Origin of the sequence: Polynucleobacter ibericus (assembly GCF_018687955.1) — a bacterium.
Lineage (GTDB): Bacteria > Pseudomonadota > Gammaproteobacteria > Burkholderiales > Burkholderiaceae > Polynucleobacter > Polynucleobacter ibericus.
Genome location: NZ_CP061309.1, coordinates 626333 through 741675 on the forward strand (window position 1 = coordinate 626333; position 115343 = coordinate 741675).

A 115343-nucleotide genomic window follows, 5' to 3' on the forward strand; every position below is an offset into this window, starting at 1 on the left:
CCGTTATTGCGAGACTGATGTTGTCAATACGTATCTCATGTACTGTCGCTTTCAGTTGTTGCGCGGCGGCTTTTCTCATGACGAATATCAAGAAGAAATTGATTATGTAAAAGCCTATCTCGAAAAAGAGGCTAAAGAACCCAACGGTGGTCAGTGGCAAGAATATCTCCAAGGTTTTGCACCGGATGCGTAGAGGCGATAAGCCAGTCAATATTGAAGTGACTGAGCCAATTAAAGTGGAGGCACTCGATTTAGATGCCCAGGGAATTGCGCGTCTCATTCCCAATGAGGAAGAGACTGCCCAGGGCCAGAGCGGCAAGGTGATTTTCATTAAAGGTGCATTGCCAACCGAGCTGGTGACTTACACCATCACCAGTGAGAAGGCCCGCTTCAGTAAGGCCAAAGTACGTAATATCCTCAAGCCTGCGGTATTTAGGGCTGAGCCCAAATGTAAAGCCTTTGGCGTATGTGGCGGTTGCACTATGCAGCATTTAGACATACGTGCTCAAGTAGCAATGAAGCAGCGCGTACTGGAAGATGACTTACAACATATCGCTAAAGTAAAACCAGAAGAGATCTTACGTCCAATGGGCGGCCCTACCTGGGAATATCGTCATCGTGCCCGTTTAAGTGCAGTTAACCGCTCCATTAAAAAAGGCACGGTACTGATAGGCTTTCATGAAGGCAAGAGTGGTTATGTAGCAGATATGTTGGCGTGCGAGATTTTACCTAAGCATGTATCTGATTTATTGCCAGAGATGCGAAAGTTAGTCATGGGTTTGTCCATTGTGGATCGTATGCCCCAGATTGAAATTGCGGTTGGCGAGCCAGAGGATGCGCTATCGGATGACCCTAAAAAATCGAAGCCAGTAACCGCTTTGGTGTTTCGTAATTTGAAGCCTTTAACGGCGGAAGATGAGCAGCTACTGCGAGCCTTTGCTGATCAGCATCAGGTCTGGATTTGGCTCCAACCTAAGGGCATTGAGACGGTAGCCCCTTTTTATCCAGAGACGGGCAAGCTTTGTTACCGCCTGCCTGAGTTTGAAATCGAAATGCCATTCAAACCTGCAGACTTCACCCAGGTGAATCACATGATGAATCGCGCATTGGTGAGTAGGGCGATTCGGTTGCTAGAAGTAAAACCTACGGATCGAGTGCTTGATTTATTTTGCGGCATTGGAAATTTCACATTACCTCTTGCCAGAAAAGCAAAAGCAGTTTTGGGTATTGAAGGTCTCGAGAGTTTGACGACACGTGCAAAAGCAAACGCAGAACATAATGGACTCGTTGATAAAGTCAGCTTTATGCAAAGCGATTTATTTTTAGTCACTACAGAGACAATTGCTTCGTGGGGTAAAGCAGAGCGTTGGCTAATGGATCCGCCGCGTGAAGGCGCAATGGAGATTTGTAAGGCGCTTGCTGATCTGCATACAGGGCAAAGTGAATTGTTGCCAGAGCGCATTGTGTATGTCTCCTGTAATCCCAAAACTTTAGCCAGGGATGTCGAGATCTTGTGCCATCAGGCAGGCTACCGATTGAGTAGTGCGGGGATTATTAATATGTTCCCGCATACCTCCCACGTGGAGTCTATGACCGTTTTTGACCGTAACTAAGGTCTAAAACTTGGATTTGGCAGTATTTCTATTGGGTTCTGCCCCAAAGTTGTGCGCATAGCTTATTTGCAGTGCAGCTTTAGTAAACCGCCATTTCAGCGCAGAGTAGATTGAGTTTATGCAGAGAGCATTACTGCCAAACCGGTAATTTACTGTTGGGAGTTCCTCATGAAAGCCTCAGATAGTTTTGCCCTCATATTGATATTGATGGCCTTATCTTATGCGGTCAGCATGTTTGTAGCAGTCTAGTTGCCTGCAAGCAAGAAGCAGTTCATTAGCGACAAAGAAAAAGGCGCCCGCAGGCGCCTTTAGAGAACATCACACTTTATAAAGTGTGATTTGCTTCCCTTAGTCTCTATTACCGCCAACAATACCCAAGAGGGCAAGCAGGTTGGTGAAGACGTTATAAACATCAAGGTAGATAGCTAAAGTAGCCATGATGTAGTTGGTCTCGCCACCATTGATAACGCGTTGCACGTCAACCAAGATGAAGGCAGAGAAGATTGCAATAGCAAGAACCATCACAGTCAACATCAAGGCAGGTAACTGTAGCCAAATGTTTGCCAATGAAGCAACGATCAAGAGCAATACACCAACCATCAACCATTTGCCCATACCGGCAAAATCACTTTTGCTTACAGTAGCGATCGTTGCCATAGTGGCGAAGATCGCAGCAGTTCCGCCGAAGGACAGCATGATCAGGGTTGCGCCATTGCTATAGCTGTTAAGCGTGTAGCCGACTAGGCGAGACATCATGATGCCCATAAAGAAGGTAAAGCCTAGGAGTAGGAGAACGCCCACACCAGTGTCTTTGTTCTTTTCGATTGCCCAGAAGAAACCAAAGGCAACTGCCATGAACACAATGAAACCAATAAATGGACTGCCAGAAAATAGATCTAGGCCCATTGCAACGCCAAGCCAAGCGCCAATGACAGTGGGCACCATGGATAGCGCTAGCAGAGCATAGGTATTGCGCAGTACGCGGTTGCGTATTTGGACGGTACTAATTGAGCCGGTTTGGCCAAAGCCGTAAGAGTTCAGATCACTCATATTGACTCCTTCTTTTTCATAGTTATTACATGAGCCCACGAAGGGCTGTTGTCAGTAAGTATAGACAAAACCCTCTAATTTCAAGCCCCTAGATAAAAGTCTTACAAATAAAGGGCTTATGCCCTGTAAATTCAAGGGCTTAGCCCTACAGGCATAGGGGTAAATACGGTCAAGCAATGTATAATTCGGGGGTCGCTGAGCTTGGGGGCTTATTTAACGCCGGCTTGGCAAATATCTTTGAAATCACTATTGGAGTCTTGAATGGCAATTGAACGCACCCTTTCTATTATCAAACCTGATGCTGTCGCTAAAAACGTCATCGGCAAAATTTATGACCGTTTTGAATCTGCTGGTTTGAAGATCGTTGCTTCTAGAATGGCGCACCTCTCACAAGTTGAGGCTGAGCAGTTCTACGGCGTTCATAAAGATCGTCCTTTCTTCAAAGATTTGGTGAGCTTCATGATTTCCGGTCCTGTAATGATTCAAGTATTGCAAGGCGAAGGCGCAATTGCTAAGAATCGTGACTTGATGGGCGCAACCGATCCTAAGAAGGCAGAAAAAGGCACAATCCGTGCTGACTTTGCTGACAGCATTGATGCAAATGCTGTGCACGGTTCTGACGCTCCTGAAACTGCTGCTGTGGAAGTTGCTTTCTTCTTCCCTGGTATGAATGTTTTCAATCGTTAATCACTGATTAATCGATTAGCTATTTATTTATAAGTAGACGCATTGACCTCCCCGCGCGTAAATCTCTTAGATTTTGACGCTGACCAAATGGCGGCGTATGTCGCGGGGTTGAATGAAAAGCCCTTTAGGGCCAAGCAGCTCATGCAGTGGATACATCAACGTGGTGTATCAGACATCAACGACATGAGTGATTTAGCAAAAAGCTTTAGAGCAACATTGCTAGACAAAGTAGAAGTACTTTCTCTCCCCGTTATCAAAGATGAGCATGCACTAGACGGCACCCGTAAGTGGTTGCTGGACGTGGGCGCCGGTAATGCTGTGGAGTCGGTATTCATTCCTGAGGATGATCGAGGCACTCTGTGCATTTCTTCTCAGGCAGGCTGCGCAGTCAATTGCCGTTTTTGCTCAACTGGGCATCAAGGTTTCTCGCGCAACCTCACTTCCGGTGAAATCATCGGACAACTTTGGTTTGCAGAACATCTGCTGCGCAATGATCCAGAAGCTGTTCGCAGAGTGGAAAAGTTTCCAACGCCAGGATGGGAACATACTGGGCGCGTGATTTCGAATGTCGTGATGATGGGTATGGGTGAGCCTTTGCTCAACTACGACAACGTTGTATCCGCATTACGTTTAATGCTGGATGACAGGGCATATGGTTTATCGCGTCGACGTGTGACGGTTTCTACCTCGGGCGTAGTGCCGATGATTGATCGTCTAGCGCAAGATTGTCCAGTAGCTTTGGCGGTCTCATTACACGCGCCAAACGATGCACTGCGTGATCAATTGGTTCCACTCAATCAAAAATATCCTTTGCGTGAGTTACTTGACGCCTGTGAGCGTTACCTACCATTTGCACCAAGAGACTTCTTAACCTTTGAATATTGCATGCTCGATGGCATCAATGATTCGGACGTTCAAGCAAAAGAATTGGTACGCCTGCTCAGAAACATCAAGTGCAAGATCAACCTCATTCCCTTTAATCCTTTCCCAGAATCTGGCCTCAAGCGTTCATCAGCGCAACGAGTAAACGCCTTCGCTGGCATTTTGTTGGATGCAGGTATGGTGGCTACAGTTCGCAAGACCCGAGGTGATGACATCGCTGCGGCTTGTGGTCAATTAGCAGGAGATGTAGTGGATCGCACGAGAGTGCGTGAGCGTGCCGTACACAATGCAGAAATTGAACTCACAGAGGTTGAATCTGATGAAGAGTTTGATGAAGACCTCAATGCGGAGCCAAAAGAGCATCCGATTGAATGGCTCAAAAAGTTAAAGTAAAGATTAGACCCGGATGAGCTCTAATAATTCATTGTCACCACTGCCGAATTTACCTTTGGGACCAAGTCCTAAACGTGCAACCCGTCAAGCGACTGTTGCCTGGAAAACGAACATCATTACGGTTGGTGGTGATGCACCAGTACGTGTGCAGTCGATGACCAATACCGATACTGCAGATGCGGTAGGCACTGCAATACAGGTAAAAGAATTAGCGCGCGCTGGCTCAGAGATGGTGCGCATCACTGTGAATACACCAGAAGCCGCTGCTGCAGTTCCTTATATTCGTGAGCAGTTAGACAAGATGGATGTGTTGGTGCCATTAATTGGGGACTTTCATTACAACGGGCATACGCTCTTAAATGATTTTCCCGAGTGCGCTAAGGCGCTATCAAAGTACCGTATTAATCCTGGCAATGTGGGTAAGGGCGCCAAGCGTGATCCACAATTTGCACAAATGATTGAAGCTGCTTGCAAATACGATAAGCCCATTCGTATTGGCGTGAACTGGGGCAGCTTGGATCAAGAGCTTTTAGCCTCCATTATGGATAGCAACGCAGCTTTAGCAGCTCCAAAGACGGCGCAAGAAGTCATGATTGAGGCCTTGATTCAGTCGGCCTTGCAGTCGGCAGAAAAAGCCGTTGAATTTGGTATGAATCCCAATCAAATTTTACTTTCATGCAAAGTGAGTAATGTTCAAGACTTGGTGGCGGTTTATCGTGATCTCTCCCGTCGCTCCGACTATCCATTGCACTTGGGATTAACTGAAGCGGGCATGGGTAGCAAAGGGATTGTGTCTTCAACCGCAGCAATGGGTATTTTGTTGCAAGAGGGCATTGGGGATACGATTCGGGTTTCATTAACGCCTGATCCTGGCGCACCTCGTGAAAACGAAGTCATCGTCGCTCAAGAAATACTGCAAACCATGGGCTTGCGTAATTTCACGCCAATGGTGATTGCCTGTCCAGGTTGCGGCAGAACTACCAGCACTACCTTCCAGGAATTGGCTGCCAATATTCAGTCTTATTTACGTCAACAAATGCCAGTTTGGAAGAAAACCCATCCAGGCGTAGAGAATATGAATGTCGCTGTCATGGGCTGTATTGTGAATGGCCCAGGTGAGAGCAAGCACGCCAATATTGGTATCTCCCTGCCTGGCACAGGCGAAACCCCTGCGGCACCCGTATTTGTCGATGGAGTGAAGGTAAAAACCCTGCGTGGTGAGAGAATTGCTGAAGAGTTTCAGGTGATTGTTGATGAATACGTCAAACAAAACTATGCATCTAAGATTTAAAGAAGCTGAAGAAAAGTAATAACAAAACAATAATAAAAATGACTGATCAAAACAAAGACTCAAAAGCACAGGCCAAGGTTCAGAAGATCAATGGTGTGCGGGGTATGAATGATTTGCTACCAGCAGATGCTGCACAGTGGGCACATCTTGAGCATGTCTTGCGTGATTTAACGCGTGCCTATGGCTATGAATTTTTAAGAACGCCGATAGTAGAAGCTACTGCTGTGTTTCAACGTGGTATTGGTGAGGTTACCGATATTGTTGAGAAGGAGATGTACTCCTTTGAAGATCGCTTAAATGGTGAGCAACTTACTTTACGCCCTGAGGGTACTGCTGCTTTAGTGCGCTCGGTGATTGAAAATAATTTGCTTTATGAAGGACCTAAGCGTCTTTGGTATACCGGCCCCATGTTTCGTCATGAGCGCCCACAACGTGGCCGCTATCGCCAGTTCCATCAGTTCGGTATTGAAGCCTTAGGCTTTGCTGGTCCAGATATTGATGCAGAAATCATTCTCATGGGGCAGCGTCTTTGGGATGAATTGGGTCTTAAGGGCGTACGCCTAGAGATTAACTCTCTTGGGCAGGCGCCTGAGCGTGCTGAGCATCGCGCTGCTTTGGTAACTTATTTTGAAAAGAATCAAGAGCAGTTGGATGAAGATTCTCAGCGTCGTCTGATATCAAATCCATTGCGCATTTTGGATTCTAAAAATCCGGAGATGCAAGCATTGATCGAAGGTGCGCCAAAGTTACTGGATTTCTTGGGTGAAGAGTCGCTCAAACATTTCAATGCTGTGCAAGCTTTGCTCAAAGCCAATAACATCCCCTGCAAAATTAATCCCCGTTTAGTGCGCGGTTTAGATTATTACAACCTCACCGTATTTGAGTGGGTGACGGATGAGTTGGGTGCTCAGGGCACGATTGCGGGCGGCGGTCGCTATGACCCCTTGATTGAGCGCATGGGTGGTAAAGCAGCGCCTGCGTGTGGTTGGGCTATGGGCATGGAACGCGTGCTGGAGTTGATGAAGGTTTCTGGTTCTTTGCCTGAAACACAGGCTCAATGCGATATTTTTGTTTTGCACCAGGGCGGCGAGACTTTGACGGCTGCCATGATTATTGCTGAGCGCTTACGCAGTGCTGGCATCGATACCATTCTTTTCTGCCCTCCAGATGGTGAATCTGCCAGCTTTAAGTCACAAATGAAGAAGGCAGATGCTAGTGGGGCTGCTTTTGCGGTCATTATTGGCCCAGATGAGCTTGTCAAGAATGAGGCTCAGCTTAAGGACTTGCGTGGCACAGGTGAGCAGAAGTCGGTTCCTTTGGACGATGTCCTAGGGGCAGCAATTGACGCGCTAGTGGGCGCCTCCGAATAGAATTAAGCTAATACACCATTAATTACCTATAAATGAGTTTGGATTGACATGCCTTTAGATCTAGAAGAACAAGAACAATTAGACCAATTCAAAGCGTTTTGGCAAAAATACCGCAACATCATTACTGGCGTTGTTACTGCCGCTTTATTTGCTTATGCCGCTTATAGCGGGCTTCAGTGGTGGCGCAATAGCCAGGCACTTGAAGCTTCTAAGTTGTACGAAACGATGGTGAGCGCTATCGCTAAAGGCGATAAGGATCAAACTTTGCGTGCAACGGATGATTTACAAAAAGATTTTGGACGCACCCCTTATGCAGCAATGTCTAGTTTGATTGCTGCGCGTATTGCATCAGATGCGGGCGACAGTGCAAAGGCATTGGATTATTTACGTTGGGCTGCTAAGAACGCTTCAAACGATGGCTACCTCGCATTGGCAAAGTTACGCCTAGTGACTCAATTGATTGAGTTGGGTAGCGAAAAAGATTTTGCAGAGGCAGATCAAATTTTGAAAGAAAAGCCGATCGCAGGCTTTGAATCTTTATGGCTTGAGCGTCGTGGTGATTGGTACTTAGCCCAGAAGAAAAATGCTGAAGCTAAAGCGAGTTATCAAGATGCTTGGAAAAAATTAGACCAAGCAAAAGAATTTCCTGAAGAGGCGCGTCGTCTCTTGAAGGTGAAATTGGATGCTGTTGGAGGAGTTTCTCAGTGATTAAAGAGATGAAGCGTTTGTCAATGCGTATAGGCGCTGCCCTAGTAATGGGTTCCGTGATCATTGCTTTAGTTGCTTGCTCTGGTAACGCGAGAGTGAAGAAGCCTGCGGAATTGGCTACGGTAACAAATCAGTTCGATTTACAGCCCGTATGGTCAACTAGTGTTGGTTCATCCGAAACCTTTAATTTCCATCCGATTGTTGCTGGCGATGCTGTATATGCTGCATCTCATCGTGGCAATTTAGCTAAGATTAACTTGTCATCAGGCAATAAGGTATGGGAGGTTTCTGTACCTGAACGTTTATCAGTTGGTCCCGGGTCTGATGGTCGTACTACTGTTGCCGTCACTACCAAAGGTGTGGTCTACGCCTATGACGACACTGGTAAGCCAATTTGGAATGTGAGTGTGGGTAGTGAAGTATTGAGTGAGCCGGTAGTTGCTGGTGGTGTAGTGATTGTGCGAGCACTAGATAATCGCTTTATTGGCCTGGATGCACAAACCGGTGTTCGCAAGTGGGCCTATCAGCGCCAGCAATCTGCATTATCCTTGCGCGTCGGTTATGGCATGCTACCTATTAATAATGAAGTGGTTGTTACGGGTTTTGCTGGCGGCCGCTTTGGCATGATTGCAATTAGCAATGGCGGTCTAGTGTGGGAGACCCCAGTTTCCTTTCCTAAGGGCTTCTCAGAAATCGAACGCTTAAATGATGTCACTGCTAAACCAAGCATCGAAGGCGATATTATTTGTGCGGTTTCCTATCAAGGGCGTATTGGTTGTGGTCAAGCCCGTACCGGTAATCTTTTGTGGTTTAAAGATTATTCAAGTTATACCGGCACCTCACAAAATGCAGATATGGTTTTCTCGGCAAACGAAAAATCGTATGTAACTGCTTTTGCATCTAAAGACGGAAAACAAATTTGGGAGAACACTCAGCTGACATTCCGTGATGTAGGTGAGTCACTCGCAGTGGGCAGAGTTTTGCTGATGGGTGATGCTCAAGGTTATATCCATGCATTTTCACAGGCGAATGGCGAGATGGTTGCGCGTATTCGTCACGACAGTAGTCCAATCTCGGCTGCCCCCATTGCGGTAGGTGGCCTCATCTTGGTTCAATCACAAGGTGGAAAAATAGCGGCGTACAGTCCAAAATGAATCCAGTCATCACTATCGTCGGTCGTCCTAATGTAGGAAAGTCGACACTCTTCAATCGCTTAACGCGTTCACGTGATGCCTTAGTGGCTGACTTTTCTGGCTTAACCAGGGATCGCCACTATGGCAAAGGTCGTATCGGCGAGCGCGCATTTATTTGCGTAGATACAGGTGGTTTTGAACCTGTTGCCAAGACAGGCATTGTTGCCGAAATGGCAAAGCAGACAAAACAAGCGGTTGCTGAATCAGACATCGTTATCTTCTTGGTGGATGGTCGTCTTGGTATGGCGCCACAAGATCGAGTGATTGCTGATTTCCTCCGTAAGACCGGTAGACCAGTCATCCTAGCGGTAAACAAGACAGAGGGTATGCAGGCTGGCGTTGTTACTGCAGATTTTCATGAGCTGGGTTTGGGTGAGCCTTTTCCAATCTCCTCTGCACATGGTGATGGCGTGCGCGGTTTGATTGATGACGCATTAGATTCCTTGGGCATTGCTGAGCCGGAAGAAGATGAATTAGCAAGCGATCCAAACCGCCCAATGAAAATTGCGGTGGTAGGTCGTCCTAACGTCGGTAAATCGACCTTGATCAATAAGTTGATCGGTGAAGAGCGTGTCATCGCTTTTGATATGCCAGGCACTACACGAGATGCGATTGAGGTTCCCTTTGAGCGTAATAGCAAACCTTATATTTTGGTTGACACTGCAGGTTTGCGTCGTCGCGGAAAAGTATTTGAAGCTATTGAGAAGTTCTCCGTTGTTAAGACATTACAAGCTATTGCTGACTGTAATGTGGTGATCTTGATGCTGGATGCTCAGCAAGATATTTCTGAGCAAGATGCCCACATCGCCGGCTTTATCGTTGAAGCTGGTCGAGCATTAGTGGTTGCAGTGAACAAGTGGGATGGTCTGGATGCGTACGTAAAAGAGCGCGCTCGTTTAGAGATTGCGCAAAAGCTGCGCTTCCTCGATTTTGCAAACGTACATCCAATTTCCGCAAAAAAGGGTACAGGTCTTAAAGAGCTCTTTAAGGATGTGGATGCTGCCTATGCTGCAGCGATGGCAAAGTTACCAACCCCTCGTCTAACGCGCATCTTGCAAGAAGCAATTGAGCATCAACAGCCAAAACGGGTTGGCATGGGTCGTCCGAAATTGCGTTATGCCCACCAAGGGGGCATGAACCCCCCAATTGTGGTCATTCATGGCACATCCTTGAGTGGGGTGACTGATAGTTACAAGCGATACTTGGAAGGCCGCTTTAGGGATGTCTTTAAATTACGCGGCACGCCGCTCCGAATTCAGATGAATACTGCCAAAAACCCCTATGTTGATGCCGATAAGGGTAAAAAAGGCAAAAAGCGCTAATTTGGGCTAAGCTTTCATTCTGCTGTCGATATGGGCTTGATTTTTTTGAAAATCAGCCCAATATAGAGAGTTCAAGAAGCAGTATGGTTTGGCAGTATGCATTCAGCGGTGAAGATTGATATTTAATAAAAAAAGCAAGACTCCCAAAAAAGTAGTTAACAAAAGATAAATAAGGGGCAGTATGAATAACAAACAAATTCAATTACTTCAGGATCCGTTCCTCAATGCTTTGCGCAAAGAACATGTTCCTGTCTCAATCTATTTGGTAAACGGCATTAAATTGCAGGGCAACATTGAATCTTTCGATCAATATGTTGTTCTCTTGCGTAATACCGTGACCCAAATGGTTTACAAACACGCAATCTCTACGATCGTTCCAGCTCGTGCGATTGATTTCCGTTTAGAAGAAGCTAGCCCTGTATAAAACCGGAGTAGATGCGGCGCGCGCTGTTCTGGTTGGAGTAGATACAGGACGCGAAGACTTTGCAGATAGCATGGCCGAGCTCAGCCTTTTGGCTGACAGCGCTGGCTCTATACCTGCAGCCACTGTAATTGCGCGTAAGGGCAAGACTGACCCCGCCTTATTTATTGGCTCGGGCAAAGCGAATGAGCTCAAGCGGGTAATGGAAGAGCAGGGTGCAGAACTGGCGATCTTCAATCATCCACTTTCCCCAACGCAGCAGCGCAATTTAGAACGTCATATTGGTTTTCATGTGATGGATCGCACCGGTTTGATTTTGGATATCTTTAGTCAACGAGCGCAAAGTCATATAGGTAAGACGCAAGTTGAACTAGCGCAAGTGCGATATCGCATGTCTCGCCTAGTGCGGGCTTGGAGTCACTTAGAGAGACAGCGTGGCGGTATTGGTGTGCGTGGCGGTCCTGGTGAAACCCAAATGGAGTTGGATCGCCGAATGTTGGCCACTAAAGCCAAGCGCTTGGAAAATGAACTTGAAAAACTACAGCGTCAACAAAGAACCCAAAGAAGGGCGCGCAATCGAAAAGATGTCTTCTCGGTCTCTTTGGTTGGATACACCAATGCGGGTAAATCAACCCTATTTAATGCCCTAACAAAAGCAGGGACTTATGCCGCGGACCAGTTATTCGCTACTTTGGACACCACCTCTAGAAAAGTCCATTTAGATGGAGTGGGTTCTATTGTGGTCTCCGATACAGTGGGATTTATCCGGGATTTGCCCCACCAGTTAGTGGAGGCTTTTAGGGCCACTTTGGACGAAACCATCCATGCCGACCTCATTTTGCATGTTATAGACGCCTGTAGCCCCGTTGCAAGAGAGCAAAAGGCTGAAGTGGAGGCCGTTTTGGAAGAAATTGGGGCCGATGACATCCCCAGGATCGAGGTGATGAACAAGATCGACCAGATGCCACAAACCTTCACCCGTGGGGCTGCTTTAGAGCGGGATGGACAGGGCTTCCCGAGTCAGATTTTCCTGTCAGCCAAGACCGGCTTGGGCCTTGATTTACTTCGCTCAGCCCTCGCCGAATGCTCGCAAATGACTGATAGAATAAGGGTCGAACACAACCGTGCCAAGAAGCAGTTGGCCCCGGATGAGTTTTTAGAACCCTTACCCGAACGACCAGAAACTTCTGAATTTAATCCGATTTCCAACCGAAGCTATTTTTCTAATGATGCGTAAATTTCTCGAGCTGTTTTCGGTCAATGATCCAGGTTGGGGCAATAGCCACAATGCTGGCGGATCTAAAGATGCCAAAGATGGGCAGGGTAGTGATCAAGCTCCAAAAGCGGATCCAGAAACCAATAAGCCTGTCGAGACTCAACCAACAAGTCAACCAAGCAATCCGGTTAATAAGCCAGATGGTCCGCCAGATTTAGATGAACTGTGGCGCGATTTCAATGACAGAATTGCCGGTATCTTTGGCGGCAAGAAAAAACCTGGTGCAATGGGCGGCTCTGCTAGTAAGCCAGCCAACAAACCGAGTAGCACTGATATTCCTCCGCCATCACAGCGTGGCAATGGTGGTAACAATGGTGGTGGCAATGGCGGCATCAATGCGCCTAACTTTAATTTCACCAATCCATTTGGTTCTAAAGCGAGCTTCCTCATTGCCGGAGCGATTGTTTTCTTTATGTGGGTATGCAGCGGCTTCTTCATTATTCAAGAAGGCCAAGCCGGCGTTATTCTGACTTTTGGTAAGTACGATTACACCGCTAAGCCCGGTATTAACTGGCGCATGCCTTGGCCAATTCAAGCCGATGAAACGGTGAACCTATCGGGAGTGCGATCTGTTGAGGTAGGTCGTCCGATACTCATTAAGGCGACTAATCAAAAAGATTCCTCAATGCTCACTGAAGATGAAAATATCATCGATGTGCGCTTTGCTGTTCAATACCGCTTGAAAGATCCAACTGATTATTTATTTAATAACCGTGATCCAGATGCAGCAGTAGTGCAGGCAGCCGAGACTGCCGTGCGCGAAATCGTTGCACGTAGCAAGATGGATACTGTGCTGTATGAAGGTCGTGAAAAGATTGGTATTGATTTAGCCAACTCTATTCAGAAAATTTTGGACAGTTACAAAACGGGTATTTACGTTACTAGTGTGACTGTGCAAAACGTGCAGCCACCAGAACAAGTACAAGCAGCGTTTGATGATGCGGTGAAGGCAGGTCAAGACCAAGAGCGTTTGAAGAGTGAAGGTCAGGCTTATGCCAATGACATTATTCCCCGCGCCAAAGGTACCGCCGCCCGTCTGATTCAGGAGGCTGAAGGCTACAAAGCCCGTGTTGTTGCTACTGCAGAGGGTGATGCCACACGCTTTAAGCAAATCCTCGTTGAATACGCTAAAGCACCTCAAGTAACTAAAGATCGTATGTACATCGACACCATGCGTGAGATGTACAACAACGTGACAAAGATCTTAGTTGACACCACTAAGAGCAACAGCCTCCTCTATCTCCCGCTCGATAAGATCGTTGCTCAGGTCAGTGCTGAAAGTGCTCAGGCAGCGAGTACGCAAGTGAACCCAACAGGAGTAAGCACTCCAACTGGAAGTGTGACTGTGGGTGGCGCAACGGGAGTCAATGCCCCGAGCTCCACTTCTGGCGCCGCAATCTCAACACCGTCCTCTAGTGGCTCTGCTGATAAACGTGATGGCCTGCGTAGTCGCGATAGGGAGTCTAGATAATGAATGCAAATCGTTTAATTGCTGCAGGTATCGCCTTTATTGCGCTGATATATGTGCTGTCCTCTAGTATTTTTGTTGTCGACCAACGTAAGTTTGCTGTAGTGTTTTCATTCGGACAGATTGTTCGTGTAATTGAAAAGCCGGGGATTCAGGCAAAGCTTCCAGCCCCATTTGAAAGTGTCCGCTTCTTTGATCGTCGTATTTTGACGATTGATAATCCAGAAGCAGAGCGCTTTATTACTGCTGAGAAGAAAAACTTATTAGTAGATTCTTATGTGAAGTGGCGCATTGTCGATCCTCGTAAGTTCTTTATTAGCTTTAAGGGTGATGAGCGCTTGGCGCAAGATCGCTTAACTCAGTTGGTCCGCTCCGCATTAAATGAAGAATTCACAAAACGTACTGTGCGTGAATTGATTTCCGATCAACGCGAAGAAGTAATGCAAGGTATTCGTAAGAAGGTTGCTGATGATGCTTCGGATATCGGCGTAGAAATCGTAGATGTGCGCTTAAAGCGTGTTGACCTCTTGGCAGAAATTAGCGATTCTGTTTATCGCCGTATGGAAGCAGAGCGTAAGCGCGTTGCCAACGAGTTGCGCTCAATGGGTGCTGCAGAGTCTGACAAGATTCGCGCTAATGCAGAGCGTCAGCGCGATACCATCTTGGCTGAGGCTTATCGTGATGCACAAAAAATCAAGGGAGCGGGAGACGCTAGAGCAACTGCTCTCTATGCAGAGGCATTTGGGCGCGATGCTCAGTTTGCTCAGTTCTATCAAAGCTTAGAGGCTTATAGAAGCTCATTCAAGGATAAGAAAGACATCATGGTGGTTGAACCCAATGGTGAGTTCTTTAAGTTCTTACATAAAAAGCAATAAGGCAAATAGTCCACATCATGAATCGCTGGTTACTTCCTGAAGATATTGCAGACGTCTTGCCTGCAGAGGCTCGCAAAGTTGAGTCTTTGCGTCGTGCCGTCTTGGATTTATATCAGTCTTATGGTTATGAGCTAGTAGCTCCTCCAATCTTGGAGTTCTTAGACTCTTTGTTAACTGGTACTGGTTCTGATCTCAATCTACAAACCTTTAAGTTGGTAGATCAATTATCTGGTCGCACTTTAGGTCTGCGTGCGGACATGACGCCACAGGTAGCCCGCATTGATGCACATCTTTTAAATCGCGCTGGCGTTACCCGTCTTTGTTATGCCGGTTCTGTAGCGCATGCCCGTACTCCTGTTGGTAGCTCGGCACGTGAAGAGTTGCAACTCGGTGCAGAGATCTATGGTTGTGCTGGTTGGGAGGCTGATCTTGAAGCGATTACCTTGCTACTTAAAACCCTGTCTGTTGCAGGTTTAGAGAAGGTTTATCTTGATTTGTCTCACGCCGGAATTTTGGCTGGCATCTTAGATGGTCAGAACTTAGATAAAGCAACAGTTGAAGCTTTGTATGGCCTATTGCAAAGTAAAGATCGTCCTCGCTTAAAGCAATGGGCAGCCTGCTTACCTGCAAATGTTGCACAAGCACTGATGGCTTTGACTGAGCTCAATGGACCTTGTGCTCAGGTTTTATTAAATGCCAAGAAAGCACTGCCGAAACACGCTGCGATTGATCAGGCGCTGGCAGATCTTGAGCGTTTAGTTTCTGCTGCTGCGAAGTTATCAACCAATTTAGAGCTCAGCATTGATTTGGCGGATCTGCGTGGTTATCAATATCACAGCGGTGTGATGTTTGCTGCCTACGTTGATCAATTGCCACAGCCAATCGCTAGAGGCGGTCGCTATGACCATGTTGGCCAAGCCTTCGGTCGCCCACGTCCTGCAACTGGTTTTTCTTTGGACCTTCTGACCTTAGCAAACTTATCACCCTTAAGTGCACGTAAGTTAGCTATCTTGGCCCCATGGATTGAAGATGCTGAATTAAGTAAGACCATCACAGCTCTGCGCAGTAAGGGTGAGGTAGTGATAGAAGTTCCAGTAGGCACAACAGCAGAAGCTGCTGAATATGAATGCGATCGAGAGTTGGTCAAGCAAGGTAACTCTTGGGAAGTAAAGAAAAAGTAGTCAACATGAATTAAGGCGGCAAATAAATACAGCAGTGAGCAGTTAACTTATTTTGTAATTATCTTTTTGGATTTCATTATGTCTTCAAAGCAGCAAACTAAAGGTCGTAACGTAGTTGTCATTGGCACCCAGTGGGGTGATGAAGGCAAAGGGAAAGTAGTAGATTGGTTAACCGATCATGCGACAGCTGTAGTTCGCTTCCAGGGTGGCCACAATGCTGGGCATACCCTCATCATTGGAGGCAAGAAAACAATTCTGCGCTTGATTCCCTCCGGAATCATGCATAAGAATGTCACTTGCTATATCGGTAATGGTGTAGTTCTCTCCCCAGAAGCACTCTTTAAAGAAATTGGTGAACTTGAGTCTGCCGGCCTAGAAGTCCAGTCTCGCTTGAAGATTTCAGAGGCAACGACTTTGATTTTGCCTTACCACGTAGCGATTGATCATGCCCGCGAGAAGAAGCGCGGCGAAGCCAAGATTGGTACAACAGGGCGTGGAATCGGACCTGCATACGAAGATAAAGTAGCTCGTCGTGCTTTGCGTGTGCAAGATTTGTTCTACCCAGAAAAATTTGCAGAGCAGTTACGTGAGAACTTGGAATATCACAACTTCATGCTCACTAATTACTATGGAGCTGAACCGGTTAATTATGAAAAGACCTTGGCTGAAGCCATGTCTTATGCAGAACGTCTAAAGCCAATGGTGGTCGATGTCTCCAGCGCTTTATATGCAGCTGAACAATCTGGTCAGAACTTATTATTTGAAGGGGCGCAAGGAACTTTGCTGGATATTGACCACGGTACCTATCCATACGTCACTTCCAGTAACTGTGTAGCAGGGAATGCTGCTGCTGGTTCCGGTGTAGGGCCAGACTCTTTGCAATATATCTTAGGTATTACTAAGGCCTACTGCACGCGCGTTGGCGCTGGTCCTTTCCCAAGTGAACTCTATGATCATGACAATCCAGCTAAGCAAGATCCAGTTGGAGTGCGTTTAGCTGAGGTGGGTAAAGAGTTTGGCTCTGTAACCGGTCGTCCACGTCGTACGGGCTGGTTAGATGCTGCTGCATTAAAGCGTTCAATTCAGATTAATGGTTTATCAGGTCTCTGTATTACTAAGTTGGATGTTCTTGATGGCTTTGAAACCATTCGTTTATGCGTTGGTTACAACCTCGATGGTAAGAAGTTAGATGTATTACCGCGTGGCGCAGAGTCTGTTGCTCGTTGCCAGCCAATCTATGAAGATTTCCCAGGATGGCAAGGCACAACCTTTGGTATTCGTGAGTGGGATAAATTACCAGTAGAAGCCCAAAAATTCCTCCGTCGTATTGAGGAGGTCGCTGGTAAGCCAATCGCAATGGTGTCCACAGGCCCTGATCGCGATGAAACTATTCTTCTCCAGCATCCTTTTCAGGATTGATAGAAAATCATTGGCTCCGTACTGAATTCAGTAAATTACTAAATCTATTTATTAACTTTTTGTTTAAGAAGACATCAACATGACTGCGCGCACTACCTGCAATAGCCTTCAAGTAGCAACTCCCTTATATCGCTTCATCGAAGACAAGGTACTTCCAGGTACTGGCATCAAGAGTGCTGACTTTTGGAAGGGTTTTGATGAGATCGTTAAAGACTTAACACCAAAAAATGATGCCTTACTTGCTAAGCGCGATCGCATTCAGTTGGATTTGGATAAGTGGCACCAAGCCAATCCAGGTCCGATCAGCGATATGCCTGCATATCGTCAGTTCTTAAAAGAAATTGATTACTTGGTTGATGTTCCAGGAAAAATTACCGCTACTACTAAGAATGTAGATGATGAGCTGGCCCTTCAGGCCGGCCCTCAATTGGTAGTTCCAGTGCTCAATGCGCGTTATGCACTCAATGCTGCTAACGCACGTTGGGGATCTTTATATGACGCCCTTTACGGTACAGACGTTTTGTCTGAAGAAGATGGTGCAACTAAGGCTGGTGCTTACAACCCAATTCGTGGTGCTAAGGTTGTTGCTTTTGCCCGCAATTTCTTGGATCAAGCTGCGCCTTTAGCAAAGGGTTCGCATCGTGATTCAGTTGCCTACACTGTTGATGACAATAAGTTGTCTGTTAAGTTAAAAGACGGCACAAGTACTGGCTTGGCTGATGAGAAGCAATTTGTTGGCTATCAGGGCGATGCCGCTACACCAAGTTCTATTTTGTTGCGTAATAACGGCGTTCATATTGATATCGAAATTAATAAGAGCAAAACCATTGGCTCAAGTGATCCTGCGGGCATTAATGATGTTGTGCTTGAGGCTGCACTTTCCACGATTTTGGATTTGGAAGATTCCATTGCTGCAGTAGATGGCGATGATAAGGTTGTTGCTTATGAGAATTGGTTAGGCATTCTTAAGGGTACTTTGGTTGAGGAAGTGAAGAAGGGTGATAAGACGATTACTCGCGCACTCAATCCGGACCGTAAGTACACAGCGGGCATTGGTGCGGTAGATGCAAAAGACGGCATCGTTACTTTGCATGGCCGTTCACTTTTGTTCCTGCGTAACGTTGGCCATTTGATGACTAATCCAGCCATCATTACTGGTGAGGGAAAAGAGATCTACGAAGGTATCTTGGATGCGGTTGTGACTGTGTTGATCGCTTTGTATGACATCAATCGTCCTGCAAGCCAGACGATTGGTAATACCCGTAAGGGCTCGGTTTATATCGTGAAGCCAAAAATGCATAGCCCAGAAGAAGTGGCTTTTGCAGGTGAGCTCTTTGGTCGTGTTGAAAAATTACTCGGCTTACCAGCAGACACTGTGAAGTTGGGAATCATGGACGAAGAGCGTCGCATGAGCGCCAATATCAAAGCGGCGATTGCTGCTGCAGGTGCGCGCGTAGCCTTTATTAATACTGGGTTCTTAGATCGTACTGGTGATGAGATGCACACTGCGATGTATGCAGGTCCTATGATGCGCAAAGGCGATATGAAAACCAGTAAGTGGTTGTCAGCTTATGAGCGTCGTAACGTATTTGCAGGCTTGGATTGTGGTTTACGCGGTCGCGCTCAAATCGGTAAGGGTATGTGGGCAATGCCAGATATGATGAAAGCTATGGTTGAGCAGAAGATTGTTCATCCTAAGGCAGGTGCAAACACTGCGTGGGTACCATCGCCAACTGCAGCTACCTTGCACGCACTACACTATCACCAGGTGAATGTAGCTGAGCTCCAAAAAGAAATGGAAAAGCTCGATACTCAAGCCGAAGCTGAAGCATTAATCAATGATTTGCTGACTATTCCAGTGGTTGAGAAGGCTAACTGGTCTAAAGAAGAGATTCAGCAGGAGTTGGACAATAACTGCCAGGGTATTTTGGGTTACGTTGTTCGTTGGATCGATCAAGGCGTAGGATGCTCTAAGGTTCCTGATATCCATAACGTTGGCTTAATGGAAGATCGTGCTACTTTGCGTATTTCCAGCCAACACATTGCCAACTGGTTGCTTCATGGCATTGTCACTGCAGACCAAGTGAATGAAACTTTGCAGCGCATGGCTAAAGTCGTTGATGGGCAAAATGCTGGCGATCCTGTGTATCAGCCAATGATGCCTAATTACAAAGATTCTTATGCTTATAAGGCAGCTAGTGATTTGATCTTCAAAGGCCTTGAGCAACCTAATGGTTACACAGAACCTTTGCTGCATGCATGGCGCTTAGAGGTAAAGAAGGCGCACGCTCAGTAATATAGCTAAGGCTCTAAACCAGAATGGATTTGCCCACAAAGCAAATCCATTTTTTATTTATCACAAGCAATGTTCGGATTTTTAAACCCTTTCTCTAAAGCTCACTCACGGTTTCCATTTCAGTTTGATGATGGCGGGAGAGAGGCTGCTGGCTTTAAGGGTGGCGCTGGTGATTGTGTTGTTAGGTCTATCGCCATCGCTGCAGAAATTCCATACATGCGAGTGTATGAAGATTTGAGGCTCGCAAACGAGAATTACGCCGAACTCAGAAATGATCGTTTGGCCAAGAGGCTAAGCGCAAAGGGCTCATCCCCTAGAAATGGCAATCACCGCAATGTATTTCATGACTACATTCTGGGTTTAGGTTTTGAATGGGTGCCAACCATGAAGGTGGGGGCGGGTTGCCAGGTGCATCTGAGGCCTGATGAACTTCCTACGGGAATAGTGATCGCTAAAGTTTCCAAGCACCTCACTGCCATCATGAATGGCGTCATTCATGACACGCATGATCCATCAAGAAATGGCAGTCGGTGTGTATATGGCTACTACATTAAGAAGCGCTAGGATCTTTCTGGCGGTGCTTGAGATTCCAAGCAGCCTTGTAAGAATTAGTCATGCCGATCATGGTGGAGGTAGTCCATGCGATTGAGAATAATCCAGAAAACGATACGAAGAAAGCGAGACTCTTCCAGCCCATTGGCAGGATATCCTGAACAAAGCCTACCGTGGTGTAGCTGCTACCCACAAAGAGAAGCGTGTCAATACCACTATCCATTAAACCAAGCGCTAGGATGAAGAGAGTCCAAATAATAATTTCGGTAATATGAACTAGGGCGATAAAGAAAAAAGCTGAATAAAAATGAAAAAAGACCCAGTTGTATTGCCTGTCTGTCAAATTTTCGTTGGTTAATCTTTCAAAGCGCAACATGATGAAATTAATTGCGCTACCGTGAAAAAAAAGAATCAATATGAGGCCGAATATCCCATACAGTGCATCTCTAATGAGCGGCAAAAGTGGGATGCCTGCTAGGGTTGATTGAGTAATAGTGTCAGGTGTAATCGGCATAAATTTAAGGGGATAGTAAGCGGTATTGGATAAGCAAATATCCTTATCAGGGTTGATAATGGCATATTGATAAGTCCAAGTAAAGTAGCCCTTGAATAGCACCCCCTATACCGCTGAATCGAAGAAGCGAGAACGCTTCTTTCTACTTTCTTTAGCGGGTATTCAGTTCACCCACATCCTGGATTTTATGATCATGATGCCATTGGGTCCCGAGTTCATTCGGGTGCTCAATATCAACACGCATCAGTTTGGTTTATTGCTTTCTTCTTACACTTTTGCCGCTGCCGCAGCAGGCATCTTAGCTACTTACTATATAGACCGGTTTGAGCGTAGAAAACTACTCTTAAGTCTGTATGCCTTTTTTATTATTGCAACGCTGGCTTGTGGTTTGGCACCCAATTATGAATTCCTCTTTATAGCCCGAGCCTTTGCGGGTGCATTTGGCGGCATTTTGGGTTCCTTGGTGCAAACTATCGTGGCTGACTCGATTCCTTTTGAGCGCAGAGGCAAAGCATTGGGAACGGTGATGGCTGCTTTCTCTGTATCCACAGTTGCTGGGGTGCCTTTAGGCTTGTTTTTATCCAACCATATTCCATCTTTGGGCTGGCGTGCACCATTCTTCTTCATCGCCATTATTTCAATTCTGATCCTCTATCTGGGTTATCGCAATATTCCCAAGATTGCAGGTCATTTAGATCATATTCATGAGGGTAGTAGGCTTAGTCAGATTCTAAAAATTTTGACCGCAAGGCAGAATATCAAAGCATTTATCTTTATGGCCTTGATTATGATCACTGGATTCTCTGTAATTCCTTATATCGCCCTGTATCTCACCGCCAATGTTGGCATTGCTAATTCTTATATATCTTTAATTTATCTGTGTGGTGGCATTGCTACCTTAGTGAGTTCCCGGTTGATAGGGCATATGGCTGATAAGTATGGCAAGGTTCTAGTATTTAGGGTATTGGCGATTGTGAGTTTCATTCCATTATTGGTAACAACTAATCTGGTGCCAGTTCCCCTTTGGATTGTTTTGCTGAACTCCACTGCATTTTTTGTCCTAATCTCCGGACGTATGATTCCCGCCATGGCGATAGTGAGTCAACTGGTAGAACCTAAGATTAGGGGAACGTTTATGAGTTTGGTGGGCTCTACTCAGATGCTAGCCTCAGGGATTGCTTCCGTTTTAGCTGGCCTTATAGTTACGATCACTGCCGATGGCAAGATGGAACATTACAACTTGGTTGGATATGGTGCCGTTGCTTGTGGCATGCTGACATTCTGGCTGGTAGGATATATCCATTCTGATACAAAAAAGCATAAGGAGATCCCATGATTGAATTTAAAAGACCTGATGGACAGGTTCTCAACGGATATTTGGCTGAGCCTATCAATAAAGCGAATGCCCCTGGAATAGTCGTTATTCAGGAATGGTGGGGGTTGGACGATGAGATAAAAGCAGTGGCAGATCGTTTTGCTCAAGCAGGGTATCGCGCACTGGTTCCGGATTTGTATCGGGGTAAATTGGCTCTTGAGGCGAATGAGGCTGAGCATTTAATGGGCGATCTTAATTTCGGTGATGCGGCCGGTCAAGATATTCGAGGTGCTGTTCAGTATCTCAAAGCGACTGGCAGTACAAAAGTTGCGGTAACTGGATTTTGTATGGGGGGCGCATTAACTGTGCTTTCTGCTTGTAATGTGCCAGAGCTAGATGGCTCTATTATTTGGTACGGTAATCCACCGCTTGAGTACGTTAATGCAGAAGCTATTACTAAGCCGATGTTGGGTCACTGGGCTTTGCATGACGAATTCTTCCCGATAGCTGGTGTTGATCAGTTAGAGGCAAAGTTAAAACAAGCTGGCGTCAATTTTGAATTTCATCGCTACGACACTAAGCATGCCTTTGCAAACCCTAAAGCAGATACCCGCGGCTTAGCACCCCTGAAGTTCAACGCCGAAGCAGCGCAATTGGCTTGGGATCGCACCATACAATTTTTGCAAAAATATATTAATAACTAGTCCGTATTACTTTGAATCACTATGCACTTATTCTCTGAAAACCTTGCCGTAGAAATTTCTACCTATTACCGCAATTTGACCTTGGGTCATGGTGTCACTCCAAAAGTATTTACCTTGGTAAATGCTGATGGTGACCAATACCTCTTCTTCATTGATGATCTCCCCATTGAGAGCGAAGATGAAAAGAATCAGTTCCTGGCCTATATTGTTCAGGCACATGAGGCAGTTTGCTATGCCCGTGGCACCTTAGTGATTGTTGAAAGAAATCAACAATATATTGAGTTTGCAGTTGTTGACCGAGATGATGCTGACGCGATTGTGTGTTCGGCGGAGCTAACGCGTGATATGGATGATAAGCCGATTGGCTTAGGTGAGTTTGAAAAGACCTTGGTAAAGAAGGGCTCCATTATTTTTGGAGGCCTCTTTGAGGCTATTCAGCTGTCAGATAATAAGATTGAAGATTTTGAAAGCCTCTGGCTTGAGATGAAAGCCAAAATTTTGCATCGCTCAATGGGGCTTTAATTTAGTTCTAAGATATTTGCGTGCAGTTGCTTCAAGGGCGAAGGATCCGACTAAGGCAAGCCCCAGAGCAATCGCGCTGCCTGGTGCGCTCTCGATTACATTTAGCAATAGAGTAGTAAATAAACTCAAGTTAATAATAATTGCCATCCATAGCGGCCACAGCTTGGCACCGGTTTGCTTGCGCACTCGAATATGCCCAAAGGTAATTGCTGCATAAACCAATAAAAAAGCTAGGCTAGCCATTTTTCCGACTACGTCTAATGGGAATGCTAAAGCAAGAGCAATCACCAAGAGCGCTGATATGGTTAATGCACGAAACTCTGTATTTAAGACCTCGCTACCCAAAGCTTTTGAGACTGTGATTTTGCTCGCCATATCGGCTGCAATATTAGATGCAGCAAAGATGGTGGCATTGAGTGCGGCAGCACAAGCTAATAAAGCGGAAGCACCAATCACTACAAAACCCATCTTTCCAGCTACGATTTGGGCTACATCGCCTAATACGTGACCGCTATACAGCGCCATTTGAGCAGGGGTAAGCAGCAGCACTACTGCAGTGCTGACTAGTAAATAAGCGATCGTTACCAAAATCAAGGCTGAGAACATAGCAAGAGGAAGTTCTTTGTGTGGTGCTTGCATAGCATTTGAGGAATTGGTCACAACCCCAAAGCCTTGGTAGTTGATATACAGGATGCCTGTTGCAATCGCAATGCCATTGATGGACCAATCGGTTGCCTTAAATGCGCCAACATCGGCCACATGAATACCTTCTACAGAAAAAAGCAAAAGAGCAAGTGTTACGAAGCCAATGGCCAGGGTTTCAGCCTTACCAACGATATCAGTGCCGAGTAAGTTAATGCCCGCGCAAAGAATGATGATGATTACTCCAACAATCTTGATTTCAAGTAGCGATAGATATCCGCCAAGTAAAGTATTGGCATATTCAGAAAAGCCAGCGGCATAAAGTGCAGCTGCAATCAGGTAGGCAATGTATTGAAATATATTGAGCCCCCCTGAAATCACTCCAGGCCCATAGCTCATTACTGTAAAAGTAGCTGCACCTCCGCTACTAGGAAAAGTAGCACCTAATTTAGCGTATGAGTAGACGGAGAATGAGGCAGCAATTGCGCCAAGCAAAAACGCTATTGGAATGTAGGAGCCAGCATGAGCGCTAGCAGTGCCCAGAAGGGAAAATAGACCAGCACCCATCATTCCGCCTATTCCAAGAGCGGTAGCCGAAAAGAGGCTAATACCTTTGGAATTGTTGCTCTCTTTTTTGAGTAGGGAGGGGTTTAATTGATCGGTCAAGATAGGGAGGTATTAGTAGATGCCTTATATTAAAGCTATTTAGTCTAAGTGAGGGCCATTAGCTCTCATGGAGAGCAGCTTGGCACTGTTAAAATTTAGAAAAAGCTGCCAACATAAAATTTAAGGTCAAAGCATGCGCCATTTAAATCGAATTGTCTTAGCAACCCTATTTTTGTCCGCACAATCTGCCATTGCAGCCGGTAATGCTGATGTCATTTTTTACGGGGGCGATATTGTCACAATGAATAAGGCCCAACCTGCAGCAGAGGCGGTAGCTATTCAGGGTGGAAAGATTATTCAGGTAGGCTCTTTGTCTAAAACAAAAGCCTTGCAAGGTAAGGATACCAAGCTCATCAACCTAAATGGTCAAACTTTGATGCCGGGTTTTGTAGAGCCTCATGTGCATATCTTTGGTACAGCATTTTCAGAAGAGCTTTGGCAAAACATGTCTAACTTCGAGATGCCGCATGACACCTTGGATAGTTTGGTTGCAAAGCTGACAACGTATAGCAAGAGTGTTAAAGATGGAGAGTGGATTACTGCGTTCGGCGTTGATCCATCAAGAACTGATCCATTTATGGCTGAGTTGACAGCCGATATTTTGGATAAGGTATCCACAACAAAGCCAATTTTTGTCATGAATCAAAGCATGCATATTGCCTATGTAAACCATAAAGCCTTGGAGATGGCAGGGGTTACTGACTCCACTCCAGATCCTAGTGGTGGAAAATTGCTAAAAGATAGCAAGGGGCGTTTAACAGGCGTAATTTATGAGGTGCCCGCTTTCTATTTGTTCTTAAAAAAGATGCCTGTACCTAAGCAGGATTTAATTGAGCAAGCGGTTGCAAAAGTGGGCCAAAAAATGGTGCGCAAGGGTGTTACGACTTCAGCAGAAATTTCTCTCGGCGGTTATCTTGGTGTTGATAAAGAAAACGCTTTATTAAACGATATGACTCATAGTGGGAAGCTTCCTGTTCGTGTCAGGGGTTATATGTATTCAAACGCATACCCATTGACTAACAATAGCTATAAGCCAGGTCAGGGTGATGATGTCTATAAGCTTATTGGCGTCAAGATTGTGTCAGATGGCTCCGACCAAGGTCTCACTGGTGCAATGATTCAGCCCTATGCATATCCTGCGGGGACAAAAAATACTGGTAATCTCAACTTTACTGAGCAAGAACTTTATGACCTTGCTAAGCCAAGATTTGATCAGGGTTGGCAAATCTCTGTTCATTCCAATGGCGATAGAGCAATTGAGCAGGCTCTGAATGTTTTTCAGAAATTGGTTACCAAGCCAAGTGACGTAAAGGCTAGATTAAGAATTGAGCATTTCACAGTTCCTACTGAAGCGCAGATTACAAAAGCAGCAAAATTAGGCGTTGTTCCTGGCTTTACGATTGGACACACAGATTATTGGGGTGAAGCGTTTCACGATCACCTGCTTGGACCGGAGAGAGCTAATCGAATTGACCCAAGTGCTAGCTTGATTAAGAATGGCATGCATTTTGCGTACCATAGCGATTCTCCAGTCTCCCCAATCCATCCATTGAAGTACGCATCTGAGGGAGCCTCAAGACTTTGGCAGGCGCCCCCACAAAAGGTGTTAAATGCGAACGAAAAAGTATCTATTAATGATGCTTTAAAAGCGGTCACTATTGACGCCGCTTATCAATTAAAGATGGATGACAAGGTGGGCTCTATCCAGACTGGCAAGTACGCTGACTTTGCCATCATTGATAAAAATCCGATGAAAACGGATGCCTATAAGATCAGAGATATTCAGGTCAATGAAACCTGGGTAAATGGTCAGCAGGTATTTAAGAAGAACTAAAGATAATTTGCTGTTAGTCGCAAAGTGCAAAACCGCCTTCGGGCGGTTTTTCTTTAGATACTAGAAAGCGGTCTGACTATTGAAAATAGGGCTCTAGGCCCCATATAGGTCTTTAGAGGTGTATTTGGTGCCCAGGAAGGGACTCGAACCCCCACAACCTTACGATCGCCAGCACCTGAAGCTGGTGCGTCTACCAATTTCGCCACCTGGGCATGCCATTATTATAGAGTGACGGACGTTTTAAGGTCATTTCTGGCTCTTTTTGGCTTTTTCCCTTCAGACTTGGTGGTTTGATACAGTAGCCTTATTCATAACAAAAATAGATATCAATAGATATACACAGGGCATGTATTGCCGAAGGAATTAAATGCGTAAAGCAAAAGACTTGATGCCACGTGAGGCTGACCGTTTAGGAACAGTGCAGGGGCATCGAGATGGATTTGGATTTGTAATACCCGATGATGGTGGCGAAGATATCTTTCTTTCAGAAAGAGAAATGTCACGTGTCATGCATGGCGATAGAGTCAATGTCAGAGTATTAGGAACAGATCGACGTGGTCGCCCAGAAGGGCAGATCGTCGAAGTAGTTCTACACGCCAACAAAGTAGTTATCGGTCGCCTCTTAAATGAAAATGGTGTGCTAATTGTTGCGCCAGAAGATAAGCGTATCGGTCATGACATTCTGATTCCACCAAAGGGTCAAGGACAAGCGAAGTTAGGTCAGGTTGTTAGCGTCGAGATTATTGATTACCCAGATAGCTATCGCCAGGCAGTTGGTCGCGTAGTAGAAGTCTTGGGTGAAATCGATGATCCGGGTATGGAAATCGAAATCGCTGTACGTAAGTATGGCGTTCCTCATGAGTTTTCTGCCGCTGCCTTAAAAGAAGCAACAGCGCTACCAGATACTGTTCAACAGTCTGATTTAGAAGGTCGGGTTGATCTGCGTGATGTACCGTTAGTCACTATCGATGGTGCTGATGCACGTGACTTTGATGATGCCGTGTACTGTGAGCCGGTGATGTACGGGCAGACTAAGGCTTGGCGCCTCATTGTGGCGATTGCTGACGTTTCTCATTATGTAAAGCCAGGCCATCCTTTGGATGATGAGGGCTTATTGCGTGCTACTTCGGTGTACTTCCCAAGACGCGTCATTCCAATGCTGCCAGAGAAGATCTCCAACGGGCTCTGCTCGCTTAATCCTGGGGTAGACCGTCTGTGCATGGTGTGTGATTCAGTTGTGGATAACAACGGCATTGTTTTGGCATACCAGTTTTATCCAGCAGTGATGCATTCAGCACAACGCTTTACTTACGATACGGTTTGGGAGATTCTGTCTAACAGCAAAGGTCCTGAAGCAACACGCTTTGCGCAGTTCCGCCCTTTGCTCGGTAATCTATATTCGCTTTACAAGATTCTGTTAGCAGCTCGTGAGAAGCGGGGCGCTATCGAGTTTGAAACCACCGAGACTCAAATCATTAGCAATGAGCTTGGCAAGATTTTGCGTATTGAGCCGCGTCTTCGCAATGATGCCCATCGCTTAATTGAAGAGTGCATGTTGACTGCCAACGTATGTGCAGCTGACTTTATTGAAAAAAATAAGCATCTCAGCTTGTATCGTGTTCATGGTGAGCCATCCGAAGAAAAGTTAGTTACATTACGCCAAGTTCTCAGAACATCAGGCCTGTCTTTGGGCGGTGGCGAGAAGCCAAAACCACGTGACTACGCTAAATTGATGCGTGAGATTAAAGAACGTCCTGATGCCAACATGCTGCAGTCAGTGGTATTGCGCTCTATGCAACAGGCAATGTACCAGCCGGATAACGAAGGCCACTTTGGCTTGGCTTACCCAGCGTACTCGCACTTTACTAGTCCGATTCGTCGCTATCCTGACTTGCTAACGCATCGGGTAATTAAGTCGATCCTAGAGAAAAAGCCTTATGTACCAGTCTTGCCGCCTAAGGTGCCACTGAATTTGACCTTGCCCCGTAAAGGTAAAGGTCGTGAGAACGCAGTAAATGCCAAGAAATCTCAAAGCGATGCAAAAGCAGGGGTAGCCAAAGGTGCTAAGCCTCCTAAAGGTGCTAATGCGGCATTACCTATTTGGGGTCAATTGGGTGTTCATTGCTCATCGAATGAACGTCGGGCTGATGAGGCTTCACGTGATGTAGAGGCATGGCTCAAGTGTTACTACATGCGTGATCATTTAGGTCAAGAGTATGCGGGCACCGTTACTGGCGTTGCTAACTTTGGTTTATTTATTCAGCTAGAGAATCTCTTTGTCGAGGGCATGGTGCACGTCACCGAACTTGGCGGTGATTACTTCCAATATGACGAAGCACGTCAAGAGTTGCGCGGAGAGCGTACTGGAATTCGCTATCGCTTAGGCGATCGTTTGCATGTGTTGGTAAGTCGTGTTGACTTAGATGCACGCAAGATTGAATTTAGCCTTGTTAAGTCGGTTGGTGCTGAGCCTGGCGGGTCTTCTAATCGTCGACAGCTAATACTGGCAAGCGATACTGGTAGGCCAAACAAAAAAGCCGCCCCTCAAAGAGGCCGCTCAGACAATAAGACCCCACAAAAACCAAGCGGTATTAATGTCAATGCAGCAAAATCTGCCGGCACCTTAGGCGCCAATCAGTCCAAGAGCAAAGCAACTCGTAAGAATGGTAAGTCCAAGCCGGGAAGAGTTGTTGGTAAACCAGCCGGAAGTAAACCCCCGGTTCGTAGCACAAAAGCACGCCGCAAATAAACATACCCTACATAGAAATTACATTAGAAAATAAGATGAAACAAATATTAGTAGGGTTCCATGCAGTGCAAGCACGTTTGCGCGTAGATCCGGATAGCTTGAAGTCGGTGTACTTTGATCCGAGTCGTCGCGATAGGCGGATGGGTGATTTTTTAAAGCAAGCTGAAGAGATTTTGGGCGAACGTTTACATGCAGCTGATGCCGAGCGTCTCCATAAGTTAACAGGGCATGATCGTCACCAAGGCGTTGTAGCTTTAGCAGAAAAAATAACCGTTGCGAGAACGATCACCGAAGTGGTTGAAGATGCAGAGAGTGCGCAGAAGCAGCCATTATTTTTGGTTTTAGATGGTGTGACTGATCCCCATAACTTTGGCGCTTGCCTACGTGTAGCAGATGGTGCCGGTATAGATGCCGTAGTGATTCCCAAAGATCGCTCTGCATCTATTAATGCCACTGTTAGCAAAGTTTCTAGTGGTGCATCCGAAGTGATGCCAGTGATTACTGTAACCAACCTTGTTCGTAGCATGAAAGAAATGCAAGAAGCGGGTGTTTGGCTGATTGGCACAGATGACGAAGCGACAAAATCAATCTACGATATAGATCTCACCGGCTCCATTGGGATTGTGATGGGGGCTGAAGGCGAGGGGATGCGTCGCCTTACCAAAGAAAACTGCGATGAGTTAGTCCGTATTCCAATGCAAGGTGTGGTCTCCAGTTTGAATGTATCTGTTGCAAGTGGCGTATGCTTGTATGAGGCATTAAGACAGCGCCTAGCAAAAGCAAGCACTAAAGCTGCCAAGTAAAAAAGGAGCTTCATATGAAATGCAATATCGGACATACAGATCGCGTAGTGCGGATGACTGTTGGTGTAACCCTTATGGGTTTAGCGGGTTTTGGCATCACTGGCCCATGGGCCTGGATCGGAATTATCCCTTTGATCACTGGAATGATCGGTAATTGCCCAGCCTATTCAATACTAGGCATTAACACCGGTAAAAAGTAAAAACCCAAGGAGTAATCCAGCTACTAGCAATTTACTTGGCTAGTAGCGCCTCCAGCTTCTCTGTGTCTACGCAGAAGTTCCGAATTCCCTCAGCCAATTTCTCGGTAGCCATCGCATCATTATTGAGTTGCAGACGGAAGCTAGACTCATCTAGCTTCAAGGGGGTAATACTCTCCGCCTGCAATGCTGCCGCAGCATTAGCAGGATCAAGTTTTTTCTCAACTGATGCATTACTACCTTGCAGTTCAGCCAAAAGCTCAGGGCTAATCGTTAATAGATCTACCCCAGCAAGCTCTAGAATCTGACTGGTATTACGAAAACTAGCGCCCATGATTTCAGTAGGGATGCCAAAGTGTTTGTAATAGTGAAAGATTCTTTTAACTGAAGTGACGCCTGGATCATTTGCACCACCATTGGCGCTATCACTCCAGTTAGCGGCTAGCTTAGCTTTATACCAATCAGTAATACGACCCACAAATGGGGAGATTAGTTTGGCATTGGCTGCGCCACATGCAGCCGCTTGAACGAGCGAGAAGAGCAGGGTCATATTGCAATGGATGCCTTGTGACTCTAACTCCTTGGCGGCAGCAATGCCTTCCCACGTGCCAGCTAGCTTAATCAGAATGCGTTTGCGATCAATGCCATGAGATTCATAAAGCGAGATTAAATGCTTAGCCTTGGCTACAGTGCCCTTAGTATCAAACGACAGACGCGCATCCACTTCTGTAGAAACCCGCCCTGGAACGATTTTCAGAATCTCTAAGCCAAAGGCAACCAAGATGTAATCGACCAAGTCAGTCGGGTTCATGCCCGGATGAGCTGCTTTAACTGATTGCACCAAATCCTGGTAATTGCTTTGTTGAGCTGCTTTCAGAATGAGCGAAGGGTTGGTAGTCGCATCCTGCGGTTGGAAGGCCTGCATGCGCTCAAAATCACCCGTATCAGCTACGACCGTGGTGAGTTGCTTGAGTTGCTCAAGTTGGCTTAGGTTCGAAGAGGTGCTATTCATGGGCTTGCTCGCTGCTCTAAAGTGGTTTTCTTGTGAATATCATATGATAGATGGATTAATTACTCGGTTCCAGTTCGGGCATAAGGGCATTAGACAGGCATATGAATCAAGATCAACTAAAACAAATGGTAGGTGAAGCAGCTAGAGATGAAGTGCTCAAGCTTGCTGCAGGGCAAATTTTAGGTATAGGCACGGGATCAACGGCCAATTGCTTTATTGATGCCTTGGCGCCTCATAAGGACCATTTTGCTGGGACCGTATCGAGCTCTAATGCAACAACTGAGCGTTTATTGAAGCATGGTTTTAAAGTGCTCGATCCAAATGACGTTCAAGGTTTGCCTGCCTATGTAGATGGCGCAGATGAAATCGATCCAGCCGGCCACATGATTAAAGGTGGCGGCGGGGCTCTCACCAGAGAAAAAATTATTGCCTCCATGGCAAAGCAATTTATTTGTATTTGCGATTCCTCCAAGCAAGTCCCAGTACTGGGTAACTTTGCATTGCCAGTGGAAATCATTCCGCTTGCAAAAGGTGTTGTTACTCGTGAGTTAGAAAAGTTTGGCGGCAAAGTAACTTTGCGCTTAGCGAAGAGCACCCGCGCTGATCTCAATCAAACGCCTAGCGAGCCTTTTGTGACTGATAACGGTGGCTGGATCTTGGATATAGCGGGGCTGAAGATTGCCGACCCCCTCCAGATGGAAGCGCAAATCAATCAAATTGCCGGTGTGATTACTGTAGGTTTATTTGCAAAAGAAAAAGCGAACATTTTGCTGGTCAGCAATGCTGCAGGCGTGGATCGTATAGCCCTCTAATCACGGCTTGAGATTATTTAGGCATTAAAAAACCCGACGGGGTATGCCCATCGGGTTGTTTTGCCATGGTTTGCATGGCGCAGATAATCGGAAGGTAATCAGTTCCGACATCCATGAGTGCACAGATGCACTCATCTTTAGTGGCTTTCGCCAATGTGAGTGAGGCACTCAATCTGTCTCACCACAACTTCATCCTACGCTTATCTTTGGCAGTGTCAACAGCAATTTAGAAAATATTTTTCAATCAATTATTTGCTGCAATACGGCAAACTAATTTTTTTACTCTGCAGGCGGTACGTAACCTTGTGCCATATCTGCGCCACCCTCAAAGAAGTACTTTTCTACCTGTTTTAGGAGGTATTGGCGTGCGCGTGGGTCTGCCATATTGAGGCGGTTTTCATTAATCAGCATCGTTTGGTGCTTTAACCAAGCAGCCCAAGCTTCTTTAGAAACTTGATTCCAAATCTTTTTACCTAGATCACCAGGAAGTGGGGCGAAATCCATGCCTTCGGATTCTTTATTGAGTTTGATGCATTGAACCATGCGTGCCATCTGTAATACCTTTCTTATAAATCTTTAGTTAAAACCATGGACTTACGATCCCAGTTATAAATTTGTTTTCTTTCTTCAGGCAGATCATCAACGGATGCCCGTTTAAAGCCACGCTTTAAGAACCAGTGCTCAGTTCTCGTGGTGAGAACAAATAATTTCTTGATGCCTTCTTGTTTAGCGCGCATTTCAACACGCTTAAGGAGACGTTCACCATCACCTGATCCTTGAACATCGGGATCTACTGCAAGGCAGGCTAGTTCACCGACGCCATTTGGGAATGGGAAGAGGGCAGCACAGCCGAAGAGAACGCGGTCATGCTCAATCACTGAGAAGCGCTGAATATCACGCTCAATCACATCTTGTCCACGCGCAGCCAAGATACCTTCTTCTTCTAGGGGCATAGTTAACTGCAAGATACCGCCAACGTCATCTTGATTCGCTTCGCGCAAATTTTCAATATCGGAGGAGGCCAACATCATTCCAATACCATCATGGGTAAAGAGCTCTTCAAGGAGGGCGCCATCTTGATTACAAGGTAGGAAGTGCACTCGGCTTACGCCTGCCCGAATTGCTCTACCAGAAATATTGAGCAGGCTTTTCATGCCTAAATCCATCTCTTTATTTTGGGCTACGTATTCATGTAGCTGCGGCATGGAGAGTTCAGTAATGAAATCACCTTCAGCATCCTTTAGGCCAGCATAAGGACTCAAAAAGATTAGCTTATCTGCTTTAAGGGCGGCAGCGGTAGAAGCTGCTACATCCTCGTAAGCTAAGTTAAATGCTTGACCTGTAGGCGAGAAACCTAAAGGAGAGAGCAGTACGATCTTATTGCTATCTAAAGACTGCCTAATAGAGCCGGAGTCCACTTTACGGACTAAACCGGTATGAACGTAATCAGTACCCTCGACAACGCCCACTGGCATTGCAGTAATAAAGTTACCGGAAATTACGGAGATACGTGAACCCGCCATAGGGGTGTTGGGTAACCCTCTGCTAAACGCTGCTTCGATATCGAGACGCAATTCACCGGCGGCTTCTTTTACGCACTCAAGCGCAGCAGCATCGGTAATCCGATAGCTATGCAAGGCGCTCTTGCCGAACTTGCTCTTAATCTTACGTAGTGTCAGCTGCTCTTCAATCTGAGGGCGGATACCATGAACCAAAACAATGCGCATCCCCATGGCATGCAGCATGGCGATATCCTCAATCAGGTTCTCAAGACCGATTTCTTGGACAAGTTCGCCCGCAAAAGCAATGACAAAGGTCTTCTCACGGAAGCTGTGGATGTAGGGCGCAACATCGCGCAACCACCCTACGAAAGGGAAGTTGGAGGTCGTTTCAGTGGCCATTAAGGCCTGGTTAGGTGCATTTGTTGGCATAGTGAGAAAATTATATGGTGCAAGAGCCTATAAACCAACAAAAACCCAAAGCAATGCCAAAGCCTGTGCCTGCTTCCAACACCTCACGCCGGCTAGAAATTCGCTTTCCAGAGGAATTGCCGGTCTCGGGTCAGCGTCAGCTAATCAAGGATGCCCTGCAAAGCCATCAGGTAGTGATTGTTTGTGGTGAGACGGGTTCGGGTAAGACAACGCAGCTGCCGAAGATTTGCTTAGATCTTGGTCGCGGCACAATAAACGGCGGCAAGCTCATTGGCCATACTCAGCCTCGCCGAATCGCAGCAACCGCCACAGCCAAGAGAATCGCCCAAGAGTTGGGCTCACCCATAGGTCAGGATGTGGGTTACCAAGTCCGCTTTGCAGATAAGACTAGCAATACGGCTTCCATTAAGTTGATGACGGACGGTATCTTGCTAGCCGAGACGCAGCGCGATCCCCAACTACGCGCCTATGACACGCTCATCATCGATGAGGCTCATGAGCGTAGTCTGAACATTGATTTCTTATTGGGGTACTTGCGCCAATTACTTCCTAAGCGACCCGACCTCAAACTCATCATTACTTCAGCAACCATTGATGCTCAGCGCTTCGCTGAACACTTTGCGCTTAATGGCAAAGTAGCTCCAGTGATTGAAGTTAGCGGTCGACTCTTTCCGGTGGAGCAGCGTTATGCTCCTCTCGAGCCAGATGCAAAGCCGGATGGTAAAAAAGAATCTAAGACCGCAAAAGAGATTCCAGACGCGGTGACTGAAGAGATTTCCAGCTTGTGGCGCGAGGGCGCATCTGGTGCTGGAGATGTTTTAGTGTTTTTGCCAGGTGAGCGAGAGATACGCGATTGTGCTGAAGCCTTGCGTAAGGACCATGTCTTGCAGCAGCGTTTTCATCCGGAGATTCTGAGTCTCTTTGCGCGCCAATCCGTTGCTGAGCAAGAGAGGGTCTTCAGTCCAGGCAATGGGCGACGCATCATCTTGACAACCAACGTTGCAGAGACCTCATTAACTGTCCCCAATATTCGCTATGTCATCGATAGTGGCTTGGCGAGAGTCAAGCGCTATTCCTATCGCAATAAGGTAGAGCAACTACAGATTGAGTCCATCTCCCAGGCGGCTGCCAACCAAAGGGCGGGGCGCTGCGGTCGTATATCGGATGGCATTTGTGTGCGCCTCTATAGCGAACAAGATTATCAAGGCCGCCCCAAGTTCACCGATCCTGAGATATTGCGCAGTTCTTTAGCTGCAGTGCTTCTACGGATGAGCTCCTTGCGCTTGCCTAAGATTCAGCACTTTCCGTTTATTGATAAACCACTAGGAAGGGCAATCGCTGATGGCGTGCAACTTCTGGACGAGTTGGGCGCTATTGAATTTGATGAGTCAGACCCCGTTGATGCTAGGGAGAATGGCAAGGATGTCAATAACAGTTTCAAGCTGACTGCCACTGGCAGGCAATTGGCTGACTTACCACTGGATCCCCGGATTGGCAGAATGCTCTTGGCTGCGAAAGAGCATAACGCCTTAAAAGAAGTCATCATTATTGCTTCGGCGTTGGCTACGCAGGATCCACGAGATCGCCCGATGGATCAGGCTGCTGCTGCTGATCAAGCGCATTTGCAGTTTGCGGATGAGCGCTCGGAGTTCCTTAGCTTCGTTAAATTGTGGAATTGGTATCAAGATGCTTTACAGCACAAGCACAGCAATCGTCAGCTAGAGAATCTGTGTAAAAGTAAATTTCTTTCGCCGCGTCGCTTGCGTGAGTGGCGTGATGTACATGGTCAACTGCACACAATGCTTGGTGAAAAGGGCTGGAAAGAAAATGGTTTACCTGCAACCTACGAGCAAGTTCACCTCTCTTTATTAACGGGCTTATTAGGTTATGTAGCCAAGAAAGAGGAGGATGAAAAAACTCAAGACCGCAACAGTAAGACAGGCGGTTACGTTGGGGCGCGCGGTATTCGCCCATTCATTTGGCCCGGCTCCACGATTGGTAAGAAGGCGGGCGCTTGGATTCTGGCAGGTGAACTGCAAGAAACCAATCGCATGTATGCCAGAACGATTGCCAAGATTGAACCTCAATGGGTAGAGCGAGTTGCAGCTCATCGGCTAATCAAATCGCTGAGTGATCCATTCTGGGATAACCGTCAGGGTGAGGTAATGGCTTTTGAGCGGGGTACTTTGTATGGCTTACCGATCTACCATGGACGCCGGGTGCGTTACGAGCCTCACAATCCCGAGGAAGCAAGAGAGTTATTTATAGGCCAGGCCTTAGTTCAAGAGGAAATGTTTGGTCGGATGGATACGCCAGCGTTGCAGCGCGAAACCGAAACCGATGCCAAGAAGAAATATCCCAATCTCTTTGGATTCTTCTGGCACAACCGTCGACTGATTAAAGAAATTGAAGCCCTTGAACATCGTTCACGTCGACCAGACGTATTAGTAGATGACGAATTATTATTTGCTTTTTATGAATCACGCATTCCAAAAGCGGTATGTAGTCGAGAAAGCCTGAAAGCATGGTTAGACAAAGACAAAGAGCTCGATAGTCAGCTTCGCTTAGAAAAAGCAGACCTCATGCGTCATGAGGCAGCTGGTATCACGGTTGATCGTTACCCAAAAACGATGTTGGTCGGCGGTGCACGGCTTAGTCTGACCTATCACTTTGAACCAGGTAGTCCTAAAGATGGTGTAACTCTGGTAGTGCCGCTGACTCAACTCAATCAAGTTGATGGGCGCCGTTGTGAATGGCTAGTACCTGGTATGTGTGAAGAGAAGACGCTTCTGCTGCTGAAGTCATTGCCGCAGAAACTGCGACGTCACTGTGTTCCTCTGCCCGATTATGCAAAGTCTTTTCTAGAGCGCAAGTTAGAAGAAAAGCAATTTGGCGTGGGCGACTTCTTGGACAGTCTGATCAGTGATATCCGTAAAGAGCGCGGTCTTGAGATTAAGCGTACGGACTTTAGACCAGAAGCATTACCGCTACATTCTTCAATGAACTTTCGCTTGATTGATGAACATGGACGTCAGTTGGAAGTTGAGCGCAACTTAACGCGTTTACGTTCTGAATATGGACAGACTGCCCGTAATGCATTCCAGGCAATTGCTCAAGAGACGGCTCAAGTCGAGTTAGGTGTTGAGCCACCAGTAGGTGCATCAAAGCCTATCGCCACTTCTGCAGATGCCACCCGAAAAGTTGAGCAGGGTGGTTATCGCTCCTGGGAATTCGGCGAGCTTCCTGAAACCTTAGAGATTCAAAAGGGCAATAAAACCTTGTTTGGTTACCCAGCTCTAGTAGATCGGATTGATTATTGCGACCTTGAGGTATTTGATGATTTAGAGGAGGCGCGTAAGCAGCATGCCCTTGGATTGCGTCGCTTATTTGCACTGAGCAATAAAGATACGCTCAAAGCATTGCAAAAACAGTTGCCGGGTATTCGTGAGCTGGGTCTGTTATTTATTAATGTGGGATCAGTAGATGGCTTGATAGATCAGATTCTCAATCTGGCGCTTGAGCGAGCATTTATGGGCGAAACACTCCCAGTCAATGCGGAGCAATTTACAGAACGGCTTCAGGCAGGTAAGCCTCGGTTAGCACTCATTGCCCAGGAAATCTCTCGCCATGCTCTAAATGCATTACAGGCTCATGCAGATTTGCAGAAAAAGACTGCTAGCGCAAAAGCGGTTTCACCTACCGCTTATGCTGATATCCAAACTCAAATACAAGGCTTGATTTTTCCGAAGTTTGTCGCTGAGATACCGTATGCCCAGCTGGTACATGTACCTCGTTACTTAAAAGGGGTTGCCATGCGTATCGATAAATTGCGCTCTAACCCCAGCCGTGATGCGCAATGCCAAAAGGATTGGGAGTCGGTAGCCCGTCCATGGCAAAAGCTGATGCAGGGCAATAAGGGTGCTGCCTCCTATGCAATGGCTGAGGATCAGGCTTTAACAGATTTTCGGTGGCAGCTAGAAGAGCTCAGGGTCGCTTTATATGCCCAGGAGCTTAAAACCCCAACCCCAATGTCCTTAAAGCGTCTTGAAAAGGTATTGGCAAGCTTGCGCTAAATCAATTGAAGACCAAATCCATTGGGACGCAGAGGTCATTTTGGCCCCTCCAATTGCTTACAATGGAGATATGTACAAATTTATCAAGATTAGAGGTTTTCGCATACTTGCGACCTCCGCATTATTTACGCTACTTTTTGCCAATCCAAATGCGTTTGCGCAAACTGCTAGCCCAGCATCGTCAGTAGCGCCAGCAAATACTGCAAATCAGCCTAAGCTAGCAGTCGTCCTGAATTCAGGTGAGGCAACAGTTAGCTTAATTGATATGCCTACTCGTCAAGTGATTAAAACGATTCCTGTTGGCAAAGAGCCGCATCACTTGATGATCACGCCCGATCAAAAAACATTGCTGATTGCCAATGCAGCTGGTAATGATGTTGCGTTGATGAATCCCACGACTGGTGAGTTAACCGGCAGAATTCCCAATATCATCGACCCCTATCAAATTGGTTACTCGCCAAACAATAAATGGTTCGTGGCAAACGGTAATCGTTTAGATCGTGTTGATATTTATGCTGCGGATGGTGCCAATCTCAAATTAGCGAAGACAGTGAAGTTGGCAAAGACGCCAAGTCATATCGCTTTTACTGCAGATAGCAAAATTGCCTTCATTACTTTGCAAGATTCGAATGAGCTCGCAGCGATTGACCTCGAAACCCAAAACGTATTGTGGGTGATGCCAACAGGTAAAGTGCCCGCTGGTTTGTGGATGACGCCTGGCGATCAGTATTTGTTGGTGGGTATTACTGGCGAAGATAACGTACAAGTTATTGATTGGAAGAATCGTAAAGAAGTGAAGCGTATTTCAACTGGTAAGGGTGCCCATAACTTCCGTCCTTTGGGCGACAAAAAGCATGTCTTTGTCAGCAATCGGATCGCTTCCACAATTAGTTTGATCAATATGCAAACCCTCGAGAAGGTTGGTGATATCACTGGGCTTCCAGCTGGACCGGATGATATGGAAATCACTCCTGACGGTAAAACCCTTTGGGTAACCCTTCGCTTCTCTAAAAAAGTAGGAGTGATTGATATCCCAACGATGAAATTAGTAACCGTTATTCCTGTTGGAAAATCTCCGCATGGTGTCTTCTTTGCCCCAAGGGCTGGATGGGAATAAGTACAAGTGATGATTCATAAAGTATTCATCCGTTTAGCAGCCGCGCTCACGCTCGGCTGTTTTTCATTGGGCGCTATTGCTCAAGCAGAATGCAGCAAGAAGATTTACCTAACCTTTGATACGGGCAATATGTCTGTAGCTGAAAAGGTGGCGGAGATTCTTAAGCGACAAAATGTAAAGGCTACTTTTTTTCTCGCTAATGAAAAAACTTTTCGCGGTGACTTTTCTTTAGATGATTCTTGGAAGAGCTATTGGCAAGAGCGCGTGAAAGAAGGTCATCACTTTGGCAGTCATACTTACGACCATACCTACTTTGTGAAAGATGGTCCCAAAGGAGCAGTGTTTGAGAGACCCCAATTTGGTCCTAAAGCTGGCATGACAGTTCTGTATAACGAAGCGGAGATGTGCCGAGAAATTCGTAAGGTGGATGTGCGTTTCCAGGAGCTCACCGAGAGCCCCCTACAAAAGATTTGGCGTGCGCCGGGTGGTAAAACGTCTCCTGCCTTGATTCGTATGGGCGATATGTGCGGCTACCAGCATATTGGCTGGGCTCCTGCTGGATTCTTAGGGGATGAATTGGATTCTGGAAAGCATCCGAATGCCCATCTTTTAGAAAAAGCCAGCAGAGAGCTGAAGGATGGCGATATCACCATGGCTCATTTAGGCATTTGGTCTAGAAAAGATCCCTGGGCGCCCGCCGTTTTAGAGCAACTCATTGTCAATCTGAAGGGGCGCGGATTCTGCTTTGGGCTGCTGCCCAAAAATTCCGTAAATCCGTCAAAATAAGACATGGATTTCAGCACCATCACCTCCAATATCTCAGGCGCCTATGCCAGCGTACAGGAATTCATTTTTTCCAATCTGCTAGCTCCAGTTTTATATCAATTCGATTTAATGGCTTGGGCTGAGGATGTATATGACGGTATTGATTGGTTTTTATTTGGCTGCATTCAAATTTTCTTAATCATTGTTGTATTACGCACTTGGGAGCGTTTGGCTCCGGCAGAGACGCAAGAACCATTTGCTAAAGCCAGTAGGGCGGATGTGTTCTACACTTTGTTTCATCGTCTGGGGATTTTTCACGGACTTGTATTTATTGCCTTGTCTGGATTCTTTTTTGAAATCGACTCGATCCTGCATGATTTTCGCTTTGATCGATTAAACGTTGAGTCTTGGTGGCCAGGGGTTAGTTCAATCCCGGTGGTGAGCTTTTTCATCTATCTCGTGTTATTAGATTTCGTAGAGTATCTCTATCATCGTGCCTCGCATGTGTTTAATTGGTGGTGGCAGCTGCACGCCTTGCACCACAGTCAAACGGTGATGACGGCATGGTCTGATGATCGTAATCACGTTCTTGATGACATCATGCATGCAACCTTTATGGCCTTCTTTGCTCTTTTATTTGGGGTATCGCCAGGCCAGTTCATCGCGCTCATTGCTGTTAGCCAATTGATTCAAAGCTGGCAGCATGCCAATATTAAAATTCACTTGGGTCTAGCCAAATACTTGCTAGTTTCTCCCATGTTTCATCGCATGCATCATGCAGTGGGTTATGGCCATGAAGCGAAAGGCAAGCCTGGTGTTCTAGGTGGTTGTAATTTTGGTGTTCTGTTTCCATGGTGGGACATGCTTTTCAGAACTTCCATCTTCCCTAAAGAGGTCTACCCTACGGGGGTAAGAGGTTTATCTGTTTCACCAAATATCCTCGCGCATCAATGGCAAGGTCTCGTTCATGCCGTAAAGGAATTGAAACCCAAGTAGGTCTTAATCCATTGGGTAATAGGAGTTGTATGGTTGGGTTGCAGCAGGTATTTAAATCTTTTGGCATGGCCTTAGCTGGAACCATGCATCCGCGTATGTTGTGGCTAAGCTTGCGCCCATTTCTGATTGTCTCGGTTCTATGGGGTGTGTTGATTTGGCTTATGTGGGCACCAGCGCTTGAAGCCTTAAGCATCTTTCTAACCACCTCAATCTTTACTAGCTGGATTCAGGAGGGCTTAATTTGGGCTGGCTTTGAAAATGCCAGAGCATGGATTGCGCCACTATTTTTTGTGATGCTGATTATTCCCCTCATCACAATTAGTTTGCTTGTATTCATCGCTTTTTCAACTGTGCCTGCAATTGTCAGAATCGCCTCTAGACAATCCCAATTTCAGGGCTTGGAGAGTAAGCGGGGCGGCAGCTTCTTTGGCAGTCTGATTTATTCCTTGTGGTCAGCTCTGATTTGTTTAGTGTTGGTAATGTTGACCTTGCCTGTGTGGTGGGTTCCGCCCTTGGTAGCGGTATTGCCACCATTACTGTGGGGTTGGTTAACAATGCGCTTGATGTCGTATGACGTGCTCGCTAAGCATGCTAGCGCCGAAGAGCGTGATCTGCTCATTCAAAAATACCGTTGGCCTTTACTCTGCATGGGAATTGCATCCGGGATGTTGGGTGCAGTGCCAACATTCTTTTGGGCTACCTCTGCGTTGGCTTTGGTGCTTTTCCCCATTGTGAGCTTTGTAGCGCTTTGGATTTATTCTCTGATTTTTGTGTTTGCTGCTTTATGGTTTAGCTACTTCTTATTGGATGCACTTAAGCAGTTAAGAGAAGAAGAGTTAGATAAGGTACTCACAGTGCAATCGCGTGTTGTTGATATTGAACTTCCGCATCATAGTTAATACAAGGGCCAATGAGATGGTTGATGCAATCAAAAAAGTTGAAATAGACGAGTCAAAAGAAACTCAAGCGGCGCAACGTCGTTTCGGTTTAATCGTGATTGGAGACGAGATTCTGTCAGGGCGTCGTCAAGATAAACATATGAGTAAGCTTATTGAGTTGCTCAATGAGCGCGGTCTTAGTTTGGCTTGGGCCAAATATGTTGCAGATGATCCTGAACAAATTACCGCTACCCTAAAAGAAAGTTTTGCGAGTGGGGATGTGGTGTTTAGTACTGGCGGTATTGGTGCGACACCAGATGATCACACGCGTCAATGTGCGGCGCTTGCCTTGGGCACTAAAACAGAATTGCACCCCACTGCACAAGAGTTGATTGCAGGACGCATTCAGTCCATGGCAGAAGGCGATCCCATTAAGGCGGACTTAAACACCCCGGAGAATCAACATCGCTTCAAGATGGGTGAGTTTCCGATTGGGAGCGACATCATCCCTAATCCGTATAACCAAATTCCAGGCTTTCGGATTCGGGAGCATCACTTTGTCCCAGGATTTCCGGTGATGGCTGCGCCCATGATGGCATGGTGTTTGGATACCTATTACAAGGATCTTTTCCATCAAGAAAACTGGGCAGAGCAGAGTTTTATTGTGCCCAAGGGCATTGAATCCACCCTAACGCCTTTGATGGAGCGTATCGAGGCCAGTTTTCCAGGGGTTAAGGTTTTTAGTCTGCCATCCGTAGGTGATCCCTCAAGGGGCGGCGTCTACTCCCAGCGTCATATTGAATTGGGCATTAAAGGCAATGCCAACCTGCTGGAAAGCGCTTGGATTGCCTTGAGAACAGGCACCCAAGAGCTGGGCTACGAAATCCACGATATCAGCTAAGTCTATTTGCACTAAAATGGTGCAAATAGGAGTATTTGGGGTTTTGTGAAGGGTATTTCAGCACTTAAACAGTGCAATAATAAGTGTTCCCATTTGTTTGCTTCAGTAAATTACATACATCCAGTAGGCATGTTTGATGCCTGGAATAAACAAGGGTGTATGCCTTAAGTTTTGATTCCGAATTTAGTTAATAGAGGAGATTTGCATGACGAAGACCGTCGCTGATGTGATGAAGTTAGTTAAAGAGAAAGAATGTACTTTCGTTGATTTCCGCTTTGTAGATACAAAGGGTAAAGAACAGCACACGACAGTTCCTATCTCTGCTTTTGACGAAGATAAATTTGAGAGCGGTCATGCATTTGATGGTTCCTCTATCGCTGGCTGGAAAGGTATTGAAGCTTCTGACATGTTGCTCAGACCAGATCCAACAGCTGCTTACATCGACCCATTCTATGAAGAGCCAACTTTGGTGTTGACTTGTGATGTGATCGAGCCTGCTGATGGCAAAGGTTACGACCGTGACCCACGTTCTATTGCTAAGCGCGCTGAAGCGTATTTGAAAAGTACTGGCTTAGGCGACGCAGCTTACTTTGGTCCAGAGCCAGAGTTCTTTATTTTTGACGGCGTTCGTTGGGGCGCTGACATGCAAGGTTGCTTCGTGAAGATTGATTCCGAAGAGGCTCCATGGTCATCAGGCGCTGAAATTGAAGGCGGCAATACTGGTCACCGTCCAGGTAAAAAGGGCGGCTACTTCCCAGTTGCTCCTGTAGATACATTCCAAGACATGCGTTCTGAAATGTGTTTGATTCTTGAATCACTGGGCATTCCAGTTGAAGTGCATCACCATGAAGTTGCTGGCCAAGGCCAAAATGAATTGGGCACTAAGTTCAGCACATTGGTACAACGCGCTGACTGGACTATCTGGCAGAAGTATGTGATTCAAAACGTTGCTCATGCATATGGCAAGACAGCAACATTCATGCCTAAGCCAGTCGTTGGCGATAACGGTTCTGGTATGCACGTTCACCAATCTATTTGGAAGAACGGCGAGAACTTGTTTGCTGGTAACGGCTACGCAGGTTTGTCAGAATTTGCATTGTTCTACATCGGCGGCATCATTAAGCACGCTAAAGCATTGAATGCGATTACTAACCCAGGTACAAACTCATACAAGCGTTTGGTTCCAGGCTTTGAGGCTCCAGTGAAGTTGGCTTACTCAGCACGTAACCGTTCTGCTTCTATTCGTATTCCACACGTTCCAAATCCTAAGGGTCGCCGTATCGAAACGCGTTTCCCGGATCCATTGGCCAACCCATACCTTTGCTTCTCAGCATTGATGATGGCTGGTTTGGACGGCGTTCAGAACAAGATTCATCCAGGCGAAGCTGCTGACAAGAATTTGTACGACTTGCCACCAGAAGAAGATGCAAAGATTCCAACCGTTTGCGCAAGCTTGGAAGAGGCATTGGATGCATTGAAGAAAGATCACGAGTTCTTAACTCGCGGTGGTGTATTCACTGAATCCATGATTGATGCATATATCAATTTGAAGATGGAAGATGTCACACGTTTCCGTATGACTACTCATCCTATCGAATTTGATATGTACTACTCCCTGTAAGCGAAGGAAAGAACTTGAGCGCAGGTCTGTTGCGCAATTCGTTCAAGGGAGCAGCTTCGGCTGCTCCTTTTTTTCCGACATTGCTTGATCAGATGCCCAATGCCATCGTGGTATTTGAGGCTGAGAACCAACAATTGGTGTACGTGAATCCAGCTGCCGAGGCTGCCTTAGATCTCTCACGTAAATCACTTGAGGGTCAATCTGTGCACAATTTATTTGGCGACAATGACGCTTTAAAAGTCATGATTAGCGAGGTGAAGTTAGGGCATTTCTTGGTACAACGACAAGAAATGATTCTGCACTCACTGCCCGGCAGTATTCATCATGAATCTATTCCAGCGCATGTAGTTGTTGCTGTTCTGGATGATCCTGATCTGATCATGATGGAGTGGTTTCCAATTGACCAGCAGTTGCGTAGTGAGCGTGATGAACGAGTAACGCAGCAAGTCGAGGCAAACAAACAATTGATGCGCAATTTAGCGCATGAGATTAAAAACCCATTGGGTGGAATTCGTGGAGCGGCTCAGCTGCTCGAATTCGAATTGCCGGATAAAGGCCTGCGGGAGTACACGCAAGTCATTATTAAAGAATCAGATCGCCTGCAGACTTTAGTAGATCGCCTCTTAGCGCCACATCGCAAGGCGCATCTGATGGAATCGTTCAACGTGCACGAAGCTTTGGAGCGTGTGCGTAGTTTGGTTTTAGCTGAGTTTCCAAAAGGACTCAAAATTATTCGTAATTACGATACGAGTCTGCCGGATGTATTAGGAGACCGCGAGCAGTTGATTCAGGCGACCTTAAATATTGTTCATAACGCAGCGCAAGCGCTCTCTGAAGAGATTCAGGCTGGGGTAGCGCAAATTGAATTAAAGACTCGCGTGGCACGTTCAGTCACGATTGCAAAGCATCGTTATAAGCTAGCAATGGATTTGCATGTGATCGATAACGGCCCTGGCATTCCAGAAGAAATTATTGAGCGCATCTTCTTTCCATTAGTTTCTGGCAGAGAGGGTGGTAGCGGGCTCGGTCTTACCTTGGCCCAAACCTTTGTTCAGCAGCACCAGGGTTTTATTGCTTGTAATAGCCGCCCTGGACGCACCGATTTTCATATTCAAATTCCATACCGTAGGCAGGAGAAAGCATCATGAAACCAATTTGGATCGTTGACGATGATCAATCTATTCGTTGGGTCTTAGAGAAAGCTTTGGCGCGCGAGAATATTCCTCATAAGAGTTTCTCCAATCCAAATGACGTACTCAATGCTTTAGAAAAAGAATCTCCCCAAGTACTGATTTCGGATATCCGTATGCCTCGTGGTAACGGTTTGGATTTACTGCAGCATGTCAAAGCAAGTCATCCGAATCTGCCCGTCATCATCATGACGGCGTATTCAGATTTAGATTCAGCAGTCTCCTCGTTTCAAGGCGGTGCTTTTGAATACCTTACCAAGCCCTTTGATGTGGAAAAAGCGGTTGAGTTAATCCATCGCGCAGTAGAGCAGGGTATTCGTAATGACTCCGGCGCCAAAGAGCTCACCGCTTGGAGACAGGATGCGACTGAGATTATTGGTCAAGCACCAGCCATGCAAGAAATCTTCCGCGCGATTGGTCGCTTAGCGCAATCCAATGCCACCGTTCTTATTACGGGAGAGTCTGGCACTGGCAAAGAGTTAGTTGCTCATGCTTTGCATAAGCACAGTCCTTGTGCCAAAGGCCCATTTGTTTCTTTAAGCACCTCGGCTGTACCAAAAGATTTATTGGAATCTGAATTGTTTGGTCACGAGCGTGGTGCCTTCCCTGGTGCGCAGACCTTGCGTCGTGGTCGTTTTGAGCAAGCCGATGGCGGCACTCTCTTCTTGGGTGAAGTAGGTGACTTACCGTTTGACTTGCAAACACGTCTGCTGCGAGTTTTATCTGATGGCCACTTCTACCGCATTGGTGGACAAGATCCGATTAAGGCAAATGTACGCATCATTGCCTCAACCCATCAAAATTTAGATGCTAGAGTAGCTGCTGGATTGTTCCGTGAAGATTTATTGCATCGTTTGAATGTGATTCGTTTACGTATGCCTTCATTACGCGAGCGTAGTGAAGATATCCCGATGTTAGCAAGACACTTCATGCTCACTTGCGCTAAGTCTCTGGGTGTTGAGCCCAAGAAACTCTCTGATGAAGTTCTCAAAGAAATCAGTGCAATGCCCTTTCCAGGTAACGTGCGCCAATTAGAGAACTTATGCCATTGGTTAACCGTGATGACATCAGCCAATGTGATTGGTGTGAGTGATCTTCCTGCAGATATTGTTGCAGAAGCCAGTGAGCAGCCAATCGTTATTCAGGGTGAGTCTTCACCAAACAATCCAAATCCAGCTGCTACCAAGCTTGCTTCAGGTGATTGGGAAAGTGGTTTAGGGCGCCTGGCAGTGAAGATGCTGCAAGACGGTGATAAAGAAGTGTTTGATGCCTTGACGGCACGCTTTGAAAAAGCCGTTCTGCAAGCAGCGTTAGAAGTCACTCGCGGCAGAAGAGTAGAAGCTGCTCAACGACTGGGTATTGGCCGCAATACCATTACTCGTAAGTTGCAAGAGCTTGGAATCGATGACTAATTCGGTACGAATAGCTGCGTGGAATGTGAACTCCTTAAAAGTTCGCCTTCCACAAGTCCTTCGTTGGTTACAGGACCAAGAGAAGGCAAAAGAACCAATTGATGGACTGTGCTTACAAGAGCTCAAGCTCACGGATGATAAGTATCCACACAAAGAGTTAGAGGATGCAGGCTATCTAAGTCTGGCGGCAGGACAAAAGACCTATAACGGCGTCGCTATCATTTTGCGCAAAGCAGCCTTAGCACCAATTGCCTCAGATATTGAAACTGCATTTCTGAAGCCCATCAGAAATATTCCGAACTATATGGATGAGCAGCAACGTATTCTGGCAGCAACAGTATGTTTTGCAGGTACCCAGCCGATGAGACTGGTCTCAGCATACTTTCCAAATGGACAATCACCCGATAGTGATAAGTTTCAATACAAACTAGCTTGGTTGAAGGCTCTTCAAACCTGGCTAGCAGAAGAGATGCAACAAAATTCACGTTTAGCGCTCTTAGGTGATTTCAATATTGCTCCAGCGGATGAAGATGTGCATGATCCCAAGGCCTGGGAAGGGCAAAACTTAGTCTCCCCACCAGAGCGCGCAGCATTTCAAGAGCTCATCAAACTAGGCCTGACTGATTCATTCAGAATGTTTGAACAGTCACCTAAAACCTATAGTTGGTGGGATTACCGCATGATGGGCTTTAGAAGGAATGCCGGTATGCGGATTGACCACATTCTATTAAGCGAGGCGCTCAAAGAAAAATGTAGTGCCAGCACAGTGGATAAAGTCTCTAGGGCCTGGGAGCAGCCATCGGACCATGCTCCGGTGATTGCTACCATCCAAAAGTCCTAATATGGTGAATAATCATTGTTGAATGCCTTTATCTAGAAATTCATCCGCCTATTTATTAGTCATTGTTAGCACCTTGATGCTGGCAGGGTGTTTCATGGTTGGGCCGGACTTCACTAGACCTACGGTTAAAACGGTAGATCAATATAAAACATCAAGCCAAACCGAATTTACAGAATCCTTAGGCGAAAACTCCAACAAGATTCTGGACCCAGTGGAGTGGTGGAAGAGCTTTAATGATCCAACTCTGAATGCTTTGCTAAAGCAAGCAACGGATCAAAACTTAACTTTGCAACAAGCGGCTTTACGTATCTACCAGTTACAGGCTCAATTGGGTGTGAGCGACGCTACATTGCTGCCATCTGCTAACTTAAGTGCTTCGTACAACAACAATCGAAATAGCGCGATCCAAGAGGCGATTAATGACTCTAATAATTTGATCTCTAAAAATGCCTTAGTTCAGGTGAGTTGGGAGTTAGATTTTTGGGGCAAGAATCGCCGTGGTGTTCAAAGTTCACTGAACTCGTATTTATCAGGAGTTGCCGCTTTTTACTCTGCAGATGTTTCTTTAACTGCTGATGTGGCTAATACCTATATCAATATAAGAAACTATGAAGAGTTGATCGCAGTTGCTAAAACTAATCTAGCCTTACAAAAAGAAAGCTTACGCATTGCAGGTGCTCGCTTCAAATATGGCGCTACCTCGATGCTGGACTTAAGCCAAGCGCAAGCGCAGTATGAGCAGACTAAGGCTCAGATACCGGGCTTGGTCGCGAATTTGAAAAAAAATCAGCATGCCATGAGTATTTTGCTGGGCGAGCCCCCCAATTATTACGAAAAGACTTATGGCAATACCAGGGGTAGTCTCAAACCGCCAACCGAGCTGGGTATTGGTATGCCGATAGATTTATTACGTCGCCGCCCCGATGTTTTGCAGGCAGAGTTTGATGCTGCTTCTAAGTCGGCCCTCATTGGTGTGAATAAGGCGCAGCTGTACCCGACATTTACCTTAGGGGGAACTTTTGGTTATTCCACTTCAAACTATGGAAGCTTAACCTCACCTAATTTATTTAGTTGGGGCAATAACTCATCCGGAGTGAGTGCTGGCCTTTACTTGCCACTGTTCTATCGGGGCGCAATTGTGGATCAGGTGCGCGTGCAAGATGCCATCTTCCAGCAGAGCCTTTTGGCTTATCAGAATCAAGTCTTGAATGCTCAGAAGGAGGTCGAGGATTCACTCATCACCATCTCCACTACCAAAAGCTCAAAAGAAGACTTAGGTCGTGGCGTGATTGCAGCACAGAGCGCCGCAGATTTAGCGCTTGAGCGTTATAAAACAGGGCAGAGTGATTACACCACGGTGATTACTGCACAGCAGAATCTATTAAATATCCAAAACTCCTTGGTACAAACTTCATCCAATGAGCTCATCGGCTATGTTGGAGCATTTAAGGCGCTTGGTGGTGGCTGGACGGCGGACATGACTCCTCCCAAGCTGCCAGATCAGATGATTGCGGATATGACTGATCGCACAGACTGGGGTTCTGTACTTACCAGAGCAGGCGATCCTTTAACGGTGAAGGTCAGTAAGGTTTTGGTGGATACACCAGACCCATCTAAATCTACACAAGCTATCGCACCAAGCAATACAAATACACCCACAAATACACCTACTAAGCCGACTCAGGGAAGTGCCGCGCCATGAAAGAATTATTAATAAAAGCCAAACTTTTGCTGATGCCTGTATGGGAGCATATTTTGACGCTCTGGAATTCAGCTTCTGCCAGATGGAATGCGCTCCTGGAGAAGTTAAGTACGGTTGAGATTCCCATTTTGAAAAAGAAGTTGTCACCCCGGACAATTGGGGTATCCATTTTGGTTTTGATTGCCTTAATAGCGATCGTTTGCTTGAAGTCTTGCGGCAAAGAGATCAAGCAACCCCCAACACCTGTCACCATTGCAGTGCCACTCTCACAAGAGATTCGTAGTTTTGCTACTTTTGATGGTTTAGTGGATCCATTCCTCACAGTAAACCTGGATGCGCGGGTCAAGGGTTATCTCACTAAGATTGGATTTGCAGATGGCGCCATGGTCAAGAAGGGTGATCTACTCTTTGTGATTGAGCAAGACCAATATATCCAAGAGGTGAAATTAAAACAGGCAATTTATACCGAAGCTAAGAGCGAGTACGGTCGCCAGAAATCCCTCCTGAAAGAGAATGCGACTTCTCAAGCTGCGGTGGATAGAGCTTTATCTCAATTCCAGCAAGCTGAAGCTAATCTGACTCTTGCCAAGATTAATTTGGGTTATACCGAAATCAGGGCGCCCTTTGATGGACTCATGGGAAGGCATTTATTGGATGTTGGTGCTTATTTAGATTCAACTACAAAAGGGGTGCAGCTCTCTACTATTCAGCAGATCTCGCCGATCTATGTCTACTTCAATATTAATGAGAGAGACTTTTTGAAGTTTGAAAAAGGTCAAGATCAAAACGCGGAACGTAAATCAGAGGTCAACAAGTTACCTATCTTCGTTGGCCTACAGGACGAGGTTGGATATCCGCATGAGGGTGTTCTGGATTACGCTGCAAATTTAATCTCTACTGACACTGGATCATTGCAGTTACGAGCAATCTTGAAGAATGAAAAGTATCAGTTGATTCCTGGTTTATATGCGCGTGTGATGGCTCAATATGGAGAGCCAAGACAAGCATTATTGCTGCCTAAAACTGCTGTGATGACAGACCAGGTAGGTGACTATGTCTTTGTTTTGGATGATGCAATGCGAACCCAACGTCAAGACATTAGCTTAGGTCAGCGCTTTGACAAATATGTTGAGATTAGCAAGGGCTTAACCGCTAGCAGCAAAGTTGTTATTAATGGATTTATTAACTTGAGTATTAATCAAGTAGCTAAGCCAACAGAGGTGACGCTTGAGGCTATGCCCGCTCGATAATCATGCTATCTAAATTTTTTATCGAACGGCCGGTACTGGCCAATGTCATTGCTCTGATGATGCTGCTGATCGGGGCAGTATCGATTAATAGTTTGCCGATTGCTCAGTACCCTAATATTGTTCCGCCTACCATTCAAGTGACCGCCAGATATCCAGGCGCAAGTGCAACTCTTGTACAGCAATTGGTTGCTAGCAATATTGAAACTCAGGTGAATGGTGTTGAGGGGATGCTCTACATGGAGTCGGCATCAACCAATGATGGCAACTACACCCTAACAGTTACTTTTAAGGTTGGCACCGACCCTGATTTAGCACAGGTGAACGTACAAAACCGGGTAGCTATTGCGCTGCCATCTTTACCTCAGGCAGTACAAAAGCAGGGCGTTACAACCAAAACACAATCTACTGCCATTTTGCAGTTCGTTACCCTGACTTCATCCAATCCAGATCATGACGGCTTATTTTTAAGTAACCTCGCAAACCTTAAGCTACAACAGCGCTTAGCGCGATTACCAGGTGTGGCTGCAGCCAATGTGTTTGGGGTAGGTAACTACAGTATGCGAGTTTGGCTTGATCCTGCCCAACTCAAGATGCGCAATCTCACGCCAAGTGATGTGATAGCGGTTATTAATAAGCAAAACGTCTTGCTTACAGCAGGACAAATTGGTGCGCCACCAACCCCGATGGGGCAGGACTTTCAGTTGACACTGAATGTCACGAGCGCGATGACAACCCCTGAGCAGTTCGGAAAAATTGTGGTTAAGTCAGGTGGTAAGGCGGCTATCACTTACTTGCGTGACATCGCCAGAATAGAAATGGGTAGTCAGAACTATAGTCAATTCTTCAAGATTAATGACAGTCCTGCAGGTGGTATTGCGATCTATCAAATGCCTGGTGCTAATGCGATTGCTACTGCACAAGCAGTGCAAGATGAAATGAAAAGCATCGCCAAAACACTGCCAAAAGAGGTGTCTTGGGCTATTCCGTTTGATACCACGATGTTTGTGCAAGCCTCTATTCATGAAGTATATAAAACGCTCTATGAAGCAGGCATCTTAGTATTGCTCGTGATCATGATTTTCTTGCAGAACTGGCGTGCCACGCTGGTTCCTGCAACGACAGTGCCTGTGACCATTATTGGCGCATTTGCGTGTATGGCAGCTCTTGGGTTCTCGATCAACTTGCTCACTTTATTTGCCATTGTTTTATGTATCGGTATTGTGGTGGATGATGCGATCGTGGTGGTAGAGGCTGTTTCTAAGAAGGTGGAAGAGGGCGAAGATCCTAAGCAGGGTGCAATTGATGCTATGACTGCTTTGATGGGTCCGATCATTGGTATTACTTTGGTCTTAATGGCAGTATTTATCCCCGCTTCATTTATTGCCGGTATCACCGGTCAGATGTATCGCCAGTTTGCATTGGTGATTGCAGCAACAGCATTAATTAGTGGCATAAATGCGATTACCTTAAAGCCAACTCAGTCTGCCCAGTACTTAAAGCCGATCGATAAAAACTTAGTTAAAAATAAACTTTATCAAAAGTTTGATTTGTATTTCAATCGCCTCGCAACTTGGTATGGCCACAAGATTGAAGGCTTGATGAAAAACCGAGCCAAAGCCTCGATGGTAGGTATTGCAATTATTGTGGCTTCACTCATTGGATTGACGTTTGTCCCTTCGGGGTTTATTCCAAACGAAGATCAAGGTTATTTAGTGGTATCAACCACCTTGCCTGATGCAGCATCTTTGCAGCGCACTGAAGAGGGAATGAAAAAAGCCGTTGACGTAATCAAGAAGGTTCCCGGTGTTGAGACTGTTGTAGTCATTGGTGGCATTAATTTGTTGAACAACAGTAGCTCTCAGTCCAATAGCGGTGCTTTGTACGTCATTATGAAGAAGTGGGAAGAGCGGGGCAAAGGTCAGGGTCTTCGTGACATTTATAACAATATGAATGAGGGGCTGAAGCAGGTTCAAGAGCTTAAATCCTTTGTGCTATTACCGCCAGCTATTCCTGGATTGGGACTATCCGGTGGTTTTGAGATGAGACTCATGCTCACCGACGGTAGTAATAATTTTGCTAAGTTGGATGCCGCTACTAAGGCCTTCCTTGATGAAGCACAAAAACAGCCAGAAATTATGATGGCCTTTACGCCTTTCCAAAATAATGTGCCGCAACTTCAACTCAGTTTCAATGTGGGTAGAGCGGAAACTTTTGGTGTCGAGATCGGTGATGCTTATGATGTATTGCAATCCTACCTAGGATCTTCTTACGTCAATCAATTCTTTAAGTATGGCCAGACCTACCAAGTGTATGTGCAGGCTGATGGTAAATACCGTAGTGCTATTGAGCAGGTGAATCGTCTCTATGTCAAAAATAAGAGTGGCAATATGGTTCCACTCGGATCTTTCATTGACGTCAAAGAAACCACTGGACCAGCATTTGCATCTCAGTTTCAGCTTTATCCCTCAGCTGCTGTCTTGGGCGCAGCCAAAGAGGGCTACAGTTCTGGACAGGCAATGCAAGCCCTGGAGCAGGTTGCCAAGAATTTGCCTGACGGTGTCGCATTCCAGTGGGCTGGCATGTCATATCAAGAGGATTTGGTCGGTAACACCGTCATCTTGATCTTTGCGTTATCGATCTTGTTGGTGTACTTGGTACTCGCAGCTCAATATGAAACTTGGGTTGCTCCGCTGGCTGTTCTGACTGCAGTACCACTGTCCTTGTCTGGAACCGTCTTGGCTTTATTGCTCACAGGTCTATCAAACAATATTTATGTGCAGATTGGCCTAGTGTTGATGATTGCACTTTCTTGCAAGAACTCCATTTTGATTGTGGAGGTCGCTATTGAATGCAGGCATAAAGGCATGAGTTTTGTGGATGCTGCACTGGAAGCTTCAAGAGAACGCTTTAGACCAATCGTCATGACGTCCATCGCCTTTATTTTAGGCGTTATGCCTTTGCTCCTGTCTACTGGCGCCGGTGCAGCAGCGCGTATCTCTTTGGGTATTACCGTATTTAGCGGCATGATCGCTTCTACCTGCCTTGCCGTGGCATTGGTTCCCATCTTTTATGTAGAGATCGAAACTTTCTTTGAGAATCGTAAAAATAAGAAGCTCAATAAGTCAGTGTAGCGGGTGTTTATGGTAAATTGCTTTGCTAGCCATCCGAGTTGCAGTGCTAATATAGTTTTTTGTGCAAACTAACCCAAACTAGAATCCTATGATGTCCATTAACAAGAACTTCAGCTTTTTTAATGCCACTTTGATACGAGGCGTTTATTTAACGATTGCTACCCTTTTTATCTCTCTGAGCCTTAGCCTTCCAGCACAAGCCCAAGAAAAGCCTGAGGTGAAGTACGCTCAAGTTGGTGATGTAAAGTTAGCTTATTACCTTAAAGGTAAGGGTGATCCTATGATCCTCATCATGGGTTATGCAGCGACCATGAGCGCTTGGGATCCTGCTCTTCTTGGTGAGCTGGCAAAGAATAATCAACTCATCATTTTTGATAATCGCGGCGCTGGACTTTCAACCGATACCAAAGAAAATAAGACCACTATTCCGCAAATGGCGGATGATGCCGCAGGTCTAGTTAAAGCACTGGGCTTTAAAAAGGTAAACGTATTCTCATGGTCAATGGGCGCTCGAATTGGACAGCAGTTTGTCATTAGGCACCCAGAGCTGGTAAGTAAAGTTATTCTATGCGCTCCGAATCCAGGCGGCAAATATCAAATTGGTATTTCTAAAAAGGTTGGGGAGGAGTTAAATAATCCGAGCCTTTCTCCGATGGACAATTTTGAGTTGCTATTCCCAATTACGCCGGAAGGCAAGGCTGCCGCCAAGGTTGTGTACGGGAGATTTATGGCAGCAAAAGCTGCTGGAACTATTCCTGATGACTTTGTAATTTCTAAAGAAGCTAAAGAGCGACAAGTTCGTGCTCGCACAACCCTTTGGGATGCCGATAATCAGAATTACCTAGACTTAAAGAAGATTAAAGTTCCCGTTCTGGTTGCAGATGGTCGTGAGGATATCATCGACAATCCTCAAAACTCGGTGGTGATTGCCAGTCAAATTCCTTTTGCCTGGTTGGCTTTTTATGAAGGTGGACATGCTTTCTTATTTCAGAGTTATAAGAAGCTTTCTGAAACCGTGAACGTGTTCTTGCAAAAGGACTAATCACAGCAGCGCATTATAAAAAAAGCCACTCAATGAGTGGCTTTTTTTATATCTACCTAAAAGTAATCTGATTGGTTTCACGCTAAGCCAAACCACCATGTCTTAACAAGGCATCAATACTGGGTTCTCTACCTCTAAATGCCTTGAATGACTCGGCAGCAGGACGGCTGCCACCGACCTCTAAGATCTCCTCGCGATAACGAGCGCCAGTCTTTTCATCAAGGACGCTGCCCGTGAGTTTTGCGGCTTCCTCAAAGGCAGAATAGACGTCAGCAGAGAGTACTTCAGCCCATTTATAGCTGTAATAGCCAGCTGCATAACCGCCAGCAAAGATATGACTAAAGGTATTGATCCAACGGGAGATAGTTGGCTGTGGAATAACGTTAAATTGATCGGCAATTGCTCTAGATAGATCAAGCACTGCTTGTCCCTGTGCATTCTTCGCATCAAAACTGGCATGTAAGCGCCAGTCGGTTAATGACATCACAATCTGACGCAAAGTCATATAACCATTCTGGAAATTCTTAGCAGCGAGGATCTTGTCAAATAATTCACGTGGAAGAGGTTTTCCTGTCTCAGCGTGAGCAGTCATCTTCTGCAAGACTTCCCATTCCCAGCAGAAGTTTTCCATAAACTGACTTGGCAATTCAACAGCATCCCACTCAACGCCATTAATGCCAGATACACCTAAGGCGCTCACTTGCGTCAGGAGGTGGTGTAAGCCATGGCCGCTTTCGTGGAAGAGGGTAATCACATCATCATGAGTAATCGTAGGTTGACGTAATACGCCATCGACTTTGACTGGAGGCGCAAAGTTACAAACCAAATATGCTACCGGCACTTGAATCTCACCATTGGGTAATACTCTACGGCCACGGGCATCATCCATCCAGGCACCGCCACGCTTGCCAGGGCGGGCATAAGGGTCTAAATAGAAGTAAGCCACGATATTGCCCTTAGCATTCTTGACTGAGAATGATTGCACATCGCTATGCCAGGTCGGTAAGTCAGCTGCTTCAATCTTGACGCCAAATAAAGTCTGAATGACTTGGAAGAGGCCGTCCAATACTTTGGGTAATGGAAAATATTGCTTGAGCTCATTCTCAGAAAAAGAATAACGCTCTTGTTTTAGTCTTTCGGAGGCAAAGGCAACATCCCATGGCTCCAAACCATCGGTAAAAGCCAGTTCAGTTTTTGCAAACTCAGAGAGTTCTTGCCAGTCTTTAAGCGCAAAGGGTTTTGCCTTCTGCGCAAAGTTTGTTAAGAAAGTATCAACCTCATCAACACTGCTAGCCATCTTCGGCGCTAAGCTCAGGGCGGCATAGTTTTTAAAGCCCAACATGCGCGCTTCTTCATTACGCAGTCTTAATTGTTCCAGCATGTTTTGGGAGTTGTCCCAATCTAGTTTGCCATGGGCGTACTGGGGCGCTAGTTCAGAAGCACGAGTCACGTAGGCTTCGTACATCAAGCGACGCAGGGCTCTGTTCTCGGAGTATTGCATCACTGGGTAATAGGAGGGAAAGTGCAGGGTAAAAGCCCAGCCCTGAAGACTCTTCTGTTGAGCAGTATCTGCTGCTGCAGCAATCGCATCCTCGGGAAGGCCTATCAGATCAGCTTTATCCTTGATGAGATGCACAAAGCTATCGGTAGCATCTAAGACATGATCTGAAAAGGCCTTACCTAAGGTTGCTTGCTCATCCTGAATTTGAGAAAAGCGCGGCTTATCTGCGTCACTCAGTTCAGCGCCGCCTAAACGGAAATCTCGTAAAGAGTTCTCAATTACTTTCTTCTGTGCGTTACTGAGTTTTGCAAAGTCTGGTGCTTTACTAAGTTCTTTAAACTTTTGGTAGAGATCTAAATTCTGACCAAGACTAGAAAAGAAGGCGGTAACTTTCGGTAACATCTCACCATAGGCGGCACGCAACTCTGGCGTATCAGCAACGCTATTCAGGTGAGAAATCACGCCCCAGGATCTACCAAAAGATTCGGTGGCATCTTCTAGGGGCTCAGCCAACGCATCCCAGTTAGATGGAGTATCTGGATGAACAGCTAGGTCTACCGCATTTTGCGCATGTTTAAGAAGATACTCAATCGCCGGCGCAATATGCTCTGGCTTTACTTCTGAGTAGGCAGGAATGCCGCGTCCAAAGTTAACGAGTGGATTGCTTTGTAATTCTGCGGGGAGGGTGTTAGCAAGGGATGTAGTCATCCCTCTAGCTTAATGGACTGGGAACAATTTTGCCAAAAGTACCAGTCAATTCCTTGATGCAAACTCAGTTAATGCTTGGAGGCCTTTTCAGCAGCTTCCAAGGTATTCATTAGCAACATGGTGATGGTCATAGGACCTACGCCACCAGGGACGGGGGTAATCCATCCAGCCACATATTTGGCAGTATCAAAATCCACGTCGCCACAAAGCTTGCCGTCGGGTAGGCGGTTGATACCAACGTCAATGACAACGGCACCATTCTTGACCATGTCACCGGAGATCATTTTGGGTTTGCCAGTTGCCACCACCAAAATATCAGCATCTTTTGTATGGTGCGCTAAGTCGCGAGTCTTGCTGTTGCAAATCGTAACGGTTGCGCCAGCTTGCAAGAGGAGCATGGCCATAGGCTTACCCACAATATTGGAGGCGCCAACAATTACCGCACGGGCACCACGAATGGGGTATTCAATGCTTTCCAGAATCTTCATGCAGCCATATGGGGTGCACGGTTTGAATTCTGGTTGGCCAACCATCAGGGCACCAGCGTTGGCAACGTGAAATCCATCTACATCTTTTTCTGGGGCAATTGCTTCAAGCACTCGCTCAGAGGCAATATGTTCAGGTAGCGGTAGTTGTACCAAGATGCCATGAATTGCAGGATCCGCATTGAGCAGGGCAATACGAGCAAGTAATTCATCTTCGCCAAGCTCAGCAGAATAGCGCTCTAAAACAGAATGAAAGCCGACATCTTCACAAGCTTTAACTTTATTGCGGACATACACAGCGCTGGCAGGGTTGTCTCCCACCACTATAACTGCTAAACCAGGTCTTGTGCCTTTAGCAGTAACAATGGCGCCACGTGCAGCAATCTCAGCACGTAGTTTTTTAGAAAGGGCGTTTCCGTCTAGTAATTGGGCTGGCATTGAAAACCCCAGTAATTAATTAGGCTGGGGGTCAGATAAAGCAAGGCGTAGCAGGTCTGCCACAGTGTTGACGTTGAGTTTTTCCATGATGTTGGCACGGTGTGCTTCAACAGTCTTAATGGAGATGCCAAGGTCATCAGCAATCTGTTTATTTAGACGACCAGCAACAATGCGCTCTAACACTTGACGCTCACGACCGGTGAGTTTACTCAGCAAGCTCTGCGTAATTTTGCGTTGGCTAGCTTGTGAATAGTCGATACGCGCTTTAGCAAGCATGCGATCTACTAAACCGCAAAGATCATTTTCTTTAAAAGGCTTTTCAATAAAATCGACTGCGCCACGCTTCATGGTAGAGACAGCCATGGAGACATCGCCATGACCAGTAATAAAGGCAACTGGCATTGGGAGATTTTCGCTAGTGAGGCGCTCTTGTAATTCAAGGCCTGACATACCGGGCATACGAACATCCAAAATAGCGCAAGAGATAGTGGACTTATCGGTGCTTTGTAAAGACTGCAAGAAACGTTCCGCGCTTGCGTGACAACGAACAACGTAACCATTGCTTTCTAAAAGCCAAGTAAGAGAGTCTCTTACCGCTTCATCATCATCTACTACGTAAACAACTTCAGCTTGGTTGGGTTTTGCATTGGCACTTAAGTTCATATCAGTTCTCGCGAGGTAATTCTGAAAATTCGATGTTAACCATTAGCCTTGGATTCAGGAGATTCCAGGGGTAGAAGTATTGTAAAGGTGCAGCCGGCCAGCTTGGTCTGTTCTGAGTCTGAGACGTTGGTGGCCCAGAGCCTGCCATGATGTGACTCAATAATGGAGCGGCAAATATTGAGACCCATGCCCATTCCGTCGGATTTTGTGCTGAAAAACGGCTCAAACATGTGTTGCAGCACGTTTTCAGGAATCCCACCCCCAGTATCCGTAACCTGGATTCTGAGCATGGCCGGGAAAATGCTGGTGTCTAGGTCTGCGCTAATTCGTACGGGTGGCGCCGACCAACGGGAGGAGAGGGGGTAGGCCTCACGAACGCTATCCAAGGCATTTTTAAGAAGATTGACGACCACCTGCAGGATCAGAACTGGATCCAGGTTTACTACAGGTAGATTTTCAGCGATCTCGGACTGGATGCTCAAGCGATGGCGGTGGGCTTCAATTTCCACCAAGCCGACTGCGTCACTGATGATTTCTTTTACACAAGACTCTTTGCGCTGAGGCTCACTGCGTTTTACAAAGCTCCGAATACGCTGAATGATAGTGCCAGCACGATGTGCTTGTTCAGAAGCCTTTTCTAGTGCAGGTAGGATGTCTTTACTGAGCGCTGGATCTAGATTGCCATCCAAGCGTTTGGCAACCCCCATGCAGTAATTTGAAATAGCGGAAAGCGGTTGATTGAGTTCGTGCGCCAATGAAGACGCCATTTCGCCCATAGTGGTTAGACGACTTGTAAATTGCATCCGCTCCTCTTGCTGGCGAGCTTGGTCTTCTGCTGCCTTACGGGGCGTGATATCGGTAGCAATCAAGAGTTGAGCAAGATGTCCATCGACCCAGGGAATAAAGCGACGACGTACCTCGAACCATTTATTACTACCATCGGTCAACTGAATATCTTCTGACTCTGATTCCTGATACAGGAAGGAGGTTGGAATGCCGTCACGAATGTAATCTTGTAGATCTTGCGCAATATTGTGCAAGGTATCAATTTTCTTTTCCTGGTGAGCCAGCTGAAAGTGCCCCTTGGAGTCATTGCCAAAATTTTCCCGATAGAAGCGATTGGCAAACAGCAATTCGTCTGTCTCTAAGGAGACAACAGATACTGCTGCATCTAAGCCCTCTAAAACAGTGGTGAAGCGTTCTTGTGAAGCGGCTAATTCTTCACGAATCTTTTTTGGTTCGGAAATATCAATCAATGATGTGACCCAGCCAGTCTGCTTACCTTTTTCATTAATCAACGGAGCAATAAAGGTGCGCGTCTGAATTAATGTGCCATCGCGCTTGAGAACAGCACCCTCAATACCCACCTTCATGTTGCCGGAGATGTTGGCCTTCAGGGCACGATTCATCTTCTCTACAAGCTCATCTCTTCTGTTATCGGGCCAGAATGGAAAAGGTGGAGTGAGACCCATTAACTCCTCTGATGACCAGCCCGTCATTTCACAGAAGGCGCGATTCACATAGGTGATCCGTTTTTCCATATCGTGAGCACGAATTCCAACCGGAGTGGAGTTTTCCATGGCATTACGAAAACTGGTTTCAGTGCGTAGGCTAGCTTCCGCTTCTTGACGCACCTGCATTTGTTTAAGGACTGACCACAAACTCCAAATCACGAAGATGCACAATCCAATGACAACCCCAATCAACATCCGGAAGGTGAGGTTAGTGGGAGGTGGGTAAGTGTCAATCCTTAAAGTAATGTTTGGGCTCAAGACTCCAATGTCTAAGCTGGTTTGATTACTAAATGCCCTTTTGGGCGTATCTTTATCGGAAGAAATACCCAGTACTTTTTCATTGTCGGTTAGTAAAGTAAAGCGATAGTAGGATTTGAGTTCTCCAGGGATGACATCTAATATGCCTTGCGTGGTGTATAGAACAGCCAAGAAGCCAGTAATTTCACCGCTGACAATATTGGGCACCACTTGCCAAAAAACAATTTTTCTCTCTGCAGAAATTGGTTCGTCACTCGGTAGGTTTAATGTAATAAATTGACTAAACGCAGCCCGACTGGTTACTCGACTCAGCTCTATAACGGAAGCAAGGCTGGTATTAATGAGTTGATCATTTTGGGTTTTATTAATCCAGTCTGTTTTTCCGCTGTCGACTGGAGCGATCCATTGCCGTTGATTTTGACTATTCAGCGAAATGATTTTGATGATCTCATGATTGTTGATGACGAGATCTTCAGCCTGCTCTCGAGCAATTTGTTTGAATTTAGCTTGGTCTTCGCTAGCCGCTACTTCACGATTGATGGTTGTTAATGCGTCTAGATTATTTGCGAAGCGCGCTTGAATTCGTTGCTTTGCAAATGAGAGCTCTCTGAATAGAGCTGCTTCTTGTTGATTCTTTTCTTGTAATTGCAGCGTGCCCAAAATAACGCCCATGACAGCAGTAAACAGAACAATTGCCAGCAGCGGGGTGTAAACGAGTCTAAATCCGCGTATTTTGCGGAGCCACCGATAGGGGCTGATGATGAAGCTTGAAAGAGGCGTTAATTTCATGAATATGGAACATTTTGCCTTATTCGACTGCTCAAACCTCGAATATCGCTGTTGAACGCGCTTCTTATTTGCAGTGCAATAAAATACCACATTATGAGAAATACTATCATTATGTGGAAAATTGCTTGTTTACACCCATATACCTTCCTAGAATATTGCCTATAAAGTGAATAACAAATGAAGCACTATTAAATGGAGACAACAATGGCAGCAGTTCCAGACCAAATATTAGGTAAACAGAATGCCCAGGATGCAGATCCGGGAGAAACTCAAGAATGGTTACAAGCGCTTGATGGCGTCATTCGTACCGAAGGTCCTGAGAGGGCTGCCTATCTTATAGACCAGCAGATTTCTCATGCACGTGTAAATGGAGTGGTGCAACCATTCCATGCAGAGACTCCTTACATCAATACTATTCCTGTTGAGAACCAAGCGCGCTTACCTGGCGATCAAAACGTTGAACATCGCATTCGTTCATACACGCGCTGGAATGCCATGGCAATGGTTCTGCGTGCCAATAAGGATACCAACGTTGGTGGTCACATTTCTTCATTCCAGTCAGCAGCTACTTTGTATGACGTTGGCTTTAATCATTTCTGGCATGCGCCATCTCCAGAACATGGTGGAGATTTAATATTTGTACAAGGCCACTCCGCACCAGGTGTATACGCCCGTGCTTACATGTTGGGACGTCTTGAAGAAAGTCAACTTAATAACTTCCGCCAAGAAGTAGGCGGCAAAGGTATCTCTAGCTATCCACACCCATGGTTGATGCCAGATTTCTGGCAGTTCCCAACGGTATCGATGGGCTTAGGTCCCATCATGGCGATTTATCAAGCGCGCTTTATGAAGTACCTCACGGATCGTGGCTTCATTCAGGAACAAAGCCGCAAAGTTTGGGCTTTCTTGGGCGATGGCGAAACCGATGAGCCAGAATCACTGGGCGCGATTGGTATGGCTGGCCGCGAAAAACTCGATAACCTCATTTTTGTTATTAACTGTAACTTGCAGCGCTTAGATGGACCGGTGCGCGGTAATGGAAAAATTATTCAGGAGCTCGAGAGTGAGTTCCGTGGTTCAGGCTGGAATGTCATCAAGGTAGTGTGGGGCGGTCAGTGGGACGCTTTGTTTGCCCGCGATAAGAAGGGCATCTTGATGCAACGCCTGGGCGAGATCGTCGATGGTCAGTATCAGACTATGAAGTCTAAGAACGGCGCATATGTACGTGAGATCGTCTTTAACACCCCAGAACTTAAAGCCCTAGTCAGTGACTGGAGTGATGACGAGATCTGGCAATTGAATCGTGGTGGTCATGACCCCCATAAAGTATTTGCCGCTTTTCACGCTGCGGTAAATCATAAAGAGCAGCCAACGGTTATCTTGGCCCACACCATTAAAGGTTATGGCATGGGTGGCTCCGGTGAGGCGATGAATATTGCCCACCAAGCTAAGAAGATGAATGACGACGATGTGCGTCGTTTCCGTGATCGCTTTGAGATTCCTGTAAAAGATGAGCAGTTAGATGAAATGCCTTTGGTGAAGTTTGCTGAAGGTAGTCCTGAGCTGGAATACATGAAGGCGCGCCGTCAAGAGTTGGGCGGCTACTTGCCACAACGTCGCACTAAAGCAGAGAGCTTGCCAGTTCCAGCCTTGGATGTTTTTGCGCCGCTACTCGAAGCAACAGCCGAAGGTCGTGAGATTTCTACAACCATGGCATTTGTGCGCATGCTCAACACAGTGGTGCGCGATAAGGTTTTAGGTAAGCGCGTAGTACCAATCGTTCCAGATGAATCCCGTACTTTCGGTATGGAAGGTATGTTCCGCCAATTGGGTATTTGGAATCAATTGGGTCAGCTTTACACACCAGAAGATCATGATCAATTGATGTTCTATAAAGAGGATAAGACTGGCCAGATTCTGCAAGAGGGTATTAACGAGGCTGGTGGTATGTGCGACTGGATCGCTGCAGCTACTTCTTACTCTACGCATGGCGTACCGATGTTGCCTTTTTATATTTTCTATTCCATGTTTGGTTTCCAGCGTATTGGTGACTTAGCTTGGGCAGCAGGCGATATGCGTAGCCGTGGTTTCCTGCTCGGCGGTACTGCGGGTAGAACGACCTTAAATGGCGAAGGCTTGCAACACGAAGATGGCCATAGCCACTTGTGGAGTGGTGCAATTCCGAACTGCATTAGCTATGACCCAACATTCTCTTTTGAATTAGCGGTAGTGATTCAAGATGGTATGCGTCGTATGCTAGAAGTCCAGGAAGATGTTTACTACTACGTTACTTTGATGAATGAGAACTACGCTCATCCTGCAATGCCTAAAGGCGCAGAAAAAGACATCATTAAGGGTATGTATAAGCTCAAGTCAGTAGGTGACGATAAAGCTAAGTTGCGTGTACAACTCTTAGGCTCTGGAACCATCTTCCGTGAAGTGATTGAAGCGGCTGAGATTCTCCATAAAGACTGGGGCATTGCTTCCGACTTATGGGGTTGCCCAAGCTTTACTGAGTTGGGTCGTGATTGGAATGCCGTGCACCGCGCTAATCTCCTAAATCCAGCTGCTGCACCAGCCTTATCTCATGTGGAGAAGTGCCTGAAAGACACCGCTGGTCCTGTGATTGCTGCAACTGACTATGTTCGCTTGTTTGCCGAGCAGATTCGTCCAGCGATTCAGCATATGGGTCGCCGCTACGAAGTCTTGGGCACTGATGGCTTTGGTCGTTCCGATACCCGTGAAAAACTTCGTGACTTCTTTGAAGTAGATCGTCGTTGGGTAGTTCTGACTGCATTGAGATCTTTAGTTGACTCAGGTCAGCTTGATCGTTCCAAGTTGGCTGAAGCGATTCAGAAATACGGCATCGATACTACTAAACCAAACCCAATGACGGTTTGATAAGAGATAAATACTATGAGTCAAATAATTGAAATCAAAGTCCCGGATATCGGTGACTATAAAGATGTGCCCGTCATTGAAGTCTTGGTAAAGGCTGGTGACAAAGTTGAGAAAGAGCAATCCATCGTTGTGCTTGAGTCTGACAAAGCCACCATGGATGTTCCATCCTCGCACTCTGGCATCGTCAAAGAAGTCAAAGTCAAAGTAGGCGACAACCTTTCTGAGGGATCACTTGTAATTACTTTGGAAGAGGGCGCAGCTGCAGCTCCAGCGGCACCTGTAGCAAGTGCGCCCGCTGCAGCACCTGCAGCAGCAAGCACGAGTAGCAATAGTGGCTCACCTATTGAAATCAAAGTCCCGGATATCGGTGACTATAAAGATGTGCCCGTCATTGAAGTCTTGGTAAAGGCTGGTGACAAAGTTGAGAAAGAGCAATCCATCGTTGTGCTTGAGTCTGACAAAGCCACAATGGATGTTCCATCCTCACATTCTGGCATCGTCAAAGAAGTCAAAGTCAAAGTAGGCGACAACCTTTCTGAGGGATCAGTCGTTCTGATTTTGGAAAGTGGATCAGCAGGCGCTGTGGCAGTTCCTGCTACTGCACCCGTAGCAGCAGCACCCGCCATTCCAGCAACAAAAACAGTAGAGCCTCCCATTGCGCGTGCACCTGCGCCTCCTCCGCTGAGCAATACACCTCCGCCTGTAGATACAGCAGTAAGTCATGCAAGCCCATCAGTGCGTAAGTTTGCGCGTGAGCTTGGCGTGACGGTTGCGCAAGTTAAAGGTTCTGGCCCTAAAGGCCGCATTACCCAAGAAGACGTTCAAGCATTTGTGAAGGCAGCTATGAGTGGTGGAGCAGGTAGTCCTGCGGCTGCTAGCGGTGGTAGCTTGGGTGGTTTAAATCTCATTCCTTGGCCAAAAATTGATTTCACAAAGTTTGGTGAGATCGAGCGTCAGCCACTCAATCGTATTAAGAAACTCACTGCAGCTAATTTAGGTCGTAACTGGGTAATGATCCCAGCTGTGACGTATCACGAAGATGCAGACATCACTGACCTAGAAGCATTCCGTGTTCTCACTAATAAAGAGAATGAGAAGAAGGGTGTCAAGATCACTATGCTTGCTTTCTTAATGAAAGCCGCAGTAGCTGCATTGAAAAAATATCCAGAGTTCAATAGCTCTTTGGATGGTGATGATCTGATCCTTAAGAAATACTTCAATATTGGTTTTGCGGCAGATACTCCAACGGGATTGGTTGTGCCAGTGATTAAAGATGCCGATAAGAAGGGTATTTTTGAATTAGCCAAAGAAACTTCAGAGTTAGCAGCACTCGCACGTGATGGCAAATTAAAGCCAGATCAAATGCAGGGCGCTAGCTTTACGATTTCATCTCTAGGCGGTATTGGTGGCACGTATTTCTCACCAATTGTTAATGCCCCTGAGGTAGCGATCTTAGGCGTCAGCAAAGCAGCGATGAAGCCAGTTTGGGATGGCAAGCAATTTGTGCCACGCCTGATTTGCCCATTGTCTCTATCCGCAGATCACCGTGTGATTGATGGTGCTTTAGCAACCCGTTTTGGTGTGTACATTGCCCAACTCTTGGCCGACTTCCGTCGCGCTAGTCTGTAAGGGGGGTCTATGGCTAAGCAAACCATCCTAGTTCCGGATATTGGCGACTACTCAGATGTACCAGTGATAGAAGTGCTGGTTAAAGTGGGTGATGTGATTGAAAAAGAGCAGCCGCTGTTAGTGCTCGAGTCTGATAAGGCAACCATGGAAGTGCCGGCAGATGCTGCGGGTACTGTTACTAGTATCGCAGTCAAGCTAGGCGACAAAGTCAGCAAAGGTTCTGTGATTGCTGAGATTGAAGCGAGTGGAGCGGCGCCAGCTGCAAAACCTGTTGCAGCACCTGCGCCAGCAGCACTTGCTCCAGCTCCAGTAGCAGGGCAGTACAGCGGCAAGGTTGATCATGAGTGTGAAGTGTTGGTGCTTGGCGCTGGCCCCGGTGGTTATAGCGCAGCGTTTCGTAGTGCTGACCTGGGTATGAATACCGTATTGGTAGAGCGCTACCCTACATTGGGTGGTGTTTGCTTGAATGTCGGCTGTATCCCTTCTAAAGCATTGCTACATACAACCTCAGTGATGGATGAAGTTAAAACCATGGCTAAGCACGGCATTACTTTTGGTGCCCCAAAGATTGAGATTGATCAATTACGTGGCTACAAAGAATCCGTCATTGCTAAATTAACTGGTGGTCTTGCTGGAATGGCAAAGGCTCGCAAAGTAAAAGTAGTACGTGGCCTTGGTAAGTTCTTGGATGCAAACCATGTTGAGGTTGAATTAACTGATGGCACTGGCCAGGATCTCACTGGCAAAAAAGAAGTAGTGCGTTTTCAGAAGGCGATCATTGCCGCTGGTAGTCAGCCAGTGAAATTACCTTTCTTGCCAGAAGATCCTCGTATTGTCGATAGTACAGGCGCCTTGCTACTCAAGAGCATTCCTAAGCGCATGCTCGTTATTGGCGGCGGCATTATTGGTTTAGAGATGGCGACTGTTTACAGCACGCTAGGTTCACGTATTGATATCGCAGAAATGATGGATGGCCTGATGGCCGGCGCCGATCGTGATTTAGAAAAAGTCTGGGAGAAGTTCAACGCTGGACGTTTTGAAAAAATCATGCTCAAGACGCGCGCAGCTAAAGCTGAAGTCAAGCCGGATGGTATTCAAGTTTCCTTTGAGGGCGAGAACGCGCCTGCTGAACCGCAAACTTATGACTTGGTATTGGTTGCAGTAGGTCGCACCCCTAATGGCAAGAAGATTGATGCTGGTAAAGCAGGTGTGCAGGTTGATGAGCGTGGCTTTATTCCAGTTGATAAACAAATGCGCACCAACGTGGCTAATATTTTTGCCATTGGCGATTTGGTTGGTCAGCCGATGTTGGCACACAAGGCAGTACATGAAGGTCACGTTGCTGCCGAAGCTGCTGCAGGCGAAAAGTCTTATTTTGATGCTAAGCAAATTCCATCGGTTGCCTATACTGATCCTGAGGTAGCTTGGGCTGGTCTGACAGAAGAGCAGTGCAAGGCTCAAGGCATCGCTTATGAGAAGGGCTTATTCCCTTGGGCAGCTAGTGGTCGCGCAATTGCCAATGGACGTGATGAAGGTTTCACCAAGCTCATATTTGATGCGACTACCCATCGCATTATTGGCGGCGGCATTGTGGGCACGCATGCTGGTGATTTGATTGGTGAAGTATGTTTAGCTATTGAGATGGGTGCTGATGCAGTTGATATCGGTAAGACCATTCATCCGCATCCAACGCTTGGCGAATCAGTCGGTCTTGCAGCTGAAGCGGCTCATGGTCACTGCACTGACTTGCCACCAGTGAAAAAGAAATCTTAAGTTACGCTGATGCATTAAAGAAAAAGCCCCGAGGAATCGGGGCTTTTGCATTATCAAGCACCCAAAGTGCTTAGCAACGAGATTACTTCTTCTTTGCGGATTTGGTTACTGTATCGGCTGCTTTCATCATTGTTTCAGAGGCGCTACTAAGGTTAGTTTGCGCAACTTCAACTGCATGCTTCACTGCCTTCTGGCTGGTTTCAAACACATTGTTCGCAGAAGCAATGGCTTGCTTCATGGCTTGAACGGCAGCATCTGATCCCGCTGGAGCATTCTTTGTCCACTCTTCAACTAGAGCATTCATTTTCTGTTGACCAGCTTGCAATTCTTTTTCAGCGGACTGAGTAAAGCTATTTTGTGTTTCGTGGGCCAATTCATATAAATGACGGCTGTAAGCCATAATCTTTTCCGCCATTGGTTGCACTGCTTCTGCTTGATGAGCGAGTAATTGCTGAATGTCTTTTACTTCTAATGCTTTCTTGGCACTATTCATGCTGTCGCTTAAGCTTTGCTTAGCAATCTGCATATTGAGCTCAACTAACTTTTCAATGCTTTGCAATGCTTGATTGGTTAATCCACTCAAGGTCTCTAAGTTAGCTTTTTGTGCTGCGGCAAGTTGTTCTGGAGTTAAGTTCATTTGCGATCTCTTTTCGTTTAACTTTTTAATTTTGACTAAAGGCTTTTATCTAATGTACTCCCATTACATCAGTATATTGCATATATATTGCGTTGCAGCATAAGTTCCATTCCTTAGATCTGGGAAGGGAATATTAGAAAAGAGCCTAAAATTAGACTCTCAGTAAAAATACTCAATAATTTCAGTAAGTTATCAATGAAGCTTTCCCTAGACACTGCGATTGCCCCGTTATTCGTGCTCATTTGGAGTACCGGCTTTGTGATTGCGCGTTTAGCGATGCCTTACGTTGAGCCGGCTACCTTCTTGTTTTGGCGTTTTTCAGGGGTTCTAGCAGCGATGGCGGCGCTTAGTTTGATATGGAGAATCACCTGGCCCAACTGGTCGCAAATCAAGCACATTGCCGTTGCTGGCATCTTGCTGCAGTTTGGCTATTTGTTGGGAGTTTGGTTTGCTGTCCGCTTAGGAATGACAGCGGGGCTAGTTGCCATCATAGTTGGTCTTCAGCCAATTGTGACTGCATGGTTTGCTGCCTGGATTTCAGAAAGGGTATCGCCACGTCAATGGATCGGCCTAGGATTTGGATTTGCAGGCGTTGCCTTGGTCGTTGCGGAAAAGATTGGTTTTGTGCACATTCCATTGGCTAGTTACATATTGGCATTTATTGCACTTATTTCAATTACGTTTGGCACGTTGTATCAAAAAAAATTCTGCCCTGTGTTTGATCTGCGCGCTGGATCTTCGATTCAGTTTGGTGTGTCAGCAGTACTGTGCTTTATCTGCATGCTTTTATTTGAGTCGGGTGAAATGGTGTGGAACCTTCCTGTGACTAGTGCATTGCTGTGGGCTATCTTCCCTTTATCCATTGGATCGATTAGCTTGCTATTTATGATGATCCGCAAGGGCGCCGCTACTAAAGTGACGAGCTTTCTTTATTTAGTGCCACCGACAACTGCCGCTATGGCTTGGTTGTTATTTGACGAGCCATTCACATTATTAATGGCAGTAGGCTTGTGTTTGACGATGACTGGCGTGGTACTGGTAAATGCCCGTCAGACCAATACCGTAGCAACGATTGCAGAATAGAACGATTGCATTGGCAATCATTTAGTGGGATGAAATACCTAGATTGGGGCGAATAAAACCGCCTTGCCTTAGGAAATTAATTATCATTCCGTATGTTGAAAGTTTTGGAAGGTATTTTGGGATGCGTTTGAATCGATTTTGGCTTGTTGCCCTAGGGGCACTTTTTGCTATTGGCACCATAGTAAATACTCCAGCTATTGCTGCCAATAAAGAGAAGCAGACTGCCAAAACTCCCGCCAAAGCTGCTACCAAGACCAGTACAAAATCTACTAAGAAGCCTAAAACAGTACGGGTAACTGTAACGCGTTCAACAGAGCCAGTTGTTCCTGCAAGACCATCACTTGCAACTGCTTTAGGATTGCGCGGTCAACACGATGACCTTAATCTGAAATCCAGTGTGGCGATGGTCGTTAATCAAGATACCAAAGAAGTATATTTTGAAAAGAACCCATCAGTGAGTTTGCCAATCGCTTCGATTACTAAGCTTATGACGGCGATGGTGGTGTTAGATTCTAAGATGCCTTTAGACGAGACTTTAGTCATCAACTCTGAAGATGTGCAAAGTTACCGCACTTCACGTTTAGCTGGTGGTACGGTGTTAACTCGAGAAGAGGCATTGCTATTAGCCTTGATGTCCTCTGAAAACCGCGCTGCATATACCTTAGGCAGAAATTATCCTGGCGGTGTTTCATCGTTTGTGGGTGCCATGAATCGTAAAGCCAGAGAACTTGGCATGGATCATTCCCACTTTGCAGATCCAACTGGGCTTATGAGTGAGAACGTTGCTACAGCGGAAGATCTCACGCGTATGTTGAGCGCTGCATACCAATATAAAACTATTCGTGAGTTTTCTACTTGGCCCGATTTGACGATGGTGATTGCAAAACGTCCTCAGAAATTCTTGAACACTAATCGCTTAGTACGCTCAGGTGATATGAATATCGGTTTGCAAAAAACGGGCTTTATTAATGCTGCTGGTAAGTGTCTGGTTATGCAGGCTAGAGTAAACAACACACCCTTGTTATTGGTCTTCCTAGATTCTGTGGGAACACAATCTCGTTTTGCTGATGCTGTGCGCGTGCGTGATTGGTATGAGCGTATGCCTTCTGGTGCTCAGCCGATTCGTCGCCTAATGTAACTGCAGTAGATTAGGTCGCTGAGCCTGGCTCAGCAGACTTGGGTTTAAACCCCATTCCTTTGGAGATCTGTAGGGCAGTTTCTTGAAGGGCGCGTAGCCAATCTGCCTGAATGCGATCTGTTGGGGCGCTCAAGGATAGGCCGGCGACTAATTTTCCAGTGTCATCCAAAATAGCAGCAGCTAAACAACTTACGCCCAGCTCTAATTCTTCATCATCCCGAGCGTTGCCCACTTTACGAACCTGATTGAGTTCAGTTTCGAGTTTGCCAAGCTCAGTGATGCTATTGCGAGTGTGGCCGGATAAACCAGTTCGAGTGACATATGCGCGAACTTGAGCAGGGTCATCGCTTGCTAAAAAGAGTTTGCCAACTGAGGTGAGGTGCAGTGGAGCGCGACCACCAATGGCACGAACTACCTGCATGCCAGAGCGCTCGCTATAAGCGCGATCAACGTAAACGATCTCGTCTCCTTGGCGAACAGATAAGTTCACGGTTTCGCCAGTGAGCTTGTGCAAAGTACGCATTGGTAATTGAGCGGCTTCACGCACGGATAAGCGTGCTTTAACTAAATTACCCAGTTCTAAGAGTTTTAGGCCAAGGCGATAAGTGCCGCCATCGCCACGCTCAACCAGACGGCAGGCAACCATATCATTCAAAATGCGGTGCGCCGTAGAAGGGTGCAGACCAGTCATTTCGGCTAGATTTTTAAGGCTACTGGATTCTTCTTGTTCCGCAAGGGCATCTAATAAATTCATCATGCGCTCAACTACCTGGATAGCGGTCTTGCCAACCTCGCCGGTAGATTTAGGAGTTTTGATAGTTTTGCTAGTGCTCATAGCCCTTATTGTAGCGATTTCAAATCAAATTGCATATTATGAAATCTGATCTTATAAGCTTGCCCTAGCAAATGAGGGCATTTCTAGTACTACCTTAGGGCTTTAGCGCACTCATTGACGAGGTCTGGACCACGATAGATTAAGCCGCTATAGAGTTGGATCAGACTTGCGCCCGCAACAATCTTTTCTCTAGCATCTGCACCCGATAGGATGCCGCCAACGCCAATGATCGGTAGTTGATTACCCAGTCTGGCTTTCAAAGCTTTGATGACGATATTCGAGGCATTGCGAACAGGTGCGCCGGATAGGCCGCCAGCCTCTGTAGCAAATTGCATTCCTTGGACTGCATCTCGTGAGATGGTGGTGTTAGTTGCAATCACTGCGTCAATTCCAAACTCCATGAGAAGGTCCGCAATCAGATTAATGTCTTCTAGATCTAAGTCTGGTGCAATCTTCAAAAAGAGAGGCTTGCGTACACCATAGCGATCACTTAAACGCTTTCTGGCTTCATTAAGAGTGCCCAATAATTCACGAAGCATCTCTTCGCCTTGTAGAGCGCGCAGATTTTGCGTATTCGGGGAGGATATATTGACGGTAATGTAGGTCGCAATTTCATAGACTGCTTCCATTGCGAGAACATAGTCACGAGAGGCTTCTTCAATGGGGGTGCTGGCGTTTTTACCAATATTCAAACCCATTACTCCACCACTTTGCCAAAACTGGGAACGACGTACCCGAGCGACGCAGGCATCCACGCCATCGTTATTAAAGCCCATGCGATTAATGATAGCCTGAGCTTCGGACAAGCGAAACATACGTGGCTTGGGATTGCCCGGTTGTGGTTTTGGTGTAACCGTGCCAATTTCTAAGAACCCAAATCCTAATGCAGCGAGTGCATCAATATGTTTGCCGTCTTTATCCAATCCCGCCGCCAATCCAACGGGATTGGGAAACTCAATACCGCAAAGCGTTTGTGGATCGTTAATCGGTTTTGTAACAAAGCGCTCTAACATACCCCAGCGCTGGGCGCGATCCATATTGCTGAGGGTGAGGTTATGTGCTTTTTCTGGGTCTAAGCAAAAAAGCCAAGGGCGTAGAAGAGAGTAACGATCGATCATGGATAGATATTATGACTCAGACAGCTTTTGCCAATGGTCATCTATCAAACCCTCCATCGGCTGGTACTTGATCTTGTAAGACATCTTGTCACTTTCCTTGATGTAATAACCAAGATAAAGGTAAGGCAAGCCTAATATGCGCGCTTGTTCAATCTGCCACAGAATGCTGTAACTACCATAGCTCGCAGTTGGGATAGAGGTATCGTAAAAGGTATAAACCGAGGAGATGCCTTGCTCCAAGATATCGATCATGCTTACCATGCGTAAACGACCGGGATGCGGTTCATGCGGCCCATCCCGAAACTCCACAATGCGTGAGTTCACTCGACTTTGCAATAAAAACTGCATGTACTGATCTTGATCGTCGCTATCCATGTCACCACCGGCATGTCGCTCAGTTTGATAGCGTTGATAGAGTTGATAATGTTCCTCTTGGTAACCCAGATTAAGGACTGAGGCTTCTAGGTTCGCATGTTTTTTTTGGGCACGACGCTGACTACGTGTGGGAATAAATTGATTTACCAAAATACGTGTAGCAATGCAGGCTTTACATTCATCACAATAAGGTCTATAGGTGTACAAGCCACTACGTCTAAATCCGGCATTGAGTAAATCATTGTAGACATCCGCATGAATAAGGTGAGATGGCGTTGCTACCTGTGAGCGAGCTGTCTTATTGGGGAGATAGCTACAAGCGTATGGTGCGGTTGCATAGAACTGCAGTGCGGTTAGAGGAAGTTCTTTAAGCTGAGTCATAGCCAGTGATGCAAGATTGTTTTATCAAAAGTCCAAGATGTCTCAATCTTAGTTTGATTTACGGATATTTGCAGTTGCTCCAAAAAGACCTGCCTAGCTATTGGGGCTGCGCCCAATGAGAGTAGATGAGCCGTTTCTTGCTGGCAGTCGATCATGCTCACCTGGTTCGCCAGACACCATGAGCTCAGGGCAGCTAAAGCGATTTTAGAGGCGTTAGTCTTGCGACTAAACATGGATTCACCAAACACCATGCCCCCAAAGGCGACGCAATATAGCCCCCCAGTCAACTGGCCATCCTCTATGACGCCAATGCTATGTGCATTTCCTTGTTCGTGGAGTGCGGTGTAAGCATCAATGATTTCATGGGTAATCCATGTGCCGTCTTGATCTTTTCGGCTACTGGTAGCGCATGAGCGAATGACCGCCCCAAAATCGCCATCCACTACTATTTGAGATTGCGCATGCTGACAAAAGGCGCGAATAATTTTTCGCAAGGAGTCGCTGCATTTAAATTCATCAGGCTTTAAGACCATCCTGGGGTCTGGTGACCACCAGAGAATCGGTTGATTATCGGAATACCAAGGAAAGATGCCTTGTTGATAAGCGCGAGCGAGTTGTCCTGGATAAATCTGTTCGCTGACGGCAATTAATCCAGGCACGCTAGGATCGGGATCGTCCTCAAACAATGGGTTTGGGAAAGGATCCTGAGGTCCTAGCCAAGCAATCTGACTCATAAGAACTCTTTAAATTCTTTCAGAAGGCAAGATATCGCGGCTGCGCACATGAAACTCTTGCCCAGAATCTAAAAGGCCGGCAGCGCGATCCGCAAAGAACCACTCGAGCGTTTGCTTGACGGTAGGGAAGGCTAGTTCATTCCAGGGAATTTCATGTTCATGAAAGAGCGCGACCTCTAAACTTTCTTCACCAGCAGAAAATTCTGGATTCGTCATCGCAGCTAAATAAAAGAGGTGTACTTGTTCGGCATGTGGCACATTGAGCAATGAATAGAGCGGACCGATTTCTACAACGGCACCTGCTTCTTCAAGAGTCTCGCGCGCAGCGCCATGACTTGTGCTTTCGCCTAGCTCCATAAAACCTGCTGGAAGCGTCCAGTAGCCATGACGCGGCTCAATTGCACGACGACATAACAGAATCTGTTTGCCATACACCGGTATGCTACCCACGACGTTACGAGGATTTTGATAATGAATACTGCCGCAGGATTCGCAGACATGGCGCTCACGCGAATCATCCGCCGGAATTTTAATTGTCAATACAGAGGCGCAATTAGGGCAATACTTCATGCTGACTTTCTAAAAATGGGCTTTAATGGCGCCGCGCAGGGCATTGCTAAGAATAATCTCTTCTGCCATTGAAACATCATTAATAGTCAGGTTGGCTTCACGGGCATTCATAGCGGGGTCGGCAAGCAGGGCGGCCCGCATGACTCCAGGCAAAAGACCGGCCGATATCGGTGGTGTCAGCCATTCAGAACTACCTTGAGATTTGATAAAAATACTAGTCCTACCACCTTCAGTAACAAAACCATACTCATTTACAAATAGAGCGTCAAAGCCACCTCGCTTGACAGCCTCCTGCCACGCTTGATCGTATAGGGCGCGTTCACTGGTCTTGTGTTGCAGCAAGGCATTCCCAGAAAACATTGTTACATCACCGGTAAGAATATCCTTTGCCCAGAAAATTTTGACGGGCTCAATAATGGGGTCTATGACAGCAGTAGCAACTGAAAGCTCGCCGTTAGCAGCAAGATCGAGCCTTAAGCGATAAGCAATATTTTTATCTAAGGATGCGCATGTACCGAAGACTAATTGCTTTGCCAGCGCTAAATCAAAAGCAATTCTTAAAGCCTTGGCTGAGACTTGCATGCGCTGAAGATGGTCTGCCAATCGCAGCGTCTCTCCATTAGAAATCGCCATAGTTTCGAACAGACCGGTAGCACTCGGGAGATCCATTAAAAAGGCTGCTTTAATGCGACACTCTTGCCATTCTTGGTCGGCATCAGAGTCATTCGTAATGCCGGCACCAATCCCGAGGGTGAAGTGAGACGCCTGAGACCTTTCATCCCGCTCGATCTCGACTGTACGAATCGGCACACTAAAGGCGAAATTCCCAGTAGGATCAAGCCAGCCTAAGGCACCACAGTAATAGCCACGATCTTCAGACTCTAACTCTTGAATGATTTCCATACTGCGTTTTTTGGGGGCGCCTGTCACTGATCCACAAGGGAAGACGGCAGTAAAAATATCAAACAGGGAAGTATTTGGTTTGACTTGGCCCTGCACGGTAGAAGTCATTTGCAATACATCGCCATGCCTTGCTACTTCAAATAAATTCGGAACTGAAACAGAGCCAGGCAGAGAGATGCGACTGAGGTCATTACGCAGTAAGTCAACTATCATGACATTCTCTGCTTGATTCTTCGGATCGTCCGATAGAGCACTCGCTACAGCAGATAAGGCGCTAGCAGTGCCTTTCATCGGCATTGCTTTCAAGGTATCACCATCACGCGCAATAAAGAGCTCGGGAGATTGCGATAGCAAAAAGCGATCCTCATGTTCAATATATGCTCCAAATCTACCGGGTTGACGATCGCGTAAGCGACCATATAAGGCTAATGGAGCGCCATAAGTCTTGCCAGTGATGCGGTAGGTATGATTAATTTGGTAGCAATCACCACTGCGTATGTATTCCTGAATTGCTCCAATATCGGCAGAAAATTGCCTCTCATCTAGAGATTCCCGAACATCCATGACCCCTGCATTTAATTGGGATTGATCGAGCACTGCGAGTTTTTGAGAAATGCAGTGATCAACATCTTGCTTGGACAGTTTTTTAAAGTCCGCAAAAGACCAGGCCTCGATGAGTGGGTGGGAACTACTAGAGTGACCAACTCGCTCAGGTAGTTTATGAATCAACCTACCCAATTCGTAAGCGAAAGCGGAGACAACGAATTCCCCTCTAGTAAGAGCGAGCGAGATTTCTTCTAAACAGGTTTGTATGGCATTTAAATCAGATCTCGCATCACCACTTGGCAGAACGCGCCAGTAATGCAATGCAGTCTCGTAGAGACGGCTGGTGGGTGAGGCCGCGGTGCTTTGCGCATCGTCGAGCAAAATCATCGCGGCAGACCTAGTTAGTTTGATTTACTTCAGAATCGTGGCAGATTCGATGGTAACTGTCTTGCTTGGAACGTCGGCCATTCTGCCCATACGTGGAGCAGGTGCAACCATGGTTGGCACTTTGCGGATAGCGTCAATGGTTTGTGTACCAGAGATCACTTTGCCAAATACGGTATAGCCATTACCCATTGCATTGGGGTAATCCAAGGCAGCATTGTCTTTGACGTTGATAAAGAACTGGGAAGTAGCTGAATCAGGATCGGATGTCCGAGCCATAGCAATCGTATACATATTGTTCTTAAGGCCATTCTGTGCTTCAGAAACTACTGGAGAATCGGTAGGTTTCTGATTTAAGTCTGCAGTAAAGCCGCCACCCTGAATCATGAAACCGTCAATCACGCGATGAAAGATAGTGCCGTTATAAAAACCGCTCTTTACATAGTTTAAAAAATTGGCAGTTGTCTTAGGCGCCTTCACATCGTCCAATTCCACAACAAAATTACCCATCGTGGTTTTAAATTCGACCTTTGGTCCTGCAAATGCTGCTTGACTAGCAAAACAAGAAACGGCAACAACTAGGGCGGCAAAAAGCTTACGCATAAAAACTCCTTAAATGAGATAAAAACAGCTTGTAGTTGATTGTATTGCTCAATACCGCGTGAGGTATAAATCGTCTCAGGCCTATTAGATCAGCCCATTCGGAACATTGCCAGCATAGGCATATGAAGCCTCTTCAAACATACCGGGCCTCGCTAGATAGTCCAGAGTCCAGTCGATGGTATCGATACCCCAAAAACAGTGTTGGTTCACTATGAGGGCGGGCACTCCAAATGCACCATCAGCCTTGGCTTGATTGGTATTAGCAATCAATTTTGCTTTAACTTCTGGATTCTCAGGCTTTGCTGTATCTGCGGGTAGGCCGAGATAGACGCAAAAATCTGGCCAAGATAGATTGGGGTCTTTGCCTTCTACCCAAACATAATCAAAGGCACGCTCAAGCAATGCCCAATTTGCGTTCTGTTCAACCAAAAGGCGCTGTGCAGCAACTGTCAAAAATGGATGATGTTCAGGAAAGCGAAAAGGAATGCCTAGTTTCTCTGCTTGCCAAACACAGAACTGATAGGTGTGTGGACGTTTAGCAGCCACTTCCCCTGGGCCTTTATTCTCTGCAGCCCTAAGAAGTCCACCCAGCAGAATCGGCACGGGTTTAATATCGAGCTTGTCCTCAAGGCGGTGTCTTTGCTTGATATATAAGTAAGCAAACGGCGAAACAATATCGTAATAGAAGGTAGCCGCAATCTTTGTGCTCATATCGCTTTCTTCTTGATCGTTCCCATTACTTCTTCTTATGCTCTTCATCAAGCTTTTTCAAGAATGCCAATTTCTCTTTGATTTGTGACTCGAGGCCACGCTCAACGGGCTCATACCAATGCGGATCTTTCATGCCTTCTGGCAAATACGATTCACCAGCAGCATAAGCATGAGGTTCATCATGTGCGTAGCGATACGCCTTGCCATGACCTAATTCTTTCATCAGCTTAGTTGGAGCGTTACGCAGATGGTTGGGTACAGGCTTAGATTGATCGTTAGCCACATAAGCGCGTGCAGCATTAAAAGCGTTGTAACTGGCATTGCTCTTAGAGGCTACCGCCAGATAAACTATTGCCTGTCCAAGGGCAAGCTCGCCTTCTGGAGAGCCCAGCCTTTCATAGGTCTGAGCGGCATCATTAGTCAATTGCATTGCTCTTGGGTCTGCTAAGCCTATATCTTCCCAAGCCATGCGAATGATTCTTCTTGCCAGATACCGCGGGTCTGCGCCACCATCGAGCATGCGGCAAAACCAATACAAGGCCGCATCGGGATTAGAGCCTCGCACAGATTTATGCAGAGCAGAGATTTGATCGTAGAAATGATCCCCACCTTTATCAAAGCGTCGCGCTTGAGCACTAAGCGCATTTTCAATAAATGCTTGATTAACAATCTTTACTTCTGCACCGGGAGTGAGTACTGCATTGCGCACTTGCTCAACTAAGTTGAGAAGACGCCTAGCATCGCCATCCGCATTGGCAATCAGGGTGTCAATTGCAGTAGATTCAAATTGCACGCCAGGCATCGCATATTGGTGCGCGCGATCAAAGAGTGATTTCAATTCATCAGAGGACAGCGACTTCAGTACGTACACCTGCGCACGCGACAACAGTGCAGAATTCACTTCAAAAGACGGGTTCTCGGTAGTGGCGCCAATAAAGGTAAATAAGCCTGATTCCACATGGGGTAGCAGGGCATCCTGCTGGCTTTTATTAAAGCGGTGAATCTCATCTACAAATAAGATTGTTTGCTTGCCGTACTGAGCCATATTTTGTTGGGCTTGCTCAATTGACTCACGAATTTCTTTTACGCCAGCTAGCACCGCAGAGATTGCAATGAATTCTCGATCAAAGGCTTTAGCCGAGAGACGCGCCAAGGTAGTTTTACCGACGCCTGGAGGTCCCCACAAAATCATCGAATGTGGCTTACCCGAAGCAAATGCAAGATTGAGTGGTTTACCGCTTGCTAATAAATGGGTCTGCCCAATGACTTCTTCAATCGTTTTTGGACGCAGTGCTTCTGCTAAAGGTGGAGGCGGTGCGCTATCAAAAAGACTGCTCATTGCATCATGCTTGAATAAAAAGAATCACTAAAGAGGCCCAGGTTAAACAGGCGGCAGCAATATAGGTCAGGCGATTGCGCATCGTCATAAATGCAGAGCGCGCAGCTTCGTCGGTGAAATAATATTGATATGTATTCTGATCAATATTGCGTTGAATCAGTAAGGTGGACGCCAGAATGAGCAGGCCTACTGGAATATAGATATGTAGCGCCATCCAGGCTACGAGCGCCGGAATAACCCCCCAGATCCAAGCGTTGCGGTCTTCCCAGCGGTCGCCAGCAGGCGCTTTTCCTAACAGATGTAAATTAGCGCCCCAATGCAATGCTCCCATAAATGAAGTGATCACAGCCGCATAACCCGCTAAAGATTCAGCGCTTAAGTAGTTCACAGGCGTTGGTGCTAATTGAACCATTAAGGCTAACCCAATGAATGGAATAAGACCGGCATAGCCAAGCTTGCGAACTAAAGGAGGAATGGGATTCACGATAAGGGTTTCTAAATAAGGAAAATAGGAAGCAAATTATTTGTCGTAGGTATATACGCCGCGTCCAGTTTTGCGACCGAGATAGCCGGCAGCAACCATTTCACGTAGTAGTGGGCAAGGGCGATATTTAGAGTCACTGAAGTTTTCAAAATAGACTTCCATCACTGCTAAGCAAGTGTCTAGGCCAATTAAATCTGCTAATGCTAAAGGTCCAATCGGTTGATTGCAGCCCAACTTCATGCCGGCATCAATATCTTCTGGGCTAGCAAGTCCTTCGGATAAAACAAAGAATGCTTCGTTAATCATAGGTAGCAAAATACGATTCACTACAAAGCCTGGTGAGTTTTTCACAGTGATTGGTTCTTTGCCAATACGCTTGGCCATCTCAATAATGGCAGCGTGTGTAGCGTCACTGGTTTGGAGCCCGCGAATCACTTCCACCAAGGCCATCAGGGGCGGCGGGTTAAAGAAGTGCATGCCAATAAAGCGCGCAGGATTGGAATCAAGCGCTGCCAATTTAGTAATAGACAGAGATGAGGTATTAGTGGCAATGATGGTGTCTTTACTGACAATTTCATCTACTTGTTTGAGAATCTTTTCTTTAATCGCTTGATTCTCAGTGGCCGCTTCAATCACTAATCCCAGACCCTTGAAGTCAGCGTAAGTAGTGCTGCCTTTGATGCGTTTGAGGGCTGCTTCTTTTGCTTCTGCTGTGAGAGTTTCTTTTTTGACAAGGCGATCTAAGCTCTTGCTAATTTGATCGAGACCACGCTGAACGGCTGCCTCATTAATATCAACCATGACAACATTTAAGCCGGCTACTGCACACACCTGCGCAATACCATTACCCATAGTGCCTGCACCAATGACGCCTACTGATTGAATGCTCATCTTATTTCCTCTTTTGATACTGGGTTGAACCAAATAACTGCTCTCTCGCCTTGGCATCATGCAAAGGCTTACGTAATGCCGTCAATACTTCACAACCACGCTGCACCGCTGGTCGTGCACCAATCTTTTCAAACCACTTTTTGAAATACGGGTAGTCATTAATCTCAATACCTTGATTTTTCCAATTACGAGTCCATGGATAAATCGCAATATCGGCAATTGAATAAGATTTCCCGGCAATATAGGGATTATCTTTCAGTTGACGATCCAAGACCCCATAGATGCGTTTAGCTTCATTGGTGTAGCGGTTGATAGCGTATTCAATCTTCTCAGGTGCATAGAGTCGAAAATGGTGGTTTTGCCCAAGCATAGGGCCTAAGCCTCCCATTTGGAACATGAGCCACTGCAGAACTTCATATTTGCCGCGGGTATCTTGAGGCAGGAACTTACCAGTCTTACCAGCTAAATAGAGCAGGATCGCACCTGACTCAAAGAGGCTGATAGGTTTGCCATCCGGACCATTTGGATCAACGATCGCAGGAATCTTGTTATTGGGGCTGATCTTTAAGAACTTGGCTGCAAATTGATCGCCAGCGCCAATATCAATCGGATGAGCGATCCAGTCATGACCTAGGCGATAACCGCATTCTTCGAGCATGATGTGTACCTTGTGGCCATTCGGTGTGGGCCAGCTGTACACATCAATTACGGTAGATTTTTGTTTGGCCATTTCGTCCTCTAGATAGTTTCTAAATGTTGTAAAGCACTTGTCAGTGTTTGATTTTGTTTAGCGAAACAAAAACGAATGACGCCTGATTCAGTAGCTTGCTCATAAAAAGCGGAGACAGGTATAGCTGCCACTCCAATTTCAGTTGTAAGCCATTTACAAAAGTCAGCCTCATTGAATTTTGCTTGGGGAATGTTTAATGCCGAGTAATCCACGCACTGAAAATAGGTGCCTGGAGTAGGGAGTAATTTAAATTTAGTTTTGCTCAAGCCTGCTCTAAAAAAATCACGCTTAGCTTGATAAAAAGCCGGAAGATTTAAATAATGTTTGGCATCAGATAAATAGGATGCTAAGCCATACTGCATTGGTGTGTTAACAGTAAATACATTGAACTGATGAACCTTGCGAAATTCTTTAGTAAGCGAAGGGGGTGCGGCAACATAACCCACTTTCCAACCAGTCACGTGATAAGTCTTGCCAAAGCTAGAAACCAGAAAGCTCCTAGCGGCAAGCTCAGGATGAGAAGCAACACTGTGGTGCTGTGCTCCGTCATAGACCATATGCTCATAGACTTCGTCACTCAAAATCAATGTGGAAGTATTGCGCAGCAAATCTGCGAGACGATCTAAGTCAGTCTTGCCCCAAACCATTCCAGTAGGGTTATGTGGCGTATTAATAATAAGTATTCGGGTTTTAGGATTGATTGCCTTGGCCAAGGCATCCCAAGGAATTTCATAAGAAGCAACTTGCCCATGCTCATCACGAGACACTTGCATAGAAATGGCAATCGTTTTGCCACCCGCCAATTCGATTGAAGGCCGATAGCTGTCATATGCTGGTTCAATAATGATGACTTCATCGCCTGGGCTAACGCAAGCGAGTATGGCCGTCAAAATACCTTGTGTACCACCGGCGGTAATGGTGATATCGGTATCGGCATCAAAGTGATGACCGTATAAGTTTTGAATCTTCTGACTAATGCCATTGCGTAACTCTGCAATACCAATCATGGGCGGATATTGATTGCGATCAGCCAACATCGCTTCATTTACTTCGCCAATCAACTTTCGATCGCATGGAAAATCAGGAAATCCTTGACCAAGATTGATTGCTTGATGCTCTGCTGCAAGCGCTGACATCACAGTAAAGATCGTAGTTCCAACCTGCGGTAGGCGACTTGGAAAAGAGGGGATCTCAAGCGGGTTCATGGCGGTGGAGGGTGGCGTCCTGTCTTTTAAAGCGGAGATAGCGGGTAGTCGCTAGAATGGTAAAAATACATAAACAAATTGTGCCATGCTGATCGTCCTTTCACCCGCTAAATCCTTGGATTACAAGACACCCGTTAAGGTCAAGGCGCCGACCTTGCCCGAGTTTGTCTCAGAATCCGCTAAGCTGATTGCCGATCTTAAGAAATTGGCACCCCAAGATCTCTCTAAATTGATGGGTTTATCTGATCAATTGGCCGTTTTAAATGTCGGCCGCTATCGAGATTGGACTAAGAAGTTCACGGAAGAGAACAGCAAGCCAGCAATCTATGCCTTTGATGGCGATGTCTACGATGGTTTTGATGTCAAAACCCTCGATGCCAAGTCTGTTCAGTTTGCTCAAGACCATATCCGGATTCTGTCTGGTCTCTACGGCGCACTCAAGCCCTTAGACTTGATGCAGCCCTATCGCCTAGAGATGGGCACTTCCTTCAAGAATGCCAGAGGTAAAGATCTCTATGCATTCTGGGGTAGTAGAGTGACCGACTCCATCAAGAAGGTCTTAGAAAAGCAAAAGAAGCCTGTCTTGCTCAATTTGGCTTCGGAAGAGTATTTCAAGGTGCTCCAGCCTAAAGACTTAGATTGCCAAGTGATTTCCCCGGTATTTCAGGATGCCAAGGATGGTAAGTACAAGATTATTTCTTTTTATGCCAAGCGCGCTCGCGGTTTAATGGCGCGATATGTGGTTGAAAATCGCATTAAAGATCCAGCAGACTTAAAAGGCTTTAATTTGGATGGATATAAGTACTATGCCGCTGAATCTAAGTTGGATAAGCCGGTATTTAGAAGGGCAGAAAGAAAATAATGGCCGTACATCGCACTAAATCTTCGCAGCGTAATTCCCCAGAGGTGGAAAAGTTGGTAGCTGACGCTATTTCTTTGGCTGCTTCTGGAAGTCAAGTCGAAGACCGCTTTTGGGAGGAGCGCTTGAATGTGCGCTTAATGCGCTTACTCAAAAGTCAAAATCAAAATGTGATTGATGCCGCCTTAGATCAAACCTTTCGGATTAATACTGTAGCCTTTGAGGTGCTTGCTGATATCGCGGAAACCTTGGCTGAATCCCTAAGAATCGAGCACGAAGGGCAGGAGTGGGATGTGGTGTTATTGGCGATGCCAATCGTTGCTCATACGCGCTACCAAATTCCTTCTGGCCCACTGCCAACGAATATCATCGAATCTACTGCTCAAGCATTGCATAGTGCTATTGCCTCAACGGACACACGTCTAGCAATCGTTCCTTGGTTGTACAGCATTGATCAAATGCCTCATTCACATTGCCAAACTCGCATCCTGACTGAATCATTAGCAAGTGCAGCCATTTCTGGAAAAGACGTCAAACTTGAGTTGCGCGACATGTCGGAGACCATAGCTGTTTTGGCTGACCCCCGTTTCATCATTGCTGCCCTAAGTGCACCCGCTGGTTCGCCAATCTTCCGTTGGCAGGCTGAGCCGCCAGCTCGTCAAGAGCGTGGCGTGAGTTTGATCGGTTGGCAAAACGCCATGCAAGAACCTATTGCCTCTTTATTACCGGGCTGTGAGTTTGAGCTCTTACTACCTGAGGCGTATTTCACAAACTGCCGCCTCGCTGATAAACATGTGCGACCTTTGAGTATTCGTGCTGCAGTCAATTTTCTGGAAAGTACTCTCGGCATCTTGCCTGCCGGCCTGTCTTGTGTCGTTGGCGCATTTGGTGAAGAGCAGGCAGATGAATATCGTATTGCCTTCAGTGCCAAAGGATCGTCCGAGATAATGTATGGCGTGATCTGGCCCCTCTATGATCGCGAGAGTGTGGCGAGTGATGCCTTGAATGATTTGTCAGATGACGAAAGTCCAATCAAGAAGATTTGTGACGCCCTACATGATGCGGGAGTAGATGATGTATTCCGTCATGCCATGTTATTTGATCCTGAGCTTTGTGATGATTGTGGTGCACCCTTATTTCCGGACCGCTCGGGTGAGGCGGTACATGCGGAGATGCCGGATGACGCACCATCACAGCAGCCTTTATTTCATTAGATAACAAAAAAGCCGAGGATCTCTCGGCTTTTTTGTTTAATGCGATGTCAGAAATTAATTCTGCACAAATGGTTCCGCGCCGGCAAACAAATGCGGTAACTTGCCGGTCTTCATATCTGCTGTTTGGCAGAAATCGGCGAGTCGAATACCTGCTTTAATGTTGAATAACATTGCCTTGTTGCCGAGCACCACAAGGTCAAAACCTGAGTTGGTGTTCTTGTAACGTAAGCTGCCAGGCAAAGAAGTCTGACGCTCTAGCTCGTAATTTTTAGATTCCCAAGTTAGGCGAACTTTTTCTGTCGAGCCAGCAGTTTTGAACTGCTTACTGTCTTGACAGCTCCAAGTGTGCACTTCTTCATTAGCGCTCACGTTTGCTGCGCCTAAGAGGCTGGCAAGCAGAATGCTAATTGCGAGAAGGTTTTTCTTCATCTGTATTTTCCTTAAGAGAGTAAGTGCTTAACGCCTGTTTGCTCTTCGAGTAATTCATTCAATGTGTGAGTCATGCGCTCGCGGGAGAATGCATCGATCTCTAAACCTTCGATCATTTTGTATTCGCCGTTTTCGCAAACTACTGGGAAGCCATAAATTACTTCAGCAGGAATGTCATATTCGCCTTTAGAAGGAATGCCCATCGTTACCCACTTACCGTTAGTACCGAGTACCCAATCATGAATATGATCAATCGCTGCATTCGCTGCAGAGGCTGCAGAAGAAAGACCACGAGCTTCAATGATGGCTGCACCACGCTTACCAACTGTAGGAATGAAAACATCTTTATTCCATGCTGCATCGTTGATAGCATCTTTTACTGACTGGCCATCGATCGTTGCAAAGCGATAGTCTGGGTACATTGTTGGGCTGTGGTTACCCCAAACAACTAACTTCTCAATATCAGCAACAGGCTTGTTCAACTTGCTGGCCAATTGCGAGAGGGCGCGGTTGTGATCGAGGCGCAACATTGCAGTGAAGTTTTTCGCAGGAATATCTGGTGCAGATTTCATAGCGATGTAAGCATTGGTATTTGCTGGGTTACCAACAACCAATACTTTTACAGTTTTCTTAGCAACGGCATTTAATGCCTTACCTTGCGCTGTGAAAATTTGTGCGTTAGCGGAGAGCAAGTCTTTGCGCTCCATGCCAGGACCACGTGGACGTGCACCAACTAAAAGAGCAACATCGATATCTTTAAATGCAGTCATTGGGTCAGAGTGTGCTGTCATGCCGGCCAAGAGCGGGAATGCGCAGTCTTCCAACTCCATCATTACGCCAGTCAACGCCTTTTGTGCTTTTTCGTCTGGAATTTCCAATAATTGGAGGATGACGGGCTGATCTTTGCCCAAAAGGTCGCCATTGGCGATGCGGAATAGAAGGGAATATCCGATTTGACCGGCTGCACCGGTTACGGCGACACGCATTGGGGCTTTTGCCATTGCTTATAACTCCAGAGGAAGGTTAATTAATGAAAACTTTTCTATTATCCATTCAAGTGTAGGGACTTTAGCTTTACACTGTCAATGATGTCTTATATAAGACTAGAATTACTTTGAATTTTATCTAATTGAAGTGGTCTGGAGCGAATTTGTCTGATGTGACTTTGCCTGTTGCCTCATTTAGCCCTCTGTACGAACAGATTAAGGCGATGATTTTGGCTAGTTTGCAAGCCTCGGAATGGCTTCCGGGAGAGGCTATTCCCAGTGAAATGGAGCTTGCAGCCCGTTTTGCCGTCAGCCAAGGCACTGTCCGTAAGGCGATTGATGAGCTAGCCTCTCAAAACCTGCTGGTACGCCGCCAAGGGAAGGGCACTTTTGTTGCCACCCACCAAGAGGACGACTGGCAATACCGTTTTTTACGTCTAGCTCCTGATTCTGGGGAAAAGTTCCACCTCATCAACCAATTTTTGACCTGTGAGAAGACTGCCGCGACGGCTTATGTGGCTGATTTGCTTAAATTAAAGGCAGGGGACCCCATCATTCAGATCGATCGGGTACAGAGTTTTGCTGGCAAACCCATTGTTTTTGAAGAGATTTTGCTGCCCGGAGCCCGTTTTAGCGGCCTTGACCTTGATGCCCTCAACGCCTGGCATGGCCCTATGTACGCCTTTTATGAAGGTCAATACGCTACTCACATGGTGCGCGCTGAAGAAAAAATTAAGGCTGTTGCTGCCGACGAAGCCTTGGCAAAACATCTTCATCTGAAAGAGGGGGCGCCGCTCCTCTCTGTTGAGCGCGTGTCATTCACATACGGGAATAAACCAGTAGAAATTCGCCACGCTAGGTACGACACTTCAGAGCAACATTACGAAAACAAATTGAACTAAGGCAGAGACGCGCTAGATTAGTAAAAACCAGTAAATCACCCCTTGAAACGCTAAAAAATCCCCACCACCCCTAAGGTTTCCAATAGAATATGTTGCGATACAACAAAACCACACTGAACCTCCACCTAAAGATAGAGATTACCCATGGTTGATTCACAGCAAACTGTAAAAAAAGATAGACCTGTTTATAAAAATATTGGTCTTGCACAATTGATTAAATACCGCCTTCCTTGGGCCGGTAAAGTATCGATTCTTCATCGTATTAGTGGAGCAGCACTATTTTTAATGCTGCCTTTCTTGCTATATCTCTTGGATCAAAGCTTGGCTTCAGAAGTGAGCTATCAAAAGTTTCAGGCAATCACTGGCCACTTCCTAGTGAAAGTGATTTGCCTGGGATTAATTTGGTCTTTCTTACACCATTTCTGCGCTGGTATTCGTTACCTCCTTTTGGACTTAGAGATCGGCGTTGAAAAGGTTGATGCAAACCGCTCAGCAATTTTTGTATTTTTCTTAGGTCTTGCTTTGACTGCGGTTGTAGGTCTCAAACTATTCGGCTTGTATTAAGCGCACATCATTTAAGGAAATTTCATGCCTATTTATCAAATTGGACCAAAGCGCTTAGTTGTAGGTGCGCATTACGGCCTTAAAGAGTGGATTATTCAGCGTGTAACTGCGATCGTGATGGTCGTTTTCACAATTGTTCTATTGGTCGACTATTGCATTACTGGTAGCGCAACTTATGAAGGCTGGTCTGCTTTGTTTAGCAACCAATTCATGAAGTTATTGACGCTATTGGCATTCATCAGCTTGTTCTATCACGCATGGATTGGTATCCGTGACATCTGGATGGACTACATCAAGCCTGTCAGTATTCGTTTGACACTTCAAGTGTTGACCGTTCTGTATCTCGTAGCCTGTGCGGCCTATGCCGTTCAAATTTTGTGGAAAGTGTAATTCGATGACTGCGATTAAAAAATCATTGCCACGCCGCCGTTTTGATGCGGTGATTATTGGAGCGGGTGGTTCAGGTATGCGCGCATCATTGCAGTTGGCTGAAGCCGGCTTGAATGTTGCGGTACTCACTAAGGTATTTCCAACACGTTCACATACTGTTGCTGCACAGGGTGGTATCGGTGCTTCCTTGGGCAATATGAGTGAAGATAATTGGCACTATCACTTTTACGACACCATCAAGGGATCTGACTGGTTAGGTGACCAAGATGTGATCGAGTTCATGTGTCGCGAAGCTCCAAAAGTGGTTTACGAGTTAGAGCACTTTGGCATGCCGTTTGACCGTAACCCAGATGGCACGATTTATCAGCGCCCATTCGGTGGCCACACTGCAAACTACGGCGAGAAGCCAGTACAACGTGCTTGCGCTGCAGCTGACCGTACTGGTCACGCAATGTTGCACACTTTGTATCAACGTAACGTGCGCGCAAAGACTAATTTCTTTGTTGAGTGGTTAGCGTTAGATTTGATTCGCGATGATGCTGGTGACGTTGTTGGTGTTACCGCTCTCGAAATGGAAACTGGTCAGGTTTATATCTTGGAAGCCAAGATTGTGATGTTGGCTACTGGTGGTGCAGGCCGTATTTGGGATGCATCTACAAACGCATTTATTAATACTGGCGACGGTATGGGCTTAGCAGCTCGCGCAGGCATTCCATTAGAAGATATGGAATTCTGGCAATTCCACCCAACTGGCGTAGCCGGTGCGGGCGTATTGTTGACAGAAGGTTGCCGCGGTGAAGGCGGTATCTTGCGCAATAAAGATGGTGAGCGTTTCATGGAACGTTATGCGCCAACTTATAAAGATTTGGCACCACGCGACTTCGTTTCACGTTGTATGGACCAAGAGATTAAAGAGGGGCGCGGTTGTGGTCCTAACGGTGACTACGTTGTGCTCGATTTGACGCACATTGGCGCCGAAACCATCATGAAGCGTTTGCCTTCGGTTTACGAAATTGGTGTGAATTTTGCAAACGTGGACGTGACTAAAGAGCCAATTCCAGTTGTGCCTACGATTCACTATCAGATGGGCGGCATTCCTACCAATATCAATGGTCAAGTTGTTGTGCCAGCGAATGGTATTCACAATGAGATTGTTAATGGCTTGTATGCGATTGGTGAGTGTTCATGTGTTTCAGTTCACGGCGCCAACCGCTTAGGAACAAACTCATTGCTCGACCTCTTGGTATTCGGTCGCGCAGCAGGTAACCACATTGTTGGTTTGAATTTGAAGGATCGTGAATTCAAACCATTGCCTGCAAACGCCGGTGAGCAAACGTTAGAGCGTATTGCGAAGTTGGATAACTCAACTTCGGGCGAGTACGCACAAGATGTTGCGAACGATATTCGTAAGTGCATGCAGAAATATGCTGGTGTATTCCGTAACCAGGAGTTGATGGACGAAGGCGTTCGTCAAATGGCGAAATTAACAGAGCGCGCCAAGCACCTATGGGTTAAAGACAAATCAGAGATTTTCAATACAGCACGTATCGAAGCTTTGGAAGTGGCTAACTTGGTTGAGACTGCAAATGCAACCATGATTTCAGCTGCTGCTCGCAAAGAAAGTCGTGGCGCCCATTCGCACGATGATCATCAAGAGCGTGATGACGCCAATTGGATGAAGCATACCCTTTGGTATAGCGAAGGTAATCGTTTGACCTACAAGCCAGTTGTATTGAAGCCCTTGACTGTTGAGTCCTTCCCTCCTAAAGAACGTACTTTCTAAGCGAAGAGAAATAGAAAATGAGTGATATCCGTATATTCGAAATTTACCGCTATGATCCAGATGTCGATGCAGCGCCACGCATGGAACGCTATGAGTTAGAACTCACTGGCGAGCGTATGTTGTTGGATGCTTTGATTTCTTTGAAAAAGCAAGACGAAACCATTTCTTATCGTCGTTCATGCCGTGAAGGCGTGTGCGGTTCAGATGCCATGAACATTAACGGTAAAAACGGTTTGGCTTGTTTGACCAATATGTTGACATTGCCTAAAGTCATCACATTGCGCCCATTGCCTGGCTTGCCAGTTGTGCGTGATTTGATCGTTGATATGACTTTGTTCTTCAAGCAATACTTGTCTATTAAGCCTTACTTGGTAAACGACAATCCGCCTCCTGAAAAAGAACGTCTCCAGAGTCCTGAAGAGCGTGAAGAGTTGAATGGTTTGTATGAGTGCATCTTGTGTGCATCCTGCTCAACTTCATGCCCATCATTCTGGTGGAACCCAGATAAGTTCGTTGGCCCAGCGGGCTTGTTACAGGCCTATCGCTTTATTGCCGATAGCCGTGATGAAGATACCAATCAGCGCTTGGACAACTTAGAAGACCCATACCGCTTGTTCCGTTGCCATACCATCATGAATTGCGTGGACGTATGTCCTAAGCACTTGAACCCAACGAAGGCAATTGGCAAGATCAAGGAGTTGATGGTTCGTAGGGCAGTATGACCCTCGGCAATGCAGAGTTATATCGTTTAAAAAGTGATGCCCGCAGGGGCTTGCTAGAGAACGATTTAATTCTGCAGCGTTTCTTTGAGCGTTACGGCTCTCAGTTAAGCGTGGAAGATGGATCAGTTCTGAGTCAGTTATTGGCTTTAGATGACAATGACTTAATGGATCTATTGATTGGCCGCAAGGATTCTGTAGCGAGCTTGGAGAAAGAGATGCATACAGACTCTTTCAAACTGGTTTTACAAAGGCTGAGAGAGAAGTAATTCAGCAATTTGGTGCAGTGGCTGCATGGATGTATGAATGAATAGTGTATTAATCATAATTTTGAATGACTAAGGATTAGAAATGATTGAATCGGACATCAAGGCAAAACTCTCATTTTCGGATGGAACACCAGATATTGATCTGCCAATTTACAAAGGGACAGTCGGTCCTGACGTAATCGACATTCGCAAGCTTTATGGTCAGACAGGTAAGTTCACTTACGATTCAGGCTTTCTTTCTACTGCGTCATGCAATAGCAAAATTACCTACATCGATGGCGATAAGGGTGAGTTGCTCTATCGCGGCTACCCAATTGAAGATTTAGCAAACAACTGCGACTTCTTGGAAGTTTGTTATCTCTTAATCAACGGTGAATTGCCAAACGCTGCTGAGAAAAAAGACTTCGATGAAATGGTCATGCACCACACCATGGTGCATGAGCAAATGCAATTCTTCTTGCGTGGCTTCCGTCGTGATGCGCATCCAATGTCGGTATTGACTGGCTTGGTTGGTGCAATGGCAGCCTTCTATCATGACGAGATTGATTACAGTGATCCGCATGCTCGTGAAGTAGCGCAAATTCGCTTGATTGCGAAGATGCCAACTTTGGTAGCGATGGCTTATAAATATTCCGTAGGACAGCCATTTATCTACCCAGATAACTCTCTGTCATATACAGCAAACTTTATGCGCATGATGTTCGCAACACCGTGTGAAGATTACAAAGTGAACCCAGTATTGGTGCGCGCTTTGGATCGTATCTTCACATTGCATGCTGACCATGAGCAAAACGCTTCTACCTCAACAGTGCGTTTGTGCGGTTCTTCAGGTACAAATCCATTTGCAGCGATTTCTGCTGGTATTGCTTGCCTTTGGGGTCCAGCGCACGGTGGAGCAAACGAAGCTTGCTTGCAGATGTTGAATGAAATTCAAGCCCAAGGTGGCGTTGATAAGATTCATGAATTCATTGCCCAAGTAAAAGATAAGAACTCTAGCGTTCGTTTGATGGGCTTTGGTCACCGCGTTTATAAAAACTTTGACCCACGCGCTAAATTGATGCGTGAGACTTGCTATGAAGTATTGAATGAATTGGGCTTGCAAGATGATCCATTGTTCAAGTTGGCAATGACTCTCGAGAAGATTGCTTTGGAAGATGACTACTTCGTAAGCCGTAAGCTCTATCCAAACGTAGATTTCTACTCTGGCATCGTGCAACGCGCTTTGGGCATCCCAACAGAAATGTTTACTTGTATTTTTGCTCTAGCAAGAACAGTAGGTTGGATTGCTCAGTGGGAAGAAATGATTACTGATCCTGAGTACAAGATTGGACGTCCACGTCAGTTGTATGTTGGCGAAACAGCACGTAAGGTTCCAAACATTACAGTTCGTAAATAAAGTTTTTTAAGGTCACTCATGTCTCGTACGCTTTATGACAAATTGTGGGATGACCACGTTGTTTACTCTGAAGAGGATGGCACAGCCACGATCTATATTGACCGTCAATTGCTACATGAGGTAACTAGTCCTCAGGCATTTGAAGGTTTAAATTTGGCTGGTCGTCCTGTTTGGCGTATATCTGCCAACTTGGCAGTTTCGGATCACAACGTACCAACGACTGATCGGTCCGAGGGCATTGCAGACCCCATCTCGAAGCTACAAGTAGATACCTTGGATCAAAACTGCGATGCCTTTGGTATTACGCAATACAAAATGAATGATGCCCGCCAAGGGATCGTTCACGTTATCGGACCAGAGCAGGGCGCAACTTTGCCTGGTATGACTGTAGTTTGCGGAGATTCTCATACGAGTACCCATGGCGCCTTCGGTGCCCTGGCATTTGGTATTGGCACTTCTGAAGTTGAGCACGTATTAGCAACTCAAACTTTGCTCATGAAGAAGAGCAAGAACATGTTGGTGCGCGTAGATGGGCGTTTGCAACCAGGATCTACCGCTAAAGATATCGTGCTTGCTGTCATCGGTAAGATTGGCACAGCAGGCGGTACTGGTTACACCATTGAGTTTGCTGGTGAAGCGATTCGCAACCTTTCCATGGAAGGTCGCATGACACTGTGCAATATGGCAATTGAAGCTGGCGCACGCGCTGGTTTGGTTGCGGTTGATGAAACTACCATTGAATATATTCAAGGTCGCCCTTATGCACCTAAAGGTCCTGCGATGTTGCAAGCTATGCAATATTGGAGAACCTTGCATTCAGATGCGGATGCTAAGTTTGATGCAGTGGTGGAATTGCGTGCTGAAGAAATTGCTCCGCAAGTCACTTGGGGTACTTCACCGGAAATGGTGCTGGCTATCAGCGAACGTGTTCCTGATCCGGAAAAAGAACGCGATCCAAATAAACGCTCTGCAATGGAGCGAGCTTTGGAGTACATGGATCTGGTGCCAAATACACCGCTGAGTAGCATCTCTATAGACAAAGTCTTTATCGGCTCTTGTACAAATAGCCGTATTGAAGATATGCGTGCCGCTGCTAAGGTAGTAGATCGCTTAGGTAAGAAGGTCGCCGCTAATGTGAAGTTGGCATTAGTTGTGCCTGGCTCCGGTTTAGTGAAAGCACAAGCAGAACGCGAAGGCTTGGATCGTATTTTTAAGGCTGCTGGATTCGAATGGCGTGAGCCTGGTTGCTCTATGTGTTTGGCTATGAATGCCGATCGCTTAGAACCAGGAGAGCGCTGTGCCTCTACCTCCAATCGTAACTTTGAAGGTCGTCAAGGTAATGGTGGTCGTACTCATTTGGTCAGCCCAGCAATGGCAGCTGCTGCTGCGATCGAAGGTCACTTTGTTGATGTTCGCAAGATTTCATAAGGAAACAGAGTAATGAAATTTTCTTTTTTATCGCTAATCGCTAGATTAACCTTCGTAGGTTTAGTTGGCTTAGTCATTTCTGCATGCGCTAGCACCATGGAAGGTATGGGTAAGGATCTGCAAAATATGGGTACCTCCATGGGCGGATCAAGTAATACGCAGCAAAATAATCAGTCACAAACAAAGGGTAAGGACGTTGTTGTTACTCCTGTGAAGTAAACAAATAAAGCTAAAGTCAGAATCATGGATAAATTTACGGTATATAAAGGTTTAGTTGCTCCGCTTAATCGCGAGAACGTGGATACCGATGCCATTATTCCGAAACAGTTTCTGAAATCGATTAAGAAGACTGGCTTTGGTCAAAATCTTTTTGATGAATGGCGCTATCTTGATCATGGGGAGCCTGGTCAGGATTGCAGTACTCGTCCAATCAATCCAGACTTCGTATTGAATCAACCGCGCTACAAAGGTGCCGGGATTCTGTTGGCCCGTAAAAATTTTGGTTGCGGTAGTTCGCGTGAACATGCTCCTTGGGCTTTAGATCAATTTGGCTTTAGAGCGGTGATTGCGCCAAGTTTTGCAGACATCTTCTATAACAATTGTTTCAAAAACGGTGTTTTACCGATTGTTTTGACGGAAATGCAGGTTGACCATCTTTTTAATGAAACCCAAGCATTTAGCGGTTACCAGCTCACCATCGATCTAGAGGCTCAGCAGGTTATTGCCCCTGATGGAACTGCTTACAGCTTCGAAGTAGCACCATTTAGAAAATACTGCCTACTCAATGGCTTAGACGATATTGGCTTAACTCTGCAACATGCAGATAAAATCAAGGCTTATGAAGCTGAGCGCATCCTCAAGATGCCTTGGCTCGCTACACAATTGCCGTAATTTCGTTGATTTAAAGGCCTTTCATGAAAATTGCAGTCCTACCGGGCGATGGTATCGGCCCGGAAATCGTTGCTCAAGCCGTTCGAGTGCTGCAGGCGCTTGGGCCAAAGTTTGACTTAGAAGAAGCTCCAGTAGGTGGGGCGGCTTATGACATCGCTGGACATCCTTTGCCACCAGCTACTTTAGAGCTAGCTAAAAAAGCCGATGCTATTTTGTTTGGTGCGGTGGGTGATTGGAAATACGACACCCTTGCACGAGAGTTACGTCCAGAGCAAGCCATATTGGGTTTGCGTAAGCATTTGGAGTTATTCGCCAATTTCAGACCAGCTATTTGTTATCCAGAGTTGACTGCCGCATCTAGCCTTAAGCCTGAAATTATTGGCGGCCTAGATATTTTGATTGTGCGCGAACTCAATGGCGATATCTATTTTGGTCAGCCGCGCGGCATTCGCACTTCAGAGTTGCCTTTGTTTCAAGGCGCGCGTGAAGGATTCGATACGATGCATTACAGCGAGCCAGAAGTGGAACGTATTGCTCATGTTGCATTTGAAGCTGCGCGTAAGCGTGGTAAAAAAGTTTGCAGCGTTGACAAAGCAAACGTCCTAGAAACTTCACAGCTCTGGCGTGAGGTGATGATTCGTGTTTCCAAGGATTATCCAGATGTAGAGTTATCCCACATGTATGTGGATAACGCCGCAATGCAGTTGGTTAAAGCGCCAAAGGCGTTTGACGTTGTGGTAACTGGTAATCTGTTTGGCGACATTCTCTCCGATGAAGCCGCCATGTTGACTGGCTCTATTGGTATGTTGCCGTCTGCTTCTTTGGATAAGAACAATAAGGGCTTGTATGAGCCGAGCCATGGATCTGCGCCCGATATTGCTGGTAAAGGCATCGCCAATCCACTGGCAACGATTTTGTCGGCTGCAATGATGCTGCGTTATTCCTTAGGAATGCCTGCAGAAGCTGACAGAATTGAAAAGGCAGTGCAAAAAGTATTGGCGCAAGGTTTACGCACTGCTGATATTTATACCGAAGGCACGAAAAAAGTGTCTACCGTAGAAATGGGCGATGCTGTTGTTGCAGCACTCGCATAAGAAGTAAAAAAATAAACATAAACAGAAATCAAATTCACTAGATAGTTAAACATCATGGCAAATTTAAAAACTCCTTTGGTTGGTTTAGTTGGCTGGCGCGGTATGGTTGGCAGCGTTCTCATGGAACGTATGCTTGCTGAAAAAGACTTCGATCTCATCGAGCCCGTATTTTTTAGTACCAGCCAGGCGGGTGGGGAAGTGCCTATGCTCAATGGCCAAAAAGTCACTAAGAGCGAAAGTACTTTGCAAGATGCGAATGACATCAAAGCTTTATCCCGTTGCGACATCATTCTGACTTGCCAAGGCGGCGATTACACCAATGAGATTTTCCCTAAGTTGCGTGCAGCTGGGTGGAATGGTCACTGGATTGATGCGGCTAGTGCATTGCGCATGAAAGATGACGCAGTATTGGTTTTGGATCCCGTGAATCGTCCAGTAATTGATAAGGCTTTGGCTGCTGGCGGTAAGAATTGGATCGGTGCTAATTGCACTGTGAGTTTGATGATGATGGCTATGGGCGGCTTGGTTAAAGCTGACATGGTTGAGTGGATCAGTGCCATGACATACCAAGCAGCCTCTGGTGCTGGTGCTCAAAACATGCGCGAGCTATTGCTGCAGATGGGTGCTTTGCGTGACAGCGTAGCTACTGAGTTAGCTGATCCATCTTCATGGATCTTGGATATTGATCGCAAGGTTACTGAAACATTGCGATCTGCTGATTTCCCGAAAAAGAACTTCCGTAATACTGCCTTGGCTGGTAGCTTGATTCCTTGGATCGATGTCCCTGTGGACAATGGGCAAACTAAAGAAGAGTGGAAGGGTGGCGCGGAGTTCAATAAGATCTTAGGCCGACCAGCATTCCGTTCACCTGGCAGCATTCCGGTAGATGGTTTATGCGTGCGCGTTGGTGCAATGCGTTGCCATTCACAAGGTTTGACTGTAAAGCTGAAAAAAGACATCCCTCTGAAAGAGATCGAAGCGATTTTGGCTGCAGATAACCAGTGGGTGAAAGTGGTGCCAAATGATCGCGAAACTACTGAGCGTGATTTGTCACCTGCAGCTATCAGCGGCACATTAACTGTTCCGATTGGCCGCTTGCATAAGATGGCAATGGGCCCAGAGTATTTAGGCGCATTTACTGTTGGTGATCAGCTCTTGTGGGGTGCTGCTGAGCCATTGCGTCGCATGCTGCGCATTTTGCTTGAAAAGTAATCCAGTCTTTATGTTTCGTATTAGCCAAATAGGCTTGTTAAAGCTACTGAGCTTTGTTCTGTTGAGCTGGTCAACAATGGTGGGCGCTATTTCTTTAGGCGCCCCACAGTTGCAGTCACGTCCCGGTGAGCCGTTGCGGGTGGAGATACCAATTCGAGTTGCTGCTGATGAGCAGAGCGCTTTATCTAGCCTGAATGTGGCAATGCCTAATAAGTCAGTCTATGAGCGTTTGGGTATCTCACAAAAAATATTAGAACTCAACCCACAGGCGATGGTATATCGCAATCGCTCTGAGCAACTCATGGTACTGGTGGAGACAGTCAATTCCGTCCCAATGACGGATGATCCATTTTTAGATGTGCTGGTTAATCTCAATTGGTCTAGTGGAAGCCTCACAAAAACATTTACCTTGTTATTAGGAAATGCAGAGAAAATTACGGTGAAGCCTGGGCAGTCTCTATCTGAGATTGCCGCCATCATTGCACCTCAATTAGATGGCGCAACCTTAGATCAAACCATGATGGCTTTATTTAAAGCTAATCCGGATGCTTTTGCTAGCGGCAGCATCAATCGCCTGGCCGCTGGTGCTGAATTATCTAAACCAAGCCAAGCGCTATTGCGTTCCATTAGTCCTGCTGAGGCAAATCAGTTTGTTGCTGATGCCAATGAGCAATGGCGTCAAGAGCGCGAAGAAAGAGGGGCTGGTGCCGGCAATGGAAAAGCAGGAAGCGTTAAAGCCGGAGAAGTTGTCCCTAAAGATCGTCTGAAGATTGGCTCAAGCGCCGATGGGAATGATCAAGAGCGTCGCTATACAGAAGAGTTGGTTGCCCAAGAGAAAATGCTGGAGCAAACCAAAGCCCGCGTTGCTGAATTAGAAAAGAATATTGCTGATTTGCAAAAGCTCTTAGATAAATCTAAAGAGAAAAAAGCAGTAGACAATAACTTTGGCCTAGGTGGTTTTGGGCCAGCAATCCTAGCTCTTGCTTTGATTGCTTTGACGGGTTTATTGCTCTGGGGTTTAGCGCGTAATGCTAGACGCTCTGAAGTGCCAACTTTCCACACATCAAACGACCATTCTGCAAAAGATCTTGGTAAAGCGGAGAAACTTGCAGCTGGATCTCCTTTTGAAATGCCAGCTCGTGCTAAGACGTTATTTGAAGGCATTGATCTTGATCTATCAAAGCCGGCAAAAGAGACCCCTGTAATCAGCACCCCAGTATCAAACCCGTTAGCTGATACCCTACGTGTTAAGTTAAATCTAGCGCGTGCCTATATTACGATCGAGGACTTTTCTGCAGCTAAAAAGTCGATTGAAGAAGTGCTTCATGTCAGTAGCTCAGTTGACCCAGCAATCACCATTGAAGCGCAGGGCTTGTTAGCAGAGATCTCGCATCGCAATACCTAGATTATGCGTATAGCCCTTGGCCTTCAGTATGACGGCAGTCCCTATTCCGGCTGGCAAACCCAGGTTAATCGAAATACCGTTCAGGATGAATTAGAAAAATCGATTTCATCCTTCGTCGGTGAGCAAGCCCTGGACTGTCCGATACATACTATTACTGCAGGTAGGACCGATACCGGAGTCCACGCTCTAGGTCAGGTAGTTCACTTTGATACCAATGTGGAGCGTGAAGACTTTTCATGGGTGAGGGGAGTGAATTCATTCTTGCCCCCATCTATTGTTGTGAATTGGGCAAAGCCGGTCCCAGAAGAATTTAGCGCACGTTTCTCCGCCTATGAGCGTGAATACATCTATGCCTTACAAGCAGGACCCTGTCGTTCACCAATGTCTCATGCACGCGCAGGCTACTTAATGTTGCCCCCAAGTCAATGGCTCGATATTGAGGGGATGATAAAAGCTGCTCAATGTTTAATCGGTGAGCATGACTTCAGCTCATTTAGATCATCAGAGTGTCAAAGTAAAACACCAATCAAAACGATTTACTCGATTGAGATTATTTCCGAGCAGCCATGGTTATATTTTCGGATTCGGGGCAATGCCTTTTTGCATCACATGATTCGCAATGTGGTCGGTTGCTTTTTACAGATTGGCCAAGGAAGACAGAAAGCAGAATGGATGTCAGAAGTACTTGCCGCCAAAAATAGAAAAATTGCTGCACCTACCTTTATGGCAGATGGGCTGTATCTAGCCAAAATTACCTACCCAGACGAATTTGCCATTCCTCAGCCCTTGCTGGAAAACTCCTGGCTGCCTACCCGGGTTATCGGGAAACCAAGGCAATAAGAGGCCCTTGGCCTTATCATTCATTTATGGGCTTACTGACATACTCTCCCGGCCGTACTAGGGTCAAAATCTGTGGTTTAAAGATTGCGGCAGATATTGATTCTGCCGTTTCTGCAGGGGTAGATGCGGTTGGCTTTGTCTTTTACCCTCCCAGTGTGCGTGCTGTTAGCCCTAATATCGCTGCCCAGCTCATTTCTAGGCTCCCAGCAGGGGTAGATGCCGTTGGACTCGTTGTAAACGCTTCGGATGAGGAATTTGCCGCTATTCGGGCTGTTGCATCGATCACTTTATGGCAGTTTCACGGGGATGAGACCCCAGAACGCTGCGCGCAGCTAGCTGCAGGCGAACCGTGGATGAAGGCTGCTCGTGTCGGAGCTGGCTTCGCTTTTGATGATTTTTCCCTACAATATGGGGATGCAAACGCTTTTCTGCTGGATGCTCTCGTTGAGGGTTATGGTGGCGGAGGCGTTCCTTTTGATTGGCAAGGAATTCCACAAACATGGGTAAGCGAAAACGCGCCTCGGGTCGTTTTGAGTGGTGGATTGAACACGCACAACGTGGGCGAGGCGATTGCACGTCTGCATCCTTGCGCAGTTGACGTCAGTAGTGGCGTAGAAAGCAGCAGGGGTGTTAAGGACCCTGCACTCATGATTCAATTTATTGAAGCAGTGCGTGCAGCAGATGCCAAAACATCATCCCAATAATTTGCTGTAGAAAAATCAAAAGAGGTAGCTATGTACGATAAGCCAGATGCACGAGGACATTTCGGTCCCTATGGCGGCGTGTTTGTTTCTGAGACGCTGATGTTTGCACTAGATGAGCTCAAAGAAGCCTATGCAAAATATCAGAACGATCCAGAATTCATTGAAGAGTTTCACTACGAGCTTAAACACTTTGTGGGAAGACCATCCCCGGTTTATCACGCTAAGCGTTGGAGCGAAATGCTCGGTGGCGCGCAGATCTATCTCAAGCGTGAAGATTTAAATCACACCGGTGCCCATAAGATTAATAACGTGATTGGCCAAGCGATGCTGGCTAAGCGTATGGGTAAGCCTCGCATCATCGCTGAGACAGGCGCTGGTCAGCACGGTGTTGCTACTGCGACCATCTGCGCCCGCTTTGGTCTTGATTGCACGGTATATCAAGGTTCAGTTGACGTAGCCCGTCAAGCGCAAAATGTGTTCCGCATGAAATTACTCGGCGCTAAAGTGGTTCCAGTGGAGTCTGGTACCAAGACTTTGAAGGATGCACTCAATGAAGCGATGCGTGATTGGGTGACAAACGTCGATAACACTTTTTACATTATCGGTACTGTTGCCGGCCCCCATCCTTATCCAATGATGGTGAGAGATTTCCAAAGCGTTATCGGTGAAGAGTGCAAAGTGCAAATGCCGGAGATGACTGGGCGTCAACCTGATTATGTTTTGGCTTGCGTCGGTGGTGGCTCTAATGCCATGGGAATTTTTTATCCGTATATTGATTTCCCTGAAGTCAAACTCGTTGGTGTTGAGGCAGCAGGGCATGGATTAGGTAGTGGCTTGCATTCAGCTGCACTGTGCGTAGGCAAGCCTGGTGTATTGCATGGCAACCGTACTTACTTATTGCAAGATGAGAATGGTCAGATTTCTGAGACCCATTCTGTTTCTGCTGGCATGGATTATCCCGGCGTCGGTCCTGAGCATGCCTGGTTAAAAGATTCTGGTCGCGCGGACTATGTAGCGATTACCGATGAAGAAGCGCTGCAAGCATTCCATGATTGCTGCCGCATTGAAGGCATCATTCCAGCACTTGAGTCCTCACACGCTATTGCCTATGCTTGCAAACTGGCTAAGACTTTGCCAAAAGATAAAACCATCTTGGTCAATCTCTCTGGCCGTGGTGACAAGGATATGCATACCGTTGCTCAAGCAACTGGCTCTGAAGGCTAAGAAAAAAACAAGAACAGAAAAATAAAATAGCTATGTCAAAAATTACTGCGCTCTTCAAGGAGTTAAAAGCAACCGGTAAGAAAGGATTGATTCCTTTTATTACTGCAGGCGATCCTGATCCTAAACAAACCGTTGAATTAATGCACGCATTAGTGCGTGGCGGTTCAAGTGTGATCGAGTTGGGGGTTCCGTTTTCAGATCCAATGGCTGACGGTCCTGTGATTCAGAGATCATCGGAGCGCGCATTGACTCAAGGCGTCACTCTTCGCAGTTGCTTAGAGATGGTGAAAGAGTTTCGCAAGACTGATGCCAATACACCAGTTGTTCTAATGGGCTATGCAAATCCAGTGGAGCAAATGGGGGCAGAGCGTTTTGCAACTGAAGCAAAAGCGGCTGGGGTTGATGGTGTTTTGGTAGTGGATTACCCACCAGAAGAGTGTGTGGATTTTGCTGCGCGTATGCGAGTTGCTGGCATTGATCCTATTTTCTTATTGGCGCCAACTTCATCACATGAGCGTATTAAAGAGGCTGCCAAAATAGCTTCTGGTTATATCTATTATGTTTCTATGCGAGGAGTTACGGGTGCATCTAACCTGAATACCCAGGATGTAGCCAGCATCATCCCGAAAATTCGGGAAGAAACGGATGTTCCGATTGCTGTGGGCTTTGGAATTAGCGATGCCGCTAGTGCCAAGGCGGTATCTGCCAGTGCTGATGCTGTCGTGATTGGTAGCCGAATTATTCGCCTTTTAGAGGATGCGCCCCCTGGTCAAGCGGTACAATCACTGGAAACCTTCATTCGTGAGATTCGTGACGCATTGGATAGTTAAAACTAATGAGCTGGATAGATAAATTACTCCCACCCCAAATTCAACATACTGATCCTGCAAATCGCAAGTCAGTACCGGAAGGATTGTGGGTTAAGTGCCCAAGCTGCGAAACGGTTCTTTACAGCACTGATATTGAAGCCAATTTATCTGTCTGCCCAAAATGCAGTCATCACATGCGTATCGGCGCACGTCTGCGCCTAGATAGTTTGCTTGATGAAAAAGGTCGGTATGAGATTGGTGCTGATATTTATCCAACTGATCCATTGAAGTTTAAAGATTCCAAAAAATATCCAGATCGCATAAAAGAAGCAAACGATGCTTCTGGTGAATCCGAAGCCTTGATTGTGATGGGCGGCAAGATTGAATCCATCCCCGTAGTCGCTGCGTGTTTTGAATTCCAATACATGGGTGGCTCGATGGGCTCTGTAGTGGGTGAGCGTTTTGCTCGCGGTGTACAGGAAGCCATCAATAAGAAGTGTGCATTTATTTGCGTTACTGCTACTGGCGGCGCTCGGATGCAAGAGAGCTTGTTATCTCTGTTCCAAATGGCCAAGACCAACTCGATGTTGACCTTGTTGGCAAAAAAAGGTTTGCCTTACATTAGCGTTCTTACCGATCCGACGATGGGCGGTATCTCTGCAAGCTTTGCCTTTATGGGTGATGTCGTGATGGCTGAACCAAAAGCATTAATTGGCTTTGCTGGACCGCGTGTGATTGAGCAGACTGTGCGTGAGAAATTACCAGAGGGATTCCAGCGTTCGGAATTCTTGATGCAAAAGGGTGGCATTGACATGATCGTAGATCGTCGTCAGATGCGCGGTGAAATTGCCCGCTTGCTTGCTTTGTTGCAGAAGCTTCCTGAGCCTGCGATCGCGGGTAGCGCAGCCGTTTAAGCGCTTGAGCTCAGCACACCAAGCCCCCATAATTTTTTCTAGCCTAGAGGCTTGGCTTAGCCACCTCGAAACTGCTCACCCTGTTGGGATCGACATGGGTCTGGAGCGAATTAATCGTGTGAAGGCCGCATTAGATCTGCATTTCGATTGCCCAGTCATCACTGTTGCCGGTACGAATGGCAAAGGATCCACCTGCGCATTTCTGGAGAGCATTCTTTTGTCTTCCGGCTATCGTGTTGGTTGCCACACCTCTCCACACCTACTCAAATTTAATGAGCGTGCTCGCATCAATGGTGAAGATGTTAAGGACAATATCTTGCTTGAGCATTTCGCTGCTGTTGAAAATGCTCGCGTAAGTTTGGTTGATGCCCCAACGTTGACGTATTTTGAATTCACCACTTTAGCCATCATGCATTTGTTCGCTAAATCAAATTTAGATGCAGTTGTATTAGAGGTTGGTATGGGCGGTCGTTTAGATGCCGTCAATATCGTGGATGCAGACTGCGCCATCGTGACTAGCATTGATATTGATCATGCAGATTTCTTGGGTGGGACACGCGAAGCCATTGGTTTAGAGAAGGCAGGCATCTTCCGTCCAGGACATATTGCAGTTTGTGGTGATCCAGTGCCGCCTCAGTCACTTATTGACCATGCTGAAAAGTTGGGCTGTGATCTCTGGCTGCAAGGGCGTGACTACAACTTCCAGGGTGATAAGCAGCAGTGGGGTTGGGCAGGGCGCAAAAAACGCTTCAGCGGCCTCGGCTACCCAGCTCTGCGCGGCGCTAATCAGATACTCAATGCCTCCGCAGTGATAGCCGCCCTGATGGCGCTCCATCAGCGCCTCCCAGTTAGCGCCCAAGATATTCGCAATGGCTTTGCTCTCGTTGAGCTGCCAGGCCGATTTCAAGTTTTGCCAGGTCAGCCTACCGTGGTGCTAGATGTTGCCCACAACCCCCATGCCGCTGCCACTTTGTCCCAGGGGCTCGATAAGATGGGTTACCACCCCTACACCTATGCCATTTTTGGGGCTATGGCAGACAAGGATATTGAGGGGGTGATTAAACCCCTCTTAAATATCGTGGATTTCTGGTTTTGCACGGATTTGCCGACTCCCAGAGCGGCTAGCGCTCAGGCTTTGGCTGAGAAGCTTGAAGCCATTGGCGTTAAGCCAAAAAACGGGGCAGATGGCGGTATTGAATGCTTCCCAGAACCTGCTTTAGCGTATCAAAAAGCGCTATCTTTGGCAGGTGAGGGTGATAGAATTGTGACCTTCGGATCCTTCTATACCGTTGCAGGCGTAATGACTTACCGAAACAACCAGGCCCACTGATCCATGATTCGTTTACCAAGCTTTTTTAAGCGAAAAACCCAGTCTGATGACCTTGAATTTGATTCAAGGGGTGGTCGCACCGCCAAAAGAGCGGCGCCACGCAGTTTCCAACGCGCTGCCGAAGCTGAAGAACTTGCCCTTACAGAAGATCCAGAACAACAAAGAGCACGCCATCGTCTGATTGGTGCTGCGGTGTTAGTGTTGATTGCCGTTGTAGGATTGCCACGTATTTTGGATAGTAAGCCTAAGACAGCGCATAACGATATCGCCGTCAATATTGTGACGAGCTTGCCTATCCCGGGCACCGAAACAAAACCAGAAACGAAGCCTGAAGAAAAACCTAAGGCTGAAGCAATTACAGAGCCTGCAAAAGAAGCCCCTAAAGTTGCCGCTACCCCTGAAGCAAAGCCTGAAGCTAAATCCGAAACAAAGCCAGCTGCTCCTGCGGTAAACAAAGCTGGCACATTAGGTTTGGCAGCGGGTGAGGAAGTAGTTGCTACCGCTAGTCCTAAACCTGACGCTAAGCCCAATGCAGAAGATACGGCTAAACCTGCCGTTACAAATGGTTCAGGTAAGTATGTTATTCAGATTGGCGCCTTTGCATCGGAAGAGCGTGCTAAAGGTTGGATTGCAAAACTGAAAGATCAAAAGATTCCGAACTACGTCTTGAATAAGACGGGTACTGATGGAGCCAAGTTGTATGTTCTGCGCGCAGGGCCATACACCGATAAAGATGCTGCGGAAGCGGCGGAAAAGAAAATTAAGGCGATGGGTCTTTCACCAAGACTCGTCGAATCCGGTAAGCAGTAATGGAATACTTATCCACCCTCAAGCTAACATCGGTGGATTACTTCACCCTAGTTGTGCTTTTGGTATCAGCTCTAGTTGGCATCTCACGTGGTTTGTTTAAAGAGGTGCTTGCTTTGGCCTCTTGGTTTGCAGCTGCTTGGGTTGCTTATCACTACAGCAATTACCTCTCCACCGAGTGGTTATCAACTTTTCATCTGGATGAGCTACTCAGTTTAGGTATCAGCTTCCTCATTCTGTTCATATTGACTCTCATCATTTGCGGTTTGTTTGGTGGAGTAGTGCAAAGAATTATTTTGTCAGTAGGCCTCAGTTTGACTGACCGATTCTTGGGTTTGGTATTTGGCGTGATTCGTGGCGGCTTAATCGTGGTGGTGCTAGCTACCTTGGCTGCACTCACACCCATTCCGCAAAGTATGGCCTGGAAAAATGCCATTACCAGACCAGCAATTGATATGGCAACCGGTTTAATTAAAGGTTGGCTTCCTGCCGACTGGGCAAAGCAATTGGGTGAAGCTATGCCTAAAGTTACCCCTACCATTACTCCTAAAATAACAATAGGAATCTAGAGATATGTGCGGCGTCGTCGGAACTGTTTCCCACTCACCAGTAAATCAACTTCTCTATGATGCTTTGTTGCTTTTGCAACATCGCGGTCAAGATGCTGCAGGCATTGCGACGATGAACGGTAATTCGTTCACGATGCATAAAGCCAACGGCTTAGTCAGAGACGTCTTTAGAACGCGCAATATGCGTAGCTTGGTAGGAAGTGCTGGTATTGGTCAAGTACGTTATCCAACCGCTGGGTCTGCTAGTAGCGAAGAAGAGGCTCAACCGTTTTATGTAAGTGCACCATACGGCATTATCTTGGCGCACAACGGTAATCTCACTAATGCACCTAGTCTACGCGTTGAGATGGCTTATCGCGACCGTCGTCACATCAATACCAGTTCTGATACTGAAGTATTGCTCAACGTTTTGGCTGATGAACTGCAAAAAGAAACCAATAGCGCAGCTCTCGATGAGGGCGCGATGTTTAATGCGGTGACTGGGGTAACTAATCGCGTTAAAGGTTCTTACGCCGTAGTTTCTTTGATTGCAGGTTATGGCTTATTGGCTTTCCGTGACCAGTACGGTATTCGTCCACTGTGTATTGGGCGAATTGATACTCCTCAAGGTCCTGAGTGGATGATTGCATCAGAGTCTGTGGCGCTAGAAGGCTTAGGCTTTACCTTTGTCCGCGACGTCAATCCAGGCGAGGCAATCTATATCGACTTAGATGGTAATTTCTATTCACGCCAATGCGTTCCTAATGCAGTGTTAACACCATGCATTTTTGAATACGTCTACATGGCAAGACCAGACTCTACGATTGATGGCGTTACTGTCTACAACGTGCGTATGCGCATGGGTGATTATTTAGCTGAGAAGATTCGCAAGGAGACTGATGTCTCTGAGATCGATGTTGTGATGCCGATTCCAGACTCTAGTCGTCCAGCTGCTATGCAAGTGGCAAAAAACCTTGGTGTGGATTACCGTGAAGGCTTCTTTAAGAATCGTTACATTGGCCGTACCTTCATCATGCCTGGTCAGGCTGTTCGCAAGAAGTCGGTTCGTCAAAAACTGAATGCCATGCGTATTGAGTTCAAAGACAAGACTGTCTTAATTGTGGATGACTCCATTGTTCGTGGCACAACCTCTTTTGAGATTGTTCAGATGGCTCGTGAATCTGGTGCTAAGAAAGTGATCTTTGCATCCGCTGCGCCACCAGTGCGCTTCCCGAACGTATATGGTATTGATATGCCAACCCGTAGTGAATTGGTTGCTTACGGCCGTACCGATGAAGAAATCAACAAGATGATTGGCGCTGATCAACTCATCTATCAAAGCATTGAAGATATGAAGCAGGCGGTCAGAGACGTTAATCCGGATATTAAGCAGTTTGAAGCTTCTTGCTTTGATGGGAATTACATCACTGGCGACATCACCGAGTCATATCTAGATGCTTTGGAGGCCGCTAGAAATACCTCGGCTGCTAAAGCAGATCGTCAGAAGGATTCGAGCGACTTTGCTCGCTCGCAGCTCCATCTGCATTTGGCTACCGAAGACTAAAAAGCGACAGGTATTTGCCTCACTCGAGGCAAATCCCCAATTCGGTGTCAAAATAGCAGCATGAAGAGCAAAACTACCCGTCAAAAACCAGATTTTTCTAAGTTAGCGCTAGAGACCTTGGCTGTTCGCGCTGGCACTCGTCGTACGGCTGAGTATCAAGAGCACTCAGAAGCGATGTTCCTAACCTCCAGTTTTTGTTTTGATAGCGCCGAGTTAGCTGCCGATGGTTTTGCACATGCTGACCAAGGCTTTATCTATTCTCGTTTTACCAACCCAACTGTGAGCATGTTCCAGGATCGCTTGGCTGCACTAGAGGGTGGCGAGGCTTGTATTGCAACGTCATCTGGCATGGCTGCCATCATGACGATGGCGATGGCGCATTTGCAGGCAGGGGACCACGTTGTATGTTCTCGCTCGGTATTTGGTGCAACGATTCAGTTGTTCACCAATATTTTGGGTCGCTTTGGCATTACAACAACATACGTTGATTTGGCTGATACCAAGTCGTGGCAGACCGCTGTCCAACCAAACACTAAACTCTTTTACTTAGAAACTCCTTCTAATCCTTTGACTGAGATTGCTGATATCAAAGCTATTGCAAAGATAGCAAAGAAGGCAGGCGCCTTATTTGCTGTTGACAACTGCTTCTGTACTCCAGCATTGCAAAAACCATTGGCGCTCGGTGCTGATGTCGTGATTCATTCGGCAACTAAGTACTTAGATGGTCAGGGTCGAGTTGTTGGTGGAGCCATTGTGGGTAGTAAAGATTTCATCATGGGTAAGTTATTCCCATATGTGCGCACTGCAGGACCAACCCTTTCTGCATTTAATGCTTGGGTATTCCTAAAAGGCTTAGAGACTTTAGAGCTTCGCATGAAGCAGCAGAGTCATAATGCGCTGGCTTTGGCTCAATGGCTTGAGAAGCAGCCTGGAGTCGAACGTGTTTACCATCCAGGTTTGAAGTCTCATCCTCAGCATGCCTTGGCAATGCGCCAGCAAAAAGAGGGCGGGGCAATCCTGTCTTTCACGCTTAAGGGCGGTAAGAAGGCTGCCTTCAAGCTCATTAATCAAACCAAGCTTTGCTCAATTACTGCAAACTTGGGTGACACTCGCACAACTATTACGCACCCAGCCACTACAACACATTGCCGCGTAACACCTGAAGCCAGAAAAGCTGCCGGCATTACTGATGGTTTAGTACGTATTGCAGTTGGACTCGAGAATATCAATGATCTCAAAAGCGATTTGGTTGGCGGGCTCAAGAAATAAGCCTCACCCCTTCATCAAAAGATTAAAAACATGAGCTTTGCTGATGCAACTCAGTTCTGGAATGAGCGCTTTGATAAAGAGGAGTTCATCTTTGGTAAAGAGCCGAATGAGTATTTGGTTGAGAAAACAAATCAATACCTAAAGCCCAAGAACAAGGTGCTATGTATCGCTGATGGCGAAGGGCGTAACGGTGTCTGGCTTGCTAAACAAGGAATGCAAGTCATTGCCTTTGATGCGTCCGATATCGCGCTAGCCAAAGCAAAACAGTTTGCTAAAGATAATCATGTCAATGTTGAATATTCATTTTCAGATACTGATAGCTTTGCTTGGCAAGCAAATTCTTATGATGCAGTGATTGGTATTTTTATCCAGTTTGCTGACCCCGCAATGCGTGAGCGTATCTTTAGGCAAACATATCAAGCACTCAAGCCAGGTGGCATCTTTATTCTGCAGGGCTATACACCCAAACAGCTTGAATATAAAACTGGTGGACCATCTTTAATAGAGCATCTCTATACAGAAGCGTTAATTCGGGATCTCGCTAAAGAGTTTCAGATTCTTGAGCTAGTAAGTTATGAGAAAGGGCTCTCTGAAGGACCAAGACACACTGGTATGTCTGCAATTTTGGGTTTAGTTGCTCAAAAATGAGTTTTCTCCTATGAAGATCATTGAAATTAAAAGTGCATGGCAGGGTAACAGCGATTGCAGTGTATGTTCCATTCGAAGTTCTGCCTTATTCGCCGAGTTGAATGAGGAAGATTTTTCCAAAATTCATTCGCCTATTGATGATCTGCGCTTTGAAGCCAATGCAGGTATCTATACACAGGGTGATTCTTCGGAGTATCTGTATACATTGCGCGAAGGGTATATTAAGTTATTGCACATTAACTCTGATGGCTCCAGCAGAATCGTACGATTAGTTATGCCTGGAGATCTATTTGGTATGGAAGCCTTGTTAGAGGAGCGCTATGCACATTCCGCTAGCGCTTTGTCGAACGTTCATTTATGCCGCATTCCAAAAGCAATCATCTCCAGCCTGGGCGAAGAGTCGCCACGTTTACACCGCCAGATAGTAAAAAAATGGGGTGAGGCTTTAGCTCAATCTGAATCTTGGTTTTCTGAAATCAATACCGGCCGAATTGAAGTGCGCTTAGCCCGCTTTTTTCTCAGGGTGGCAAAAGTATCGGGGGAGATGGCAGTTGCACCGCTCTTTAAGCGCGAGGATATGGGCTTAATGATGGATGTGAAGTTTGAGACTATTAGTCGAGCGCTTGCTTCTATGGCCGAGCAGGGGCTGATTTCCAACATTAGCAGATTAAGTATTCAGATTCCGAATATGGAAAAGCTTAAAAGCTTTTCTCAAGCAGGGTCTTAAAGCTAATAGAAGAAGATAGGTAAGGAGAAATAAAAAAGACTGCCGTAGCAGTCTTTTTTACCTTAGTGCTTAACTAAATATTTAATTAAGCCTTCTTAGCGTAAGCAGAGCACCAGCCTTTGCCAGCAACTTTCTTAGTGCCAAATAAAGAGCAGCCGCCAGTTGCATCGCCCACTTTACCTTGGAACAAAGCGCAGTTATCGCACTCTTGACCGGTGGCATATTTAGGATACTTAGCTTTATCTACAGCAGTTGCAACTGCCTTGTATCCCAAAGCGGCAGCTTGTGGGTCAGTCTCAGTAACCATTGCTTGAGCTTGAACATTGCCATTCAATGCCAAAGTACAGGCACCAGCAGCAGACAAAATCATAAATTGACGACGACTATTTTTCATAAAGACTCCAGTGTTCAGGTAGGTAAAAAGCTTTAATAACTAGCTATAGGGGATATTAAAGGGGATAACACCGCCAACAATAGGGGTTTCTCAGTATTAAGTTTAGTCAATCTTGGGCTCACACTACCTGAATATGCATAAATACGTATATAAGCATTTAAATCACTGTTTTACGACAAAATATTACATAGAGGGTTTTATGAAAAAGTTTATTTTTCTTGGTCTGATGTTGTTTTCAGGCCTCGTATCAGCACAATCCGCTGCACCTGCAAGTCCTGAGCTACTGCAGATTATTGATAAATCTACCAAATTTGTCGTTAACACCCCAAAAGGTCCGGTAGAAATCACTCGTGTGATGACGCCCTGTGCCAAGAATAAGGGCTGGCTGCAACCATTGATTCCAATCAAGGGTGTTGTGCCAGTTGATGAGATTGACGTATTGAATGCACTGAATGATAAAGACTCAATCGTGGTTGATATGCGAGTGGTTGATGACCGCGTTAAAGGAACAATTCCAGGCTCAGTCGGTATACCGTACACCGAAGTAGCGATGCGTATGGATGAGTTGGGTTGCAAAAAACCTGCTGCTGGTTCAACCAAATGGGATTGCTCTAAAGCCAAGAAGGTTTATGCTTTCTGTAACGGCCCTGTTTGCCCGCAAAGCCCTATGGCAATGTCAGCGATGACACGCGACGGCTTCCCAGCAACGAAGATTTATTACTATCGTGGCGGCATGTTGGATTGGGATGCATTGGGATTAACAACCGTAAAAGGTGAGTTCTAATCTTATTAACTTAAGCTCTGAATATAGAAGGGGGCCACGGCTCCCTTTTTATTGCCTAATCCCTGCATGAAGAGCCATTCAACATACTAGATCCATTCATTCATGATTTAGATCAAATTCTGCTGACTTGTTTGCTTATACCTATTGACATTGCAATTTAAATTGATAATATATAAATGTATATATTATTTAAACCTTAAATGAGGTCAGTAAAGATGGTGAATAAAGCAGGGCAGGCTAAACCAGCGTCGTATATGAGCCCATTGCTAGCAGGCATCCTGCTTGGAATGGTTCTATTGACAACTTTTGTAATCACAGGTCATGGGCTTGGGGCGACAGGATTTACTACCCGTTTGACTGCGTGGGTTGGAATGTATGTTGTACCAGCTGCTACTAATGCAAATGACTATTTGGGTGGAATGGTGGAAGAAGGCAAGCCTTTAAATGCTTGGATTACCTGGCAGGTGATCGGCGTGGCTTTAGGCGCATTGTTGTCTGCATTCCTAGCAAAGAGAATTCACATTCAGATGGACGGCAAGAAGTTTCTCGGTGGCGCTAAGCGTCCGATGACGGCATTGTTTGGCGGTATCTTGGCAGGTTTTGGAGCACGTGTTGCTGCGGGTTGCACCAGTGGTCTTGGATTGTCTGGCGCCGCGGTACTCAGTTTGGCTGGATTTGCTTTCCTTGGTACATTCTTTGCGGTGGGTTTATTAGTAAGCCGCTTCTTGAAAGAGGAGAAATAAGATGAGCGAAATTCTTTCAGGACTTCTTTTGGGTGCAGCCTTTGGTTTTGTTTTGGAGCGCGCGGGTTTTGGCAATCCTAATAAATTAACTGGCCAATTTCGACTAACAGATTGGTCTGTGTTTAAGGTCATGTTCACCGCTATTGTGTTTGCTGCAGTTGGGCTCATGGTTTTAGAAAAGGCTGGGTTGGTGGACGCTGGTAGTTTGTTTGTGCCTCCAGCATTCTTGGGCGCAGCTGCATTGGGTGGAGCGCTTGTTGGTGCTGGCTTCGCAATTGGTGGGTATTGCCCTGGAACATCAGTAGTTGGCTTAATGTCTGGTCGCATTGACGCAGCAATCTTTTTGCTTGGCCTGCTTTTAGGCACCGTAGTTTTTGCTGTTATTTACCCAGAGATAGAGGTCTTAACTACTTTAGGTGAATTCGCTAAAGCGGATTCATTGCCAGATGCTTTCAATATCTCAGATTGGTCGATTGATATCGGAATGATTGTCGCGGCCGTTGGTGTTTTTGTCTTGGGCTCTTGGATGGAAAAGAAATCCAAAGGCCCCGTTAGTTCTCAAGCTTAATCATAAAAAGGAAATATATGTCGAAAAAATCTACTGTAGCTGCATTGGCACTTGCCTTAGCAGGTTTATCGGCGGCTCCACTTGCACTTTCAGCTGATGCGCCTGCGAATCCAACAAGTGCAGAGCAAAAAAATCCTTGTGGCCCTAAAAAAGAAGCCTCCAATCCTTGTGGTCCAGCAAAGAAAAAAGCAACCAACCCTTGTGGCCCTTCAAATCCTTGCGGCCCAAAGAAGCGTAAGGCAGCGGAGTAACTTTTAAATGCTCGCCCAATCTAATCTCTGGTTAGCAGCGCAGAAGTTGGCAAACATTCAAATGCAGTACGCAAAATCCAGACGTACTTTGAATGAAGCTGCTTTAGGCGGCGCTAGGGATTTTGTTGAGTGGCAACACTATCCGAGCAATGATTTGGTTGATGTGAATAGTGGCTATGAGTTTTATTACCATGCGCATTCAGCTGATGAAATGCCCAATGGAGAGCATGGCCATTTTCATGTAATTAAACGGGATGCAGAGAGCTTTCATCACCTTGTTGGTATTTCATTAGATCAAAAGGGTTTGCCAACCCGATTATTTACAACGAATGAGTGGGTCACAGGCGAGACAATGATTGATTCAGCGGCGACCATTAAATTCGCAAAAGAATTTGAGATGGTCGTAAAGGGTCGTATGGCACCCGTAAGCAATTGGGTTAGCGCACTTATTCAATTATTTAGCGCAGAAATTGAAAAATTGATTGTGGATCGCGATCAAAAAATTAGATTACTAGATGTCGAATACGGCAATCGTGAGATTACGCTGAATTCTAGAAAGCATCATGTTTTAACGGAGTGCAAGATTGATCTACTAAGTCGTCTTTCAGAAAATTTATTGGCAGTTAATTCTTAAGGGGTAGAAATGAAAAAGATTCAATGGGCAGTAGCTCTTGTCTTGGCTAGCATGGTAAGTTTCGTGCAGGCTATTACATTGCCTGGGCCAGTGGTTAGTGCTGAATGGCTTGCTGCAAACCAATCTGAAGTGCAAATTTTGGAGGTAAGAGGTGATGTAGCTAGCTATGTACGTAGCCCTGAGTTTGAAGTCGATAAAAAGACTGGAAAAAAGATGCTAGTAGAGGTTGGTGGTCATATATCAGACTCTAGCTTGTTGGACTTTAAAATGGTTAGAGCCGATCGCATGATTGATGGGAAAAAGATTAAATACTTGATTCCTGAAAAAGCAGATTTTGAAAAAATTATTCAAGCTGTTGGTATTAGCTCTGAAAAGCCTATCGTTTTGGTACCAATTGGGTTGGATATTTCCGATGTGGACGAAGCCTTACGAGCCTATTGGCAGTTCAAAGTTTATGGGGAGGACAATATTGCCGTTTTAGATGGCGGTATGGCAGGCTGGCTTGCTGAAGGTCGTGATTATGTAGTTAGCCCCTCAATCAAGACCGGCGGAAACTGGACTGCAAAAGCTGAACGCAAAGAGTTGATTGCCAATTCAGAGCAAGTAGCCTCTGCATCAAAAAGCGGTAAGGTGAATTTGATTGACGCTCGTCAACCAGCGCAATTTTTTGGCTTAAGTAAACGTGACTATGTAGGTGCTTATGGACACATTGCCGGAGCAAAAGAACTAGCCCCAGAGTTGTTGGCAAAAACTTCAAAGGGTGCGCTGTATTTTTGGGATAAAAATACCTATAACGCATTGTTGACAGCAAACGGCATTAATCCAAAATCACCAGCTATTAGTTATTGCAATAGCGGTCATTTGGCAGCTGGCGGTTGGTTTGTATTGTCAGAGCTAGTGGGTAATAAATCAACCAAGTTGTATGACGGCTCTTTATATCTTTGGACTCTTGAAGGTCGTCCATTAGTAGGCGTTCCTCTTAATTAAGGTTGCGTGCTATGTCTCTTTCTGTCACCAACATCAACCTGCAAAAGATGCAGTCATCAGCAGATGATGCCTGTCGCTTGATGAAGGTTCTTTCTAATCGGGATCGGATGATGTTGTTGTGTCAAATCAGTCAAGGGGAGAAGTGCGTCGGTGAGTTGGAGGCATGCCTTGATATTCAGCAGCCAACCTTATCGCAGCAGTTAACCGTTTTAAGGAAAGAGGCGTTGGTAAAAACCAGAAGAGAGGGCAAGCAAATTTATTACTCGCATTCCAAACATGTTGCCTTGGAAGTGATGAAAGTGCTTTATCAGAATTACTGTAGTAAATAATTTAAAAGGAGCTTTAATATGAAATGCAATGTTGGCAGTATTGATCGTATGTTACGCATGGTAGTGGGATTGGTATTAATTGGTCTGGCTGCAACTGGCACTGTTGGTGTCTGGGGCTGGATCGGTGTAGTGCCTCTTGCAACGGGTCTATTTAGATTCTGCCCAGCCTATCCACTATTGGGAATTAATACTTGCGGCAAATAGAACTTACGCAATAAGATAAATCCAAAGGGGTGCATAGGCTTAAGCACCCCTTCTGGGCAGTTCTTAGTGATCTACAAATCGTCTAGGATCATTAATGGGGCGCAGGGGCATGATATGAATTTGATCTCCATCGAATTCAATATGCATTTGACTGCCAACTTCCATGCCCAGTCTTTTCACTTCAGATGCTGATGCTACCCACTCGATTTTGTGCGAGCTATTCTGAATCTGTAATTGCACAACAGCAATTTGTCCTAGGCTGCTAATTTCTACGGTGGTAGCTGGAATGCTGGCAGAGGTTGGAGTGTTATTGATTCTTAATCCATCCTGTGGAATCACCCAAGCAACTTGCGCGTTTGAAGGAATCTTTCCTTTGTCAGCCACAGTAAAAGTTTTTTCACATCCATCCCAGGTGAGATTTCCTGCATTAAATATTCCATGAAACATATTGCTGATGCCTACTAACTCAGCAACGCGTGAATTGCGGGGTTTTTGGAATAACACTTGTGGCGGAGCCGTTTGCAGGCTAATGCCGTTATCAATTACCGTAATGCGGTCAGCAAGCAGATCGGCCTCACGCAGGTCATGTGTAACCAACAGAATGGGAATGTTCAAGTCCTTGCGTAAATCTGCGAGGGTTTTGTAAAGACTCTGACGGGTTGGTGCATCTACTGCGGAGAAGGGCTCATCTAGTAACAAAATCTTTGGCTGCCGGGCTAGAGCTCTTGCAAGCGCAACGCGCTGCTGCTGTCCGCCAGAAAGCTGGCTGGGTAAACGATGAGCAAGTTCTGCTATTCCCATGCGATTTAACCAATCTTGAGCAATTTCTTTGCGCTCACTTACTTCATGGGTGGAATTTTGCAGTGGGATGATGACGTTTTCAACGGCGGAAAGATGTGGAAATAGGGCGTACTGTTGAAATAAGAACCCGCAAGAGCGTTGTGCTGGTGCTAGGTTTTTAATTACTCCTGAAAGTTCACTCGCTTCAAACCAGGTTTCTCCGTCACACTCAATTTTTCCGAACTTCGCTTGACTCAGTCCGGCGATAGTTCTAAGGGTGCTAGTCTTGCCGCTACCAGACGGTCCTACAAGTGCATGCAATTGACCAGGAGCGCACTCCAAGTTGATTTGCAATGGATTGGGGAGGGTTTGGTTAATTTTGAGTTTGAGCATTAGCCTCTCCCTTTGCTCTGTAGGGTGGCGCCTCTTCCAAAGACACCATAAGAGAGCGCGATTGCAATCAGTGAAATTCCTAGAAGAAGCAAGGCAAGCGCCCCAGCGCCGGCAGTATCAAAACTTTGTACCTTATCGTATATAGCAATAGATACCGTTTTAGTTTCGCCTGGGATAGCGCCTCCGACCATGAGGACAACGCCAAACTCACCCAGGGTATGGGCAAAAGTCAGAACGGCTCCGCTGGTAATGCCTCTCCAGGCCAGTGGAAGCTCAATTAAACGAAAGATTTGCCAATTGGATAGGCCGCTTACTTGGGCAGCTTCGCGAATTTCTGGATTAATAGCTTCAAAAGCACGCTGAATCGGCTGTATTGCAAATGGTAGGTTGACTATGAGAGATGCAATC

General features: G+C 46.3%; 109 protein-coding genes and 1 tRNA gene (2 of these 110 running past the window's edge). 79 read left to right on the forward strand and 31 right to left on the reverse strand.

What is annotated here, in order from left to right; genetic code table 11:
- Together AOC20_RS03325 and rlmD are read left to right on the forward strand one after the other, a co-directional pair.
- Positions 1 to 193 carry the end of a 3'-5' exonuclease gene (locus AOC20_RS03325; protein WP_215361464.1) on the forward strand. Its footprint begins 629 nt before the window's first position, so the window shows 193 of its 822 coding nt (coding positions 630–822); its start codon lies off the left edge, out of view; the stop codon is at positions 191 to 193.
- Complete coding sequence (gene rlmD, locus AOC20_RS03330; protein ID WP_215361466.1) at positions 186 to 1613, forward strand: 23S rRNA (uracil(1939)-C(5))-methyltransferase RlmD; 1428 nt, start codon at positions 186 to 188, stop codon at positions 1611 to 1613. Before AOC20_RS03325 ends, rlmD begins: the two co-directional genes overlap by 8 nt.
- A gap of 348 nt (positions 1614 to 1961) precedes the next feature.
- Here the strand turns inward: rlmD and AOC20_RS03335 are convergent, their stop codons facing one another.
- The gene (locus AOC20_RS03335) at positions 1962 to 2663 is read right to left on the reverse strand and encodes a Bax inhibitor-1 family protein (protein ID WP_215361469.1); all 702 of its coding nucleotides are present in this window, start codon (positions 2661 to 2663) and stop codon (positions 1962 to 1964) included.
- 261 nt (positions 2664 to 2924) lie between these two features.
- Here AOC20_RS03335 and ndk point away from each other — a divergent pair, with 261 nt between their 5' ends.
- The 15 genes from ndk (at position 2925) to AOC20_RS03410 (ending at position 20009) form a co-directional block, all read left to right on the forward strand.
- Complete coding sequence (gene ndk / locus AOC20_RS03340) at positions 2925 to 3350, forward strand: nucleoside-diphosphate kinase (RefSeq protein ID WP_215361471.1); 426 nt, start codon at positions 2925 to 2927, stop codon at positions 3348 to 3350.
- Positions 3351 to 3392: 42 nt separating this feature from the next.
- On the forward strand, positions 3393 to 4625 hold the full coding sequence (gene rlmN / locus AOC20_RS03345) for a dual-specificity RNA methyltransferase RlmN (protein ID WP_215361473.1): 1233 nt from the start codon (positions 3393 to 3395) through the stop codon (positions 4623 to 4625).
- A 13-nt stretch (positions 4626 to 4638) separates the two neighbouring features.
- Positions 4639 to 5916: a flavodoxin-dependent (E)-4-hydroxy-3-methylbut-2-enyl-diphosphate synthase gene (gene ispG, locus AOC20_RS03350; protein ID WP_215361476.1), complete on the forward strand. Its 1278-nt coding sequence runs from the start codon at positions 4639 to 4641 to the stop codon at positions 5914 to 5916.
- Between the two features lie 38 nt (positions 5917 to 5954).
- Positions 5955 to 7286 (forward strand): histidine--tRNA ligase, encoded by a 1332-nt coding sequence (hisS, locus tag AOC20_RS03355; RefSeq protein ID WP_215361478.1) that lies wholly within the window; start codon positions 5955 to 5957, stop codon positions 7284 to 7286.
- Positions 7287 to 7334: 48 nt separating this feature from the next.
- On the forward strand, positions 7335 to 7994 hold the full coding sequence (locus AOC20_RS03360) for a YfgM family protein (RefSeq protein ID WP_215361479.1): 660 nt from the start codon (positions 7335 to 7337) through the stop codon (positions 7992 to 7994).
- A gap of 8 nt (positions 7995 to 8002) precedes the next feature.
- Positions 8003 to 9148, forward strand: coding sequence for an outer membrane protein assembly factor BamB (bamB, locus tag AOC20_RS03365; protein WP_251373148.1), 1146 nt, complete (start codon positions 8003 to 8005; stop codon positions 9146 to 9148).
- A complete protein-coding gene (gene der, locus AOC20_RS03370; RefSeq protein ID WP_215361489.1) occupies positions 9145 to 10509 on the forward strand; it encodes a ribosome biogenesis GTPase Der in 1365 nt (454 codons plus the stop codon). The genes bamB and der overlap by 4 nt, the downstream gene beginning before the upstream one ends.
- Positions 10510 to 10690: 181 nt before the next feature.
- A complete protein-coding gene (gene hfq / locus AOC20_RS03375; protein ID WP_068321135.1) occupies positions 10691 to 10933 on the forward strand; it encodes an RNA chaperone Hfq in 243 nt (80 codons plus the stop codon).
- Positions 10926 to 12167: a GTPase HflX gene (gene hflX, locus AOC20_RS03380; RefSeq protein ID WP_285896910.1), complete on the forward strand. Its 1242-nt coding sequence runs from the start codon at positions 10926 to 10928 to the stop codon at positions 12165 to 12167. Before hfq ends, hflX begins: the two co-directional genes overlap by 8 nt.
- Positions 12157 to 13677 (forward strand): FtsH protease activity modulator HflK, encoded by a 1521-nt coding sequence (gene hflK / locus AOC20_RS03385; protein WP_215361491.1) that lies wholly within the window; start codon positions 12157 to 12159, stop codon positions 13675 to 13677. The genes hflX and hflK overlap by 11 nt, the downstream gene beginning before the upstream one ends.
- On the forward strand, positions 13677 to 14549 hold the full coding sequence (gene hflC / locus AOC20_RS03390; RefSeq protein WP_215361492.1) for a protease modulator HflC: 873 nt from the start codon (positions 13677 to 13679) through the stop codon (positions 14547 to 14549). The genes hflK and hflC overlap by 1 nt, the downstream gene beginning before the upstream one ends.
- A 17-nt stretch (positions 14550 to 14566) precedes the next feature.
- Positions 14567 to 15730, forward strand: coding sequence for an ATP phosphoribosyltransferase regulatory subunit (locus AOC20_RS03395; protein ID WP_215361493.1), 1164 nt, complete (start codon positions 14567 to 14569; stop codon positions 15728 to 15730).
- 78 nt (positions 15731 to 15808) lie between these two features.
- The gene (locus AOC20_RS03400; protein WP_215361494.1) at positions 15809 to 17149 is read left to right on the forward strand and encodes an adenylosuccinate synthase; all 1341 of its coding nucleotides are present in this window, start codon (positions 15809 to 15811) and stop codon (positions 17147 to 17149) included.
- Positions 17150 to 17228: 79 nt separating this feature from the next.
- Positions 17229 to 19445, forward strand: a complete 2217-nt coding sequence (locus tag AOC20_RS03405) for a malate synthase G (RefSeq protein WP_215361495.1) — start codon at positions 17229 to 17231, stop codon at positions 19443 to 19445.
- Between the two features lie 69 nt (positions 19446 to 19514).
- Positions 19515 to 20009: a hypothetical protein gene (locus AOC20_RS03410; protein WP_215361496.1), complete on the forward strand. Its 495-nt coding sequence runs from the start codon at positions 19515 to 19517 to the stop codon at positions 20007 to 20009.
- Here AOC20_RS03410 and AOC20_RS03415 read toward each other — a convergent pair.
- Positions 19996 to 20511 (reverse strand): hypothetical protein, encoded by a 516-nt coding sequence (locus AOC20_RS03415; protein ID WP_215361497.1) that lies wholly within the window; start codon positions 20509 to 20511, stop codon positions 19996 to 19998. The two genes, AOC20_RS03410 and AOC20_RS03415, sit on opposite strands and share 14 nt — an antisense overlap.
- 91 nt (positions 20512 to 20602) lie before the next feature.
- On the opposite strand from AOC20_RS03415, the gene AOC20_RS03420 reads away from it, so the two are divergent.
- Genes AOC20_RS03420 through AOC20_RS03430 form a run of 3 tightly spaced genes read left to right on the forward strand, consistent with a single transcriptional unit; the run spans position 20603 to position 23052 of the window.
- Positions 20603 to 21847, forward strand: coding sequence for an MFS transporter (locus AOC20_RS03420; RefSeq protein WP_215361498.1), 1245 nt, complete (start codon positions 20603 to 20605; stop codon positions 21845 to 21847).
- Positions 21844 to 22530, forward strand: a complete 687-nt coding sequence (locus AOC20_RS03425) for a dienelactone hydrolase family protein (RefSeq protein WP_215361499.1) — start codon at positions 21844 to 21846, stop codon at positions 22528 to 22530. Before AOC20_RS03420 ends, AOC20_RS03425 begins: the two co-directional genes overlap by 4 nt.
- Before the next feature lie 21 nt (positions 22531 to 22551).
- On the forward strand, positions 22552 to 23052 hold the full coding sequence (locus AOC20_RS03430; protein ID WP_215361501.1) for a hypothetical protein: 501 nt from the start codon (positions 22552 to 22554) through the stop codon (positions 23050 to 23052).
- On the opposite strand, the gene AOC20_RS03435 is transcribed toward AOC20_RS03430, so the two are convergent.
- A complete protein-coding gene (locus tag AOC20_RS03435; protein ID WP_215361503.1) occupies positions 23038 to 24360 on the reverse strand; it encodes an APC family permease in 1323 nt (440 codons plus the stop codon). The two genes, AOC20_RS03430 and AOC20_RS03435, sit on opposite strands and share 15 nt — an antisense overlap.
- Before the next feature lie 133 nt (positions 24361 to 24493).
- Between AOC20_RS03435 and AOC20_RS03440 the strand changes: the two genes are divergently transcribed.
- The gene (locus AOC20_RS03440; RefSeq protein WP_215361505.1) at positions 24494 to 26194 is read left to right on the forward strand and encodes an amidohydrolase; all 1701 of its coding nucleotides are present in this window, start codon (positions 24494 to 24496) and stop codon (positions 26192 to 26194) included.
- A 125-nt stretch (positions 26195 to 26319) separates the two neighbouring features.
- On the opposite strand, the gene AOC20_RS03445 is transcribed toward AOC20_RS03440, so the two are convergent.
- Positions 26320 to 26406, reverse strand: a tRNA-Leu gene (locus AOC20_RS03445).
- 155 nt (positions 26407 to 26561) lie between these two features.
- Here AOC20_RS03445 and rnr point away from each other — a divergent pair.
- The 3 genes from rnr to AOC20_RS03460 are packed head-to-tail and all read left to right on the forward strand — an operon-like array spanning position 26562 to position 29946.
- Positions 26562 to 28943 (forward strand): ribonuclease R, encoded by a 2382-nt coding sequence (gene rnr / locus AOC20_RS03450; RefSeq protein WP_215361507.1) that lies wholly within the window; start codon positions 26562 to 26564, stop codon positions 28941 to 28943.
- A 35-nt stretch (positions 28944 to 28978) separates the two neighbouring features.
- On the forward strand, positions 28979 to 29746 hold the full coding sequence (rlmB, locus tag AOC20_RS03455; protein ID WP_215361509.1) for a 23S rRNA (guanosine(2251)-2'-O)-methyltransferase RlmB: 768 nt from the start codon (positions 28979 to 28981) through the stop codon (positions 29744 to 29746).
- Between the two features lie 14 nt (positions 29747 to 29760).
- Positions 29761 to 29946 (forward strand): YgaP family membrane protein, encoded by a 186-nt coding sequence (locus AOC20_RS03460; RefSeq protein ID WP_215361511.1) that lies wholly within the window; start codon positions 29761 to 29763, stop codon positions 29944 to 29946.
- Positions 29947 to 29977: 31 nt separating this feature from the next.
- Here AOC20_RS03460 and tal read toward each other — a convergent pair whose 3' ends face one another.
- Positions 29978 to 30955, reverse strand: a complete 978-nt coding sequence (tal, locus tag AOC20_RS03465) for a transaldolase (protein WP_215361513.1) — start codon at positions 30953 to 30955, stop codon at positions 29978 to 29980.
- A 101-nt stretch (positions 30956 to 31056) separates the two neighbouring features.
- Between tal and rpiA the strand changes: the two genes are divergently transcribed.
- Positions 31057 to 31767 (forward strand): ribose-5-phosphate isomerase RpiA, encoded by a 711-nt coding sequence (gene rpiA, locus AOC20_RS03470; RefSeq protein ID WP_215361515.1) that lies wholly within the window; start codon positions 31057 to 31059, stop codon positions 31765 to 31767.
- A gap of 13 nt (positions 31768 to 31780) precedes the next feature.
- Here rpiA and AOC20_RS03475 read toward each other — a convergent pair whose 3' ends face one another.
- The 3 genes from AOC20_RS03475 to argA form a co-directional block, all read right to left on the reverse strand.
- Positions 31781 to 31939 (reverse strand): hypothetical protein, encoded by a 159-nt coding sequence (locus tag AOC20_RS03475; RefSeq protein ID WP_215361517.1) that lies wholly within the window; start codon positions 31937 to 31939, stop codon positions 31781 to 31783.
- Positions 31940 to 32046: 107 nt separating this feature from the next.
- Positions 32047 to 32319 (reverse strand): oxidative damage protection protein, encoded by a 273-nt coding sequence (locus tag AOC20_RS03480; protein ID WP_215361519.1) that lies wholly within the window; start codon positions 32317 to 32319, stop codon positions 32047 to 32049.
- 14 nt (positions 32320 to 32333) lie between these two features.
- Positions 32334 to 33698 (reverse strand): amino-acid N-acetyltransferase, encoded by a 1365-nt coding sequence (gene argA, locus AOC20_RS03485; protein WP_215361521.1) that lies wholly within the window; start codon positions 33696 to 33698, stop codon positions 32334 to 32336.
- A gap of 53 nt (positions 33699 to 33751) precedes the next feature.
- Here argA and hrpA point away from each other — a divergent pair, with 53 nt between their 5' ends.
- The 14 genes from hrpA (at position 33752) to AOC20_RS03555 (ending at position 54617) form a co-directional block, all read left to right on the forward strand.
- Positions 33752 to 37771, forward strand: a complete 4020-nt coding sequence (gene hrpA / locus AOC20_RS03490) for an ATP-dependent RNA helicase HrpA (RefSeq protein WP_251373150.1) — start codon at positions 33752 to 33754, stop codon at positions 37769 to 37771.
- A 70-nt stretch (positions 37772 to 37841) separates the two neighbouring features.
- Positions 37842 to 38888 carry a YVTN family beta-propeller repeat protein gene (locus AOC20_RS03495; RefSeq protein ID WP_215361523.1) on the forward strand — a complete coding sequence of 349 codons (1047 nt, stop codon included), beginning with the start codon at positions 37842 to 37844 and terminating at the stop codon, positions 38886 to 38888.
- A gap of 9 nt (positions 38889 to 38897) precedes the next feature.
- Positions 38898 to 39674 (forward strand): polysaccharide deacetylase family protein, encoded by a 777-nt coding sequence (locus AOC20_RS03500; RefSeq protein ID WP_215361525.1) that lies wholly within the window; start codon positions 38898 to 38900, stop codon positions 39672 to 39674.
- 3 nt (positions 39675 to 39677) lie between these two features.
- The gene (locus tag AOC20_RS03505) at positions 39678 to 40649 is read left to right on the forward strand and encodes a sterol desaturase family protein (RefSeq protein WP_215361527.1); all 972 of its coding nucleotides are present in this window, start codon (positions 39678 to 39680) and stop codon (positions 40647 to 40649) included.
- A gap of 29 nt (positions 40650 to 40678) precedes the next feature.
- A complete protein-coding gene (locus AOC20_RS03510) occupies positions 40679 to 41548 on the forward strand; it encodes an EI24 domain-containing protein (RefSeq protein WP_215361529.1) in 870 nt (289 codons plus the stop codon).
- A gap of 16 nt (positions 41549 to 41564) precedes the next feature.
- Entirely contained in the window at positions 41565 to 42428 is an 864-nt protein-coding gene (locus tag AOC20_RS03515; RefSeq protein WP_285896905.1) for a competence/damage-inducible protein A, read from the forward strand.
- 205 nt (positions 42429 to 42633) lie between these two features.
- Positions 42634 to 44049 carry a type I glutamate--ammonia ligase gene (gene glnA, locus AOC20_RS03520; RefSeq protein WP_215361531.1) on the forward strand — a complete coding sequence of 472 codons (1416 nt, stop codon included), beginning with the start codon at positions 42634 to 42636 and terminating at the stop codon, positions 44047 to 44049.
- A 26-nt stretch (positions 44050 to 44075) separates the two neighbouring features.
- Entirely contained in the window at positions 44076 to 45197 is a 1122-nt protein-coding gene (gene glnL / locus AOC20_RS03525) for a nitrogen regulation protein NR(II) (protein WP_433915470.1), read from the forward strand.
- On the forward strand, positions 45194 to 46651 hold the full coding sequence (ntrC, locus tag AOC20_RS03530) for a nitrogen regulation protein NR(I) (RefSeq protein ID WP_215361533.1): 1458 nt from the start codon (positions 45194 to 45196) through the stop codon (positions 46649 to 46651). Before glnL ends, ntrC begins: the two co-directional genes overlap by 4 nt.
- On the forward strand, positions 46644 to 47492 hold the full coding sequence (gene xth, locus AOC20_RS03535; RefSeq protein WP_215361535.1) for an exodeoxyribonuclease III: 849 nt from the start codon (positions 46644 to 46646) through the stop codon (positions 47490 to 47492). The genes ntrC and xth overlap by 8 nt, the downstream gene beginning before the upstream one ends.
- A 22-nt stretch (positions 47493 to 47514) precedes the next feature.
- Positions 47515 to 49194 (forward strand): efflux transporter outer membrane subunit, encoded by a 1680-nt coding sequence (locus AOC20_RS03540; RefSeq protein ID WP_215361537.1) that lies wholly within the window; start codon positions 47515 to 47517, stop codon positions 49192 to 49194.
- Positions 49191 to 50444 (forward strand): efflux RND transporter periplasmic adaptor subunit, encoded by a 1254-nt coding sequence (locus AOC20_RS03545; RefSeq protein ID WP_215361539.1) that lies wholly within the window; start codon positions 49191 to 49193, stop codon positions 50442 to 50444. The genes AOC20_RS03540 and AOC20_RS03545 overlap by 4 nt, the downstream gene beginning before the upstream one ends.
- A 2-nt stretch (positions 50445 to 50446) precedes the next feature.
- Positions 50447 to 53575: an efflux RND transporter permease subunit gene (locus AOC20_RS03550; RefSeq protein ID WP_215361541.1), complete on the forward strand. Its 3129-nt coding sequence runs from the start codon at positions 50447 to 50449 to the stop codon at positions 53573 to 53575.
- An 88-nt stretch (positions 53576 to 53663) separates the two neighbouring features.
- Complete coding sequence (locus tag AOC20_RS03555; RefSeq protein WP_215361543.1) at positions 53664 to 54617, forward strand: alpha/beta fold hydrolase; 954 nt, start codon at positions 53664 to 53666, stop codon at positions 54615 to 54617.
- Between the two features lie 82 nt (positions 54618 to 54699).
- On the opposite strand, the gene AOC20_RS03560 is transcribed toward AOC20_RS03555, so the two are convergent.
- From AOC20_RS03560 to AOC20_RS03575, 4 genes are all read right to left on the reverse strand, one after another.
- A complete protein-coding gene (locus AOC20_RS03560) occupies positions 54700 to 56826 on the reverse strand; it encodes a M3 family metallopeptidase (protein WP_215361546.1) in 2127 nt (708 codons plus the stop codon).
- Between the two features lie 68 nt (positions 56827 to 56894).
- Entirely contained in the window at positions 56895 to 57749 is an 855-nt protein-coding gene (gene folD, locus AOC20_RS03565; protein WP_215361547.1) for a bifunctional methylenetetrahydrofolate dehydrogenase/methenyltetrahydrofolate cyclohydrolase FolD, read from the reverse strand.
- Positions 57750 to 57764: 15 nt separating this feature from the next.
- Positions 57765 to 58412 (reverse strand): response regulator transcription factor, encoded by a 648-nt coding sequence (locus AOC20_RS03570; protein ID WP_215361549.1) that lies wholly within the window; start codon positions 58410 to 58412, stop codon positions 57765 to 57767.
- Between the two features lie 35 nt (positions 58413 to 58447).
- Entirely contained in the window at positions 58448 to 60973 is a 2526-nt protein-coding gene (locus tag AOC20_RS03575; protein WP_215361551.1) for a sensor histidine kinase, read from the reverse strand.
- Positions 60974 to 61177: 204 nt separating this feature from the next.
- Between AOC20_RS03575 and aceE the strand changes: the two genes are divergently transcribed.
- Genes aceE through lpdA form a run of 3 tightly spaced genes read left to right on the forward strand, consistent with a single transcriptional unit; the run spans position 61178 to position 67276 of the window.
- Complete coding sequence (gene aceE, locus AOC20_RS03580) at positions 61178 to 63874, forward strand: pyruvate dehydrogenase (acetyl-transferring), homodimeric type (protein ID WP_215361553.1); 2697 nt, start codon at positions 61178 to 61180, stop codon at positions 63872 to 63874.
- Positions 63875 to 63889: 15 nt separating this feature from the next.
- Positions 63890 to 65503, forward strand: a complete 1614-nt coding sequence (gene aceF / locus AOC20_RS03585; protein ID WP_215361555.1) for a dihydrolipoyllysine-residue acetyltransferase — start codon at positions 63890 to 63892, stop codon at positions 65501 to 65503.
- A gap of 9 nt (positions 65504 to 65512) precedes the next feature.
- Entirely contained in the window at positions 65513 to 67276 is a 1764-nt protein-coding gene (gene lpdA, locus AOC20_RS03590; protein WP_215361557.1) for a dihydrolipoyl dehydrogenase, read from the forward strand.
- A gap of 82 nt (positions 67277 to 67358) precedes the next feature.
- On the opposite strand, the gene AOC20_RS03595 is transcribed toward lpdA, so the two are convergent.
- Entirely contained in the window at positions 67359 to 67913 is a 555-nt protein-coding gene (locus AOC20_RS03595) for a phasin family protein (protein WP_215361559.1), read from the reverse strand.
- 195 nt (positions 67914 to 68108) lie between these two features.
- On the opposite strand from AOC20_RS03595, the gene AOC20_RS03600 reads away from it, so the two are divergent.
- Positions 68109 to 68996 carry a DMT family transporter gene (locus AOC20_RS03600; protein ID WP_215361561.1) on the forward strand — a complete coding sequence of 296 codons (888 nt, stop codon included), beginning with the start codon at positions 68109 to 68111 and terminating at the stop codon, positions 68994 to 68996.
- Positions 68997 to 69117: 121 nt separating this feature from the next.
- Positions 69118 to 70134 (forward strand): serine hydrolase, encoded by a 1017-nt coding sequence (locus tag AOC20_RS03605; RefSeq protein WP_215361563.1) that lies wholly within the window; start codon positions 69118 to 69120, stop codon positions 70132 to 70134.
- A gap of 10 nt (positions 70135 to 70144) precedes the next feature.
- Here the strand turns inward: AOC20_RS03605 and AOC20_RS03610 are convergent, their stop codons facing one another.
- From AOC20_RS03610 to AOC20_RS03670, 13 genes are all read right to left on the reverse strand, one after another.
- Complete coding sequence (locus AOC20_RS03610) at positions 70145 to 70969, reverse strand: IclR family transcriptional regulator (protein ID WP_215361565.1); 825 nt, start codon at positions 70967 to 70969, stop codon at positions 70145 to 70147.
- Positions 70970 to 71058: 89 nt separating this feature from the next.
- A complete protein-coding gene (locus AOC20_RS03615) occupies positions 71059 to 72087 on the reverse strand; it encodes a quinone-dependent dihydroorotate dehydrogenase (RefSeq protein WP_215361567.1) in 1029 nt (342 codons plus the stop codon).
- 9 nt (positions 72088 to 72096) lie between these two features.
- A complete protein-coding gene (locus AOC20_RS03620) occupies positions 72097 to 72843 on the reverse strand; it encodes an arginyltransferase (RefSeq protein ID WP_215361569.1) in 747 nt (248 codons plus the stop codon).
- Complete coding sequence (gene aat / locus AOC20_RS03625; protein ID WP_215361571.1) at positions 72840 to 73577, reverse strand: leucyl/phenylalanyl-tRNA--protein transferase; 738 nt, start codon at positions 73575 to 73577, stop codon at positions 72840 to 72842. Before aat ends, AOC20_RS03620 begins: the two co-directional genes overlap by 4 nt.
- 9 nt (positions 73578 to 73586) lie before the next feature.
- The gene (locus AOC20_RS03630; RefSeq protein WP_215361573.1) at positions 73587 to 74147 is read right to left on the reverse strand and encodes an NUDIX hydrolase; all 561 of its coding nucleotides are present in this window, start codon (positions 74145 to 74147) and stop codon (positions 73587 to 73589) included.
- A gap of 9 nt (positions 74148 to 74156) precedes the next feature.
- Entirely contained in the window at positions 74157 to 75983 is a 1827-nt protein-coding gene (locus AOC20_RS03635) for a bifunctional chorismate-binding protein/class IV aminotransferase (protein ID WP_215361575.1), read from the reverse strand.
- 24 nt (positions 75984 to 76007) lie between these two features.
- Positions 76008 to 76583 carry a peptidylprolyl isomerase gene (locus AOC20_RS03640; protein WP_215361577.1) on the reverse strand — a complete coding sequence of 192 codons (576 nt, stop codon included), beginning with the start codon at positions 76581 to 76583 and terminating at the stop codon, positions 76008 to 76010.
- Between the two features lie 84 nt (positions 76584 to 76667).
- Complete coding sequence (locus tag AOC20_RS03645; protein ID WP_215361579.1) at positions 76668 to 77294, reverse strand: 2-hydroxychromene-2-carboxylate isomerase; 627 nt, start codon at positions 77292 to 77294, stop codon at positions 76668 to 76670.
- 25 nt (positions 77295 to 77319) lie between these two features.
- A complete protein-coding gene (locus AOC20_RS03650) occupies positions 77320 to 78633 on the reverse strand; it encodes a replication-associated recombination protein A (RefSeq protein WP_215361581.1) in 1314 nt (437 codons plus the stop codon).
- A gap of 4 nt (positions 78634 to 78637) precedes the next feature.
- Positions 78638 to 79117 carry a DUF3429 domain-containing protein gene (locus tag AOC20_RS03655; RefSeq protein WP_251373151.1) on the reverse strand — a complete coding sequence of 160 codons (480 nt, stop codon included), beginning with the start codon at positions 79115 to 79117 and terminating at the stop codon, positions 78638 to 78640.
- 36 nt (positions 79118 to 79153) lie between these two features.
- Positions 79154 to 80008 carry a 3-hydroxybutyryl-CoA dehydrogenase gene (locus AOC20_RS03660; RefSeq protein ID WP_215361583.1) on the reverse strand — a complete coding sequence of 285 codons (855 nt, stop codon included), beginning with the start codon at positions 80006 to 80008 and terminating at the stop codon, positions 79154 to 79156.
- A 1-nt stretch (position 80009) separates the two neighbouring features.
- A complete protein-coding gene (locus AOC20_RS03665; RefSeq protein WP_215361585.1) occupies positions 80010 to 80738 on the reverse strand; it encodes a glutathione binding-like protein in 729 nt (242 codons plus the stop codon).
- An 8-nt stretch (positions 80739 to 80746) separates the two neighbouring features.
- The gene (locus AOC20_RS03670; RefSeq protein WP_215361586.1) at positions 80747 to 81943 is read right to left on the reverse strand and encodes a pyridoxal phosphate-dependent aminotransferase; all 1197 of its coding nucleotides are present in this window, start codon (positions 81941 to 81943) and stop codon (positions 80747 to 80749) included.
- Positions 81944 to 82028: 85 nt separating this feature from the next.
- Between AOC20_RS03670 and yaaA the strand changes: the two genes are divergently transcribed.
- Together yaaA and AOC20_RS03680 are read left to right on the forward strand one after the other, a co-directional pair.
- Positions 82029 to 82805, forward strand: a complete 777-nt coding sequence (gene yaaA / locus AOC20_RS03675; protein WP_215361588.1) for a peroxide stress protein YaaA — start codon at positions 82029 to 82031, stop codon at positions 82803 to 82805.
- Positions 82805 to 84016: a DUF2863 family protein gene (locus AOC20_RS03680; RefSeq protein ID WP_215361590.1), complete on the forward strand. Its 1212-nt coding sequence runs from the start codon at positions 82805 to 82807 to the stop codon at positions 84014 to 84016. The genes yaaA and AOC20_RS03680 overlap by 1 nt, the downstream gene beginning before the upstream one ends.
- Positions 84017 to 84070: 54 nt before the next feature.
- Here the strand turns inward: AOC20_RS03680 and AOC20_RS03685 are convergent, their stop codons facing one another.
- The gene (locus tag AOC20_RS03685; protein WP_215361592.1) at positions 84071 to 84445 is read right to left on the reverse strand and encodes a hypothetical protein; all 375 of its coding nucleotides are present in this window, start codon (positions 84443 to 84445) and stop codon (positions 84071 to 84073) included.
- Between the two features lie 11 nt (positions 84446 to 84456).
- Positions 84457 to 85446 (reverse strand): malate dehydrogenase, encoded by a 990-nt coding sequence (locus AOC20_RS03690; protein ID WP_215361594.1) that lies wholly within the window; start codon positions 85444 to 85446, stop codon positions 84457 to 84459.
- Between the two features lie 128 nt (positions 85447 to 85574).
- Here AOC20_RS03690 and AOC20_RS03695 point away from each other — a divergent pair, with 128 nt between their 5' ends.
- From AOC20_RS03695 to AOC20_RS03815, 25 genes are all read left to right on the forward strand, one after another.
- Positions 85575 to 86333 carry a GntR family transcriptional regulator gene (locus AOC20_RS03695; RefSeq protein ID WP_251373152.1) on the forward strand — a complete coding sequence of 253 codons (759 nt, stop codon included), beginning with the start codon at positions 85575 to 85577 and terminating at the stop codon, positions 86331 to 86333.
- A 144-nt stretch (positions 86334 to 86477) separates the two neighbouring features.
- A complete protein-coding gene (sdhC, locus tag AOC20_RS03700) occupies positions 86478 to 86897 on the forward strand; it encodes a succinate dehydrogenase, cytochrome b556 subunit (RefSeq protein WP_215361596.1) in 420 nt (139 codons plus the stop codon).
- Between the two features lie 24 nt (positions 86898 to 86921).
- A complete protein-coding gene (gene sdhD, locus AOC20_RS03705; RefSeq protein ID WP_072582237.1) occupies positions 86922 to 87287 on the forward strand; it encodes a succinate dehydrogenase, hydrophobic membrane anchor protein in 366 nt (121 codons plus the stop codon).
- Between the two features lie 4 nt (positions 87288 to 87291).
- A complete protein-coding gene (gene sdhA, locus AOC20_RS03710; RefSeq protein WP_215361598.1) occupies positions 87292 to 89070 on the forward strand; it encodes a succinate dehydrogenase flavoprotein subunit in 1779 nt (592 codons plus the stop codon).
- Between the two features lie 17 nt (positions 89071 to 89087).
- A complete protein-coding gene (locus tag AOC20_RS03715) occupies positions 89088 to 89792 on the forward strand; it encodes a succinate dehydrogenase iron-sulfur subunit (protein WP_215361600.1) in 705 nt (234 codons plus the stop codon).
- A complete protein-coding gene (locus AOC20_RS03720; protein WP_215361602.1) occupies positions 89789 to 90058 on the forward strand; it encodes a succinate dehydrogenase assembly factor 2 in 270 nt (89 codons plus the stop codon). The genes AOC20_RS03715 and AOC20_RS03720 overlap by 4 nt, the downstream gene beginning before the upstream one ends.
- Positions 90059 to 90140: 82 nt before the next feature.
- Complete coding sequence (gene gltA, locus AOC20_RS03725; RefSeq protein WP_215361604.1) at positions 90141 to 91454, forward strand: citrate synthase; 1314 nt, start codon at positions 90141 to 90143, stop codon at positions 91452 to 91454.
- An 18-nt stretch (positions 91455 to 91472) separates the two neighbouring features.
- Positions 91473 to 92882, forward strand: a complete 1410-nt coding sequence (leuC, locus tag AOC20_RS03730; protein ID WP_215361606.1) for a 3-isopropylmalate dehydratase large subunit — start codon at positions 91473 to 91475, stop codon at positions 92880 to 92882.
- Between the two features lie 12 nt (positions 92883 to 92894).
- Positions 92895 to 93101: a hypothetical protein gene (locus AOC20_RS03735; protein ID WP_215361607.1), complete on the forward strand. Its 207-nt coding sequence runs from the start codon at positions 92895 to 92897 to the stop codon at positions 93099 to 93101.
- 24 nt (positions 93102 to 93125) lie between these two features.
- Positions 93126 to 93773 carry a 3-isopropylmalate dehydratase small subunit gene (leuD, locus tag AOC20_RS03740; RefSeq protein ID WP_215361609.1) on the forward strand — a complete coding sequence of 216 codons (648 nt, stop codon included), beginning with the start codon at positions 93126 to 93128 and terminating at the stop codon, positions 93771 to 93773.
- 23 nt (positions 93774 to 93796) lie between these two features.
- Complete coding sequence (gene leuB / locus AOC20_RS03745) at positions 93797 to 94867, forward strand: 3-isopropylmalate dehydrogenase (RefSeq protein WP_215361611.1); 1071 nt, start codon at positions 93797 to 93799, stop codon at positions 94865 to 94867.
- Between the two features lie 54 nt (positions 94868 to 94921).
- Positions 94922 to 96079, forward strand: coding sequence for an aspartate-semialdehyde dehydrogenase (gene asd / locus AOC20_RS03750; RefSeq protein WP_215361613.1), 1158 nt, complete (start codon positions 94922 to 94924; stop codon positions 96077 to 96079).
- 10 nt (positions 96080 to 96089) lie between these two features.
- The gene (locus AOC20_RS03755) at positions 96090 to 97484 is read left to right on the forward strand and encodes a FimV/HubP family polar landmark protein (protein ID WP_215361615.1); all 1395 of its coding nucleotides are present in this window, start codon (positions 96090 to 96092) and stop codon (positions 97482 to 97484) included.
- On the forward strand, positions 97485 to 98324 hold the full coding sequence (gene truA, locus AOC20_RS03760) for a tRNA pseudouridine(38-40) synthase TruA (protein ID WP_215362149.1): 840 nt from the start codon (positions 97485 to 97487) through the stop codon (positions 98322 to 98324).
- 26 nt (positions 98325 to 98350) lie between these two features.
- Positions 98351 to 99028: a phosphoribosylanthranilate isomerase gene (locus AOC20_RS03765; RefSeq protein WP_215361616.1), complete on the forward strand. Its 678-nt coding sequence runs from the start codon at positions 98351 to 98353 to the stop codon at positions 99026 to 99028.
- A 30-nt stretch (positions 99029 to 99058) separates the two neighbouring features.
- Positions 99059 to 100252, forward strand: a complete 1194-nt coding sequence (gene trpB / locus AOC20_RS03770) for a tryptophan synthase subunit beta (protein ID WP_215361618.1) — start codon at positions 99059 to 99061, stop codon at positions 100250 to 100252.
- A gap of 32 nt (positions 100253 to 100284) precedes the next feature.
- On the forward strand, positions 100285 to 101082 hold the full coding sequence (trpA, locus tag AOC20_RS03775) for a tryptophan synthase subunit alpha (RefSeq protein WP_215361620.1): 798 nt from the start codon (positions 100285 to 100287) through the stop codon (positions 101080 to 101082).
- A 5-nt stretch (positions 101083 to 101087) separates the two neighbouring features.
- On the forward strand, positions 101088 to 101975 hold the full coding sequence (gene accD / locus AOC20_RS03780) for an acetyl-CoA carboxylase, carboxyltransferase subunit beta (RefSeq protein WP_215361622.1): 888 nt from the start codon (positions 101088 to 101090) through the stop codon (positions 101973 to 101975).
- A gap of 4 nt (positions 101976 to 101979) precedes the next feature.
- The gene (folC, locus tag AOC20_RS03785) at positions 101980 to 103305 is read left to right on the forward strand and encodes a bifunctional tetrahydrofolate synthase/dihydrofolate synthase (RefSeq protein ID WP_215361623.1); all 1326 of its coding nucleotides are present in this window, start codon (positions 101980 to 101982) and stop codon (positions 103303 to 103305) included.
- Positions 103306 to 103308: 3 nt separating this feature from the next.
- Complete coding sequence (locus AOC20_RS03790) at positions 103309 to 104115, forward strand: SPOR domain-containing protein (protein ID WP_215361625.1); 807 nt, start codon at positions 103309 to 103311, stop codon at positions 104113 to 104115.
- Entirely contained in the window at positions 104115 to 104681 is a 567-nt protein-coding gene (locus tag AOC20_RS03795; RefSeq protein ID WP_215361627.1) for a CvpA family protein, read from the forward strand. The genes AOC20_RS03790 and AOC20_RS03795 overlap by 1 nt, the downstream gene beginning before the upstream one ends.
- 4 nt (positions 104682 to 104685) lie before the next feature.
- Positions 104686 to 106224 (forward strand): amidophosphoribosyltransferase, encoded by a 1539-nt coding sequence (gene purF / locus AOC20_RS03800; RefSeq protein ID WP_215361629.1) that lies wholly within the window; start codon positions 104686 to 104688, stop codon positions 106222 to 106224.
- Positions 106225 to 106284: 60 nt separating this feature from the next.
- Positions 106285 to 107493, forward strand: coding sequence for an O-succinylhomoserine sulfhydrylase (locus AOC20_RS03805; protein ID WP_215361632.1), 1209 nt, complete (start codon positions 106285 to 106287; stop codon positions 107491 to 107493).
- A gap of 30 nt (positions 107494 to 107523) precedes the next feature.
- Positions 107524 to 108141 (forward strand): class I SAM-dependent methyltransferase, encoded by a 618-nt coding sequence (locus AOC20_RS03810; protein ID WP_215361634.1) that lies wholly within the window; start codon positions 107524 to 107526, stop codon positions 108139 to 108141.
- A 10-nt stretch (positions 108142 to 108151) separates the two neighbouring features.
- Positions 108152 to 108868, forward strand: coding sequence for a Crp/Fnr family transcriptional regulator (locus AOC20_RS03815; RefSeq protein WP_215361636.1), 717 nt, complete (start codon positions 108152 to 108154; stop codon positions 108866 to 108868).
- Positions 108869 to 108953: 85 nt separating this feature from the next.
- On the opposite strand, the gene AOC20_RS03820 is transcribed toward AOC20_RS03815, so the two are convergent.
- Positions 108954 to 109262 (reverse strand): high-potential iron-sulfur protein, encoded by a 309-nt coding sequence (locus AOC20_RS03820; RefSeq protein WP_215361638.1) that lies wholly within the window; start codon positions 109260 to 109262, stop codon positions 108954 to 108956.
- 199 nt (positions 109263 to 109461) lie between these two features.
- Between AOC20_RS03820 and AOC20_RS03825 the strand changes: the two genes are divergently transcribed.
- The 8 genes from AOC20_RS03825 (at position 109462) to AOC20_RS03860 (ending at position 113762) form a co-directional block, all read left to right on the forward strand.
- Entirely contained in the window at positions 109462 to 110046 is a 585-nt protein-coding gene (locus tag AOC20_RS03825; protein ID WP_215361640.1) for a rhodanese-like domain-containing protein, read from the forward strand.
- A 200-nt stretch (positions 110047 to 110246) separates the two neighbouring features.
- Positions 110247 to 110789, forward strand: coding sequence for a YeeE/YedE thiosulfate transporter family protein (locus AOC20_RS03830; protein ID WP_251373153.1), 543 nt, complete (start codon positions 110247 to 110249; stop codon positions 110787 to 110789).
- Position 110790: 1 nt separating this feature from the next.
- Complete coding sequence (locus AOC20_RS03835) at positions 110791 to 111357, forward strand: DUF6691 family protein (protein ID WP_215361642.1); 567 nt, start codon at positions 110791 to 110793, stop codon at positions 111355 to 111357.
- A gap of 17 nt (positions 111358 to 111374) precedes the next feature.
- Positions 111375 to 111608 (forward strand): hypothetical protein, encoded by a 234-nt coding sequence (locus AOC20_RS03840; protein ID WP_215361645.1) that lies wholly within the window; start codon positions 111375 to 111377, stop codon positions 111606 to 111608.
- A gap of 7 nt (positions 111609 to 111615) precedes the next feature.
- Entirely contained in the window at positions 111616 to 112242 is a 627-nt protein-coding gene (locus tag AOC20_RS03845; protein WP_215361647.1) for a DUF6969 family protein, read from the forward strand.
- A gap of 9 nt (positions 112243 to 112251) precedes the next feature.
- A complete protein-coding gene (locus AOC20_RS03850) occupies positions 112252 to 113229 on the forward strand; it encodes a sulfurtransferase (RefSeq protein ID WP_215361649.1) in 978 nt (325 codons plus the stop codon).
- 11 nt (positions 113230 to 113240) lie between these two features.
- A complete protein-coding gene (locus tag AOC20_RS03855; RefSeq protein ID WP_215361651.1) occupies positions 113241 to 113558 on the forward strand; it encodes an ArsR/SmtB family transcription factor in 318 nt (105 codons plus the stop codon).
- Positions 113559 to 113576: 18 nt separating this feature from the next.
- On the forward strand, positions 113577 to 113762 hold the full coding sequence (locus AOC20_RS03860) for a YgaP family membrane protein (RefSeq protein ID WP_215361653.1): 186 nt from the start codon (positions 113577 to 113579) through the stop codon (positions 113760 to 113762).
- A gap of 63 nt (positions 113763 to 113825) precedes the next feature.
- Here AOC20_RS03860 and AOC20_RS03865 read toward each other — a convergent pair whose 3' ends face one another.
- Both AOC20_RS03865 and modB read right to left on the reverse strand, forming a co-directional pair.
- A complete protein-coding gene (locus tag AOC20_RS03865; protein ID WP_215361655.1) occupies positions 113826 to 114935 on the reverse strand; it encodes an ABC transporter ATP-binding protein in 1110 nt (369 codons plus the stop codon).
- On the reverse strand, positions 114935 to 115343 hold the 3' portion of the coding sequence (gene modB, locus AOC20_RS03870) for a molybdate ABC transporter permease subunit (RefSeq protein ID WP_215361657.1). 245 nt of this gene lie beyond the right edge of the window; 409 of the gene's 654 nt are visible here — the last part of the coding sequence; its start codon lies beyond the right edge, outside the window; its stop codon occupies positions 114935 to 114937. Before modB ends, AOC20_RS03865 begins: the two co-directional genes overlap by 1 nt.

Coding starts and splice junctions, on each gene's coding strand:
- rpiA (WP_215361515.1), top strand. CDS start 31,057: ATGAATCAAGATCAACTAAAACAAATGGTAGGTGAAGCAGCTAGAGAT.
- AOC20_RS03830 (WP_251373153.1), top strand. CDS start 110,247: ATGAGGTCAGTAAAGATGGTGAATAAAGCAGGGCAGGCTAAACCAGCG.
- AOC20_RS03835 (WP_215361642.1), top strand. CDS start 110,791: ATGAGCGAAATTCTTTCAGGACTTCTTTTGGGTGCAGCCTTTGGTTTT.
- AOC20_RS03605 (WP_215361563.1), top strand. CDS start 69,118: ATGCGTTTGAATCGATTTTGGCTTGTTGCCCTAGGGGCACTTTTTGCT.
- AOC20_RS03805 (WP_215361632.1), top strand. CDS start 106,285: ATGAAGAGCAAAACTACCCGTCAAAAACCAGATTTTTCTAAGTTAGCG.
- glnA (WP_215361531.1), top strand. CDS start 42,634: ATGACGAAGACCGTCGCTGATGTGATGAAGTTAGTTAAAGAGAAAGAA.
- AOC20_RS03440 (WP_215361505.1), top strand. CDS start 24,494: ATGCGCCATTTAAATCGAATTGTCTTAGCAACCCTATTTTTGTCCGCA.
- AOC20_RS03510 (WP_215361529.1), top strand. CDS start 40,679: ATGGTTGGGTTGCAGCAGGTATTTAAATCTTTTGGCATGGCCTTAGCT.
- AOC20_RS03570 (WP_215361549.1), bottom strand. CDS start 58,412: ATGAACTTAAGTGCCAATGCAAAACCCAACCAAGCTGAAGTTGTTTAC.
- AOC20_RS03560 (WP_215361546.1), bottom strand. CDS start 56,826: ATGACTACATCCCTTGCTAACACCCTCCCCGCAGAATTACAAAGCAAT.
- AOC20_RS03720 (WP_215361602.1), top strand. CDS start 89,789: ATGACCCTCGGCAATGCAGAGTTATATCGTTTAAAAAGTGATGCCCGC.
- gltA (WP_215361604.1), top strand. CDS start 90,141: ATGATTGAATCGGACATCAAGGCAAAACTCTCATTTTCGGATGGAACA.
- AOC20_RS03660 (WP_215361583.1), bottom strand. CDS start 80,008: ATGAGCATTCAATCAGTAGGCGTCATTGGTGCAGGCACTATGGGTAAT.
- argA (WP_215361521.1), bottom strand. CDS start 33,698: ATGCCAACAAATGCACCTAACCAGGCCTTAATGGCCACTGAAACGACC.
- AOC20_RS03545 (WP_215361539.1), top strand. CDS start 49,191: ATGAAAGAATTATTAATAAAAGCCAAACTTTTGCTGATGCCTGTATGG.
- AOC20_RS03395 (WP_215361493.1), top strand. CDS start 14,567: ATGAATCGCTGGTTACTTCCTGAAGATATTGCAGACGTCTTGCCTGCA.
- AOC20_RS03495 (WP_215361523.1), top strand. CDS start 37,842: ATGTACAAATTTATCAAGATTAGAGGTTTTCGCATACTTGCGACCTCC.
- AOC20_RS03645 (WP_215361579.1), bottom strand. CDS start 77,294: ATGAGCACAAAGATTGCGGCTACCTTCTATTACGATATTGTTTCGCCG.
- sdhD (WP_072582237.1), top strand. CDS start 86,922: ATGCCTATTTATCAAATTGGACCAAAGCGCTTAGTTGTAGGTGCGCAT.
- ispG (WP_215361476.1), top strand. CDS start 4,639: ATGAGCTCTAATAATTCATTGTCACCACTGCCGAATTTACCTTTGGGA.
- trpA (WP_215361620.1), top strand. CDS start 100,285: ATGTCAAAAATTACTGCGCTCTTCAAGGAGTTAAAAGCAACCGGTAAG.
- accD (WP_215361622.1), top strand. CDS start 101,088: ATGAGCTGGATAGATAAATTACTCCCACCCCAAATTCAACATACTGAT.
- AOC20_RS03430 (WP_215361501.1), top strand. CDS start 22,552: ATGCACTTATTCTCTGAAAACCTTGCCGTAGAAATTTCTACCTATTAC.
- AOC20_RS03635 (WP_215361575.1), bottom strand. CDS start 75,983: ATGATTTTGCTCGACGATGCGCAAAGCACCGCGGCCTCACCCACCAGC.
- AOC20_RS03665 (WP_215361585.1), bottom strand. CDS start 80,738: ATGGCCAAACAAAAATCTACCGTAATTGATGTGTACAGCTGGCCCACA.
- AOC20_RS03795 (WP_215361627.1), top strand. CDS start 104,115: ATGGAATACTTATCCACCCTCAAGCTAACATCGGTGGATTACTTCACC.
- asd (WP_215361613.1), top strand. CDS start 94,922: ATGGCAAATTTAAAAACTCCTTTGGTTGGTTTAGTTGGCTGGCGCGGT.
- leuB (WP_215361611.1), top strand. CDS start 93,797: ATGAAAATTGCAGTCCTACCGGGCGATGGTATCGGCCCGGAAATCGTT.
- AOC20_RS03650 (WP_215361581.1), bottom strand. CDS start 78,633: ATGAGCAGTCTTTTTGATAGCGCACCGCCTCCACCTTTAGCAGAAGCA.
- AOC20_RS03360 (WP_215361479.1), top strand. CDS start 7,335: ATGCCTTTAGATCTAGAAGAACAAGAACAATTAGACCAATTCAAAGCG.
- tal (WP_215361513.1), bottom strand. CDS start 30,955: ATGAATAGCACCTCTTCGAACCTAAGCCAACTTGAGCAACTCAAGCAA.
- AOC20_RS03815 (WP_215361636.1), top strand. CDS start 108,152: ATGAAGATCATTGAAATTAAAAGTGCATGGCAGGGTAACAGCGATTGC.
- hisS (WP_215361478.1), top strand. CDS start 5,955: ATGACTGATCAAAACAAAGACTCAAAAGCACAGGCCAAGGTTCAGAAG.
- AOC20_RS03855 (WP_215361651.1), top strand. CDS start 113,241: ATGTCTCTTTCTGTCACCAACATCAACCTGCAAAAGATGCAGTCATCA.
- bamB (WP_251373148.1), top strand. CDS start 8,003: ATGAAGCGTTTGTCAATGCGTATAGGCGCTGCCCTAGTAATGGGTTCC.
- AOC20_RS03575 (WP_215361551.1), bottom strand. CDS start 60,973: ATGAAATTAACGCCTCTTTCAAGCTTCATCATCAGCCCCTATCGGTGG.
- der (WP_215361489.1), top strand. CDS start 9,145: ATGAATCCAGTCATCACTATCGTCGGTCGTCCTAATGTAGGAAAGTCG.
- AOC20_RS03865 (WP_215361655.1), bottom strand. CDS start 114,935: ATGCTCAAACTCAAAATTAACCAAACCCTCCCCAATCCATTGCAAATC.
- hflC (WP_215361492.1), top strand. CDS start 13,677: ATGAATGCAAATCGTTTAATTGCTGCAGGTATCGCCTTTATTGCGCTG.
- AOC20_RS03405 (WP_215361495.1), top strand. CDS start 17,229: ATGACTGCGCGCACTACCTGCAATAGCCTTCAAGTAGCAACTCCCTTA.
- AOC20_RS03335 (WP_215361469.1), bottom strand. CDS start 2,663: ATGAGTGATCTGAACTCTTACGGCTTTGGCCAAACCGGCTCAATTAGT.
- AOC20_RS03670 (WP_215361586.1), bottom strand. CDS start 81,943: ATGAACCCGCTTGAGATCCCCTCTTTTCCAAGTCGCCTACCGCAGGTT.
- AOC20_RS03845 (WP_215361647.1), top strand. CDS start 111,616: ATGCTCGCCCAATCTAATCTCTGGTTAGCAGCGCAGAAGTTGGCAAAC.
- AOC20_RS03500 (WP_215361525.1), top strand. CDS start 38,898: ATGATTCATAAAGTATTCATCCGTTTAGCAGCCGCGCTCACGCTCGGC.
- purF (WP_215361629.1), top strand. CDS start 104,686: ATGTGCGGCGTCGTCGGAACTGTTTCCCACTCACCAGTAAATCAACTT.
- aceE (WP_215361553.1), top strand. CDS start 61,178: ATGGCAGCAGTTCCAGACCAAATATTAGGTAAACAGAATGCCCAGGAT.
- AOC20_RS03415 (WP_215361497.1), bottom strand. CDS start 20,511: ATGCCGATTACACCTGACACTATTACTCAATCAACCCTAGCAGGCATC.
- lpdA (WP_215361557.1), top strand. CDS start 65,513: ATGGCTAAGCAAACCATCCTAGTTCCGGATATTGGCGACTACTCAGAT.
- AOC20_RS03620 (WP_215361569.1), bottom strand. CDS start 72,843: ATGACTCAGCTTAAAGAACTTCCTCTAACCGCACTGCAGTTCTATGCA.
- AOC20_RS03480 (WP_215361519.1), bottom strand. CDS start 32,319: ATGGCACGCATGGTTCAATGCATCAAACTCAATAAAGAATCCGAAGGC.
- folD (WP_215361547.1), bottom strand. CDS start 57,749: ATGCCAGCCCAATTACTAGACGGAAACGCCCTTTCTAAAAAACTACGT.
- AOC20_RS03840 (WP_215361645.1), top strand. CDS start 111,375: ATGTCGAAAAAATCTACTGTAGCTGCATTGGCACTTGCCTTAGCAGGT.
- AOC20_RS03615 (WP_215361567.1), bottom strand. CDS start 72,087: ATGATCGATCGTTACTCTCTTCTACGCCCTTGGCTTTTTTGCTTAGAC.
- AOC20_RS03715 (WP_215361600.1), top strand. CDS start 89,088: ATGAGTGATATCCGTATATTCGAAATTTACCGCTATGATCCAGATGTC.
- hrpA (WP_251373150.1), top strand. CDS start 33,752: ATGCCAAAGCCTGTGCCTGCTTCCAACACCTCACGCCGGCTAGAAATT.
- hflK (WP_215361491.1), top strand. CDS start 12,157: ATGATGCGTAAATTTCTCGAGCTGTTTTCGGTCAATGATCCAGGTTGG.
- AOC20_RS03820 (WP_215361638.1), bottom strand. CDS start 109,262: ATGAAAAATAGTCGTCGTCAATTTATGATTTTGTCTGCTGCTGGTGCC.
- AOC20_RS03400 (WP_215361494.1), top strand. CDS start 15,809: ATGTCTTCAAAGCAGCAAACTAAAGGTCGTAACGTAGTTGTCATTGGC.
- xth (WP_215361535.1), top strand. CDS start 46,644: ATGACTAATTCGGTACGAATAGCTGCGTGGAATGTGAACTCCTTAAAA.
- ntrC (WP_215361533.1), top strand. CDS start 45,194: ATGAAACCAATTTGGATCGTTGACGATGATCAATCTATTCGTTGGGTC.
- AOC20_RS03755 (WP_215361615.1), top strand. CDS start 96,090: ATGTTTCGTATTAGCCAAATAGGCTTGTTAAAGCTACTGAGCTTTGTT.
- AOC20_RS03505 (WP_215361527.1), top strand. CDS start 39,678: ATGGATTTCAGCACCATCACCTCCAATATCTCAGGCGCCTATGCCAGC.
- AOC20_RS03630 (WP_215361573.1), bottom strand. CDS start 74,147: ATGAAGTATTGCCCTAATTGCGCCTCTGTATTGACAATTAAAATTCCG.
- AOC20_RS03860 (WP_215361653.1), top strand. CDS start 113,577: ATGAAATGCAATGTTGGCAGTATTGATCGTATGTTACGCATGGTAGTG.
- AOC20_RS03610 (WP_215361565.1), bottom strand. CDS start 70,969: ATGAGCACTAGCAAAACTATCAAAACTCCTAAATCTACCGGCGAGGTT.
- AOC20_RS03550 (WP_215361541.1), top strand. CDS start 50,447: ATGCTATCTAAATTTTTTATCGAACGGCCGGTACTGGCCAATGTCATT.
- rnr (WP_215361507.1), top strand. CDS start 26,562: ATGCGTAAAGCAAAAGACTTGATGCCACGTGAGGCTGACCGTTTAGGA.
- AOC20_RS03765 (WP_215361616.1), top strand. CDS start 98,351: ATGGGCTTACTGACATACTCTCCCGGCCGTACTAGGGTCAAAATCTGT.
- AOC20_RS03685 (WP_215361592.1), bottom strand. CDS start 84,445: ATGAAGAAAAACCTTCTCGCAATTAGCATTCTGCTTGCCAGCCTCTTA.
- trpB (WP_215361618.1), top strand. CDS start 99,059: ATGTACGATAAGCCAGATGCACGAGGACATTTCGGTCCCTATGGCGGC.
- AOC20_RS03515 (WP_285896905.1), top strand. CDS start 41,565: ATGGTTGATGCAATCAAAAAAGTTGAAATAGACGAGTCAAAAGAAACT.
- sdhC (WP_215361596.1), top strand. CDS start 86,478: ATGGTTGATTCACAGCAAACTGTAAAAAAAGATAGACCTGTTTATAAA.
- AOC20_RS03690 (WP_215361594.1), bottom strand. CDS start 85,446: ATGGCAAAAGCCCCAATGCGTGTCGCCGTAACCGGTGCAGCCGGTCAA.
- AOC20_RS03850 (WP_215361649.1), top strand. CDS start 112,252: ATGAAAAAGATTCAATGGGCAGTAGCTCTTGTCTTGGCTAGCATGGTA.
- AOC20_RS03735 (WP_215361607.1), top strand. CDS start 92,895: ATGAAATTTTCTTTTTTATCGCTAATCGCTAGATTAACCTTCGTAGGT.
- leuC (WP_215361606.1), top strand. CDS start 91,473: ATGTCTCGTACGCTTTATGACAAATTGTGGGATGACCACGTTGTTTAC.
- AOC20_RS03680 (WP_215361590.1), top strand. CDS start 82,805: ATGGCCGTACATCGCACTAAATCTTCGCAGCGTAATTCCCCAGAGGTG.
- sdhA (WP_215361598.1), top strand. CDS start 87,292: ATGACTGCGATTAAAAAATCATTGCCACGCCGCCGTTTTGATGCGGTG.
- ndk (WP_215361471.1), top strand. CDS start 2,925: ATGGCAATTGAACGCACCCTTTCTATTATCAAACCTGATGCTGTCGCT.
- AOC20_RS03460 (WP_215361511.1), top strand. CDS start 29,761: ATGAAATGCAATATCGGACATACAGATCGCGTAGTGCGGATGACTGTT.
- leuD (WP_215361609.1), top strand. CDS start 93,126: ATGGATAAATTTACGGTATATAAAGGTTTAGTTGCTCCGCTTAATCGC.
- rlmB (WP_215361509.1), top strand. CDS start 28,979: ATGAAACAAATATTAGTAGGGTTCCATGCAGTGCAAGCACGTTTGCGC.
- AOC20_RS03790 (WP_215361625.1), top strand. CDS start 103,309: ATGATTCGTTTACCAAGCTTTTTTAAGCGAAAAACCCAGTCTGATGAC.
- aceF (WP_215361555.1), top strand. CDS start 63,890: ATGAGTCAAATAATTGAAATCAAAGTCCCGGATATCGGTGACTATAAA.
- AOC20_RS03810 (WP_215361634.1), top strand. CDS start 107,524: ATGAGCTTTGCTGATGCAACTCAGTTCTGGAATGAGCGCTTTGATAAA.
- AOC20_RS03425 (WP_215361499.1), top strand. CDS start 21,844: ATGATTGAATTTAAAAGACCTGATGGACAGGTTCTCAACGGATATTTG.
- hfq (WP_068321135.1), top strand. CDS start 10,691: ATGAATAACAAACAAATTCAATTACTTCAGGATCCGTTCCTCAATGCT.
- rlmD (WP_215361466.1), top strand. CDS start 186: ATGCGTAGAGGCGATAAGCCAGTCAATATTGAAGTGACTGAGCCAATT.
- AOC20_RS03595 (WP_215361559.1), bottom strand. CDS start 67,913: ATGAACTTAACTCCAGAACAACTTGCCGCAGCACAAAAAGCTAACTTA.
- aat (WP_215361571.1), bottom strand. CDS start 73,577: ATGAGTCAGATTGCTTGGCTAGGACCTCAGGATCCTTTCCCAAACCCA.
- AOC20_RS03410 (WP_215361496.1), top strand. CDS start 19,515: ATGTTCGGATTTTTAAACCCTTTCTCTAAAGCTCACTCACGGTTTCCA.
- AOC20_RS03825 (WP_215361640.1), top strand. CDS start 109,462: ATGAAAAAGTTTATTTTTCTTGGTCTGATGTTGTTTTCAGGCCTCGTA.
- yaaA (WP_215361588.1), top strand. CDS start 82,029: ATGCTGATCGTCCTTTCACCCGCTAAATCCTTGGATTACAAGACACCC.
- AOC20_RS03640 (WP_215361577.1), bottom strand. CDS start 76,583: ATGCGTAAGCTTTTTGCCGCCCTAGTTGTTGCCGTTTCTTGTTTTGCT.
- AOC20_RS03555 (WP_215361543.1), top strand. CDS start 53,664: ATGATGTCCATTAACAAGAACTTCAGCTTTTTTAATGCCACTTTGATA.
- AOC20_RS03540 (WP_215361537.1), top strand. CDS start 47,515: ATGCCTTTATCTAGAAATTCATCCGCCTATTTATTAGTCATTGTTAGC.
- AOC20_RS03600 (WP_215361561.1), top strand. CDS start 68,109: ATGAAGCTTTCCCTAGACACTGCGATTGCCCCGTTATTCGTGCTCATT.